General features: G+C 73.4%; 88 protein-coding genes and 1 pseudogene (2 of these 89 only partly in view). 40 read left to right on the top strand and 49 right to left on the bottom strand.

The genetic code is table 11. From position 1 onward, the window contains the following. On the bottom strand, positions 1–971 hold the 5' portion of the coding sequence (locus R4Z62_RS00730) for a zinc-binding dehydrogenase (RefSeq protein WP_385503245.1). Its footprint begins 139 nt before the window's first position; the window shows 971 of its 1,110 coding nt (coding positions 1–971); it begins with the start codon at positions 969–971; its stop codon lies beyond the left edge, outside the window. Positions 972–1,071: 100 nt separating this feature from the next. On the opposite strand from R4Z62_RS00730, the gene R4Z62_RS00725 reads away from it, so the two are divergent. The 3 genes from R4Z62_RS00725 to R4Z62_RS00715 all read left to right on the top strand — a co-directional run bounded on the left by R4Z62_RS00725 (position 1,072) and on the right by R4Z62_RS00715 (position 3,606). Further along, positions 1,072–2,529, top strand: a complete 1,458-nt coding sequence (locus R4Z62_RS00725; protein WP_491518819.1) for an amidohydrolase — start codon at positions 1,072–1,074, stop codon at positions 2,527–2,529. A gap of 217 nt (positions 2,530–2,746) precedes the next feature. After that, on the top strand, positions 2,747–3,259 hold the full coding sequence (locus R4Z62_RS00720; protein ID WP_385503241.1) for a DUF6232 family protein: 513 nt from the start codon (positions 2,747–2,749) through the stop codon (positions 3,257–3,259). Then, the gene (locus R4Z62_RS00715) at positions 3,256–3,606 is read left to right on the top strand and encodes a hypothetical protein (RefSeq protein WP_491518818.1); all 351 of its coding nucleotides are present in this window, start codon (positions 3,256–3,258) and stop codon (positions 3,604–3,606) included. Before R4Z62_RS00720 ends, R4Z62_RS00715 begins: the two co-directional genes overlap by 4 nt. Before the next feature lie 201 nt (positions 3,607–3,807). On the opposite strand, the gene R4Z62_RS00710 is transcribed toward R4Z62_RS00715, so the two are convergent. After that, positions 3,808–4,548: an SDR family NAD(P)-dependent oxidoreductase gene (locus R4Z62_RS00710; RefSeq protein WP_491518817.1), complete on the bottom strand. Its 741-nt coding sequence runs from the start codon at positions 4,546–4,548 to the stop codon at positions 3,808–3,810. A 152-nt stretch (positions 4,549–4,700) separates the two neighbouring features. On the opposite strand from R4Z62_RS00710, the gene R4Z62_RS00705 reads away from it, so the two are divergent. The 14 genes and pseudogenes from R4Z62_RS00705 (at position 4,701) to R4Z62_RS00640 (ending at position 22,318) form a co-directional block, all read left to right on the top strand. Then, the gene (locus R4Z62_RS00705; protein WP_064530906.1) at positions 4,701–5,609 is read left to right on the top strand and encodes an aldo/keto reductase; all 909 of its coding nucleotides are present in this window, start codon (positions 4,701–4,703) and stop codon (positions 5,607–5,609) included. A 68-nt stretch (positions 5,610–5,677) separates the two neighbouring features. After that, on the top strand, positions 5,678–6,667 hold the full coding sequence (locus R4Z62_RS00700) for a methyltransferase (protein WP_064530905.1): 990 nt from the start codon (positions 5,678–5,680) through the stop codon (positions 6,665–6,667). 262 nt (positions 6,668–6,929) lie between these two features. Continuing rightward, positions 6,930–8,441, top strand: coding sequence for an ABC transporter substrate-binding protein (locus R4Z62_RS00695; RefSeq protein ID WP_491518816.1), 1,512 nt, complete (start codon positions 6,930–6,932; stop codon positions 8,439–8,441). A 59-nt stretch (positions 8,442–8,500) separates the two neighbouring features. Continuing rightward, entirely contained in the window at positions 8,501–9,442 is a 942-nt protein-coding gene (locus R4Z62_RS00690) for an ABC transporter permease (protein WP_064530903.1), read from the top strand. Beyond that, positions 9,439–11,229 (top strand): dipeptide/oligopeptide/nickel ABC transporter permease/ATP-binding protein, encoded by a 1,791-nt coding sequence (locus R4Z62_RS00685; protein ID WP_385503231.1) that lies wholly within the window; start codon positions 9,439–9,441, stop codon positions 11,227–11,229. The genes R4Z62_RS00690 and R4Z62_RS00685 overlap by 4 nt, the downstream gene beginning before the upstream one ends. Continuing rightward, positions 11,226–12,077: an ATP-binding cassette domain-containing protein gene (locus R4Z62_RS00680; protein WP_355480458.1), complete on the top strand. Its 852-nt coding sequence runs from the start codon at positions 11,226–11,228 to the stop codon at positions 12,075–12,077. Before R4Z62_RS00685 ends, R4Z62_RS00680 begins: the two co-directional genes overlap by 4 nt. Positions 12,078–12,085: 8 nt before the next feature. Further along, positions 12,086–12,682, top strand: coding sequence for a TetR/AcrR family transcriptional regulator (locus R4Z62_RS00675; protein WP_491518815.1), 597 nt, complete (start codon positions 12,086–12,088; stop codon positions 12,680–12,682). A gap of 67 nt (positions 12,683–12,749) precedes the next feature. Continuing rightward, positions 12,750–14,198: an aldehyde dehydrogenase family protein gene (locus tag R4Z62_RS00670; RefSeq protein WP_491518814.1), complete on the top strand. Its 1,449-nt coding sequence runs from the start codon at positions 12,750–12,752 to the stop codon at positions 14,196–14,198. 28 nt (positions 14,199–14,226) lie between these two features. Next, a complete protein-coding gene (locus R4Z62_RS00665; RefSeq protein ID WP_064530898.1) occupies positions 14,227–14,616 on the top strand; it encodes a nuclear transport factor 2 family protein in 390 nt (129 codons plus the stop codon). Positions 14,617–14,740: 124 nt separating this feature from the next. Then, complete coding sequence (locus R4Z62_RS00660; RefSeq protein ID WP_491518813.1) at positions 14,741–15,607, top strand: DUF4132 domain-containing protein; 867 nt, start codon at positions 14,741–14,743, stop codon at positions 15,605–15,607. Between the two features lie 206 nt (positions 15,608–15,813). Then, on the top strand, positions 15,814–21,027 hold the full coding sequence (locus R4Z62_RS00655) for a DNA-binding protein (protein ID WP_491518812.1): 5,214 nt from the start codon (positions 15,814–15,816) through the stop codon (positions 21,025–21,027). A 53-nt stretch (positions 21,028–21,080) separates the two neighbouring features. After that, a complete protein-coding gene (locus R4Z62_RS00650; protein WP_064530895.1) occupies positions 21,081–21,632 on the top strand; it encodes a GNAT family N-acetyltransferase in 552 nt (183 codons plus the stop codon). 243 nt (positions 21,633–21,875) lie between these two features. Then, a pseudogene (locus tag R4Z62_RS00645) lies at positions 21,876–22,016 on the top strand (SpoIIE family protein phosphatase); the annotation flags it as partial. Positions 22,017–22,057: 41 nt separating this feature from the next. After that, complete coding sequence (locus tag R4Z62_RS00640) at positions 22,058–22,318, top strand: anti-anti-sigma factor (protein ID WP_491518811.1); 261 nt, start codon at positions 22,058–22,060, stop codon at positions 22,316–22,318. On the opposite strand, the gene R4Z62_RS00635 is transcribed toward R4Z62_RS00640, so the two are convergent. Further along, positions 22,299–22,949, bottom strand: a complete 651-nt coding sequence (locus tag R4Z62_RS00635) for a hypothetical protein (protein ID WP_064530893.1) — start codon at positions 22,947–22,949, stop codon at positions 22,299–22,301. The two genes, R4Z62_RS00640 and R4Z62_RS00635, sit on opposite strands and share 20 nt — an antisense overlap. A 116-nt stretch (positions 22,950–23,065) precedes the next feature. Continuing rightward, positions 23,066–24,739: a beta-1,3-glucanase family protein gene (locus R4Z62_RS00630; RefSeq protein ID WP_491518810.1), complete on the bottom strand. Its 1,674-nt coding sequence runs from the start codon at positions 24,737–24,739 to the stop codon at positions 23,066–23,068. A gap of 395 nt (positions 24,740–25,134) precedes the next feature. Between R4Z62_RS00630 and R4Z62_RS00625 the strand changes: the two genes are divergently transcribed. Continuing rightward, positions 25,135–26,124 (top strand): L,D-transpeptidase, encoded by a 990-nt coding sequence (locus tag R4Z62_RS00625; protein ID WP_064537161.1) that lies wholly within the window; start codon positions 25,135–25,137, stop codon positions 26,122–26,124. Positions 26,125–26,175: 51 nt separating this feature from the next. On the opposite strand, the gene R4Z62_RS00620 is transcribed toward R4Z62_RS00625, so the two are convergent. Further along, positions 26,176–26,736: a cysteine hydrolase family protein gene (locus R4Z62_RS00620; protein ID WP_491518809.1), complete on the bottom strand. Its 561-nt coding sequence runs from the start codon at positions 26,734–26,736 to the stop codon at positions 26,176–26,178. Positions 26,737–26,866: 130 nt separating this feature from the next. Next, positions 26,867–28,201 carry a M64 family metallopeptidase gene (locus R4Z62_RS00615; RefSeq protein ID WP_491518808.1) on the bottom strand — a complete coding sequence of 445 codons (1,335 nt, stop codon included), beginning with the start codon at positions 28,199–28,201 and terminating at the stop codon, positions 26,867–26,869. 266 nt (positions 28,202–28,467) lie between these two features. On the opposite strand from R4Z62_RS00615, the gene R4Z62_RS00610 reads away from it, so the two are divergent. Next, the gene (locus tag R4Z62_RS00610; protein WP_355480475.1) at positions 28,468–29,694 is read left to right on the top strand and encodes a cytochrome P450; all 1,227 of its coding nucleotides are present in this window, start codon (positions 28,468–28,470) and stop codon (positions 29,692–29,694) included. 133 nt (positions 29,695–29,827) lie between these two features. On the opposite strand, the gene R4Z62_RS00605 is transcribed toward R4Z62_RS00610, so the two are convergent. From R4Z62_RS00605 to R4Z62_RS00585, 5 genes are all read right to left on the bottom strand, one after another. After that, positions 29,828–31,090 (bottom strand): cytochrome P450, encoded by a 1,263-nt coding sequence (locus R4Z62_RS00605; protein WP_491518807.1) that lies wholly within the window; start codon positions 31,088–31,090, stop codon positions 29,828–29,830. Further along, positions 31,087–31,737: a GTP-binding protein gene (locus tag R4Z62_RS00600; protein WP_491518806.1), complete on the bottom strand. Its 651-nt coding sequence runs from the start codon at positions 31,735–31,737 to the stop codon at positions 31,087–31,089. Before R4Z62_RS00600 ends, R4Z62_RS00605 begins: the two co-directional genes overlap by 4 nt. Then, positions 31,718–32,074, bottom strand: a complete 357-nt coding sequence (locus R4Z62_RS00595; protein WP_064530886.1) for a DUF742 domain-containing protein — start codon at positions 32,072–32,074, stop codon at positions 31,718–31,720. The genes R4Z62_RS00600 and R4Z62_RS00595 overlap by 20 nt, the downstream gene beginning before the upstream one ends. Beyond that, the gene (locus R4Z62_RS00590; RefSeq protein WP_491518805.1) at positions 32,071–32,529 is read right to left on the bottom strand and encodes a roadblock/LC7 domain-containing protein; all 459 of its coding nucleotides are present in this window, start codon (positions 32,527–32,529) and stop codon (positions 32,071–32,073) included. Before R4Z62_RS00590 ends, R4Z62_RS00595 begins: the two co-directional genes overlap by 4 nt. Before the next feature lie 197 nt (positions 32,530–32,726). After that, positions 32,727–34,577 (bottom strand): sensor histidine kinase, encoded by a 1,851-nt coding sequence (locus R4Z62_RS00585; protein ID WP_491518804.1) that lies wholly within the window; start codon positions 34,575–34,577, stop codon positions 32,727–32,729. Positions 34,578–35,132: 555 nt separating this feature from the next. Here R4Z62_RS00585 and R4Z62_RS00580 point away from each other — a divergent pair. Together R4Z62_RS00580 and R4Z62_RS00575 are read left to right on the top strand one after the other, a co-directional pair. Continuing rightward, positions 35,133–36,320, top strand: a complete 1,188-nt coding sequence (locus R4Z62_RS00580) for an MFS transporter (RefSeq protein ID WP_491521816.1) — start codon at positions 35,133–35,135, stop codon at positions 36,318–36,320. 111 nt (positions 36,321–36,431) lie between these two features. Next, positions 36,432–37,199, top strand: a complete 768-nt coding sequence (locus tag R4Z62_RS00575) for a helix-turn-helix transcriptional regulator (protein ID WP_064530883.1) — start codon at positions 36,432–36,434, stop codon at positions 37,197–37,199. Positions 37,200–37,233: 34 nt separating this feature from the next. Here R4Z62_RS00575 and R4Z62_RS00570 read toward each other — a convergent pair whose 3' ends face one another. The 5 genes from R4Z62_RS00570 to R4Z62_RS00550 are packed head-to-tail and all read right to left on the bottom strand — an operon-like array spanning position 37,234 to position 42,945. After that, positions 37,234–38,019, bottom strand: coding sequence for a class I SAM-dependent methyltransferase (locus R4Z62_RS00570; protein WP_491518803.1), 786 nt, complete (start codon positions 38,017–38,019; stop codon positions 37,234–37,236). Further along, entirely contained in the window at positions 38,016–39,626 is a 1,611-nt protein-coding gene (locus R4Z62_RS00565; RefSeq protein WP_491518802.1) for an ABC transporter ATP-binding protein, read from the bottom strand. Before R4Z62_RS00565 ends, R4Z62_RS00570 begins: the two co-directional genes overlap by 4 nt. After that, complete coding sequence (locus R4Z62_RS00560) at positions 39,614–40,465, bottom strand: ABC transporter permease subunit (RefSeq protein WP_355480485.1); 852 nt, start codon at positions 40,463–40,465, stop codon at positions 39,614–39,616. Before R4Z62_RS00560 ends, R4Z62_RS00565 begins: the two co-directional genes overlap by 13 nt. Further along, complete coding sequence (locus R4Z62_RS00555) at positions 40,462–41,406, bottom strand: ABC transporter permease (RefSeq protein ID WP_064530879.1); 945 nt, start codon at positions 41,404–41,406, stop codon at positions 40,462–40,464. The genes R4Z62_RS00560 and R4Z62_RS00555 overlap by 4 nt, the downstream gene beginning before the upstream one ends. 6 nt (positions 41,407–41,412) lie before the next feature. Then, on the bottom strand, positions 41,413–42,945 hold the full coding sequence (locus R4Z62_RS00550; protein WP_064530878.1) for an ABC transporter substrate-binding protein: 1,533 nt from the start codon (positions 42,943–42,945) through the stop codon (positions 41,413–41,415). 349 nt (positions 42,946–43,294) lie between these two features. Here R4Z62_RS00550 and R4Z62_RS00545 point away from each other — a divergent pair, with 349 nt between their 5' ends. After that, positions 43,295–43,822, top strand: coding sequence for an MFS transporter (locus R4Z62_RS00545; RefSeq protein ID WP_491518801.1), 528 nt, complete (start codon positions 43,295–43,297; stop codon positions 43,820–43,822). Here R4Z62_RS00545 and R4Z62_RS00540 read toward each other — a convergent pair. Next, positions 43,741–44,505: a helix-turn-helix transcriptional regulator gene (locus tag R4Z62_RS00540; protein ID WP_491518800.1), complete on the bottom strand. Its 765-nt coding sequence runs from the start codon at positions 44,503–44,505 to the stop codon at positions 43,741–43,743. The two genes, R4Z62_RS00545 and R4Z62_RS00540, sit on opposite strands and share 82 nt — an antisense overlap. A gap of 87 nt (positions 44,506–44,592) precedes the next feature. Here R4Z62_RS00540 and R4Z62_RS00535 point away from each other — a divergent pair, with 87 nt between their 5' ends. Continuing rightward, entirely contained in the window at positions 44,593–46,179 is a 1,587-nt protein-coding gene (locus tag R4Z62_RS00535; protein ID WP_491518799.1) for an oxidoreductase, read from the top strand. Positions 46,180–46,210: 31 nt separating this feature from the next. Here the strand turns inward: R4Z62_RS00535 and R4Z62_RS00530 are convergent, their stop codons facing one another. Both R4Z62_RS00530 and R4Z62_RS00525 read right to left on the bottom strand, forming a co-directional pair. After that, a complete protein-coding gene (locus tag R4Z62_RS00530; protein WP_491518798.1) occupies positions 46,211–47,287 on the bottom strand; it encodes a polyprenyl synthetase family protein in 1,077 nt (358 codons plus the stop codon). A gap of 79 nt (positions 47,288–47,366) precedes the next feature. After that, positions 47,367–48,251, bottom strand: a complete 885-nt coding sequence (locus tag R4Z62_RS00525) for a helix-turn-helix transcriptional regulator (protein WP_491518797.1) — start codon at positions 48,249–48,251, stop codon at positions 47,367–47,369. Between the two features lie 197 nt (positions 48,252–48,448). Here R4Z62_RS00525 and R4Z62_RS00520 point away from each other — a divergent pair, with 197 nt between their 5' ends. Next, on the top strand, positions 48,449–48,859 hold the full coding sequence (locus R4Z62_RS00520) for a (R)-mandelonitrile lyase (RefSeq protein ID WP_491518796.1): 411 nt from the start codon (positions 48,449–48,451) through the stop codon (positions 48,857–48,859). Here R4Z62_RS00520 and R4Z62_RS00515 read toward each other — a convergent pair. Then, positions 48,847–51,954 carry an NACHT domain-containing protein gene (locus tag R4Z62_RS00515; RefSeq protein WP_491518795.1) on the bottom strand — a complete coding sequence of 1,036 codons (3,108 nt, stop codon included), beginning with the start codon at positions 51,952–51,954 and terminating at the stop codon, positions 48,847–48,849. The two genes, R4Z62_RS00520 and R4Z62_RS00515, sit on opposite strands and share 13 nt — an antisense overlap. 146 nt (positions 51,955–52,100) lie before the next feature. Here R4Z62_RS00515 and R4Z62_RS00510 point away from each other — a divergent pair, with 146 nt between their 5' ends. Both R4Z62_RS00510 and R4Z62_RS00505 read left to right on the top strand, forming a co-directional pair. Then, positions 52,101–52,484: a PadR family transcriptional regulator gene (locus tag R4Z62_RS00510; protein ID WP_064530871.1), complete on the top strand. Its 384-nt coding sequence runs from the start codon at positions 52,101–52,103 to the stop codon at positions 52,482–52,484. Next, positions 52,481–53,077 (top strand): HAAS signaling domain-containing protein, encoded by a 597-nt coding sequence (locus tag R4Z62_RS00505; RefSeq protein WP_064530870.1) that lies wholly within the window; start codon positions 52,481–52,483, stop codon positions 53,075–53,077. Before R4Z62_RS00510 ends, R4Z62_RS00505 begins: the two co-directional genes overlap by 4 nt. Before the next feature lie 21 nt (positions 53,078–53,098). Here R4Z62_RS00505 and R4Z62_RS00500 read toward each other — a convergent pair whose 3' ends face one another. Next, on the bottom strand, positions 53,099–53,641 hold the full coding sequence (locus R4Z62_RS00500; protein ID WP_491518794.1) for a DUF4232 domain-containing protein: 543 nt from the start codon (positions 53,639–53,641) through the stop codon (positions 53,099–53,101). A gap of 302 nt (positions 53,642–53,943) precedes the next feature. On the opposite strand from R4Z62_RS00500, the gene R4Z62_RS00495 reads away from it, so the two are divergent. Then, positions 53,944–54,321 carry a hypothetical protein gene (locus R4Z62_RS00495; RefSeq protein ID WP_064530868.1) on the top strand — a complete coding sequence of 126 codons (378 nt, stop codon included), beginning with the start codon at positions 53,944–53,946 and terminating at the stop codon, positions 54,319–54,321. Between the two features lie 42 nt (positions 54,322–54,363). On the opposite strand, the gene R4Z62_RS00490 is transcribed toward R4Z62_RS00495, so the two are convergent. Beyond that, positions 54,364–54,723 (bottom strand): helix-turn-helix transcriptional regulator, encoded by a 360-nt coding sequence (locus tag R4Z62_RS00490; protein ID WP_064537159.1) that lies wholly within the window; start codon positions 54,721–54,723, stop codon positions 54,364–54,366. Positions 54,724–54,861: 138 nt separating this feature from the next. Here R4Z62_RS00490 and R4Z62_RS00485 point away from each other — a divergent pair, with 138 nt between their 5' ends. After that, positions 54,862–55,239, top strand: a complete 378-nt coding sequence (locus R4Z62_RS00485) for an STAS domain-containing protein (RefSeq protein ID WP_382844166.1) — start codon at positions 54,862–54,864, stop codon at positions 55,237–55,239. Between the two features lie 21 nt (positions 55,240–55,260). On the opposite strand, the gene R4Z62_RS00480 is transcribed toward R4Z62_RS00485, so the two are convergent. Further along, positions 55,261–55,722, bottom strand: a complete 462-nt coding sequence (locus tag R4Z62_RS00480; protein ID WP_064530866.1) for a MarR family winged helix-turn-helix transcriptional regulator — start codon at positions 55,720–55,722, stop codon at positions 55,261–55,263. Between the two features lie 78 nt (positions 55,723–55,800). Here R4Z62_RS00480 and R4Z62_RS00475 point away from each other — a divergent pair, with 78 nt between their 5' ends. Beyond that, positions 55,801–56,172 (top strand): VOC family protein, encoded by a 372-nt coding sequence (locus tag R4Z62_RS00475; protein WP_064530865.1) that lies wholly within the window; start codon positions 55,801–55,803, stop codon positions 56,170–56,172. Between the two features lie 105 nt (positions 56,173–56,277). On the opposite strand, the gene R4Z62_RS00470 is transcribed toward R4Z62_RS00475, so the two are convergent. Further along, the gene (locus R4Z62_RS00470) at positions 56,278–56,451 is read right to left on the bottom strand and encodes a CsbD family protein (RefSeq protein WP_064530864.1); all 174 of its coding nucleotides are present in this window, start codon (positions 56,449–56,451) and stop codon (positions 56,278–56,280) included. Positions 56,452–56,587: 136 nt separating this feature from the next. On the opposite strand from R4Z62_RS00470, the gene R4Z62_RS00465 reads away from it, so the two are divergent. From R4Z62_RS00465 to R4Z62_RS00455, 3 genes are all read left to right on the top strand, one after another. Then, entirely contained in the window at positions 56,588–56,758 is a 171-nt protein-coding gene (locus R4Z62_RS00465; RefSeq protein ID WP_026252243.1) for a hypothetical protein, read from the top strand. A 107-nt stretch (positions 56,759–56,865) separates the two neighbouring features. Further along, entirely contained in the window at positions 56,866–57,471 is a 606-nt protein-coding gene (locus R4Z62_RS00460; RefSeq protein ID WP_491518793.1) for a class I SAM-dependent methyltransferase, read from the top strand. 42 nt (positions 57,472–57,513) lie between these two features. Next, entirely contained in the window at positions 57,514–57,882 is a 369-nt protein-coding gene (locus R4Z62_RS00455; protein WP_491518792.1) for an RICIN domain-containing protein, read from the top strand. A gap of 88 nt (positions 57,883–57,970) precedes the next feature. Here the strand turns inward: R4Z62_RS00455 and R4Z62_RS00450 are convergent, their stop codons facing one another. Beyond that, on the bottom strand, positions 57,971–58,936 hold the full coding sequence (locus R4Z62_RS00450) for an alpha/beta fold hydrolase (RefSeq protein ID WP_064537158.1): 966 nt from the start codon (positions 58,934–58,936) through the stop codon (positions 57,971–57,973). Between the two features lie 266 nt (positions 58,937–59,202). Here R4Z62_RS00450 and R4Z62_RS00445 point away from each other — a divergent pair, with 266 nt between their 5' ends. Continuing rightward, positions 59,203–59,871 carry a response regulator transcription factor gene (locus R4Z62_RS00445; protein ID WP_491518791.1) on the top strand — a complete coding sequence of 223 codons (669 nt, stop codon included), beginning with the start codon at positions 59,203–59,205 and terminating at the stop codon, positions 59,869–59,871. Here R4Z62_RS00445 and R4Z62_RS00440 read toward each other — a convergent pair. The 17 genes from R4Z62_RS00440 to R4Z62_RS00360 all read right to left on the bottom strand — a co-directional run bounded on the left by R4Z62_RS00440 (position 59,794) and on the right by R4Z62_RS00360 (position 98,069). Continuing rightward, positions 59,794–61,449 (bottom strand): MFS transporter, encoded by a 1,656-nt coding sequence (locus R4Z62_RS00440; RefSeq protein WP_491518790.1) that lies wholly within the window; start codon positions 61,447–61,449, stop codon positions 59,794–59,796. The genes R4Z62_RS00445 and R4Z62_RS00440 overlap by 78 nt on opposite strands. Positions 61,450–61,630: 181 nt before the next feature. Then, positions 61,631–62,506, bottom strand: a complete 876-nt coding sequence (aepX, locus tag R4Z62_RS00435) for a phosphoenolpyruvate mutase (RefSeq protein WP_491518789.1) — start codon at positions 62,504–62,506, stop codon at positions 61,631–61,633. Between the two features lie 32 nt (positions 62,507–62,538). Next, complete coding sequence (locus R4Z62_RS00430) at positions 62,539–63,711, bottom strand: thiamine pyrophosphate-dependent enzyme (protein ID WP_491518788.1); 1,173 nt, start codon at positions 63,709–63,711, stop codon at positions 62,539–62,541. Between the two features lie 2 nt (positions 63,712–63,713). Further along, positions 63,714–64,553, bottom strand: a complete 840-nt coding sequence (locus tag R4Z62_RS00425) for a TauD/TfdA dioxygenase family protein (RefSeq protein WP_491518787.1) — start codon at positions 64,551–64,553, stop codon at positions 63,714–63,716. Beyond that, entirely contained in the window at positions 64,550–65,614 is a 1,065-nt protein-coding gene (locus R4Z62_RS00420; protein WP_491518786.1) for a polyprenyl synthetase family protein, read from the bottom strand. Before R4Z62_RS00420 ends, R4Z62_RS00425 begins: the two co-directional genes overlap by 4 nt. After that, positions 65,611–66,501, bottom strand: coding sequence for a class I SAM-dependent methyltransferase (locus R4Z62_RS00415; protein WP_355480516.1), 891 nt, complete (start codon positions 66,499–66,501; stop codon positions 65,611–65,613). Before R4Z62_RS00415 ends, R4Z62_RS00420 begins: the two co-directional genes overlap by 4 nt. Positions 66,502–66,692: 191 nt before the next feature. Continuing rightward, the gene (locus tag R4Z62_RS00410; protein WP_064530856.1) at positions 66,693–68,069 is read right to left on the bottom strand and encodes a cytochrome P450; all 1,377 of its coding nucleotides are present in this window, start codon (positions 68,067–68,069) and stop codon (positions 66,693–66,695) included. Continuing rightward, positions 68,066–69,070, bottom strand: coding sequence for a polyprenyl synthetase family protein (locus tag R4Z62_RS00405; protein ID WP_355480520.1), 1,005 nt, complete (start codon positions 69,068–69,070; stop codon positions 68,066–68,068). Before R4Z62_RS00405 ends, R4Z62_RS00410 begins: the two co-directional genes overlap by 4 nt. Then, the gene (locus R4Z62_RS00400; RefSeq protein WP_159393052.1) at positions 69,067–69,321 is read right to left on the bottom strand and encodes a hypothetical protein; all 255 of its coding nucleotides are present in this window, start codon (positions 69,319–69,321) and stop codon (positions 69,067–69,069) included. Before R4Z62_RS00400 ends, R4Z62_RS00405 begins: the two co-directional genes overlap by 4 nt. Before the next feature lie 25 nt (positions 69,322–69,346). Further along, a complete protein-coding gene (locus R4Z62_RS00395) occupies positions 69,347–69,745 on the bottom strand; it encodes a hypothetical protein (protein WP_382846444.1) in 399 nt (132 codons plus the stop codon). A 416-nt stretch (positions 69,746–70,161) separates the two neighbouring features. Further along, positions 70,162–71,376 carry a cation:proton antiporter gene (locus R4Z62_RS00390; RefSeq protein ID WP_355480524.1) on the bottom strand — a complete coding sequence of 405 codons (1,215 nt, stop codon included), beginning with the start codon at positions 71,374–71,376 and terminating at the stop codon, positions 70,162–70,164. 321 nt (positions 71,377–71,697) lie between these two features. Then, positions 71,698–72,996 carry a cation:proton antiporter gene (locus R4Z62_RS00385; protein WP_382846442.1) on the bottom strand — a complete coding sequence of 433 codons (1,299 nt, stop codon included), beginning with the start codon at positions 72,994–72,996 and terminating at the stop codon, positions 71,698–71,700. A gap of 34 nt (positions 72,997–73,030) precedes the next feature. Further along, a complete protein-coding gene (locus R4Z62_RS00380; RefSeq protein WP_382846440.1) occupies positions 73,031–74,605 on the bottom strand; it encodes a tryptophan 7-halogenase in 1,575 nt (524 codons plus the stop codon). 200 nt (positions 74,606–74,805) lie between these two features. Continuing rightward, the gene (locus R4Z62_RS00375; protein ID WP_491521815.1) at positions 74,806–82,011 is read right to left on the bottom strand and encodes an amino acid adenylation domain-containing protein; all 7,206 of its coding nucleotides are present in this window, start codon (positions 82,009–82,011) and stop codon (positions 74,806–74,808) included. A 20-nt stretch (positions 82,012–82,031) separates the two neighbouring features. After that, positions 82,032–96,272, bottom strand: a complete 14,241-nt coding sequence (locus tag R4Z62_RS00370; RefSeq protein ID WP_491518785.1) for an amino acid adenylation domain-containing protein — start codon at positions 96,270–96,272, stop codon at positions 82,032–82,034. Positions 96,273–96,493: 221 nt separating this feature from the next. Continuing rightward, the gene (gene entS / locus R4Z62_RS00365; protein WP_491518784.1) at positions 96,494–97,816 is read right to left on the bottom strand and encodes an enterobactin transporter EntS; all 1,323 of its coding nucleotides are present in this window, start codon (positions 97,814–97,816) and stop codon (positions 96,494–96,496) included. Then, positions 97,803–98,069 carry a phosphopantetheine-binding protein gene (locus tag R4Z62_RS00360; RefSeq protein ID WP_382846435.1) on the bottom strand — a complete coding sequence of 89 codons (267 nt, stop codon included), beginning with the start codon at positions 98,067–98,069 and terminating at the stop codon, positions 97,803–97,805. The genes entS and R4Z62_RS00360 overlap by 14 nt, the downstream gene beginning before the upstream one ends. A 145-nt stretch (positions 98,070–98,214) precedes the next feature. On the opposite strand from R4Z62_RS00360, the gene R4Z62_RS00355 reads away from it, so the two are divergent. Further along, positions 98,215–98,718 carry a GNAT family N-acetyltransferase gene (locus R4Z62_RS00355; RefSeq protein WP_491518783.1) on the top strand — a complete coding sequence of 168 codons (504 nt, stop codon included), beginning with the start codon at positions 98,215–98,217 and terminating at the stop codon, positions 98,716–98,718. A 24-nt stretch (positions 98,719–98,742) separates the two neighbouring features. Here the strand turns inward: R4Z62_RS00355 and R4Z62_RS00350 are convergent, their stop codons facing one another. Continuing rightward, on the bottom strand, positions 98,743–98,952 hold the full coding sequence (locus tag R4Z62_RS00350) for an MbtH family protein (RefSeq protein WP_018566024.1): 210 nt from the start codon (positions 98,950–98,952) through the stop codon (positions 98,743–98,745). A gap of 303 nt (positions 98,953–99,255) precedes the next feature. Further along, a complete protein-coding gene (locus R4Z62_RS00345) occupies positions 99,256–100,074 on the bottom strand; it encodes a helix-turn-helix transcriptional regulator (protein WP_491518782.1) in 819 nt (272 codons plus the stop codon). A 102-nt stretch (positions 100,075–100,176) separates the two neighbouring features. Between R4Z62_RS00345 and R4Z62_RS00340 the strand changes: the two genes are divergently transcribed. From R4Z62_RS00340 to R4Z62_RS00315, 6 genes are all read left to right on the top strand, one after another. Continuing rightward, the gene (locus R4Z62_RS00340) at positions 100,177–101,223 is read left to right on the top strand and encodes a FecCD family ABC transporter permease (protein ID WP_491518781.1); all 1,047 of its coding nucleotides are present in this window, start codon (positions 100,177–100,179) and stop codon (positions 101,221–101,223) included. After that, positions 101,223–102,302, top strand: coding sequence for a FecCD family ABC transporter permease (locus R4Z62_RS00335; protein WP_079158775.1), 1,080 nt, complete (start codon positions 101,223–101,225; stop codon positions 102,300–102,302). The genes R4Z62_RS00340 and R4Z62_RS00335 overlap by 1 nt, the downstream gene beginning before the upstream one ends. Then, entirely contained in the window at positions 102,299–103,132 is an 834-nt protein-coding gene (locus R4Z62_RS00330; protein WP_491518780.1) for an ABC transporter ATP-binding protein, read from the top strand. The genes R4Z62_RS00335 and R4Z62_RS00330 overlap by 4 nt, the downstream gene beginning before the upstream one ends. After that, the gene (locus R4Z62_RS00325; protein WP_382846424.1) at positions 103,129–104,175 is read left to right on the top strand and encodes an ABC transporter substrate-binding protein; all 1,047 of its coding nucleotides are present in this window, start codon (positions 103,129–103,131) and stop codon (positions 104,173–104,175) included. The genes R4Z62_RS00330 and R4Z62_RS00325 overlap by 4 nt, the downstream gene beginning before the upstream one ends. Before the next feature lie 149 nt (positions 104,176–104,324). Further along, entirely contained in the window at positions 104,325–106,169 is a 1,845-nt protein-coding gene (locus R4Z62_RS00320; protein ID WP_491518779.1) for an SIP domain-containing protein, read from the top strand. Positions 106,170–106,227: 58 nt separating this feature from the next. Next, positions 106,228–107,007 carry a class I SAM-dependent methyltransferase gene (locus R4Z62_RS00315; protein WP_491518778.1) on the top strand — a complete coding sequence of 260 codons (780 nt, stop codon included), beginning with the start codon at positions 106,228–106,230 and terminating at the stop codon, positions 107,005–107,007. Between the two features lie 120 nt (positions 107,008–107,127). On the opposite strand, the gene R4Z62_RS00310 is transcribed toward R4Z62_RS00315, so the two are convergent. From R4Z62_RS00310 to R4Z62_RS00290, 5 genes are all read right to left on the bottom strand, one after another. Next, on the bottom strand, positions 107,128–109,041 hold the full coding sequence (locus R4Z62_RS00310; RefSeq protein WP_491518777.1) for a DUF2264 domain-containing protein: 1,914 nt from the start codon (positions 109,039–109,041) through the stop codon (positions 107,128–107,130). Positions 109,042–109,183: 142 nt separating this feature from the next. Continuing rightward, entirely contained in the window at positions 109,184–111,580 is a 2,397-nt protein-coding gene (locus tag R4Z62_RS00305) for a polysaccharide lyase 8 family protein (protein WP_491518776.1), read from the bottom strand. Between the two features lie 21 nt (positions 111,581–111,601). Continuing rightward, positions 111,602–112,960 carry a M60 family metallopeptidase gene (locus tag R4Z62_RS00300; RefSeq protein ID WP_491518775.1) on the bottom strand — a complete coding sequence of 453 codons (1,359 nt, stop codon included), beginning with the start codon at positions 112,958–112,960 and terminating at the stop codon, positions 111,602–111,604. A 116-nt stretch (positions 112,961–113,076) separates the two neighbouring features. Then, a complete protein-coding gene (locus R4Z62_RS00295) occupies positions 113,077–114,498 on the bottom strand; it encodes a M60 family metallopeptidase (RefSeq protein WP_491518774.1) in 1,422 nt (473 codons plus the stop codon). Between the two features lie 328 nt (positions 114,499–114,826). After that, positions 114,827–115,343, bottom strand: the final stretch of a protein-coding gene (locus R4Z62_RS00290; RefSeq protein ID WP_491518773.1) for a LacI family DNA-binding transcriptional regulator. Its footprint extends 665 nt past the window's final position; only the last 517 of its 1,182 coding nucleotides appear in the window; the start codon falls outside the window, past its right edge — the gene reads right to left on this strand; it ends in the stop codon at positions 114,827–114,829.

Raw genomic sequence — 115,343 nt, 5'->3', positions numbered from 1 at the left:
AAGCCGATCGCGTCGTGGTAGTCGGCGATGTCGCCGTTGAGCGAGCCGACGACGGTGAGTTCCTTGCCCATGACCGTGCCCAGCGCGAGGGCCTCGGAGCCCGGTCCGGTGCTGCCGACGATCACGACGCGTCCGCGCTGCGCGGCCATCTCCACGGCCTCCCGGCCGACCGAGGGCGCGCCGGCGAAGTCGAGGACCAGGTCGGCGCCGTGGCCGCCGGTCAGTTCCCGCACCCGGTCCACGACGGCGGCCGAGCCCTCGGCGATGTCCACCGTCTCGTCGGCGCCGAACTCGCGGGCCAGGGCCAGCCGGGAGGCGGGAGCGCCGACGGTGACCACGCTGCCCGCGCCACTGATCCGGGCGACGGCGGTGGCGAACAGGCCGAGCGCGCCCGAACCCTGCACCACGACACGGGAGCCGGGCCGCACCCCGCCGGCCCGGGAGAACGCCCGGAGCACCGTCTTGGCGGCACACCCCGCCATCGCCGCCCAGGTGTCGGGTGTCTCGGCGGGCAGCAGCAGTTTGGCGGCGCCGGGCACCACATAGGCGTACTCGCACAGGCCCGCCGTGGCGTGCGGCCAGGCGTCCGAGCGCTGGAGGAACCCGTAGCCGCGGGCGGAGCAGGCGACCGGCTCGCGCAGCACGGTGCAGCCGTGGCAGGCGCCGCAGGTCGACTCGGACCACCCGATGCGGTCGCCGGGGCCGAGCGCGCGGCCCAGCGCGTCGCGGGTGTCCTCGCCGACCGCGACGATCTCGCCGACCATCTCGTGGCCGAGCACCATCGGCAGCATGCCGGGGAAGGTCATCTTCCCCGACCAGATCTCGATGTCGGTGCCGCACAGCGTCGTGCACAGGATCCGCACGAGGGCGGCGCCCGGCTCCGGTTTCGCCGGAAGTGGCAGGTCAGTGAGTTCCAGAGGGGCGCCGTGCGCGGTGAGGACGGCGGCGCGTGTGGCGGAGGGAAGGTCCATCGGATGCTCCTTCGGATCGAGCACGCGGCGGCTCGACGATGCGTTAGTCTACGGTTGTCGACTCAAATGTCGAGACCCCCGAGAGCAATGAGGAGCACCCGTGCGCACAGCCGACGGCGACGCCCGCAACGCATCGGCCGACCTGATCCTGCGAGGCGGGGTGGTCCATTCCCTGTGCGCGGGCGGCGAGGAGGCGACCGCGATCGCCGTCCGCGACGGACGTGTCGCACGGATCGGCGACGACCGCGCGATGAGGGAGCTCACCGGCCCCTCGACCACGGTCGTCGACCTCGGCGGCCGGGCCGTCCTGCCCGGCGTCAACGACGCCCATCTGCACGCCACCTGGCTCGGCGCGCTCTGGCCGGACACCCTCTTCGGCGGGCACGCGGGACCCGGCCCCGGACCGCAGCGCCCCCTGCTCGACGCCGCGCAGCGCCGCCGGGCGATCCTGCGCGCCGGGGACCTGCTCGCCTCGCTCGGCATCACCAGCTACACGGAGCCGGGCCTCGGTCCCGGCGAGGACGAGGGCGCGACCGGCGCGTTCGGCGCCTCGGTCGTGGGGGAGTACCGCGCGCTCGCCGCCGAGGGGCTGCTGCGGGCCCGGGTCACCGTGCTCTCGCTCTACGGCGAACTCGACGGCCCCAGCGACCTGGAGCACTTCCTCGCCGGGCTCGCCGCCACCGACGCCACCACGAGCGACCCGCGCTGGCTCCGCTTCGCCGGCGTGAAGATATTCGCCGACGGCATCCCCCCGATGAAGTCGGCCTACACGCACCACTGCTACACGGACGGCGTCCGGCCCGAGCTGCTGGTGGCGGGTGCCGACGACACCGAACGCGAGGCCAACCTGACCCGGATGATCCTCGCCGCCCACCGCCTCGGCCTCCAGGTGGGCGTCCACGCCACCGGCGACCGTGCCATCGATGTCATGCTCGACGCGATCGAACAGGCCCGCCGCGAGCACGACGTCGACCTCGGGCACTACGTCATCCACGGCGACCTGGTGACCGTGCCACAACTGCGCCGGATGGCCGCCCTCGGAGTGGGTCTGGACACCCAGCCCGAGATCGCACTGCGCACCCACCCCCTGGTCGACGCCGCGCTGGGCGAGGGCACGGCGACGGCGGCCTGGCCGCTGCGCGCCGTGCTGGACGCGGGTGTGCCGCTCTGCCTGACCTCCGACGCCCCGGTGCTCTCGCCGGACTGGCGGCGCCAGATCGCCGCCGCCGACGCGTGGATGGGCCCCGCCGCCGATCCGCGGCGGCGCATGGACCGGCTGCTGCGCTGCTACACCGTGGAGCCGGCCCGCCAGGACCGCGCCGCCTCCTGGAAGGGCACGCTCGCTGCGGGCATGGCCGCCGACCTGTGCGTGCTGGAGACCGACCCGTACTCGGTCGCACCGGCCGAACTCCCTGACGTCAGCGTCGAGTTGACCGTGGTGGACGGCAGGATCGTCTACGAGCGGGGGGCGGCCGGAGCCGTCGGCGCGATCGAGGCGGCGCAGACGCCCGGGACGACGGGGATGCCGGAGACCGTCGAGGCGGCGGAGATCGCCTGACCGGGGACTCGGCGAGGGACGAGGACATTGGCCGTATCTCGTCTGCCGTCCCACGACCCGCACAGGCTTAATGATGCTCCCGCGCCACGCGCCGCGCGGGTGGTGACGACAGCACGGGGGGACCATGGATCAAGCGGGCGACACCGGCGTACCACCCCCCGGGCCTCCGCCCCAGCGTCCACCCCGGCCCCCGCAGCCGGCTCCGCAGATACCGCCGATGCCGCTGCCTCCGCGCAGCGGAAAGCCGCTGGAACTCCGGGTCCAGCGGCAGATCCTGTGGGTGGGGTCGGCGGCGGTACCGCTGCGCAATGTCAGCTGGGTCGAGGTGTTCAGGCTGAAGCCCGCCTGGGGCAAGGCCGGCCTCTACCTCCTGCTGCTCGCGGGCATCGCCTTCTTCGTCTCCGACCGGCTCGGCTCCACGGGCGGGGGCGGCGGGAGCGGCGGCCCCGCCCCGGGCGTCCTGGCCCTGGCCGCCCTGGTCGTTGTCTGCGCCGTCCTGCTCTCGTCGAGGAAGCCGGTGCTGGTCGTCGAGCTGAACAGCGGTTCCAGGGTGGTCCTCACCCTGCCGACCATGGATGAACTGCGGGCGATCGCCGGACAGGTCGTGTACGCGATCGACCACCCGGAATACGAGTTCTCCGCCGTCCTGGAGCAGTACAACACCACGAACAACTTCGGTTCCGTCGTCAACATGAACGGCGGCAGGGGAAACACGGGGATCAAACTGTGAGCGACACGTCGAACTACTACGGAGACGTCGTCAACGTGAACGGCGGCAAGCAGGTCGTCGGCATCAACCGCGGCACCGTCGTCCACAACGACGGCACCGCCCAGGACGCCCAGCTCCGAGCCGCCGTGACGGACCTCACCCGCCTCCTCGGCGACCTGCGCCCGGTGCTCACTTCGGAGCAGGCCCGGACCGTGGACGACGCGCTGCCCGCGCTCACCCCCGACCGGGCCGCCCTGCGTGAGCGCGGCATGATCCTGGCGCACGTCTCGCAGATCGCGGCGACCGTGGGCGAGGTGGGCAGGCCCGTCATGGAGGCGCTGGGGCGGCTGCTCGCACTGCTGAGCTGACGGGCCTGTCCGGGGGCGGACACGGTCCGGCCCACGCCGCAGGCAGAACAGCGGACCCGGGCCCGAGACCGCGGCCGAGTTCCCACGGCGTCCCGGCCCGGAGCGCCTCACCGTCCGCCGCCTCTGGCATGAGCGGCCTCGCGGCCTCGGCCTTCGCCTCCGCAGAGGGTGCGGGCATCCGGCCGAGGCCCGCGCCGCCCCTCAGGTGAGGAGCTGCCCGCCGTCCACCGGCAGGCTGGTGCCGGTGATGTGCGCGGCCGAGTCGCCGGCGAGGAAGACCGCTGCGGCGGCGACGTCGTCGACGGCGGCGAGTCTGCGCAGCGGGATGCGGCTCTCCCAGGCCTGGCGCTGCGGCGACCCCTCGGGCATCCCCGTGGCCAGCATCTCGGTCAGGACCGGGCCGGGCGCCACCGCGTTGACGCGGATCCCGTGCTCCGCCAGCTCGATCGCCGCCCACCGGGTGAGCGCGTCCACCGCCGCCTTGCTGCTCTCGTAGCCGCCCATGCCGGGCGTGGGCTGGCGGCCGCCGATCGAGGAGATGTTGACGATCGCTCCGGCGACGCCCGCGTCGACCATCCGCCGGGCGACATGCTGGGTCATCAGGAACGTACCGAGCACATTGGTCCGCAGGATCGTGTCGAGGTCGGAGCCCGCCAGCTCCAGGAGCGCGCCGTGCACGGTGAGCAGCCCGGCGTTGTTCACCAGGACCTCGACCGGGCCCGACTCGGCCTCGATCGCGTCGAGTCCACGGCTGATCGCGGCCGCGTCGGTGATGTCGAGCACCCGGCCGTGGACGCCGAGTTCCGCGGCTGTGCGCGTGACGCGCTCCGCGTCCCGGTCGGCGACGACCACGGTGTCGCCCGCGGCGGCGAAGGCCGCGGCGACGCCCCGGCCGATCCCGCCCGCTCCACCGGTGACGAGCACGGTGCGTGTCTTGTTCATCGTCCACTCTCCTCACAGCGTGACCCGCGTCACGGCGTCGGCCGTATAGTATACGGTTGTAGACGAAAAACCCGAGGCTTCCGGGAGGAACTTTGAGTGCTGCGAAGACCGTTCCCCGCCGCCGGCTCGGACCGGGTGGACCCGAGGTCCCGGTGCTGGCCCTGGGATCGTGGAATACCTGGGACCGCATGGAGTTCGACGACGCCGTGGCGCTGATCGCACGGGCCGCGGAACTCGGCTGCGCCTTCTTCGACGTCGCGCACTACAACATGGGCCCGCACGCGGAGAACGCCCGCACCGACCTGATCTTCGGGCGGGCCGTACGGGAGGCCGGGCTCGCCCGCGCCGACTGGCACTTCTGCGGAAAGCTCTGGCTCTGGGACTACCCCGCCACCGGGTTCACCCGGCAGCTGGAGACCTCCCTCGAACGCGTCGGCACCGAGCGGGCCGACTCGGTCGTCGTCGGCGACTACTTCGGCGAACTCGACGTCGAGCGCGTGGTCACCGATGTCGCCGAGCAGATCGAGGCGGGCCGCTTCGACACCTGGGGTGTCAACAACTGGCGCTACGACGACCTGCGCCGGGCGATCGACGTCGCACGCGAACGAGGACTCGTACCGCCCTCGTTCGCCCAGCTGAAGTACGGCCTGGTCCGCAGGTCCATGGCGGAGGGCGGCTACTACGCGCCGCTGTTCGCGTCCGGGGAGATCGCCCTCCAGGCCTCCGACGTCCTGGAGGGCGGCATGCTGGCGGGCAAGCTGATCCCGGACCGCAAGATCGGCGCCGATGTCGGCGGCATCCGCGAACGCGTCGCCGCCTCCTACGGCACGGTGCGCCGCCTGGCCGACGAGTTCGGCGCCTCGCCCGCCCAGCTCGGCATCGCCTTCTGCCTGGCCAACCCCGCCACCGCCAACGTCCTGGTCGGCGTCTCCCGGCAGAGCCAGCTGGAGGACAACGTCGGCGCGCTGGCCCTGCTCGACCGGGTGGGCGCGCAGGCTCTGCGCCGGGCCACCGCCGACCTCTGGCTCGACCGCGACGTCGCCGCGGACGGCACCTGGTGACACCGGTCGGCACCGGCCACCGCACGGATCCACCCCCGACAGCCGCACCACACCCTCAGGAGAACACCATGACCGCATCCGGCACACCGGCCACGCCCGACCGCATCGTCGGGATAGCCACCGGCTACATGGGCGCCAAGCAGCTCTTCGCCGCGGCGCGCACCGGCCTCTTCCGCGCCCTCGCCGAGGGCGAGCGCGACGTGCCGGCGCTGGCCTCGGCCACCGGCCTGAGCGAGCGGATGACGCGGATCCTCGCCGACGCCATGAACGGCCTGGGGCTGCTGGAGCGCCGCGACGGCCGCTACCGGCTCGCCCCGGACGCCGCCGCGTACCTGACCGGCGACGGCGACCTCGACCTGCACCCCTTCCTCGCCTTCCTGAACGAGATCAGCTACGGCCACTGGCTCCAGTTCGACACCACCGTCGACACCACCGAGCCCGGCGAGCTCAAGATGGACGACGACCGGTGGAAGGCGTTCATGGCCGGGGTCATGCGCTACAACACCCTGCACGCCGCCATGCTCGCCCGCTCCTTCGACTTCACCCCCTTCCGCAGCCTGCTCGACCTCGGCGGCCTCTCGCCCGACTTCGCCATCGGCGCCCTGAAGGCCAACCCCGCTCTCACGGCCCGCTTCGTCTTCGACCCCGCCTCCACCGACGCCGTCACCGGGGCGCTGGCCGCCGCGGGCGTCGCCGACCGGGCGACGGTCGAACCCGCACCGACCGACACGGCCGACCCCGGCGGGGAGCACGATCTCGTCATGGTCAACCACGTCATCCACCGCTTCACCGCGGAGCAGAACCGGGCGATCCTCACCGCCGCGCGCGCCGCAGCGGCGCCCGGGGCCACCCTGCTCCTGCTGGACTTCCTGCTGGACGACGACGAGCGCCAGCGTTCCATCGACGCGCTGCACGCCGGGGAGTACTTCGTCATCGACGGCACGGTGGTGTACCCGGCGTCCGAGGTGGAGGAGTGGCTGACGGCCGCCGGCTGGCGTCCGCGGGAGGTCCTGGCGCTGCCCGGAAGCCCCCGTGTGGTCGTCGCGGAAGCTGTCTGACCTGCGGTGACACCCCCGGCCGGACCCTCCGGCCACGACATGGCCCCCTCGCTCGCCAATCGGCTGCGACGGGGCCATTGTCTTTTTAGCCGACATCCGTAGACTAACGGCCACGACACGTGAGGTGGCGTGCGGGGGAACACTGGCCCGCGCACCCGCTCTCGTCGATCGATGGGCCGAGCGCTGCGACGGCGACGAGAACCGGCGATCCTCTCCCGGCTCGATCTGGCATCAGCGCCCCTCTTACCCGAGAGAAGATTCCATGCAGAGGATCTGGAGAGCCGCACTTGTCGCGGTCGTCGCGCTCGCGCTCGCCGCCTGCACGAACGCCGCCGCCACGTCCGGCAGCACATCGACGGACCAACTCAGGATCGGCACGCTCCTGGACGTCACGTCCTGGGACCCGGCCAACGCCGACATCGGCTTCGACGGGCCCTATCTGTCCGCCGTCTACGACCCGCTGGTCGCCCTGGACAAGAACTCCCGCCCCGTCCCCGCACTCGCCACGTCGTGGTCCTACTCCCCGGACTACCTGACCCTCACCATGCACCTGCGCACCGGGGTCTCCTTCAGCGACGGACAGCGCTTCGACGCGGCGGCCGCGGTGCGGAACCTGGAGCACCTCAGGTCCGGAGTCCGCTCCGGCCAGACGTACGCCGACGTCACGAGCGTCACCGAGGTGGACGCGGACACCATCGCCCTGCACCTCAAGAAGAAGAACGACTCGCTGCTCTACTACATGGGCCTGGGCCGCAGCTGGATGGCCTCGCCCGCCGCCATCAAGGCCAAGAGCCTCACCGCCGCACCGGTCGGCTCGGGCCCGTACACCTTCCGGGCCGGCGAGTCCACACCCGGATCGCAGTACGTGTTCACCGAGAAGCCCCGGCACTGGGACCGCGCCACCTACCCGTACCGCACGGTGAAGGTGTTCCCGATCGCCGACCCGACCGCCAGCTTCAACGCCATGCTCTCCGGCCAGCTCGACGTCAACTACGCCAACGCGGCGGACATCCCGTACGCCGAGCGCAACGGCTGGAACGTCGCCTCGAAGGTCGCCACCTGGGTCGGCATCCAGTTCACCGACCGCACCGGCAAGCAGCTCAAGCCGCTCGGCGACGTCCGGGTGCGCCAGGCCATCAACCACGCCTTCGACGGCGCGGCCATCCTCAAGTCCGTCGGACAGGGCTCCGGCGTGGCGACCAACCAGGTGTTCCCGGCGGGCGACCCCGCCTACGACGCCTCGCTCAACGACCGCTACCCGTTCGACATGGACAAGGCCAAGCGGCTGCTGGCCGAGGCCGGCTACCCCGACGGCTTCCGGGTGACGATGCCGATGTCGTCGATCTTCCAGGCCTGGCAGCCCGCCGTCCAGCAGATTCTCGGCCAGCTCGGCATCAAGGTGACCTGGAAGAACATGTCACCGGCCGACTACCAGAAGAACGCCTCCACCTTCCCGATGTTCGTGGCGGTCGTGGCCCTCGACTCCAACTCGGCGGCGTCGGTGGACGGCCGGATCGCCTCCCGCCAGTGGTTCAACCCGAACCCCTCCACCGAGGCGTTCCCCGAGATCCAGTCGCTGCTCGGCAGGATCCAGGCGGCCACCGGCGACCGGCAGACCGCGCTGATCCGCGAGCTGGACGCCAAGGTCACCGACACCGCCTGGCAGGACGTCTGGTACCAGGCGAACAACACCTACTTCAGCATGAAGGGAATCACGGTGACCCCCATCACCGGCATGATGTTCCCGACCCTGCGGTTCATCCAGCGCGGCTAGTTCCCGTCCCGGCGGCGGCCCGCCCCGACAGCCGGCCGCCGCACCCAGAGGGGTCCCACATGATCAAATTCACCTTGCGGCGCCTGCTCTCAGGGGCCGTCCTCCTGGTGGTCGTCACCTCGGCCTCCTTCTTCCTGGCACACCTGGCCATCGGCGACCCCACCGCCGCCCTCCTCGGCGACAGCGCCACCCCGGTCCAGCGGGCCGCGCTGCGCCATCAGCTCGGCCTGGACCGGCCCCTGCTCGTCCAGTTCTGGGACTGGTTCTCCCACGCGCTGCACGGCGACTTCGGCACCTCCTGGCGCAACTTCCAGCCGGTCTCCGACCAGATCTCCATCCGCGTCCCGGTCACCCTGTCCGTCGTCATCGCCGCCACCGTCCTGGCCGCCCTCATCGGCCTGGCCGTCGGCATCACCACCGGACTGCGCCCCCGCGGCGTCCTCGCCCGCGTCCTCAAGGTCGCCTCCGTCGTGCTGTTCGCCCTCCCGGGCTTCTGGGTCAGCCTCATCCTCGTCCTGACCTTCGCCATCAAACTCCGCTGGTTCCCCGCCGTCGGCTACGTCCCCCTCGCCCACTCCGGCACCGAATGGCTGCGCTCCATCACCCTGCCGTCCATCGCCCTGGCCCTCGGCGCGATCGTGATGATCGCCGAACAACTGCGCAACGGCTTCCTGGAGGTCACCCACCAGGACTTCGTCCGCACCCTCAGGGCCCGCGGCCTGTCCTCGCGGCGCGTCACCCTGCATGTGCTGCGCAACGCCTCGCCCGCCGCGCTCACCGTCCTCGCCGTGATGTTCGTCGGACTGCTCGGCGGCGCCATCGTCGTCGAGATCGTCTTCAACCTCCCGGGCATCGGCAGCCTCACCCAGTCGGCCAGCCAGATCGGCGACATCCCGGTGCTGCTCGGACTGACCGTCGTCACGGTCGTCTTCGTCGTCGTCGTCAACTTCCTGCTCGACCTCGTGCTCGGGTGGGTCAACCCGAAGGTGCGCGAGAAATGACCGAAGCCGCGTTCCCCGCCACACCCGAGCCCGTCCAGGCCAGACAGCGCCTCTGGTCGCGCTATCTGCGCCGCCCCGTCGGCGTCGCCGCGCTCGCCGTCTTCCTCCTCGTCGTCCTCGTGGGCCTGTTCGCGCCGCTGCTCGCCCCGCACGACCCCAACTTCGTCGACTTCAACCTCACCCAGGCCCCGCCCGGCCACGGCCACCTGATGGGCGGCGACTCCGCCGGCCGCGACATCTTCAGCCGGCTCCTGTACGGCGCGCGCACCACGCTGTACGGCGCCGCCGTCGCCTGCCTCGCCGGAGCCCTGCTCGGTGTCCCCGCGGGCGTGGCCGCCGGCTACTTCGGCGGCCCGGCCGACCGGATCTTCTCCTGGGTCAGCGACGCCGCGCAGTCCGTGCCCGGCATGATCGTCCTGCTCATCGTCGCCGCGGGCACCGGCGCCGACTTCACCGTGCTGATGATCACCGTCGGCGCCTTCATGGCACCCGGCTACTACCGCATCTCCCGCTCCAGGGCGCTCGCCGTGCGCAAAGAGCCGTACATCGACGCGGCCCGGGTGGCGGGCCTCACCCACACCCAGATCCTGCGCGCCCACATGCTGCGGGCCGTCTACGCACCCGTCATCATCCAGTCCGCGCTGACCGCCGGCATCGCCATGGGCCTGCAGACCGGCCTCCAGTTCCTCGGCATCGGCACCGCGTCGAACCCCGACTGGGGACAGATGATGAACGACGGGTTCCGCACCATGCTGACCCACCCGCTCATCCTGCTGTGGCCCTCGGCCGCCCTCGGCATCACCATCGCCGCCCTCGCCTTCATGGGCTCCACCCTCGCCGACCTGGTGAACTCGCGCACCGCACCGGCCCCCCGGCGCTCCCGCGCGGCCGCGCCGCCCCGCCAGGAGGGCGGCGCCACCGGCGAGTTGCTGCATTCCGCGGCGGACAGCGCGCTCAGGATCGAGAACCTCCGCGTCACCTACCGCACCCCGCACGGCGACAAGCAGGTCGTGCACGGAGTGAGCCTGGACGTCGCACCCGGCGAAGTGCTCGGCATCGTCGGCGAGTCCGGCTCGGGCAAGTCGCAGACCGTCTTCTCCGCGCTGGACCTGCTCCCGGCCGACGGCACCGCCACCGCCGACGGCATCTGGGTCGGCGGCAGCGAGGCCGGCTCGCTCCCGCGCGCCAAGCGCCACGCCCTGCTCGGCACCCGCATCGGCTACGTGCCCCAGGAGCCGATGAGCAACCTCGACCCCTGCTACACCATCGGCCACCAGCTGACCGAACCCCTGCGCGCGGTGCACGGGCTGTCCAAGGCCGAGGCGGGGGAGCGGGCCCGCGCGATCCTCGAACGCGTCGGCATCACCGACCCCGACCGGGTGCTGGCCTCCTACCCGCACCAGATCTCCGGCGGCATGGCACAGCGCGTCCTCATCGCGGGCGCGGTCTCCGGCAACCCCGGCCTGCTGGTCGCCGACGAACCGACCACCGCGCTGGACGTCACCGTCCAGGCGGAAGTCCTTGAACTCCTCCGCGAGTTGCAGGCCGAGTACGGGATGGCCCTGGTGATCGTCACCCACAACTTCGGTGTGGTCGCCGACATCTGCGACCGTGTCGCCGTCATGAAGGACGGCCGGATCATCGAGACCGGCCCGGTCGAGCAGATCTTCGGCGACCCCGGCGACCCGTACACCGCGGAACTCATCCGCGCCTCGCAGGACGACACCGAGAGCCGCGCCGACCTGGACGCGGCCTGGAACACGGCCGGACGGACGGTGCACTCATGACCACGGACACCCACGGGGACGCGCTGCTCGAAGTGGACGACGTCGTCGTCGACTACCACCGCGGACGCACCACGTTCCGCGCGCTCAAGGGCATCTCCATGAAGATCGGCGCGGGCGAGTGCGTCGGCCTGGTCGGCGAGAGCGGATCGGGCAAGTCGACCCTCGGCAAGGCCATCCTCGGCCTCGCCCCGGTCACCTCCGGCACCATCCGCTTCGACGGCCGCGACATCACCCACGCCAAGGGAGCCGAACGGCGCCGCCTGGCCGCCGACCTCCAGGTCGTCTTCCAGGACCCCTACGGCTCACTGGACCCCACCCTCACCGTCGGCCAGATCCTCGCCGAACCCCTCACCGCGTCCGGCACCGGCCGGGCCGAGGCGCGCAGGGCGGTGGCCGAGATGCTCGACCACGTACGCCTGCCCGCGGACACCGTCACGCGCTACCCCAGCGAGTTCTCCGGCGGCCAGCGCCAGCGCGTCGCCATCGCCCGCGCGCTGGTGCGCCGCCCGCGCCTGATCGTCTGCGACGAACCCGTCAGCGCGCTCGACCTCACCACCCAGGCGGCGGTGATCGACCTCTTCATCGACATCCAGCGCGAGACCGGCGTCTCCTACCTGTTCGTCTCCCACGACCTGGGCGTGGTCCGGCGCATCTGCCACCGGGTCTCGGTCATGTACCAGGGCGAGTGCGTGGAGTCCGGACCCAACGAGACCGTCACCCGCGACCCCGGACACCCCTACACCCGCAGGCTGTTGCTGGCCTCCCCGGTGGCCGACCCGGCCCGGCAGGCCGAGCGCAGGAGAAGCTGGCTCGGGCTGCGAGCGGTGAGCGCCTCACCCGTACCGTAGGCGCGACCATGCCGAAGATCATCGATCATGACCAGCGGCGGCGCGAGATCGTCGCGGTCGCCAGGAAACTCATCGTCCAGGGCGGGTTCGAGGCCGCGACGATGAGAAGCATCGTCGCCGAGGCGGGCTTCGCCAACGGCGCCCTCAAACGCTACTTCCCCAGCAAGGACAGCATCGTCGCGGCCACCTTCGAGAGCGTGCTGGCGGAGATGAACGAACCGATGACAGCAGCCGGTGAACCGGCCCCCGACCCCGAGGAGGCACTGCGCCACGACATCGAGGCGACCCTGCCGCTCGACCGGTACCGCATCGACGGCGCCCGCGTGCTGCTCGCCCTGTGGGAGCACTCGGTGGCCAACGAGGAACTCGCCGAGCTGTACCGTGACCACCTGCGCCGGTGGCGCCGGCTGCTCGCCGCCCGTATCGCCGCGGCACGCGGCCGGGGAGAGCCGCCCGACGACCCGGCCGTGACCGGCCTCGCCGGGGAGGTCATCGGCCTGACCATCGGCGCCAACGTCACCGCCCTGATGTTCCCCGACGGCGCGCTCGTCCCCGAACACCGCGCCCACGTCGACCGGTTGATGCGCGACATCACCGGCGACTGACCCGCGGGGGCGCGGGGCACGCCGTGCCCCGCGCCCCCCGTACGCACCGCCCAGAAAAGGATCGTTCATGAATGTGCGAGGCCAGCTCTACATCGACGGGGAGTGGACGGCCGCCGCGGACGGCGCGGAGTTCACCACCCGCGACCCGGCCACCGGGACGGTCCTGGGCACCTGCGCCCAGGCCGGACAGCCGGAGGTGGACGCCGCCGTCGACGCCGCCGCGCGGGCGCTGACCGACCCCGCGTGGGCCGCGCTCACCGCGGCGGACCGCGCGAGGCTGCTGTGGCGCGTCGCCGAACTCATCGAGCGCGACGCCGAGTTGCTCGCCGAGCTGGAGACCCGCGACCAGGGGCAGCCGCTCCAGGTCGCCCGCGGGGTGAGCGTCGCCGGGGCGGCCGAGCATTTCCGCTACTACGCCGGCTGGGTCACGAAGATCCAGGGCGCGGTCAGCCCGGTCTCCTTCCCCGGCACCCTGCACTTCACCCGCCGCGAACCGGTCGGGGTGTGCGCGCTCATCACCCCCTGGAACTTCCCGCTGATGATCGCGGCGTGGAAGCTGGCCCCCGCGCTGGCCTGCGGCAACACCGTCGTCCTGAAACCGGCCGAACAGACCCCGCTGACCGCCCTGCACCTGGTGCGGCTCTGCGCGGAGGCCGGCCTGCCCCCGGGCACGGTCAGCCTCCTCACCGGCGGCCCCGCCACCGGCCGGGCCCTCGTGGCGCACCCCGGCGTGGACAAGGTCTCCTTCACCGGCTCCACCGAGGTGGGACAGGAGATCGTCCGCGCCTCGGCCGACGACCTGAAACGGGTCACCCTGGAACTGGGCGGCAAGGCACCCAGCATCATCGCCCGCGACGCCGACATCGACGCCGCCGTCCGGGGCAACGTCCAGGGCGCGCTGCTCAACAGCGGCCAGGTCTGCGCCGCCTACTCCCGCTTCTACGTGGACCGCCGCCGCGCCCAGGAGTTCACCGAGAAGCTCGCCGCCGCCGTCGCCGCGCTGCGCCTGGGGCCCGGCATGTCCCCGGACACCCAGCTGGGTCCGCTGGTGACCGAGGAACACCTGCGGCGGGTGGACACCATGGTCAAGGAGGGCGTCGCCGCCGGCGCCGAGGTCGTCACCGGCGGCGAGCGCGCCGACGGCCCCCTGGAGCACGGCAACTTCTACCGGCCCACCGTCTTCGCCTCGGTGCGCGACGACATGGCCGTGGCCCGGCAGGAGGTCTTCGGTCCCGTACTGCCCGTGCTCACCTACGAGGACGACGAGGAACTGGCGGTACGCGCCAACGACACCCGCTACGGCCTGGCCGCCGCGGTGTGGACCCGGGACCTGTCCACCGCCCACCGGCTGGCCGCGGAGGTCCGCGCGGGCGCGGTGTTCGTCAACATGCCCCCGGTCCCGGACCCGGCGGCGCCCTGGGGCGGGTTCCGCTCCAGTGGCTGGGGCCGCGAGATGGGCTCCTACGCGCTGGACGTGTTCACCGAGACGAAGGGTGTGTGGATCCACCATGGCTGACACACCCGCCACCGGAGAGGAAGACCGCATGACCGACCCCACCACCGCGCACGACGGTGTCCGGGCCGCCGTGGAAGCGTATGTCTCGGCGGTGTGCGCCGGGGACCCGCAGGCCGTACGCGAAGCCTTCCGGCCCGAGGCGTACATGTGGGGCTACCTCGGCCCGGAACTGGTCTCCGCCCCGATCGGGGCGTTCTGCCAGGTCGTCGCGGCCGACTCGGGCGAGCGCGCCTGGACCCGGACGTACACGTACGCCGTCCGCTCGATCGAGGTGAGCGGCGAGGTGGCGGTGGCCGTGCTGGAGGAACACGGCTACCAGGGCGAGGACTTCACCAACCACTTCTCCCTGGTCCGCGAGGACGGGCAGTGGCGGATCGCGTCGAAGACGTTCTTCCGCACAGGGAGCCCCGTGACGTGACCCGTCCTCCCGGCACTGTCAGTGGGTGCCTCTAGTCTTTCGCCGTGATCGCGGTACGCCGGGACGGCCCGCGCCGTCCCGGCGCACCGCGGTGATCTCCGGACGGGCGAGAGGCAGGACATCCATGGGCTGGCTGGCGGCGGGCGACGACCACGAGATCACCCTCGCCCGGGGGCGGGTGGTCGCTCGGCCCGTGTCCGGCGCGGCCCCGGCGGCGGGGTCGCGGACCCTGCCGGAGGAGATACGGGACCGGCCCGAGGTGATCGAGCTGCAGCGGTTCGCCGAGTGGCTGGAGCGGCACGCCGCCGACTGCGCGGCGCGGGTCGACACCTGGATGGTGTCCTCGCTGCCGGTGCCCACCGCGCTGCTGGCCCAGGTGTGGCCCGACGAGGCATGGCGGGCGGCGCTGCGCGATCTCGTCGTGACCGGCGAACACCCCGGCGACATCGGTTTCCTGAGGGACGTCGCCCCCTCCGGGCGGCTGCTGCTGGTCGCCCCGGACGGCGGGACGCGCCACCTCTCCGCGCCCGCCGTGACCGTGCCGCACCCGGTCCTGCTCCCCGGCCTGCCCGCCCTGCGCGCACAGGCCACCGCACTCGGCGCCGTCCAGGGCGTGGAGCAACTGCACCGCGCCGTATGGCACAAGCCCGCCGCGACCGACCACGGCACCCGCGCCGTCGAGGAGTTCGCGGGCGCCGAGTACAGCTCCTGGTTCCGTCTCGCCGCCCACGCCACCGCGCTCGGCTACAAGGTCACCGGGACGTACGTCACCGACCGCGTACGCGAGGCGGGACGGGTCGTCACCGCGTCCGTCGCGATCGGCGACCCCTACACCGAGGAGCGTGCCCGGACTGGCGGACTGACCTGGGGCGACCGCCCCGGCACCGCCATGGCGCCGACGGACGTCGGCCCGGTGGCCTGGTCCGAGGGCATGCGCATGGCCGCCGCCCTGCACGCGGGCGGCCGTGTCCCGGCCGAGGACACCGCATGACCGGCGGCCCCCGCACCACGGACCGGGGCGCTCGGCCGGCGACACCTCCGGCGTACACCGCCACGACCGGCACGGCGCACACGACACACGGCACACGGCACACGGCACACGGCACACGGCACACGGCACACGGCACACGGCACACGGCACACGGCACACGGCACACGGCACACGGCACACGGCACACGCACGGAAGGCACACGTCGATGAACGGCTCGGCAACCGCTGACGGACCGCACGCGCGGGCGGAGGAACTGCTGCGCGCCGGTGCGGTACTGCCGCCCGGGACCGACAGCGGCGGCGCCCGCGCCGTCCCGATGCTCACCCAGGCGTACCGGCACCCCGCCCTGGACGACCGGACCGTCGTCCGCCTGGTCGCCGCGGAACCCGGCGAGGACCCCGCCACCGGCTTCCTCGGCCTGGAACCCGTGGGCGAGGCGGCCGAGGTCGGTCTCGGCCGGCCCCGGTCGCTGGGCTTCCCCGAATGGGCGCTGGTCCACCACCCCGCGGACGGCCACCTGGCCATGTCCGTGGCCGAGGAGATGGACCGGATCGCCCGGACCGCGCGGTCCCGGCCGAAGAAGGCGCGCGCGGCCTACGAGGCGATCGGCGCACGGCTCGCCGGAGCGGTACCGCACCTCCTGCCGGTCTTCTACGAGCAGGCGGGCCGGGTGTTCCTGGCCGCCGACGAGACACGGTACGCGTCACTCATGTTCGTCAGCGCCCGCAAGGCCGAGACGGCGTACGCGCTGCCGTTCGACGAGGACCGCATGGACGCGGTCTTCCTGGAGTTCTCCCTGGCCGGAGCCGTACCGGCGACCATGCTCACCGGCTACGCCAGAGGACTGTCCTCCCGCGTCCCGCCGCGGACGGCGTTCCGGCACCTGCGCGGGCTCTTCGTGCGGCTCGCCGAGCACGGCCTCGCACCCTCGGGTCCGGGCGCGAGCGAGCTGCGCAGGCTCGCCAGGCAGGTCGCGGGCGAGGACGCGCTCGACGAGGAGAAGGCCCATCTGCGCGAGATGCTGGTGCGGCCCGGCACCCGGAAGGCACCGCCCGGCTGGTGGAAGACGCACCGCCGTGCCCTGCTCGACCTGACCCGGCACGAGCCCGCCTTCCGCGGCGTCCTGCTGGGACTGATGCCCTCGGAGTGGGAGCGCGAGGAACTGCCGCAGTGGCTGGACCTGCTGGAGCGCACCGGCGCCACCGCCGGCCTGTGCGACACCACGCTGCCCGCCGACGTACGTCCCCCCGACGGCGCGTCCGGATGGGCCCGCAGACTGCTGTCGCTGGTGGGGACGCACCCACCCGCCGAGGTGGCGCCGCTGATCGAGCGCATGGCCGGTGCCCTGCGCGCCGAACTGCGCGACGGCGGCGACCCCTTGCCGGCCGTCCACGACATGAACCTCCTCGACCGGTTGCTGGCCCTGGGCGTACCGGTGGCGGACCCCCCGCCCCGGCACTCCCTGTCCCTCCGGCGGTGGGCCACCGACAGCAACCGGCGCGATCTGCGCGCGCTCGCGGCCGACCCCCGCTTCCGCCGGGCGTTCCGCCGCAGCTGCCCCACCTACCGGCACAAGGACGACCTCCACACCCTCACCACGCTGGCCGGCTCCCCGGGCGGACGCCGGCTGCTCGCCGACTGGGTGGCCGAGGCCGCCCGCGCCTACCTCCCGGTGGAACTGGCCGGGTACTCCGCCCCGTACGCCCACCCGCTCGAACCGGTCGCCTGGCTGCCGGGGGAGATCCTGGCGCTCGCCGAGGAGGAGGTACGGGAGGCCCTGAGCACCGGGACGGCCCCGGCGCTCGCCCGCGCACTGCGCCGCGGGATCATCGACGAACTGGGCTGGCCCGCCTGGGAGGAGGCCGTCGCCGACGCCGCCGCGCAGCACCGGACGGCCGCCGTCCACGTGACCGACGCCTGGCCCCGTCTCGTCGTCCTGGCCGGCACCCGGGCCCGGGTCATCGACGCGCACGGCACGGTGCACACCCACGACCTGCGCCTGCCACCCGAGGTGACCGACCGCGGATCGGTCCGGGGCCTCGGCGCGGTGGGCTGCCGCCATGTCGACGGCGAGCTTCTCGTCTGGTGGGACCCGCCGTTCCCCGCCGAGAAGCGCGGCTACTGGGAGCGCACCGCCCCGGACCCGTTCCCGACCGACCCCGAGGCCCTGTGCTGCGCCCCGATGCGGGACTTCGGCCGGAACATGCCCCCGGTCGCCCTGCCGCTCCGCGGGGGCGGCCTGACCACCGGGACGGGAGTGCTGCGCCCCGGGGACACCACCGTCCCGGCGGCCCTGCCGGTGATCAGCGACGGCACGTCGTACTGGGTGCGCGCCGGCGACTGGCACACGTACGACCCGCTGAGCGGCGCCCGGGGCGGACCGGGCCTGCCCGACTGGTTCGCCGAGGGCCTGCGCGACGCCCCGCCGGGCAGCACCCTGGCCCGGAACAGCAGCCTGCTGCCCGCCCCCTCGGCAGTCCCCGGCCCGCTGTGCGCCCCGGTCGGCGGACTGGTCGGCTGGCGGGTGCTGGAACTGCCCGACGGCTCCCTGCGGGGCGAGGACCTGGCCGGACGGTCGGTCGTCCTCCCGCCGGCACCGTCGCGCAGGACGAACCGGGAACTGTGGCACGCGCTCCAGTTCCCCGGCACGGACCGGCCATGCGCGGTCGTCCTCGACGGCTCTTCCCTGGGCCTGTTCGACGCGGACGGCACCCTGATGGCCGAGTTCCCCGAGCAGACCCCCGTCACCCTGGAACAGGGCCGCGGAGCGGGCTTCTCCGCGGGCACCGCGCTGCTGCCGCCCCTGCGTCACTGGCAGCAGCTCCGGCCGCGCGACCCGCAGGGCTCCGCAGCGCTCCGCCGGATCGGCGAGGACACCGCCGCGGCACTCCTGGCGGCGGCGGTGGCCGAGCCGCCGCAGGACGCGCCGCCGCGGCCGGACGACGCCCCGCGGCCCGAGCAGCCGGGCGCGGACGCCTCCGATCCGGTGTCCGAACCGATCGGCGCCCGCGCGCACGCCTCCGATCCGGTGACCGAGGCGATCGGCGCCCTGCTGCCACAGGTCACCCACGCGGCGCTGCGCGCGGGCATCGCCGGGGTGGTGCGGCTCGCCGCGGGCCATCAGCGCACCATCGACGCGGCGCTCGCCCGGCTCGACACGGCGGCCGGACGCGCCGGCGCGGACACGGTGGCGGTGGCGCACGAGGGAGCGGGCGCGGACACGGCGACGGACGGGAAGCGGACGGCCCCCGAGGGGGACCCGCGAGACAGCCCAGGGGAGGAGGGCCCCGGGCCGGAACAGCCGGCGCGCCCGGTCCCCGGCGACGCCACGCTCGCCGCCGCGCTGGACGGCCTCGGCCTGCTCGGCACCTTCATGGGCCGCGGCGTCTGCTACGACCAGTACCACCACCTCGTCGACGCACTGCGCCTGATCGGCAGCTCGGTGCGGGGTGACGCCGAACCGGCCCCGCCTGGCCGCGCCCACGTCTGCGCGGTCCGCGAGGCGCCCCTGGACCTCCTGAACTGGCGGGGCCTGCCCGCCCTGTCCGCCACGCTGGCACTCCGGGCCGCCGGCGCGGCCACCCGGGAGAGCGACCGCGCCGCACTGGACGCCTACCTCGCCGAGCTGGACGCCCAGCGGCTGTCGGCGCCCGACCCGGGCCACTGGCGCCGGACCCGGCTGCGCCTGGACCCGAGCCTGTTCGAGGGACCCGACGCCCTGCCGCCGGCCACGTCCTCGGCGGCCCTGCTCGACCTGGGGGACGGAGAGTTCCTGCTCTTCCCCGGCGACCGGTACCGGTTCCCCGACCGGCCGGCCCGGTCCGCGACCGACGGCAGGGAGTTCGAGGCGGTCCACCACGACCCCCGGGGCCGGTTCCGCACACCCGCCCCCTACACCCTGGTGCACAGCGAGGCGTTCTCCGGTCCGGTCCGCGCGCCCGGCTGGCTCGCCGCCTTCCGGGCCGAACTGGCCGGGCACGGCCCGGCCCCCTGGCACCCGGAGGCCGCCGGCGAGTTCGCCCGGCGCACCGGAGTCACCCCGGCCATGGCCCGGCTGGTCGTCGCCGGACTGCCCATGATCGACGACGAGCGCGCGCCCGTACCGGCCGGAACGCTGAAGACCCTCGGCGTGCAGGCCGCCGACGCGCGGATCGCCAAGGACATCCTGCGCACCGTCGACGCCGACGCGCGCCGGGCGGTCGTGGCCGCCCTGCTGCCCGCCGAACCGTCCCGGCTGTGGACCGACGGCCCCGACGCGGCAGCGGCGGCGGAGATCTGGAACGAGCGGGTGGGCCGGCGCACACCCCTCGCCGAGGACGTACTGCACGACACGGTCCGCGCCGTGTCCCCGTCGTGGTGGGACCCGTACGAGGCGCTGCACGCGTTTCTGCGCGCCGATGAGGAACCGAGGCTGACCCGGGACCTCACCTGGCGGCTGACCGGCTACAGCGCCCCCACGGCCGAAGGCCCCGGCTTCGACGCGGACACGCTCAAGGGCTCGGTGGCCCTCACCGCCTGGCTCGCCCACCGACTCCCGTCCGGCGACCCGCTGCGGGCCGCGCTCCCCGGCGTCCTGGCCGCGGTCCGCGCCCGCCTGGCCCACCCGGGGCTGCTGATCCGCATGGACCGGTGGAACGGCCTGGACGACTTCCGGCGGATCCTCGGCGAGCCCACGGAGAGAGCCGAGGACTTCGAACGCCACGGCGCGGTCGTCCTGTGCACCGGCACCCTGGACACGGGCAGCGGCCGACCGGTCCATCCCGCGGTCCGGCCCGCGCTCCTGGACGAGAGCGGACGCGATCCCGTACTGCCGCTGCTGTTCCCCGGCGAGGGCCCGACCGCCGAGGAGACGGCCCTGCGCGTCGCCCACGACGAGCGGTTCGCGCACCTGCTCGCCGACCCGGGCGAACCGGCGGCGGGCGAGCGCGACGAGCACGGCCTGTGGTGGCCGCAGAACCCGGCCATGTCCGTGCCCGGCCTGGTCGCCGACGCCGCCGCACGCCACGGTATCGGCGAGGACGCCGCCGTCCTCTACCTGATGCTGCTCGCCCTGCCCGACCCCACCGACCGCAACACCGGCCGCTGGACGGGCTGGGCGAGGCAGCGGGGCGGCACGGCCCGGCTGCGCGCCGCCCGCGCCGAACTCGCCGCGACCGGCCTCGTGGTGCGGGGCACCCGCACCAGAGCGGGACGCTCCCTGTTCCTGCCCGGCGGCTGGCTGGCACTCGCCAAGCCGCACACCCCGCTGGAACGCTGGAAGCTGCCCCTGTACGACCTGCTCCACGACGAGCGGGTCCCCCTGGGCGTCGTCGCGCCCACCCGGCCCGTCGCCGATCTCTACCACGAGGCATGGCGGCGGACCCTGGACGGGGACGCCCCGCGGCTGGAGGAGATCGAGGTGCCGCGCCCGCGTGCCTGACCCGGCGCCGAAATCGTTTGCCGCCGCCCGGCCCGGTCGGATAGGAAGCTCACATGCTGAAGGGCGGCAAGGTCGGGTTGCGGGCCCGGCACGAGGACGACATACCGGTCCTGCGGACGGAGCTGTACGACGACGTGGTCAACGCCTCGCGGTCCGAGGCCGGTCCGTGGCGGCCCGTCACGCCCGGCACCAAGGACCCACGGCTCGTGGTGGACGACACGGAGCAGAAGCACGTCCCGTTCTCCGTGACCGAGCTGGACGGCGGCACCCTGATCGGCACCGCGTCGCTGTGGGGCATCGACACCCACAACCGCACCGCGCACATCGGGCTGGGGCTGCTGCCCGCCGCGCGCGGCAAGGGCTACGGCACCGAAGTGGTCGAGGTGCTGTGCCACTACGGATTCGTCGTGCGCGGTCTGCACCGGCTCCAGATCGAGACCCTCGCGGACAACGACGCGATGCTGCGCGCCGCCGAGCGCAACGGCTTCGTCCGCGAGGGCGTACTGCGCTCCTCGGCATGGGTGATGGGTGAGTTCCTGGACGAGGTGCTGCTCGGGCTCCTCGCCCGGGACTGGCGGCCAGCGCCGCGGCCCGCCGGCCGCTGAGATCCCCGCCCGCTGAGACCCCCTCCCGCCCGGCGCCTGGCCGCTCGGCCGCGCGCCCGCTCGCCATGACAGGCCCGAAGGCCGCGGCACCGGCGCCCCCGTGAGCGATCACGGACCGCCTGCGGTACCCGCGCGGCCGGGTGGGAGGACGGTGCGCACGGACATCCGCCGCAGGACCAACGTGACGGTCACCGGCCCGGCCACCTAGCGGACCATCCCGGACTTCCTGGGGAAGCCGGCCCGCTGGGCGCTTTTGTCGGCGACATGTGCGGCATGGGCCCCGAAGCCGCCGCCCCGACCTGGCTGACCCGCCGCGCCCCGCGCGCCGCCGCCCTGCACGACGCGGCGCCCGCCTCGGCCCTGACCACGCTGGACACCGTGCACTACGAGCGCCGCTCCGCAGACGGAGGCCCCGGTGCCGCACCGTGGTCCTCGGCGTCGTCGAACCCACCTCCGAACCGGGCCACCGCACCGCGCGCCTCACCTCCGGCGGCCACCCCTCGGCCCTCGTCCTGCGGGCCGACGGCCGCGCCGGCCCCTCCGCTCATCCCGGCGGCCTGCTCGCCGCACGTCGGCACGCTCTTGCCGCCGGGGCCGGCATCGGACTGACCGGTGTCCCCTCGCACACCCTGCGCATCCTGACCGTGGCCGCACTCGTCCGGGTCTTCACGATCCGGGTCCGGTGACGGGCGCGGTACCGTCCGGCGCCGCCACCGGGCCGTTCCCGCTCGCCCCGCGCTCCCCGGCCCGCTCCGACACCACCCGGGCGGCCCGGGGCCAGTGCGCCCGCAGCCGGCGCAGATACGACCGTGCCATCGGGCCCGGGGGCACACCCCGGGCGAAGGCCCGCATGTTGCGTTCGCCCGCGTTGTAGCCGAGGGCGAGCAGTTCGTCCCTGCGGTAGCGGCGCGGGTGGCGCCGCGGCAGGGCGCGGTCCAGATCCCCGAGGTGGAGAGCCGCGGTGCGGACGGCGAACGCGGGGTCGTCCCGCAGGTCCTGCCAGCGGCCCGGCAGCGCGTGCGCCCGCCGCACCTTCTCGAACGTCGCCCGGTGCATGTTGGCGACACCGAACGACGCGTCGCGCTTCCACCACTGCCAGAGACGTTCGAGCAGGGGATGGTGCGGCTTGTACGCCTCGTTGTGCAGCACGGCCATCAGCAGCACCGGTGAGATGCCCGCCTGCCGCGCGCTGCGCACCACGGTGGCGGCGTAGTCGGCGGGCTCGTAGCCGCCGGGCCGCAGCGGCGGGGTGGGTACGCCGTCCTCGGGGCCGGGCCCCGCCCCCTGCTCCCGCGCCGCTCGCGGTCCCTCGCTCATCCTGTGCCGTCCTTCCTCGTCCCGGCCGCCGCGGCGACCGCCGTGTGCAGGAGCACGTGCCCCCGCCCCACGGCCTCAATCCGCCGGCTGCCGCCGGGCGGACGGTCGGGCGACGGTCAGCGGGTGAAGGTGAACCAGTTGACGTTGACGAACTCGACGGTGCTCTCCGCGAACGTCAGATAGACGTCGTGGACGCCGGTCACGGCGCGGGTGACGTTGGCCGGGACGGTGCGCCAGCTCTGCCAGCCGCCCGTGTCGCCGAGGTCGATCTCGGCGATCTGCGGCCCGGTGGCGCTGTCCACCCGCACCCGGATCGCGCCGCTGACACCGGCGCCCACCCCGGAGGCGACCCGGGCGAGGAACTGCGCCGGGGCGGCCGAACCGAAGTCCAGCGACGCGTACTTCAGCCAGTCCCCGGCGGCGAGATACCCCACGTCGCGGCCGCCGCCGGTGTCGGCGCAGGTCTCCGTCTGCGTGCCGCTCTGCGCGCTGTAGTCCTCCGCCTGGACGGTGGAGTAGGCGCTCGTCCCGCCTCCGCCCGGCGGGGTCGTCCCGCCACCGCCCGGTCCGAGGGTGACCGTCCAGGAGGCGGGCGCCGGGTCCTGGAGGTGCCCGTCGACCGGGGCGGAGCCGGTGGGACCGACGTCGTCGTACGGGAAGGCGTAGCCGATGCTCGCGTACCGGTGCACCAGCCGGGCGTAGTGGTTGGTGACCGACTCCGTGTAGTACTGGGCGGGGGTGACCCCGCTGGGCTGCGACGCGCCGCCGGAGACCAGCAGGCTGGAGCGGTTGAGGGCGGCGGCGAGGCGGGCGGCGACGGCGGAGCGCGCGTCGGCTCCCGAGTTGTACAGCGGGCCGCTCGCGCAGCCGAAGATGTCGGCGGCGGAGGGCCTGGTGAAGGGCACCCCGTTGGTGTTGAGCCCGGCGAAGGTGAGCACGTCACCGCTGACGGTCCCGGAGTACGCGCCGATCGAGCCCTGGCCGTCCACGGTGAGGGTGTGGGTGCGGTAGTAGTCCCACACCCGGTCCAGGTACGGCCGCCAGTACGCGCCGAAGTCCACCGGCGCGTGGGAGGGCGCCAGCACGCGCAGGACCGTGCCCGCCGAGTCGGTCGCCACCAGCTGGTCCCAGGGCGCGCCGTCCGCCGCGTGCTGGTCCCGCAGCCCGGAGGCGATCGAGGCCAGGGCACCCGAGGGCAGCGCGGGCACCGACTGGTTCCCGGCGGCCCCGGTGGTGGCCATCGAGACGGGCAGGGCGACCATGTCGACGTAGCTGATGTTGGCGTACAGGTTGGCCGAGTTGTAGGTGAACTCGCAGAACGTCCAGCTGGTGGTCCAGTTGGGGTCGGTGCTGGTGAAGCCGGGCTGCACCAGGCCGGGCACGCCGCCGTTGCCTCCCGGCGGGTTGACGAAGAACTGGATCTTCCGGCCGGTCGAGAACCAGACCCGGCCGCCGATCACGTAGTCGCGCAGCGTCAGCCGGGTCGGTGCCGACCCCGAAGCGCCCAGCGGGATGGCGTAGTCGGGTATCGGGGTCAGGACCGAGGACGGGCTCGGCAGCCGGTGGAAGACGCCGTCCGCGGTGACGAAGCCGGGCCAGCCGGAGGTGTCGGCACCGGAGATGTAGGCGTAGACCGGCGCGGAGCCGCCCGAGTTGTTGGCGAGCGCGACGGGGAGCGCCGCGGCGAGGGCGCGCGGGGCGGAGCGGGCCGCGGCGGTGCCGGCGGCCGTCAGGGGGAGGGCGGCCGCGGTGGCCGCTGCGGTGGCGAGAAGGGCACGGCGGGAGAGCACAACGGCCTCCGGGGTGGGTGTGGGGGTGGTCGCCTCAAGGAGACAGGAGAGACGGGGGAGACAGGGGAGAGAAAGGGGAGTGGGAGCGGTACCACTACGGGACCACTATTGGACTGTGCCAATCGGCGGGTCAAGGGGCGTGCGGGAAAGGGGGGTTGGACGATCGGAAGTCCGGTCCGGTTCGTCCCGTCCGTGGCGCGGGCCGCCGCAGCCCGTGCGGCACGGCCGGGACGCCGCCCGCCGCGGCCCGGTGGGCGGGAGCGGCCCCCGGCAAATGCGCCGGAGGAGTCTTGGGAGACACTTTGCGCGGTACCCGGAACCCGGCGGCCGCGATGGGCCGTCTGACAGGGGAGTGAGCCCCTCGGGGCGCGAGAGTTGAGAGAGTGGGGCAGGTCATGGGACGGCGCAGGGGCGGCATACGGATCGCACTCGTCACGGGCGCGATGCTGGTGGGCGTGAGCGCCTGCGGTCACGGCGGCGGCAGCGACCGGGCGGGCGGGGACGACGCGAAGGCCCCGGCGAAGCCGGGCGCGACCGCCTCGCCGTCGCCGACGAAGCCCGCGGGGCCGCCGATGCTGCTGGACACGATCATGCCGCAGTCGAAGGCCACCGTCGGTGTCGCCATGCCCGTCTCGGTGGTCTTCAGCAACCCGGTGGCCGCCAAGGCGCGGGCCACGGTCGAGAAGCACATGAAGGTGAGTGCCTCCCGGCCGGTGGCCGGCGCCTGGCACTGGTTCGGGGACAAGCGCGCCGACTGGCGGCCCAAGGAGTACTGGCCGTCCGGCACCGAGGTCAAGGTCGACGTCGACATGCGGGGCGTGGCCAACGGCAACGGGCGGTACGGCGTGCGCGAGTACACGCACACCTTCAAGGTCGGCGACGACGTGCGCGCCGACGTCTCGGTGCGCGGCCACACCCTCAAGGTGACCCGCAACGGCAAGGCGGTGCGCACGCTGTCCATCAACGCGGGCAGCGCCCAGTACCCGACCTGGAACGGCACCATGGCCGTCATCGACAAGGAGAAGAAGGTCCACATGACCTCCTGCAGTGCCGGCATCACCTGCGACAAGGGCAGTCCCGACTACTACGACCTGACGCTGCCCTGGGACATCCACCTCACCCAGTCCGGCACCTATGTGCACTACTCGACCGGCGACCCGAACCCGGGCAGCGGCAGCGCCCGCGGCTCGCACGGCTGCGTCCACCTCTCCATGTCCGACGCCGAGTGGTTCTACGGCCAGGTCAAGCAGGGTGACCCCGTGACCATCACCGGCTCGTCCCGGGCCAAGGCGGACCCGGACAACGGCTACGCCGACTTCAACCTCGGCTGGGACCAGTGGCTGGCGGGCAGCGCGTCGGGCGAGGGCACGACCGCGGCGCTGTGAGGCGCGGCCAGGCACTGCTGCTCTCCTCCACCACGATCGGCCGGAGTGGCCCTAACGGGCCGCGAGGCCGCCGACCCACTCGTCGACGCCGAGGACCCGCGCCCACTGCGGGAACAGCTTCTCGGCGAGGACCCGGTGCACCTCGGGGTCGGGGTCCAGGCACGCGTCGGCGAGGACGGTGAGGCCGAAGTCCAGGTCGTTGGCCTGGCACACGGTGGACAGCACCACGGCGCCGGTGGCGATGCCGGTCAGCACCAGGCCGTCGATGCCGCGTGCCCGCAGCACCACATCGAGGTCGCTCCCCGAGAAGGCGCTCGCCCGCCGCTTGGTGATCACCACCTCGCCGGGCAGGGGAGCGACCTCGGGGTGGATCTCGGTACCGGCGGCGCCCTCGACGTAGAGCCCGGCCTGCGCGATGGCGCTGAGCGCCCTGTTGTGCGTGCCGACCTCCGGGAAGCCCGGTCGCAGGGCGATGGTCACATGGATCACGGGGATGTCCGCGGCCCGAGCGCCGTCCATGGCCCTGCGCACCCGGCGCAGGAACTCGGGTCCGGCGTCGGTGAGTTCCACGATGGACCGCTGGACGTCCATCACGAGCAGGGCGCTTTTCATGGCATCTCCAGGGTCGGGGCCGGTCCGGCATCGTAGCGGGCCGGCCCCTCCCGTCCCCGCGCGGGTCCGCCGTGAGCCGTCGACGGGCGGCGGTTCCCGGCCCGCGGGCGCGGACAGGGCTCATGTCACCTCATCGCACCGTCCACGTCAGGGAGTTGGACGCCGCCTGGCGGACCCGGGGGTCTCGTACGGCGCCGGTGCCGTCGCTCACCACCGCCGTGACGCGGTGGACGGAGCGACGGCCGGCCAGTTCGCGCGGGGTCACCGCCATCCGCCCGGTGGCCCACGGTATCCGCTTCCCGTCGGCGTACCAGTCCAGGCGCAGCCGGGCGAGACCGGTGAGCGGGGCGAGCCGCACCGTGATGTTCCGGGCGGAGGCGACCGGGCGCGAGGTGGCGAGCGGCGAGGTCAGGGCGTCGGCGTCCGCGTAGAAACCGGCGATCATCGCCTCGCGGCCCACGACGTTGAAGTCGGTCGAGGACAGGTCGCGCATGAGGGACGTCTCGGTGGGACGGTAGACACCCGTCTCGTAGTAGCCGCCGCCCTCGTAGGTGCCCACGGCCGAGCCGGTCGGGTCCTGGGCGCCGAGCCAGCGGCGCCACTTCGTGGCGGCCGGATCGCGTCGCAGGGTCAGGTTGGCCGCCTCCGGCTCGTCGGCGGAGGGGTAGGGGCCGTATCCGGCGTACTGGTACTCGTCGGCCAAGTGCCCTATGGAGTGCCCGAGTTCATGGGCCCCGATGAGGTAGGAGCGGTCGTTGTCCGACGACATCGTGGCCACGCCGTGGAAGGGCGTGCCCGGCGGCAGGTCGACGGCGGAGTAGCCCGCGCCGCCGTACTTGGCGGAGTTGGCGATGACGAAGACGATGTCGGCGGCGGGGGCCGCGGCGGCGTAGCGGGTGACGCTGTCCGGGTCGACGCACAGCAGACGTTCCAGGCCGTCGCAGAAGAAGGAGGAGCCGAGGGCCGTGGTCCGCTTGACGTCCGCCGTCGGATCGCCGGAGACGCCGGACTCGGGGGAGGGGGCGTCGACGAGCCAGATGTTGAACAGGCCGCGGTAGCTGCGGTACGGCTCGATCCGGAAGATCTGGTCGAGCTTGTCCTCGGCGTCCGCGGTGAAGTCGTCCTTCTGGGCGGCCGTGTAGCCGTCGCCGAGCACCACGAGGTCGAGCCGGCCGGAGACCGGGCCGGTCTGCTGGAGGGCGCGCACGGCGGACGCGGCACCGGCCGCGGGCGACGCGGCGCGGGCGCTCGGGGCTGTGGTGTCAGCGGTGTCCGTGGTCACCGTCACCTGACGCGGGGCGGACCAGGGATCGGGGAAGTACTCGACGTTCTGGCGGTGCCCGCCGGAACCGGTCGCGGCCCCGGCCGGTGGCGGGTCCACGCCCACGACCAGCGCGGCCGCGCTCACCAGGGCGGCCACGACGGCGGCGGTCCAACGCGGATACGGCTTCCTGCGATGCGGCACGGCGACCTCACTGGAGTTCCCGATTAACCCATGAAGTAAGTGGAGTTAAGGCAGGGATTAACTTAAGGGTTCGCGCGTCGGTGCGCCAGAGTGTCCGCGCCGCCGCCGTGCGCGTCGTACGCGAACCGTCCGGGCGGGAGACCGGGGAGGGCGCTTTTCGGCCAACGGCGGCATCCAAGGCGACCGCACTCGCTCCGGGGGTGTCCCCCCGGACAGATGATCAATAGCCTGAGAGGAACAGCCGGTTCCTTATCTGAGGGAGCATCATGTCCACCGCGCAGCAGGTGCCCGACATCCTCTCGCCGGAGTTCGCGAAGGACCCCTATCCGGCCTATCGTGCGATGCGTGACACCGCGCCCCTCATCTGGCACGAGGCCACCCGGAGTTACATCGTCTCGCGCTACGAGGACGTCGAACGCGTCTTCAAGGACAAGAACAACGAGTTCACCACGGACAACTACGACTGGCAGATCGAGCCCGTGCACGGCAAAACGATCCTCCAGCTCAGCGGGCGGGAACACGCCGTGCGCCGCGCCCTGGTCGCCCCCGCCTTTCGCGGCAGCGACCTCCAGGAGAAGTTCCTGCCCGTCATCGAGCGCAACTCCCGCGAACTGATCGACGCGTTCCGGCACACCGGATCAGCCGACCTCGTCGGCGACTACGCCACTCGCTTCCCGGTCAACGTGATCGCCGACATGCTCGGCCTCGACAAGGCCGACCACGCGCGCTTCCACCGCTGGTACACGGCCGTCATCGCCTTCCTCGGCAACCTCTCCGGCGATCCCGAGGTGACCGCGGCGGGCGAGCGGACCCGGGTGGAGTTCGCCGAGTACATGCTGCCGATCATCCGCGCGCGCCGCGACGACCTGGGCGAGGACCTGCTGTCCACGCTGTGCGCCGCCGAGGTGGACGGCGTACGGATGAGCGACGAGGACATCAAGGCGTTCTGCAGCCTGCTGCTCGCCGCCGGCGGCGAGACCACCGACAAGGCCATCGCCAGCATCTTCGCCAACCTGCTGAGCCACCCCGACCAGCTCGCCGCCGTCCGCGCGGACCGCGCCCTGATCCCGCGGGCCTTCGCCGAGACGCTGCGCTACACCCCGCCCGTCCACATGATCATGCGACAGTCCGCCACCGAGGTGCGGCTCAGCGGCGGCACCGTGCCCCCCGGCGCCACCGTCACCTGCCTGATAGGCGCCGCCAACCGCGACGAGAACCGCTACCGCGACCCCGACCGCTTCGACATCCTGCGCGACGACCTCACCACCACGACCGCCTTCTCCGCGGCCGCCGACCACCTCGCCTTCGCGCTCGGCCGGCACTTCTGCGTCGGCGCGCTGCTCGCCAGGGCCGAGGTGGAGACCGGCGTGAACCAACTCCTCGACGCCATGCCCGACATGCGCCTGGCCGACGGCTTCGACCCGGCCGAACAGGGCGTCTTCACCCGCGGACCGCAGTCCCTGCCGGTGCGTTTCACCCCCGTGGGCGGCTGACCCGCCCCCCGGCCGGAGCGGCGGGCCCGGCGACCGCACCACGGGCCCGCACCGCGCCACTTCGCCGCACCACATCACCACACCGGATCACCACACCGGATCCCCGCACCAAGGGCCGTACCGCACCGCCCGGCTACCTCACCACCGGCGTGAACGCCACCGGAAGCGACACCAGCCCCCGCATCCAGATCGACGGACGCCAGCGCAGCTCCCCGGGCTCCACCGCGAGCACCAGGTCCGGCAACTGCTCCAGCAGCGTCTCGACGGCCGTACGCGCCATCACGTCCGCCAGCAGCGGCGCCGGATACGGACAGCGGTGCTCGCCGTGGCTGAACGACAGATGCGCGGAGTTCTCCGCACCCACATGGGACTCCGGCCAGATCTGCGGATCGGTGTTGGCCGCGGCGAGACCCAGCACCACGCAGTCGCCCGCCCGGATGTGCCGCCCGCCCAGCTGGGTGTCCCGTACGGCCCAGCGCCCGATGAAGTTCTGCGTCGGAGTGTCCAGCCACAGCGCCTCGTTGAGCGCCTCGCCCACACTGAGCCGGCCGCCCGAGACGTTCACCGCGAACCGCTCGTCGGTCAGCAGCAGCCGCAGCGTGTTGCAGATCCAGTTCGCCGTCGGCTGCTGCGCGGCGGCGATCACCGAGATCAGGTCCTGGACGATCTCCTCGTCCGTCAGCTCCGCAGGATGCAGCAGCATGCGCGAGGTGACGTCCGGACCGGGCTCGGCCCGCTTGTCCTTCACCAGCTGCCGCAGCCGCTCGCCCACCCGGCCGTACGCCGCCACCGGGTCGTCGCCCTCGGCCGCGTCCAGCGAGATCCGCAGGTCGTCGACGAGCTGCTGGGTGTCCGCGCCCGCCGTCGGCATCCCGCACATCTGCACCACGGCCCGCATCGGCAGCGCGTGTGCGTAACTCGTCATCAGCTCGGCCTGCCCGCTGCCCGCGAAGCCGGCGATGAGCCGGTCGGCGATCAGCCGGCAGTCGCGGGCCAGCCCGAACTGGTCGACGCCCTCCAGCGCGTGGGTGATCACACCGGCCCGCCGCCGGTGCTCCTCGCCCTCGGTGAACAGCACCGACGGCTGATACCCGACGAACGGCAGCAGCGGCCAGTCAGGCGGGATGTTCGTCCACTGGTTCCAGCGCCGCGAGTCGCGCGCGAACAGCTCGTCGTGCCGGGTCACGTACGTGACCTCGGGATAGCCCAGCACCAGCCAGGCCGGGATGCCCCCGTCGAGCAGCACCGGCGCGACCGGCCCGTGCTCCCGGCGCAGTTCGCGGTACAGCTGCGACGGCGTCTGCTGGTACTCGAGACCGGCCAGCGGGACCGCGTCCTCGTGAGCGGGGCAGCCCGGCGGTGCCGGATGGGCGGAAGGGGTACCGGTGTCGGTCACGGTGTCGTCTCCTGGGCCATGGCGATGTCGTAGAGGTGGTCCACGAGGGTGATGAGCACGTCCTTGCCGGACTGCCGGACCCGTGCGTCGCAGTCGACCATCGGCACCCGCTCGGGCAGGGCGAGCGCCTGCCGGATCTCGTCCAGCGAGTGGGGGGAGGCATCGTCGAACCGGTTGACGGCGACCACGAACGGCGTCCGGTGGTGCTCCAGCCGGTCTATCGCGTACCAGGAGTCGTCCATCCGCCGGGTGTCCACGAGGACCACCGCGCCCAGCGTGCCCGAGAACAGCCGGTCCCACAGGAACCAGAACCGCTCCTGCCCCGGCGCGCCGAACAGATACAGCACCATGCGTTCGCTGAGGCTGATGCGTCCGAAGTCGAACGCCACCGTGGTCGTCGTCTTGGCCGACACCGCGCCGATCTCGTCGACCCCGACACCGGCCTGCGTCATCACCTCCTCGGTGTTCAGCGGCCGGATCTCGCTCACCGAGCGGACCAGGGTCGTCTTGCCGACACCGAACCCGCCCACGACGACGATCTTCAGGCCGGTCTCCGCGGTGTCGGCCAGCGGTGTGCGGTGGGAAGGCGGCTCGGAGGTCCGAGGCGGTACGGACGCGTCGGACGTCTCAGAGGTTGCGGAGCCCATGGAGCACCTCCTTGAGAAGGGCGGAATCGGGGAGCGAGGCGACGGAGGGCGCCGCGCGCGGGTGCCGGGCGGTGATCCGCCCGGTGTCGAGCAGGTCGCCGAGCAGGATCCGCACCACGGTGATCGGCAGTCTCAGCTCGGCCGCGATCTCGACCACGGCCGTCGGGTGGGTGCACAGCTCCAGGATCCGGACGTGCTCCGACTGCATCCCCGCCGCCGGACGGCACTCGCTGACGACGAGTGTGACCAGGTCGAAGGAGTCGCTCGCCCGGCTGCGCCCGCCCGTGACCGTGTAGAGGCGGTCGGGGTCGCCGATGTCCACGGGCCTGCGCGTCATGAGGCACCGCTCCCTCGGGCGGGCTGTCGGGGCTCCGCGCGCAGATGGTCGCCGATCTGTTCGACCAGCTCCGTCATCTGGTGGCCCACCACGCCCGGATCGGCGTCCTCCCGGGCGACGACGGCGAGGTGCGCGCCCTCGCCGGCCTCCACGATGAACAGCAGCCCGCCGTGGAACGCCGTCATGGAGTGGCGCACCCCGCCGCTGCCGTCGCCGAACTCCGCGGAGGCGCCCTGGGCGAGCGCCTGGATGCCGGAGCAGATCGCCGACATCTGGTCGGCCTGGTCGAGGGACAGATGCTCGGTCCAGCACAGTTTCAGGCCGTCCCGGGACAGGACCAGCGCGTGCCGGGTGCCGGGGGTGCGCTCCAGGAGGCTCTGGAGGAGCCAGGTGAGGCTGTTGTCGGTGGTCTGCATGACGGGTGTCGGGACGGTGGTGCCCGGCTGGCCGGTCACCGGCCCGTTCCTCCAATCTCATGTCTCATGAACTCGACGGGGAGGTGGGCGCCGGGAGCCCCGCGTGTGGCGCGGAAGCGGAGGGCGGGGAAGCGGGAAGGGCAGGGAAGCGGAAGAGGAGGAAGAGGCGGCAGGGGTACGGGCAGGGCGCGCGGGCGCCCACGGAGCGGGGGAGGGGCGCGGCCGGGGCGCGCGGGCTAGGACGCGGCCGGCGGCCGGGAACCGGGCCGCTCCTCGCCGTCCGGTCCCACGGCGCCGCCCGCGGACTGGCGCCCGCGGTGGAAGGCACCGAATCGCGCGCCCGCGTCCTGCCCCGGCGGGCGCTCGGGACGGGGCTCCGGACGGCCGTCCTGTGCCGCCTGTGTCGCCTGTGCCGCCTGGGACGGCGACCGGCGCTGCTCGCGCTCCCGCTCGGCCTCCGCCATGGTCCGGCCGGGGCTGCGCACCGGCAGGCCGTTCGGGGTCGCCCCGGCGGGGCGCCGGTGCCGCCCCGGCTCATGGGGGTCGGACCGGTCGGCGGGCCGCGCCGCGAGGGCGGGGCGGCCCGCCGGGGCGGGAGCCTGCGGCTGCTTCGGGAGCGCGTCGAGGTCGGGAGCGGGCGCGGGCGCCGGGACGGCCGTGCGCGTGGCGGAGGGCGCGGCACCCGCAGCGGACGCGGCGGCGGTGACCGGCGGGCGGACCGGCTCGCGCGGCGCGGGTTCGCGCTGCTGGGCGAGCAGTTGCGGGGGCAGCAGAACGACGACACCGGTGCCGCCGCGCGAGGAGGGCCGGTAGTTGACGCTGATGCCGTACTTCAGCGCGAGCCGCCCCACCACGATGAGGCCGAGCCGGGTGCCCTGGAGCGAGGCCAGGTCGCTCATCCGGCCGGACACCGCCTCCTCGGCCCGGCGCATCGCCGCGTCCGCCATCTTCAGACCGCTGTCCTCGATGGTGACCACGACACCGGCGCTGCGCTCCTCGACGTAGACGTGCACCTCGTCGATGGGCGGGGAGAAGTTCGCGGCGTTGTCCATCAGTTCGGCGAGCAGATGCATGACGCCCTCGGCGGCGAAGCCGGAGATCGCGGCGGTGGCCGAGCAGTGCAGGCGCACCCGGCGGTAGGCGGCGATGCGGCCCACCGCGCCGCGCAGGACGCTCTCCATCACGATCGGCTTGTTCCAGGCGCGGCTGGACCGGCCGCCCATCAGCAGTGCCAGCCGGTCGGTCATCAGACCGAGCTGGGAGGTGTTGTGGTCCAGCTTCAGCAGGTCCCCGAACACCTCTTCGCTGTGTCGTTCCTGCATGTCCCGCAGATCGGCGAGCATGCTGACGGTCTTGGCCTGGACCCGGCTGAGCGCCTTCGCGGAGGCGGCCTGCGCCGCGGCCACGCGCCGCTCGCTGCGGGCGAGTTCACGGACGAACGACTCGGCGAGCGTGCGGACGGCGGGCAGTCGCGGCAGGTCGAGTTCCGCGAGCACCGTGTCGGCGGACTCGCCCTCGCCCAGCCGGGCGACCGCGGCCGGCAGCGTCTCCCGCGTCAGCCGCTCCAACTCGGTCATGACGGCGCCCACTTCGTGCCGGGCCTGCCGGCGCTCGCCGTCCAGCAGCGCCGCCTGCCGGGCGCCCTCCTCGACCGCGGCGGCGAACGCCTGTGCGAGCCCGCCCAGTTGCCCGCCGCCCGAGGGCGACACGTCCCGCAGCGCCTCCGCCGCGCTCGCGCCGCCCCGTACCCGTACGGCCACGGCGGGGAGCGTGACATTGACCAGATGCGCGGTCTCAGCGGAGTACTGCGCGAGCTGGGCCCGGAGCCTGGCCGCCTCGGTCTCCTGCGCGGCGGCCGCGCGGCGGGCCCGGCGCGCGAGCCGAGTGCCGACGAGCACGGCCACGGTCACACAGACCCAGCCGGTCACCGCCACGCCCAGCGTCCAGGCGCGGGCGCCGGCCGGCGCCAGGACGACCGCCGCGCCGGCCGCCACGGCGCTCACCGCCGTCACGGCCACGGGGACGGCCGGTGAAGTGTGCGGCTCCTTCGCCGATCGGTGCTGGCTGGGCGGTGCAGGCACTGGCATTCCGCGGTCCCTCGGTCCGTGAGTGGGGGAGAAACGGTGCGGCCCGTGGACTACGGCCGCAGGTCGTCGCGACACGCCCCAAGAGGAGGACGATCTTCCGACCGGACTCCGGTTCATGTTAGCCATCCTCACCGCACGAGACGTTCGGTCCAGCCGTACAGTCCCTCGTCGGCTCGACTTCGTCGCGAACTCGCCGTTCCGTTTCCGTCGGCGTGATAGTGGGAGCGGCCGGATCCTGACCCGGCTGACATGCACAGACCTGACATCGCCTGACTGGCGTACCGTCACAATGTGCTGGGATGCGAGGATTTCGAGGTCCCGTCCCCTCACACGGATGCCTGGTTTCCAGCCAAGCACCGTCCCGTGCATGACGGATCGCATCGCTCCCGGGCCGGGTGCGACGGGCCGGTGGCGCCGTCCGGCGGTTCTCCGACATCGATGGGCAGAATATGGGAAGCGCGCCTGCCCCCGATTCACCATCGTGGTGCTGTGACTTCGACCCAGGAAACGACCCGCTCCCGCGGCGTCGGCGCCCCGCCCGGCCACTGGCGCCGGATGAGGGTGTGGGCCACGGCCCACGCCGTCGACGACTTCTACCAGGGCCTCGTGCCCGCCGCCGTCCCCTACTTCGTGCTGGAACGGCACTTCAGCTATGTCGAGGCCTCCGGGCTCGCGCTGGCCGCGACGCTGGGCAGTGCGCTGCCCCAGGTGCCGATCGGGCTGCTGGCCGACCGCCACCGGCTCCGCTGGATGGCACCGCTCGGGATCAGCCTGGCGGGCGTCGGGGCGGGCCTCTCCGGTCTGGCGCCCGCCTATCCGGCGGTGTTCGCGCTGCTGCTGCTCGCCGGTGTCGGCATCGCGATGTTCCACCCGCCCGCCGGACGCGACGCCCGCCGGGCGGCGGGCGGCAGCGCGACCGCGATGAGCTACTTCGCGGCCGGCGGAAGCGTCGGCTTCTTCGTCGGACCGGCACTGGTGACCCCGGCCCTGGACGGGCTCGGCATCGGCGCGACCGCGCTGTTCATCCCGCCGGCCGTCCTCATGGGCTTCGTCCTGCTGCGCCACCACACCCGCACGGCGGAGACCGCGGTGCGGAAGGCCGGGCCGCGCGGCAAGGACCAGCCGGGGCGCTTCGCCGCGCTGACCGCGGTCGAGGTCGCCCGGTCCACGGTCTCGACCGGTCTGAACACCTTCATCTCGCTGTACTGGATCCGCCACCTCGGCGCGGGCAGCGGACTCGGCGGGACCGCCCTGACCCTCGAACTCGGCGGCGGTGTGCTCGGCACCCTGCTCGGCGGACGGCTCGCCGACCGCATCGGCATGGTGCGTACCGTGCAGATCGGGAACGCCGCCATGCTGCCCGCCCTGTGGGCCATGCTGGCCTGCGACGACAAGTACGCGGCCCTTCCGCTGGCCCTGCTCGTCGGTCTGATCTCGAACATCCCGTTCGCCGTGCTGATCAAGCTGGGCCAGGACTACCTGCCCAGCCGTCCGGGGACCGCGGCCGGTGTCACCCTCGGCCTGGCCGTGAGCGCCGGCGGGCTCTTCATGCCCCTGCTGGGCCTCGTCGCGGGCCACCACGGACCGCGCGGCGCGCTCGTGGTCCTCGCCGTCGTCCCGGTCCTCGCCATCCTGCTCTCCACCGCGCTGCGCGAACCGGCGCACGACCCGGCGGACGAGCCGGCGCACGAGCCGGGCCCCGGTGGACCCGGCGCACCAGCCCCCGGAGCGGCCCCCCGGTGACCGGGTGACCGGGTGAGCGCCGCGCCGCCGCGGAGCCGTACGGGCGCGGCCACCTGCCCCGCCGGCGCCGGGCCCCACGCCCCGCACCGACAAGACCTATCCTTCCCCTCGATGTCCGAGATCCGACACCAGCCGGTCGCGCCGACCAGCACCCAGTCCCGCGCGGGCGGCGACGTCATCGACCGCCACCGCCACGACGACCACCAGCTGATCTACGTCAGCTCGGGCGTCCTCGCGATCCGCACCGAGCACGGCTCCTGGATCGCGCCGAACGACCGGGCCCTGTGGATCCCGGCGCACACCTGGCACGAGCACCGCTTCTACGGCCGCAGCCGCTTCCACACCGTCGGCTTCCCGGCCGGTGACCCCAAGCCCGTGCTCGACGCGCGGACACCGGCCGTGGTCGCCGTCGACGCCCTCGTACGCGAACTGCTGATCGCCCTCACCAGCCCCGACCTCACCCGCGCCGAGACCCGCCACATCGAGGCGGTCCTGCGTGACCGGCTCCGCCGGGTCGCGGAGCAGCCGATCATGCTGCCCGTGCCGCGGGACCGGCGGCTGGCCCAGGTCTGCCGACTGGTGGAGGCCGATCTGAGCCGCCCGTACACCCTCGCCGAACTCGCCCGCCACGCCCACGTCGGCGAACGCACCCTGTCCCGGCTGTTCCGCGAGGAGTTCGGTATGACCTACCCCCAGTGGCGCACCCGCGTCCGCCTCTTCCACGCCATGGTGATGCTCGCCGAGGACGCCACCGTCACCGACACCGCCCACGCCTGCGGCTGGGCATCCGCCAGTGCCTTCGTCGACATCTTCGCCCAGGCCATGGGCACCACACCCGGGACGTACCGCGCGGGTGTGTTCGGCCCGCGGGAGCGGTGAGCGTGCCGGGCGCGGTGTCCCGGCGTCCGTGGGCTCAGCGCAGCGCGGCCACCAGCGCGTCGCTCGCCGAGCACCACAACTGCCGTGCCTCGGTGAATCCTTGCTCCCGCAGCGTGTCCAGGTGCCAGCTCGTGGCCGTGGGACGGTCGGGCAGCGCACCGGCGGGGCGGGGCTCGCGCGGATCGCCGAGCAGGGCGAAGCGGCGGGCCGCCGGTCCGGCGAGGACGGGATCGTCCGCGACACGGCTCCACCAGTCGACCCAGTCGAGGGCGCCCTCGCGCCGCCGCCGCTCCCGGCCCTCCAGCAGCAGGGCGTGCAGGGCCGCGTTGAGCCGGGGCGCCGACTCGTCGCACATGTGGTCGGCGTTGAGGAACACACCGCCCTCGCGCACCAGTGAGGCCAGGCTGCCGTAGAGGCGGCGGAGCGGTCCGGTGTCCAGCCAGTGCAGGGCGGTGGCGGTCACGACGGCGTCGAACGAGGCGACGGGCAGCCGCGCGGTCCAGTCCGGGTCGGTGAGGTCGGCCTCGGCGAAGGTGACACGCCCGTCATCGGCGAAGTGGCCGCGGGCGATGGTCAGCAGCGCCGGATCGATGTCCACGCAGACGGTACGGGCGCCGGGGAGCCGCCGCAGCAGCCGGTCGGAGATGCTGCCCGTGCCGCAGGCCAGGTCCAGGACGAGCGGAGTACGGCCCGCCACGGCCTCGACCGCGTCGATCATGACGCGGAAGCGCTCCTCCCGGTCCGGCATGTACCACTCCTGCTGGCGGTCCCAGCTCGTCTGCCACCGCTGCCAGTCGGACGCGGTCGAGGTGGTGGTCATGGGTGGGGGTGTTCCTTTCGCTGGACGCCGGACGGGGCCGGTTCGACGGGCGCCGTGCCCGCGGTGCCCAGGTGCCGGGACCGCAGCAGCAGGCGGGTGGTCTCGGAGCGCGGGGCGGACAGGACCGTACGGCTGTCGCCAGATTCCACGACGCGGCCCGCGTCGAGGACGACCAGGTCGTCGGCCAGCCGCTCCACGAGCGTGAGATCGTGGCCGATCCACAGCACGGCCGTGTCGCTCCGCTCGCGCAGGCGGCCGAGCTCCGCGGTCACGAGTCCGGTGCTGACGGCATCGAGCGCCGTGGTGATCTCGTCGCAGACCAGCACATCGGGCTCGGCGAGCAACGCCCGTGCCAGCGCGGCCCGTTGCAGCTCCCCGCCCGACAGCGAGGCGGCGTGCCGCGTGGTCTGCTCCGGGGTGAGGCCGAGCCGCTCCCACACCTGCCGGGCCCGCCGTTCCGCCTCCGCCGCCGTCAGGCCGCGCAGGCGTACGGCGGTGCGGGCGACCTGTTCCAGGACGGTGCGCCGCTCGTCGAAGGAGTTCCGCACCTCCTGCCAGACGTACTGCACACCCCGGATCTGCCGGGCCGTGCGGTGGCGCAGCACGGGCAGCGGCGAGCCGCGGAAGGCGAGGTGCCCCCGATGGCGTTCGTGCAGTCCGGCGAGGCAGCGCGCGAGCACGGTCTTGCCGCTGCCCGAGGGCCCGACGACGCCGGTGCAGCCGCCTTCGGATACCCGCACGGACACCTCGCGCAGGACCTCGCCCCGGCCGCCCGGCCGCAGCCACGCGGTCAGGTCCCGCGCCTCCAGCACCGCTCCGGCGCCCGCGGCGGGGGCCCGCGCCGGGGGAGCGGCGGGCGAGGGCGGTGCCTCCGGGAGCGGCGGGAGGACGTCCGCGGTGGGGCCCGAGGCGGCGACCCGGCCGCGTTCGAGGACCACGGCGCGGCCCGCCACCGCCCGTACCAGCTCGTGGTCGTGACTGAGCAGCAGCAGCGCGTACCCCTCGGCGGCCAGCCGCGTCAGCTGCCCGGCCAGCCGCAGCCGCGCCACCGTGTCCAGACCGGTGCTGGGCTCGTCGAGGACCAGCACCCGGGGGCCGCAGACGAGCACCTGGGCGAGCGCGACACGCTGTCGCTGGCCGCCGGAGAACTGGTGCGGGAAGCGGCGCCGCAGGGCCGGCTCGTCCGGCAGCCCGGCGCTGTGCAGCGCTTCGGCGGCGTACCGGACGGCGACGGCCCGGCCGCGGGCGTCCGGCCGGTGCAGACGGGCGAGTTCGGTGAGGACCGAGCCGATGCGCCGGGCCGGATTGAGGGCGTGGGCCGGGTGCTGGGGCATGTAGCAGACGACCCGGCCGCGGACGTCCCGTCCGGCGCCCGTCGGTCCGCCGGCCCCCACCACCGGGACGCCCGCGACCCGTACCGTGCCGCTCAGCCGTACACCGGGCGCCGCCTCGCCCAGCAGGGCCAGCGCCGCGGTGGTCTTGCCGCTGCCGGAAGGTCCCACCAGGGCGGTCACCGTGCCCGGAGCGACCGTGAGGCCGACGCCGTCCAGGAGCCGGGCCGTCCCGGCGTGTGCCGTCAGGCCGCTGACCTCGATCACCGGTTCCACGGCACCGCCTTCCCGCCGCCCGTCCGCGCACCGGACCGCGCCGCGTGCGGCAGCAGCCCGTCCGCCAGCAGATTGGCGCCCACGGTGAACATCACCAGCATCAGGGTCGGCGCCAGCACCGCCCACGGCTGCACGAACAGCGCCTCCCGGCTCGCGGCGATCACCACGCCCCAGTCCGGCGAGGTCGGATCGAGACCGAGACCGAGGAAGTTGGCGGCGGCCACGGTGAAGACCGCGCCGCCGACGCGCGTCCCGGCATCGGCGGCGGCCACCGGCAGCACGGCCCGCCCGACGTGCTGGACGAGGACGCGCGCCGCCGACTCGCCCTGGAGCCGCATCGCCTCGGCCACGGGACCGCTGGCGGCGTCCAGGGCCGCCGCACGCAGCAACCGGGCGACGGCGGGCACGTTCAGGGCGGCCACCGCCAGTGCCACCGCGACCGGATGCCCCCGCCAGCCGACCCCCACCACGCTGATCACCAGCAGCGAGGGCAGCGGCAGCAGCAGTTCCACCGGCCTCATCAGCAGGTCGTCCAGCAGGCGGCTGCGGGCCGCCGCGGCGGTCAGACCGAGCGCGCCGCCCACGGCGACGGCCAGCGCCACCGCGGCACAGGCCACGCCCAGGGCGCTGGCCCCGCCGCGCAGCACCAGGGTCAGCACGTCCCGGCCCAGGGCGTCCGTCCCCAGCGGATGGCCGTCGCCGAGGGCGTAGGGCATGCCGTCGGACGGGATGCCCGGGTCCGTCACCAGCGGACCGACGACCGCGGCGGTGACCGGCAGCGCCAGCAGCAGCGCGCCCCCGGCCGCCCGGCGGCCCCCGGACCGTCCGCGGGCACTCATCGCAGTACCTCCGTACGGGGAGCCAGGCGCTGGCCGACGAGATCGGCGGCCAGGTTGAGCAGGCACGCCACCGCCGCCAGGGCCAGGGTGAGGGCCTGCACGGTGGGTACGTCGCGGTTCTGCACGGCCGCGACCAGTGCCGTGGCGGTGCCCGGGACGGCGAAGACCGCTTCGACGACGAGCACACCGCCCAGCAACTGGTCACCGGTGCGGGCCAGTTCCTGTACGCCGGGGACCGCCGCGTTGGGCAGGACGTGCCGCAGCACCAGCCGGGCGGGCGGCACACCGAGCCGCCGGGCCTGCACCGCGTAGCCGGAGTGCAGCGCGGTGACGGTGCCGGCCCGGATCTGCCGGGACAGCACGCACACGGTGCGGGCCAGCAGCACCGCCACCGGCAGCACGAACAGCTCCGGCCGCCGCCACCACACGCCGTCCGCGCCGATCCAGGTCGACGGCAGCCATCCGAGGCGCAGCGAGAAGACACCGACCAGCAGCAGCGCCAGCACGAAGTCCGGTACGGAGGTGAGCGCCAGCGTCACAGCGGACACCACGCGGTCCGTCCTGCTGCCCGCCCGCAGCCCCGTCAGCAGTCCGAGCGCGACGGCCAGCGGCACCAGCAGCACGACCGTGGCGGCGGCCAGCGCCGCCGTCACCGGGACCGACGACGACAGCACCGCACCGACCGGGCCACCGCCGACCAGCGACGTGCCGAGGTCACCGGTGAGCAGGCCGTGCGCCCAGTCGGCGAACCGCTCGGCGAGCGGCCGGTCGAGCCCCATCTGCTCCCGCAACTGGGCCACTTGGCCGAGCCCGGCCTGTTCGTTGAAGTCGACGGTGGCCGCGTCCCCCGGCAGCAGATCGGTCAGCAGAAAGACGATGACACTGAGCGCGGCGAGCTGGACGAGCGTCCACCCGCACCGCCGCAGGGCATGGCGCAGCACCCGTGCTCAGCCCAGCCACACCGTGTCGAACCGCGCCCAGTCCACCGTGTTGGGCGGCGCCTCCCGCACACCCCGCACGGTGCGGGACACGGCGTTCAGCCACTCCGGATGCCCCCACAGCACCAGACCGCCCCGGTCGCGCAGCGTCGTCTGCACCGCGCGGTACCGCTCGGTGCGCCTGCCGTCGTCCGCCACGGCCCGTGCGGCGGTGAACGCCTCGTCGAAGTCCCGGTGCCTCCAGGCCGTCGCGTTCTGCGGGGCGTCGCTCAGCAGCCGCTCGCTGAGGTAGGTCGGGATGGTCATGGCACCGCACCGGTGGTTGGTGACGGTGCCCTTGCTCAGCACGTCGGTGAAGTACGACTCCGGCGGCCCGTCGACGACCTCCACCCTCAGCCCTGCCTCACCGGCCTGCTCGGTGAACAGGTGGGCGGCCTGCGCGAATCCGTCTGCCGCCGTGGAGGTGTAGAAGGTCACCTTCTTGTTGTACAGACCGGTGCGCCTGAGCAGCCGCCGCGCCTCGGCCACGTCCCGCTCGCGCTGCTCGAGACCGTCCGGGTAGTACGTGTAGCCCTTGCCGTACACGTCGTTGCCGATCTCGGCGCGGCCCGAGCAGACCACGTCCACCAGCCGCCTGCGGTCCACGAGGAGCTTGACGGCCATCGCCGCCTGCGGGTCGTCGAACGGCGCCCGGTCCGTCTTCAGCGCGAAGCCCTGGACCCCGCTGCGTCTGGTCGCCACCACCCGTACCCGGCTGTCGTGCTGCACCGTACGGGCGAAGGTCGGCGTCATCTCGTGCGCGAAGTGCACCTCCCCGCTGCGTACCGCGGCGGCGCGCGCCTCGGTCTCGGCGGACAGGATCCGCACCTCGTCCAGGTGCGGGGCGCCGTTCCAGTGGCCGTCGAAGCGGCGCCCGGTGAACTCGCGTCCCGCGGTGAAGGAGACGAACCGGAACGGGCCGGTGCCGACGGGGTGGCGCGGGTCGTTCCAGCCGTCGCGGACGACGGGTGTGCCGGTCATCGCCAACTGGCCGGGCAGTTCGGCGTTCGGCCGGGTGAGCGCGATCTCCACACTCCGTCGGCCCACCTTGCGGCAGTTGGGCAGATCGATGTGGGCCAGGGAGTTCTTCGCCAGATGGTCGGCGGCGCGCGGGTCGAGGATCCGGGAGAGGCTGTACAGCACGTCGTCCGGGGTGAGGGCGTGCCCGTCGTGGAACCGCGCCTCCCGCAGCTCGAACCGCCACACCCGGGCCTCGGCGTCGCTCGACCAGGAGCGGGCCAGCCGCGGCACCGGCCGCAGCGTGGAGTCGAGTTCGACGAGTTTGTCGAAGACGGCCTTGTGCCGGGCGATGTCGACGAACTGCCGCTGCGCGTGCGGGTCCATCGTCTCCTTCACCCCCGCACCCGGAAAGGCCGCGCGCAACGTCCCGCCCTTCTTCGGCGAGGAGGACCCGGAGTCCGCGGCCGAGCAGCCGGTGAGCAGCCCGGCGCCTGCCGCGGCCGCCGCGGTGAGCACACTCCGGCGGGTGGGGGTGACCGGCATGTGGACGTCCCTTTCAGCCTGTTGCTCCAGAACCACGGCACACGCATCCAATAAGCAATTGCAACGATCATGCAATAGTGGACGGTGTGGGACTGGTCACGCGGGCGACGCGGCGACCGGTCAGGAGGGCGACCCGGCGACCGCGCCACCCGCCGCCGGAACCGACGGCCCGGCGCGGCCCGGCGGGGCCCGGCCCCAGGTTGTCCGCTGCGCGACACTGCCCGTCCTGGTACGTCATTTCCGTCGGACCGGCCGGCCCCTAGCGTGATCGGTGCGGCACCGGCCCCCACCCCACGGCGGTGTCCCCGCATCCGCATCCCATACCCGCCCACCAGGGGGAACCCATGCCTTGACCGCGACCGACACCCGCGGAACACCACCCGTCGACATGCCACGCCGCCCCGGCACGGTGCTGTTCATGGTCTGTGCCGCGATCTTCATGCTGATGCTCGACGCGACCGTCGTCACCGCGGCACTCGCCGACATCCGCACGCGGTTCGACGCCTCCATCGACGGCCTCCAGTGGGTCGTCGACGCCTACTCGATCCCGCTGGCCGGCCTCCTGCTGACCTTCGCCACACTCGGCGACCGGTTCGGACGCAAGCGCGTGTTCCTGGCCGGCATGGCCGTGTTCACCGGCGCGTCGCTGGCCCTCACCCTCGCCGGCGGCATCGTGCAGCTCGACATCCTGCGCGCGGTGCAGAGCGTCGGTGCGGCCATGCTCTTCGCCACCGCGCTGCCCCTGCTGTCGGCCGCCTTCCCCGAGCCCGCCGCACGGGCGAAGGCGATCGGCGTCTACGGCGCGCCGAAGTACGCGGCGGGAGTGGTGCCGAGCTCCCGCCGGAACGCGGCGATGAAGGCGCTCGCGGTCCGGTAGCCGACCGCGCGAGCGACCCGCGCGATCGGCTGTCCCGCGCCCAGCAGCGGCAGCGCGGCATCGAGCCGCCGAAGCGTCCGCCGGCTCGCGAAACCCACCCCGGTCTCCGCGCGGAACCGGCGCGAGAGCGTACGCGCCGACGCCCCCACCTCCTGGCTCCACTCCTCCAGATCCCGGGAGCCGGCCGGATCCGCACGGATGGCGAGCGCCACCCGCAGCGCCAGCGGGTCGTCGGGAAGGATGACCGGCAGGGTCGCGACCGGCACGGGCTCCAGCAGGTCCCACAGCACCGCGGTGGCCCGCGTCCGCCGGTCCCCGGTGCCGACACCGCCGTCCAGCTCCATCAGGTAGGACAGCAGCGGCCCCACCAGCCCGGTGGCGTCGACGATCGTCGGGGAAACCCACCGGAGCGGGCAGCCGTCCGGTTCGAAGTACAGCGAGAGCATCGCGCCCGACGCGCCGGGCAGGACCCCGTGCTCCACCCCACCGGGGATCCACAGGGCGCGCGACCGCTGAACGACCCAGCGGAAGTCACCCGCCCCCATCGTCAGCACACCGTCCGGCGCCCAGGCCAACTGGTGCTGCGGATGGCTGTGCGTGGGCAGTCCGCCGCCCGCCGCGAGCGGGATGACGATGCCCGCACGCTCCTCATAGCTGATGCTGATACGCCCCGTGCCGCCCACGACAGCCCACCCTACGCCGGGCACTTCGGCGCGGCGCCCGCACGAGACCTTGCCCCGGCCCATCCCGCACGGGAATGATCGACGACCATGCGTCCCGACGAACTCAGCCCCCGCGAGAGCCGGTTGTGGCACGCCTTCGCCCACGGCGGCACCGTCGACGTCCGCGACGGCCCACCCGCTCACGACCCGGAGATACGGGCCGAGGCCGTCGCCGCGCTGCTGACGGGCGCCGGTGCCGCCCCCGCCCCCGGCGACCGCCCGGCGCTGCGCCTGAGGGGAGCCCGTGTCACCGGCCGGCTGGACCTGCGCTTCGCCGAGATCACGGCACCCGTCGTCCTGGACGAGTGCGCCTTCGACGAAGTGCCCCTGCTCCAGGGCGCGAGCCTGCGCGACCTCACCCTCACCGGCTGCGCCCTGCCGGGCCTCGCCGCCGACACGGCCAGGATCGACGGCCGGCTGGTCCTGTCCCGCTCCCGCCTGACCGGACCCCTCGTCCTCACCCGCGCCCAGATCCACAGCGACCTGGACCTCCGCGAAGCCGTGATCACCGCACCCGGCGCCGTGGCGATCTCCGCGGTGCGCCTCACCACGGGCGGCGACGTCCTGTGCACCGGTCTCACCGTCCGGGGCGCGTTCCGGCTCACCGGCGCCGCCCTGTCGGGCGAGTTGGACCTGGAGCGCGCCACGCTCAGCAACCCGGGCGGCCACGCCCTCGACGCCTACCACGTCCAGGTCACCGAGGACTTCACCTGCCATCCGGGCTTCAGCGCCGAAGGACGGGTCATCCTCTCCGGCGCCACGGTCGCGGCGGCGATCGGCTTCTGCGGCGCCCGGCTGGACAACGCCGGTGACATCGCGCTGGAGGCCGTCGACGTCAGCGTCGCCCGCAACTTCGACCTCGGCCTGGGCCTCACCGTGAACGGCGGCGTCACGCTCGACGGCAGCCGCATCGGTACCCGGCTCAGCCTCCGGGACGCCACACTGACCAACCCCGGCGGCACCGCCCTCTCCCTCCGGCTCACCCAGGCCCGCGAGACCGACCTGCGCACCCGGCGGCCGGCCGAGGGCGCCGTCGACGCGAGCAACGCCCACCTGGGCACCCTCTACGACACCCCGGCCACCTGGCCCGCCGACCTGCGGCTGGCCGACACCGCCTACACGGCCCTCGCCGCCCCGCTGACGGCCGCCGAACGGCTCCGCTGGCTCCGGCGCGGCAGCGACGGCTACCATCCGCAGCCCTACGAACAGCTCGCGGCGGCCTACCGCCGGCTCGGGCACGAGGACGAGGCACGCACGGTCCTGCTCGCCAAGCAGCGCCGTCGCCGCTCCCTGCTGCCCCCGCACACCCGCCTGTGGGGCTACGTCCAGGACGCGACCATCGGCTACGGCTACCGTCCGCTCCGCGCCGGACTCTGGCTCCTGGCCCTGCTCTGCTGCGGCGCGCTCTTCTTCGGCGCCCACCACCCCGCGCCCCTGGAAGCGGGCAAGGCACCGCCGTTCAACGCCCTCTTCTACACCCTCGACCTGCTCATCCCGATCAGTGCCTTCGGCCAGGAGACCGCCTTCGCCCCCCGGGGCACCGGCCAGTGGCTCGCCTACGCGCTGACCGCGGCGGGCTGGATCCTGGCCACCACCACCGCCACCGGCATCTCCCGGTCGATCAGCCGCCAGTGACCGACCCGCCCCGGTGCCGCGGCACCCCAGGTCACCGGGCGCGGCGCGCGGCCCACAGCGGCAGCCGCTCGAAGAACGCCACGGCCTCCTCGCGCCACCGCGGCCGCCAGCCCGCCGCGACCGAGGCCGCCTCCTCGGCGAGCCGGTTGAGGTCCGCGCGCATCCGCTCGTCGACCCCGTGCCGACGGGCGATGTCACGGACCTGTCCGACCGTCTCCGGGCGGCAGCCGGGACCGGCGAGCGCGGCCTCCACGACCTCCCGCTCGCGGCCGGTCGCCGCTGCCAGGACCGCGCACACCGCGTAACTGCGGCGTCCCTCCCGGAGATCCGACCCGGCCGGTTTGCCGACCGTGTCGGAGTCCGCGAACAGGTCCAGGTAGTCGTCGCGCAGTTGTCCGCCGATCCCCACCAGCGTCGCGTACCGCGAGAGGTCCTTGTCATGGGCGGCAGGATCCGCGCCCGCCGCGAGCAGACCCAGCCGCAGCGGGGCGAGCACCGAGTACCGGGCGCTCTTGTACTCGGACACCAGGTCCAGCATCTCCCGGTCGGGAACCGGGCCGAAGTCCCGTTCCAGGTCCAGGATCTGACCGGCGACCGTGTCGGCCCCCGCCGTCGCCTGGACGGCCGCCATCGCCTGCCGCAGCTCGGGGGAGACGGGCGCGGTCAGCAGGACCCGCAGCGACAGGAACGCGGCCAGGTCCCCGGCCAGGACCGCCAGCCCCAGGGCCGTCTGCGGCCGGCCGGGGAAGCGCTCGCGGTACGCGTAGTACACCGACGGAGCCCCCCGGCGCACGGGGGAGTCGTCGATGATGTCGTCGTGGATCAGCCCGTGCGTGTGCAGCAACTCCATGCTGAGCGCGGCCTCCTCCAGCCCGGCCACGGCCTCGGGGGTCACCAGCCGGGCCGCCTCGTACAGCAGGGCGACCCGCAGCCGCTTCCCGCCGCGCAACGACATGTCCCGCACCAGCTCCAGCGCCTCGGGCACGAACACCCCGCGCGAGGGCCGCTCCCGGGCGACCGTGTCGAAGTAGCGCGCGAACCCGGCGTCGAAGCGGTCCCGGTGGCCGGTGAGCCGCTCGCGGACACCGGTCTCGTTCCCAGTGGTCATCGTTCTCCCCGGGTCGGTGGGCCGAAGCAGAGTGGCGCCGGTCGGCACCACCGGCCCGCATTCAACACCACCCGTCCTCTCAGGCCCGCACGTCCGGTGCCGGGCTCTCGTGGGTGGCGGCCCAGGAGGCGAGCAGACGCAGGGCCTCCTCGGACGCCGAGCCGGGCTCGGCGGCGTAGACGGTCATGGTCAGGCCGGGCTCGGCGGCCAGTTCGAGGCCCTCGTAGGCGAGCGTGACCTGACCGACGATGTCATGGTGGAAGTGCTTGGTCCCGGTGCCGTGGTGGCGGACGTCGTGAGCGCCCCACCGGGTACGGAACTCCTCGCTGCGGGTGGCCAGTTCACCGATGAGGTCGTGCAGGTCCCGGTCGTGGGGGTTGCGGCCCGCCTCGGTGCGCAGGATGGCCACGGTCACCGCGGCGAACATGTCCCAGTCGGGGTAGAAGCGGCGGGAGGCCGGGTCGAAGAACTGGAACCGGGCGAGGTTGGCCTGGTTGCCGGGGGTGGCGTAGAGGTCGCGGTGGAAGGCGCGGGCGAGCTGGTTCGTCGCCAGGACGTCCAGGCGGCCGTTGCGTACGAAGGCCGGTCCCGCCGTGACGGCGTCCAGCGTCCACTGGAGGCTGCGGTGGATCTTCCACCGGTCCCCGGTGCGCCGACGGCGCGGGCGGGCCAGGACGTCGGTGCCGTCCGCCGCCTGGGCGAGGTTCAGCAGATGGGCGCGCTCGGCGTCGTCCAGCCGCAGCACGCGGGCCACGGACTCCAGGACGGCAGGGGAGACCCCGGCGAGGCTGCCGCGTTCGAGCTTGGCGTAGTACTCGACGCTCATGTCGGCCAGGGCCGCGACCTCACTGCGGCGCAGGCCCGGCACCCGGCGCCGGGGTCCTTCGGGCAGGCCGGCCTGCCCGGGGCTGATCCTGGCGCGCCGCGAGGTCAGGAAGTCGCGGACCTCATCACGGTTGTCCATGCCTCGACGGTACGTCCCGCGGGCCCCCTGAGCGATGTACTGCCGGTACACCCTTCACCGGTGACTCGCTTCCCGCCCGGAGCAGCGGTTTCCTGGAAGGGACGGCACCCGGCGCCCACCGGTCCGAGCGGCGAGTTCCGCTCGGACCTGTGGCCGTACCACGAAGCCGACCCGTCCGACCCGACAGGAAGCACCCAATGGAACTCATCGATCCCCAGCCCACCAGCAAGGCACCCGCGGACTGGTTCACCGGAGACGTGTGGTGGGACGTCATCGTCGCCGGCCGGGAACCCTCCCGGATGCGGGCCAACCTCGTCCGCTTCGCCCCCGGCGCCCGGACCCACTGGCACGCGCACGCCGTGGGCCAGACCCTCTACGTTGTCTCCGGCATCGCCCTGATCGGCACCCAGGACGGCACCGTCCTGGAAGCCCACCCCGGCCGGACCGTCGCCTGCCCGCCCGGCGAGGAGCACTGGCACGGCGCCGCCCCCGACCGCTTCATGGAGCACATCGCCCTGTGGGAAGGCACGGGTGACGACACCCCGGAGACCCGGTGGGCCGAGGCTGTGACGGAGGAGCAGTACGGCGGGGAGCGTCAGAAGAAGTAGGGACGGGATGGCTGAATCGTGACCTTGGCGCCGGGGAAGAGGGCTTGGTGGGGAGCTGGAAGCAGATCCTCGGAGTTGTGCTCCGGATAGAGGTGAACCGTGCGTACCTGCGGGCAGCAGCGGGACAGCGGGGTGAGGTCGGTGTCGTGCCGGACGTTCAGGACCTGTACGGCTTCGACCGTGGGCAGTCGCGGGGCGTGCGCGAGCCCGGAGAGGTGTTCCGTCCTGATGCACAGCCCGGTGAGGCGCGGCAGCCTGGCGGCCTCGGCCCAGTCCCCCGGGGTGAGGCCGCCGATGACGTCATGTACCTCGAGGCTGGTCAGCTCGGGCCATGCGCTCAGACCGCGTAGCCCGTGCTCGCTGAGGGCCTCGCCCTCCAGAGCCAGCCGGGTGAACGGGGCGTCCTGCGGCAGGGCGGCCAACCCGTGCGGCAGGTGTGTCGCGATGGTGGCGCTACGGAGTGTGCGGAGGCGGCCCAGCCCCTTCACCCCGCCGATCTCCCTCACGTAGAGGGACGTCAAGCCCATCTCCGCCAGTGGCGAGAGGTCTTCCACCGCCGGGCAGTACGACAGGTTCAGGTCGCGGGCCGAGGACAAGGAGGGCAGCGGACGCAGATCGCGCAGCACCGTGTTCTGGTAGAGGCCGATGTGCTCCACCCGCTCGGGCAGAGCACGCCGGATGTCCGCGAGGGTGTGGTCGCCTGCCACGCCGATACGGAGCCGATCACCGAGGCGTGGCAGAGCCCTCACTTGGGCGGCCGAATCGGCGAAGACGAAGAAGTCACTGCTGTCCACATGGGCCAGCACCTCGTCGGCGTACATCTCCGCGTCGAAGAATCCCCACGCCCGCATCAGATTGACCCGGACCCGCACGGCGGCATGCCCCCGGAACCGCGCCAGCACCGGCACCGCCGCATCCGTCCCGATCAGCGCGGCCGTCGCGGTCACCGCCTCGGCCTCCTCGTCCGACAGCCCCTGCGGACCCGGCAGCAGCTCCAGGACCAGCGGCCCGGCCTCGGCCAGTTCCTTGACGTCGGATTCCGTGCGGGGCGGCAGCAGGGTGGCCGTCACCTCCTCGACCCGGCGCCGCACCGCAGGGTCCAGCTCCGTGGCGTGTTCCAGGCACGCGAGGGCCAGCAGGAGCACCCGCTTGTCCGAGGAGGCCGTCAACAGGTCCAGCAGCTCGGCCCGTTCACGTGGCCGGGCCTGCGCCACCGCCATCCGGATCACGTCCGACCACTGGTCGTCGGCCGCGTGCTCGGCCAGCAGGCCGAAGTCACCGGCCTCCACGGCCGCCCGTGCCCCCAGGTGGTCCTGGAACGTGCGGTGCACGAAGTGGACCGTCTCCGGCGCGGGGGAGAGCAGCAGTCCGGTGCGGACCAGGAAGTGGCGCAGCACGGCGCCCGCGTCCCCGAGCACCTGGGCGGCCGGGACCGCCGGGAGCCCCTGCGCGATGATGTGCTCCGCCCGGCTCCGGTCCAGCTCCGTACGGCCGTTGCGGATGAGCCAGTGGGCGAGCCGCTGGAGGAGCTGCAACTGCGGCTCCTCGCTCAACTCGGGTGTCGTCATGTCCCGTTCACGGTCGCGGCGCACCAGCAGCATGGAGAGTGCGGAGTCGTACAACTCCTTGCGGCCGTGCGGGAGGTAGCCGCGCCGATCGCGGTGCAGGGCGCAGATGAGGCCGCACATCAGCGGGTTGGTGGCGAGGCGGCCCAGGTCGGGCTTGGTGCGGACCGCGTCGCGCAACTGGGCCTCGTAGGAGGTGAGAAGGGCGTCGTCGTCGGGTGCGCCGGTGATGGCCGCCCGGTGCCAGCGCCGGATGAAGGAGGCCACGTCCGACGGGCTCATCGAGGACAGGCCGAGTTCGGTGAACCCGTCGGCGCCGAGCCAGTCCTCGCGCACGGCCGGGGGACGCGAGGTGACGAGCCAGCGGTTGCCGGGATACGCCTCCACCAGGTCGCGCAGCCAGGTCCGGGCGCGCTCGCGTTCGGACTCCGGGACCTCGTCTAGACCGTCCACCAGGACGAGGCCGCGCCCGCCGGACAGGACGCGGTGCTCCCAGCCCTCCGGCTGGGTGCCGGACAGCGGGCAGCCGACCGAGGCGAGGAAGCGCGCGGGGGAGGGGAGGCGTTCGCCGTGCCGGGTGAGGGTGCGCAGCGGGAGCACGAAGGGGATCCGGCCGGTGAGGTAGGCCATGTCGTCCGTGGGGCCGGTCGCCGCGGACACCGCGAGCCACTGGATCAGCGTGGTCTTGCCCGAGCCCGCGACTCCGCGCAGCAGCACTCGCTCATGGCTGCTCAGCGCCTGGTCGGCGGGGAGGGGGACGCGGGAGGGAGGCACCGGCCCGAGGTCGCGGTCGCGTTCCTCCGCGTGCCCGATCACGTTCAGGCTGAGGTAGGCGGCGTCGAGCGGCCAGCGGTCCGGCGAGTTGCTGAGATCGATGCCGTAGATCGTGAGCTTGCCGTGCTTGGTGGCGAGGTGGTCCAGGTAGGCGCGCTCGAACGTGGTGTCGCGGGCGTCGGGGCGCGGGGCGCGGGCCAGCAGTTCGTCGACCTTGGCGATGAGATCGGCCTGAGACCGGGTCTGCTCCACCAGGGTGCGCGCCACGAAGGTGGAACGGCGGGTGAAGAACTCCAGGATCTGTAGACAGGCCCATTCCGTCGCGGAGTCGAGGAAGACCTGGGCGTCGGCCGACAGCCCGTCCGGTGAAGACCCTTGATGGCCCTGATGGCCCTGTTGGCGCAGTCTGCGCGCCAGTTCGCGGTGGCCGAGCCGTACGGCCTGGACATCGTCCATGTCCAGGTCACCGAGGGCGAGCAGCCGCCGGGCCAGCGCGTCCGCCACGGCGACCCGCTCGCGGCTGCGGAACGGGCGTTCGCCGGGTGAGTCGATCGCCTGCTGGACCAGGTGCTCCGCGAGCTTGTGCACGTCCTTCTCGCCCAGCGCGCGCTTCTCGCCGCGGAAGGAGACCAGGTCCTTGAGCCGCACAGGTCTGTCGACCAGGCCGGCACCCGGACCGTCCGCCACGAACAGTTTCCTGATCAGTGAGCCGACCAGGCCGGAGACCAGTTTGCCTCCGAGTACCGCGGGCTCCATCCGCCACCCACCCCCGTGCGCAGTGCGTACGGACCGAGCCTAGGGGCGGCCGGGGACACCTGTCCCCGGTACACCGGAATCCGCACCGGCCGGGTGTGCGGGGCCCCCCTTCCCCGGCACTTGTCCGACCAGGTATCTTGCATCGCATGGAACCAGGTGATTCGACCAAGCAGGCTCGGGCGGCCGCCCAGCTGCGCAAGGGGGTCCTGGAGTACTGCGTACTCGCCCTGATGCGGGACCGTCCCCGCTACGGCGTGGAGCTCCTGCACGCCCTGGAGGACTCCGGCGCCCTCGCCACCAGCCAGGGCACCGTCTACCCCCTGCTCTCCCGGCTGCGCCGCGACGACCTGGTCACCACCACCTGGCAGGAGTCCGCGTCGGGGCCGCCCCGCCGCTACTACGCGCTCACCGACAGCGGGCGGGCCGCGCTCGACGAGTTCACCCATGTCTGGCCGGGCTTCCGCGACGCCGTCGACACCTTCCTGGCCACTTCGCACCACCCGCACCACCCCACCGGAGACCTCGCATGAAGACCACCGCCGACCCCGTACGCGACTACCTCGCCGCCGTCGAGCGCGAGGCCGGCGCGCTGCCCGCCGACCGCCGCCAGGAACTCCTCGCCGACCTCGCCGAACACATCGAGGTCACACGCGCCGAGCGCCCCGGTGTCGCCGTCGGCACGGTCCTGGCGGAGCTGGGTGACCCCCGTGCGATCGCGGCGACGGCACTGGCCGAGGCGGGGGAGCGGACCACCGGGGCGCAGGCCGCGGGCGGTGCCCCGACGCCCGCGCGGCGGGGCAAGGTGCACCCCCTCGTCCCGCTCGCGATGCTCACCCTGTCGCTGCCCTTCGTGATGGTCTTCCCCAGCCTGCCCGGCCCGCTGTTCGGTGTCCTGTTCCGCATCACCGGCGCGGTGCTCCTGTGCACCTCGGTGCACTGGACCGCCGTCCAGAAGTCCACCGGTGTCCTGGTCACCGCCGTCCTGCCGACGGCCGTCATCGCCACCTGGAACCTGTCGAGCGGCGGCCCGTCGGGCGGTGCCCCGGCCCTGGCGGCCAACCTGGCGATGCTCGCCCTGCTGACCGGCGCCGCGGCATGGCTCTGGCGGGTCCGCCGGCCCTGAGGTGTCGCTACAGCGGTGTTGCTACAGCCCGACCGGGTTGAGGTAGGTGGCCGGGTGGGTGGCGCCGTCCTGCTTGAGGATCTGGCCGCCGAACGGCCACTTCAGCGTGAAGTGCCGCGTCTCGTCCGGCGGCGTGACCAGGAACGTCGCCGGGACGAACTTCTCCTTCCGCGGCGTGGACGCGGCCACCGGGAGCAGGGTGATGCTGAAGTCCACCGTGTCGCCCCGCTCCAGGGTCATCTTCACGGGCTTCGCGGAGGACCGCACCAGCGACCAGGTGCCGTCGGTCTTCTGTGCTCCGACCATGTCGACGCCGGCGAAGCCGGACAGGGTGCAGGTGCGCTTGCTCCGGTTCGTGAACCAGATGTGCGCCTGCGTCTGCTTCTTGGTCTGCTTCATCTCCGGCGTCGCGTCCTCCCCGGTGGCGAAGCCGGCCTTGAGATCGGCGGTGTGGCAGCGGGTCGGCCGGGCCGCGGCGGGGGCGGCCGAGGCCGGGACGGCGGCTGCGGCGGTACCGGCGGCGACGACGGCCGCAAGGGCCACGGTGGTCAGTGTGCTCTTCATGGAGTTTCGCGTTCCCCTCGCAGGACGGACCGGCGCGCGAGGTCGGTGCGCGCCTGTGCACCTGAAGATGCGCGGCACCCGGAGGAGGTTCGGTGCCAGGAAGAACCTTTCGTGTGATCTCCGGACCCGATGGGAACGCTTGCTCCTCTGTCAAGCACTGGTGTTCCCATGGGAGTTGCGGGTGCCCCTGACGGAGGCGACCGGACGGATCGCGGCGCCTGACACGGACCCATGAGGCCGCGGTCGACGCCCCCCCGCCCTCAAGCTTCGCCGCCGGCCGGCCCGGCTGGTATTACTGAGGCATGCAGGAAGAGACCGCACGCTCCGCGATCGACACGTTCATCTCCGCGTTCAACGCCTCGGACGACAGCTATGTGACGGCCCTGCTCTCCCAGGCCCTGACCTCGGACGTGGTCTTCTGGGGGCCGTTGGGCCGCAGTGAAGGAATCGAGGCGGTCGAGCGGTTCGTGCTGGACATCCGACGCCACCCGGCCGGGGCCGGCACGATGGTGCGCTGCTCGGCGGTGGACATGCCTGACGAATGGGCCCGGTACCAGTGGGTCTTCACCACGCCCGACGGAGGCCCCCGTCTGGCGGGAACGGATGTCGTCCATCTGCGGCGGAGCCTCATCGACCAGGTCATCGTCTTCGCGGGGGAGATCGCGCCGGTCGCCTCCTGAGCCGTCCTTCTGCCGCTGTCCTTCTCCCGAACGTGCCTCGCCCTAGGAGCCGTTGCTGCGCGCCATGCGCGGGGACCGGGCCGACGGCTGGGCGCCGCGCTCGGTCTCGTCGCGCACCAGGAGGGAGAGCAGGGAGGCCACGGAGAGGCCGGCCTCAGCCGGGTGGCGCAGCACCTTGTCCGGCTCGATGCGGTAGGTGTTCGTGCGGCCGTCGCGGGTGCGGGAGAGGTAACCGGCCTCCTCCAGATCGGAGATGATCCGCTGGACGGCGCGCTCCGTCAGCCGGCAGTGGGCGGCGATGTCGCGGATCCGGACGTTCGGGTTGTCGGCGATGGCCGCCAGCACACGCGCGTGGTTGGTGATGAACGTCCAGCCGGTGTGGGATTCGGGTACGGCGACCATGCCCAGCATTTTAGAGCACGTCGTTTCCGGAACGCGGATACGTGACATACTTTTCGTGCAATGGCTGACCGGCTCCTGTGGAGGGAGGCGACAGTGAGGAGCCCGAGAGTGCCTTGGGAAGAGGCCCCGATGTCCGACATGACGAGTGCTGCCGGGCGGGGCGAGGGGGTGCCGGAGCGGACCGGCTCGCGCGCTTCGGCGGGAGCCGCGGTGATGCAGTACGAGCTGCGCGGGGTCCGGGTCGTCGTCATGCACGGTGCCTATGACCAGCACTCGATCGTACCCCTGGAGGAGGCGCTCGCCGCCGCGGCCGGGGAGTGCTCCCGAGTGGTCCTGGACGCCTCCGGCGTGAGGTTCGCCGACTCGTCCCTGCTCAACCTGATGCTCCGCACCCGCCGCTCCGTCGCCCTGCGGCTGGCCGCACCGCCGCCCCAGCTCCGGCGGCTCCTGGAGATCACGGGGGCCGACGCGGTGCTGGACACGCGGGCGACCGTGGAGGAAGCCGTCGGCGCGTAGGTCCGGCGGCGGGGCGGGCGCTCACTCGTCGAGCGCGCCCGTCATCGCGTCGAGGTCGGCGAGCAGCGCCGTGAGGCGGTCTTCGGGTATGTGTCTGATCATGCGTTTCTCGACGGCGTACACGGCGCCGCGGGCGGCGTGCAGGCGCTGCTGTCCGGCCGGAGTGAGGTGGACGGGCAGGGCGCGGCCGTGGTCGGTGGTGGCCGCCCGGGTGATGAGGCCGGCCTCTCTGAGGCCGCGCAGGACGACGTTGGCCGACTGCCGGGTGACGAAGGTGCCGCGTGCGAGGTCGGCGTTGGACAGGCCGGGCCGCTGATCGAGGAGTTCGAGGCAGGAGTACTGCGGGACGGTGAGGCCGTGCTCGCGCAGGGCCCTGTCCATGGCGCCGCGCAGCGCGGCCGCGGCACGTTTGAGGCGGTACCCCACATGCTCCGTCACGTCCTGGGCCGGGTGAGGCGGGGGCACGGCTGAGCGGTCATCCATGTCAGTATTTTGACATACCCGGAGCGGGCACCTACGGTCTCTTATGTCAAAGTCCTGACATTCACTTCCGGAGGAACCATGTCCGCCACCGTCGAAGGCCCCGATTTCATCGCTCTCCAGGTGAAGGACGTGCCCGCCGCGGCCGCCTTCTTCGAGGAGCGCCTCGGACTGCGCCGCGCGCCCGCCTCTCCGCCCGGCGCGGTGGTGTTCACCACCAGCCCGGTCGCGTTCGCGGTGCGCGAGCCGCTTCCGGGCGTCGACCTGGACGGCGGTGCCCGCCCCGGCCTGGGCGTGGCGCTGTGGCTGCGCGCCTCGGACGCGAGCGCGGTACGCGAACAACTGGTGCGGGCGGGCACGGAGGACGTCAGCCCCTTGCAGGACAGTCCGTTCGGCCCGATGTTCTCCTTCACCGGCCCCGAGGGATATCGGCTCACCGTGCACGGCGGCTGACCCGGAACACCTCGCAGAGCGGCCTCGGACACAGCGGAAAGGGGCCTTCCCTGGACGGGAGGCCCCTTTCCGAGGGTCGGGCGAAGGAAAGAAGGAAAAGGGATCTCAGTCCTTGAAGACGTCCTTGGTCTTCTCCTTGGCCTCACGGGCATCACCCAGGCTCTTCTCGGCCTTTCCCTCGGCGGTCATCCGCTCATTGCCGAGCGCCTTGCCCACGGCCTCCTTGGCCGCGCCCCCGGCCTGCTCGGTCTTCGCCTTGGCCTTCTCGCCCGCGGTCATGACAGGCACCTCCTCGAAGAGTCGTCCGGTGTTGCGATGACCCCCTCGTGCCCCTGCTTCCCCACCACAAACAAAGGTTTTCCGAGGAATGCGCGACGGGATGCAGGGCACACGGCAGTCCAGGAGGTTGATAACTATGGTTCCCCTTTTGCTGGTCCTGCTTCTCGCCCTCGTCCTTTTCGGCGCGGGTTTCGCCCTCAAGGTCCTGTGGTGGGTGGCTCTCGTCGTCCTGGTCGTGTGGCTGCTCGGATTCCTCATGCGCTCCACCAACGCGGGCGGCGGCCGCGGCCGCTGGTACCGATGGTGATCTGACACCGCAGATGCCCCCGCTCTTCGCAGGGCCCGGCCGCAGGACGGCCGGGCCCTGCGGGCATGAGGGGGAGCGGGCCGTGGGCCCGGCCTATAGTTGCCCCCATGAGCCGCTGGAGGGATGTGACCGGGGAGAAGTCCGGACAGGACTACGCCGCACGGTTCGCGGCCCTGGCCCGCGCGGGCCAGGACGTGCACGGCGAGGCCCGGTTGTGCGCCGCGCTCGTGCCGCCGGGAGCGCGCGTGCTGGACGCCGGGTGCGGCACCGGACGGGTCATGATCCGGCTCGCCGAACTCGGCTACGACTGCGTCGGCGTGGATCTCGACGCGTCGATGCTGGCGGTCGCGCGACGCGAGGCCCCGGGGCTGCCCTGGTTCCAGGCCGATCTGGCGGGGTTCGACCCGGCCGGTCTCGGCATCGCGGGAGACTTCGACCTGGTCGTCGCCGCGGGCAATGTCCTTCCGCTGCTGGCCGCGGACACCGAGGCCGCGGTGGTCCGGCGCCTGACCGCGGCCCTCGGTCCGGGCGGTCTGCTGGTCGCGGGCTTCGGCCTGGACGAGGCTCATCTGCCCGTGCCGCCCGGTATCACGCTGCCGGACTACGACGGCCACTGCGCCGCGGCCGGCCTCACCCTCGTCGACCGCTTCGCCACCTGGGACGCGGAACCGTACGACGGCGGTGGCTACGCCGTCAGCGTCCACCGGCGGTGAGGAGCGGGCAGCGCCCTTCCCGCGGGCCCTCCGCGACCGGGGGTGCGCGGAGGGCACCGGGCGACGCGTGGACGACGGTGCCGCCGAGCGTCCACTGCTGGTCGGCGGTCCCCGCGCAGGTTCAGATCCGCAGCTGAGTGCCGTCGGCGGTGCTCGGGCCGGATCACCGGCTACGGCGGCAAGTGCGTGGACGTGACCGCGGCGGGAATTGCCGACGGCACCAAGGTGCAGCTGTACGCCTGCAACGGCTCAGGAGCCCAGGTCCGGCAGCACCGCTCCGACGGCGAACTGGCCAATCCCGCCTCCGGCAAGTGCCTCGACGCCTCCGGCCCCAGCTCCGCCGACGGCACCCGGCTCCAGATCCGGACCTGCTACGCGAGCGCCGACCAGCAGCGGACGCTCCCGAGTTGATGCCCCGTGCCGACGCGCGTCCCGCCGGGGGGCCGTCGGGAGGGAGCAGCCCCCCGGCGGCACACCGGCACACCGGCACGGGGCCCCGTCACGCGCCCCGCGGACAGGAGCGGAAGAAGTCGACGAGGGCCGCGCTCACCTCGGCCGGCCGTTCCTGCTGGGTCCAGTGCCCGCAGCCCGTCAGCTCCAGGGGCGGGCGCAGCAGGCCGGGCATCCGGTCGGGCAGCGTCCGGATGAGTTCGGGGGTGCCGGGGAAGGCGGCGACGGGGTCCCGGTCCCCGTAGACGTACAGGGCGGGCGAGGTCACCACGGCGCCCGCCCAAGGAGCGGTCAGCTCCCAGTTGCGGTCGAGGTTGCGGTACCAGTCGAGCGCCCCGGTGAAGCCCTCGGAGAAGCTCTCGGTGAGCGCGTCGAGGTCGCTCTCCGTGAACCACTCGGGCAGCGTCTCCGGGTCGGGCATGGCCGCGAGCCAGCCCCGTTCGGGATCGACGAGCGGCTGCTTGATCTCGCCGGGGACATCGCCGGACGCCCAGTAGACGAACTTCCGCAGCGCGGTGCGCGTGTCCCGCCCGAACTCGGCGTCGGCGACACCGGGGCGGTTGAAGTAGTTCCAGTAGAAGCGCCCGCCGAACGCCTTCTCCATGGCGACCAGCGGCGGCTGCCTGCCCCGGAACGGCGGCGGCACGCTCAGTCCGGCCACCCCGAGGACCAGGTCCGGGCGCAGCAGCGCGGTGTGCCAGGCGACCGGTGCCCCCCAGTCGTGCCCGACGACGTACGCCTTCTCCGCGCCCAGCTCCCGGATCAGCCCGACGACGTCACCGACCAGGTGCAGGATGCTGTACGCCGCGACGTCGGCGGGATGGTCGCTGCTGCCGTAGCCCCGCTGGTCCGGGGCGACCACGCGGTACCCCGCCTCGACCAGGGGACCGAACTGGTGGCGCCAGGAGCGCCAGGACTCGGGGAAGCCGTGCAGCAGCACGACCAGGGGGCCTTCGCCCTCCTCGGCGATGTGGAGCCGGATCCCGTTCACATGGACCACGCGATGCTCGATCATGAGCCGAGCGTACGCGCCGCCGCACACCGTGGGCGGGGTCTTCGGCATGGCCGGGGGCAGGGCCTGGGACCTGTCCGGCCGATCATGGTGGAGGGAGGCGACAGTGCCTTGTGGGCACGGGTGAGCGGGGTGTGGTGCGTGCGGCCGCAAGGCGGAGGAGGGCGTCGACGCGGAGCGTCGGCAACCGACGACAACGCGGCGGATGTGCGTGCCACACCCCGCGTCTTCGCCGTGATCGGCCGGGCAGGTCCTTAGAGTCGGATGCCATGCGCATACTCGTCGTGCAGCACGACGCAGACCTCGCCGCGATGATGTCCGCGGTGCTGCTCGGGCTCGGCTTCGACGCCGACGTGGCCGCCGACCTCGCCACCGCCGACCGGATGCTGGGCGGCACCGTCTGCCACGGCCTGGTGGGTGACCGGGAGCAGCCCGACGGGGACGTCCTCCGCCTGGTCGCCGCCCACCGCCGGGCCGGCTGGACCCGCCCGGTCCTGATGCTCACCCCGCTCGACACACGCGCCGAACGGGCGGCGCTCGTCGAGCAGGGCGCGGACGACTGGCTCGTCAAGCCCTTCACCGGCGCCGAACTGGCCGCCCGCACACGCGCCCTGTACCGCGCGCCCGTCGTACCCGGGCGGGCGTACCCGCCCCGCTTCGGCGACCTGGAACAGCGCCCGGACGACGGCGGGTTCACCCGTGCGGGGGCGCCGCTGTCCCTGACCGGTCCGGAGGCCGCGGTCCTCCGCGCCCTCGTGCTGGCCGGCGGCGCGCTGGTCACCCGCGACCGCCTGGCACAGTGCTGCGCCGACGGACAGCACCGGGCGGAGCCTCACACGGTCGACGCGCTGATCGTCCGGCTACGCCGGCGGCTCGGTCCCCCGGACCTGATCCAGGCCGTCCGCGGGATCGGCTACCGCCTGACCGGCCCCGCCTGACGGCCCGGGACCCATCACCAGGAACACGAAGACCGTGGTGACGAGCACGACGACCGACGCGGCGAGCCAGGTGGTGCGCATGGCGTGGAGGAAGCCGCCGTACGCCGCCTGCGCGACGGAGTACGACTGCGGGCCGTGGCCGTGCGCCGCCAGGTCCTGGGTGACCTGGAGCGTCGCCGCGACGGATCCGCGCGCCCGCTCCGCCAGTCCGTCGCCCAGGCCGCCGACCGCCGGGTCGATCCGGGCGCGGTAGGCCGCGTTGAGCACGGAGCCCAGGACGGCGGCCCCGAGCGAGCCGCCGACCTGCCGGAAGGTGTTGTTCACCGCGGAGGCCGCGCCCGACTCGCCGGCCGGCAACGTGGAGACCACCGTCGCGGTCGACGGCGGATGCACGTGCGCGGTCCCGGTGCCGAAGACGAACAGCCAGATCTCGAACAGCCAGATCGGCGTGGACCGGCCGACCGCCGCGAGCCCCAGCAGACCGGCCGCCATGGTCGCCAGACCGAACGTGCACACGGCGCGCACACCGAACCGGGCGACGAGCCTCGGCACCCGGGGCGCGAAGATGATCAGCGAGGCCGCGAGCGGCAGCACGCACACCCCGGTGAGCAGCGGCCCGTAGCCGCGCACGCTCTGCAGATAGAAGGTGATCACGAAGGTGCCGCCGACCAGCGCGAAGTAGAGCACGGCCAGCGAGGTCGCCGCCGCGGCGAAGCCGCGCTCACGGAAGTAGCGCATGTCCAGGGCCGGTTGGGCGACGCGCCGCTCCCACAGGACGAAGGCGGCGAGCAGCACCACCCCCGCGGCGAGCGGCAGCCCCGCGTCGCGGCCCGTCCAGTCGTTGAGTTCGCCGGCCCGGATCACCCCGTAGACCACGCCGAGCAGCCCCAGACCCGACAGCGCGACGCCCAGCAGATCCATACGGCGGCCCTCGGCGGCGCCGGACCTCCGGGCGGCCGGCACGAACCGGACCATCGCGACCAGGGCCACGGCCACGATCGGCACATTGACCAGGAACACCGAACCCCACCAGAACCGTTCGAGCAGCGCGCCGCCGATGATCGGGCCGAGGGCGACGGCCACGCCGACCACGGCGGTCCAGATGCCCAGGGCTTTGGTGCGCCGCTCGCCGGGGAAGACCGCGGAGATGATGGCCAGGGTCGCGGGCATGATCAGCGACCCGGCCACGCCCATGACCGCGCGCAGCCCGGTCAGCTGGTCCGGTGTCCTCGCGTATGCCGACAGGGCGGAGGAGACACCGAACAGGGCGACGCCCGCGACGAGCAGCTTCTTGTGCCCGACCCGGTCGCCGAGCAGCCCGGAGACGAGCAGGAGGCCGGCGTAGGCGAGCGTGTAGGCGTCGACGGCCCACTGGAGCTGGCTGTGGTCGGCGCCGAGACCGACGGGAGCGGGCTCGGCGAGGGTCTTCAACGCCACGTTGAGGATGGAGTTGTCCATCGACACCAGCAGCACGGCGGTCAGCACGACGACGAGGACCGCGGTGCGGCGCGGCTCGCGGCCGGTGCCCTCGTGCGTCAGGGAGGGGCGGTCGGCCGCGGCGGGGACCGGTGTGCTCAAAGTCCTGTGTCCTCTCGGGGACAGCGACGCCCGACGGGGCCGGGCGGGCAGGAGTGCGGTCCGGCCGCGTGCCGGTCCCGGACCGTTCGGCTCGGCTCGGACGTCTCGGCTCGCGCGGAGTCTATCCGCGCGGGACGGGGACCGAGGGGAGCGCGGCCGTGTCGTCCCGCGTGATCGTGTCTCAGCGCCTCGGGGCGTTGCGCCTGGGCAGCCAGCGCTGTTCCGCCTCCGCCAGCTCGTCCTGGCCCTGCAGTTCGAAGACCTCGGCCAGGGACGCCACCGTGACCTCGACGTTCCGCAGATGCTGTTCGGAGTGGATCGTGGCGGCGGTGAGCTGCATGGCCCGCAGGGCGGAGCGCATGAGGTGGTTGGCCCACACGACGGTGGAGATGCCCTCCTCGGCGAAGACCTCGGTGGGCGTCGTGTAGTACGTCGTCGGCACGATGACGACCGGCAGCCGGTCGCCCCACTCCGCCTTGAACGACAGGATCTCGCTCGCGTCGGAGCGGGCCGAGTGGATCAGGATCGCGTCGGCGCCGGCGCACCGGTACAGCTCGGCGCGGCGCAGTGCCTCGGCCGGTCCCTCGCCCGCGATGAGCGCCTCGGTGCGGGCCACGACGACGAAGTCCGGGTCGTGCTGGGACGCCTTCGCGGCCTGGATCTTCCCGGCGAACTCCTCGGCGTCGGCGAGCGGTTGGGTGCCGCCGCGGACGAAGCTGTTCGTCTTCGGGAAGAGCTTGTCCTCGATGCACACTCCGGCGATCCCGCGCTGTTCGAGTTTGCGCACGAGACGGCGTACCGAGTTGAAGTTGCCGTAGCCGGTGTCCCCGTCGAGCAGGATCGGGATGCCGGTCGCGTCGCTCATGAACTCGGCGACCTCCAGGACCTGGGTCCAGCTCGCCTCGTTGCTGTCGCGCACCCCCAGCGCCGCGGCGATCGACAGACCGCTGGCCCAGATGCCCTCGAAGCCGGCCCGTTCGACGAGCTTCGCCGACAGGCCGTTGTGCGCCTCCATCAGGAAACTGATCTCCGGGCGGTCCAGCAGGTGCCTGAGCATGGCTGTCTTGTTCGGCGCCGGACCGGTGCCGCTCATGAGGCCGTCGCCGTCGTGACGGGGGAGCCGAACAGGGCGCGCAGCCGGGCCGCGATGTCCGGGAGGGCGAGGGGGACCCGGGGCGCGGGCACCGGATCGGTCGTCACCTTGATCTCCAGCAGCCGGGGCCCCGGCTGCGCCATCAGCTTGTCGTACGCGGACGGGAGTTCCGCCGGTGCGGCGCAGCACGCCGTCGCCGCGTAGCCCAGCAGCCCGGCGGTCGCGGCGAACGGCACGGGCCCCTGGAGCGGCTGCCCGCCGGTGGAGTCGTAGCAGCCGTTGTTGTAGATGACATGGAGCAGGTCCGGCCCCGACGCCGCGACACTGACCAGGGTCCCGAAGCGCATCAGGGACGCACCGTCGCCGTCGAACACCGCCACCGGCCGCCCGCCCGAGCGCGCGATGCCGAGACCGACCGCCGAGGCGCAGCCCATGGAGCCGCTGAGATAGAGATGGGTCGGGCGGTCCCCGGCGGCGTACAGCTCACGGCCGGTCAGCCCGGTCGTCGTGACGACCACCTGCTCCTCGGGCAGCCGCTCGCGCAGCCATCTGATCGCCTGCGCCCTGCTCAGCCGGTCGCCGGTGCCCGGCACCTGCTGCGGCACGCTCCGGCCGAGCGGCACGGTCTGCGGCCCGTCCCGGAAGGTCCCCTTCCTGATCAGCAGGCAGTAGGCCCGTCGGGAGGCGTCCATCGTCCGCTCGGCCTCCGCCACCGCGCGCACGAACCCGGCGGAGTCGGCCGGGACCCACGCGTGGGCGATCCCGACGTCGTCCAGGATCCGCGCCGTGGTGCGTCCCATCACGTCGTGGTGGGGCTCGTCCCGGGTCCCCGGCTCGCCGCGGACCGACATCAGCAGCAGCACCGGCACGCCGTAGGGCAGGCAGAGCGAGGCGAGCGGGTTGAGGGCGTCCCCGAGCCCGGAGTTCTGCAGGGCGACCACCACGCGCCGGCCGGTGAACCAGGCACCCGCGGCGACCGACACCGCCTCGCTCTCGCAGGTCGCCGGGAAGTAGGTGACGTCCGGGCGCCGGGCGGCGCGCGCCAGCAGCGGCCCGAGATAGCTGCACGGCACCGCCGCCATCTCGCGGTAGCCCCGGGCCAGCAGTGTGTCGAGGACGAGGTCGGGGTCCAGGGCCGGGGTGTCCTCGGGCGCGGACGTCGCGTTCACGGTCACCTCGCCTGGATCCGGCGCATCAGCCGACGCGCCCCGTCCGGGATCGCGTCCCGGCGGTGCATCGTCACCCGGTTGTCCCAGACCACCAGGTCGCCCGGCTGCCACCGGTGCGCCCAGGCCGCCGCCGGGTTGTCGCAGTACCCCCACAGCTCGTCCAGCAGTGCCTCGGACTCGGCGAGCGGCAGACCCGGCACATAGGCGTTGAGCCGGCGGCCCAGGTACAGGGCCTTGCGCCCGCTCTCGGGCCGGACGCGCACCAGGGGGTGGACGGCGCCCGAGGAGGTGGTGATGTCGGTGACGGGAGTACGGCCGTGGCGCAGGTCGCCCGCCGCCGTGCGGCTGTCGTCGTGCTTGCACGACAGCGACCCGATCCGGTCGCGCAGGGCGGCGGGCAGGGTGTCGTACACGGCCGACATGTCGAGGAACCAGGTGTCGCCGTGCCCCTCGGGTGTCTCGACGGCGTGGAGCGCGCTGGCGAGCGCGGGCTCGGCGACGTAGCACATGTCGGTGTGCCAGCCGAGTTCGCCGCCGCCCAGATGACCGAGCGGACGGCCGTCCTCGACGATGTTCGAGATGACCATGACCTCGGGCGGCAGCCCGGTGGTGTCGACGATCGCCTCCTGGGTGGGCACCGGCACCGGTGTGCCGAACAGCGCGCCGAACGTCACCAGGTCGTCGGGGGACAGCTCGCACCGGTGGAACACCAGGACCGGATGGCGCAGCCACGCCTCCTTGATGCGGGGCGCGAGTTCGGGCAGCCGGGCCGAGGTGAGCGGCGGCAGGGTCGCGAACGGGGGGACGGCCGGCGCGGCTCCGTCGGCCGACGAGTGCGTCACCACGTGAATCCTCCTTGCGGCAGGGCGGGAGCCGGACCGGTGAGCCCGCCGAACAGGCTCTCCGTCAGCTCGACGAGATCGGAGACGGCGAAGCGGTCCAGCGGCGGCCGGCGCAGACACGCGACGGCCAGCTCGGACAGGCGCGCGACTTCGCGCAGGGTGGCGCCCGGGGCGCCGGCCCCGTCCAGCAGTTCCATGATCGCCGCGATCTCGGTGTCGCCCGGATGCGGGACGGTGAGCAGGGCCTGGAGGCGGCGGCGCTCGGCCGGAGCGCACCGCTGGTGTCCGACGACGATCGGGAACGTCTTCTTGTGCTGGCGCAGGTCGCTGCGGAGCGGCTTGCCGTTGCGCTCCTCACTGCCCCACAGCCCGCGGTAGTCGTCGATGACCGAGAACGCCGTGGCCACCAGCGCGCCGAACTCCCGGAACGCCGCGCGGACCTCGCGCTCGGGGGTGCTGACGGCCGCCGCCAGCTCGATCCCGCATCTGATCAGGCACGAGCGGCCCAGAGCCACCGTCCTGACCTGGTCGAGCGTCATGTCGAGCCGCTGCTCCCAGTCCAGGTCGATGTGCTGGGAGTCGGCCATCTCCAGACACGAGTCCAGCAGGGTCCTCGACAGGTCCCGCGCCTCGACATGGGGCCATGCCCCGTCCAGGTAGTCCTGCAGCGCGTCGAGTCCGACGACGTAGATCCCGGCCGCCGCCGTCATCGCGTGCCCGGTGCCGTAACTGACCCAGAGCGCCGGGCGGTTCCGACGGGTGCGGTCGCCGTCCATGATGTCGTCGAGGATGATGCTGAAGTCGTGGACGAGCTGCACCGCTATCGCCGCCGGCACCGCCCTGCGGTGGTCACCGGCTATCGCCCGCGCGGTCAGCAGCGCCAGCAGCGGCCGCACCCGCTTGCCGCGGGAGTCGTCCCCCGCCGGCTCGCCGTCGTCCCACGAGCGCCAGGCCATGTGATCGCTGACCATCCGCCGGAACGTCTCGGACCGCGGCTGCTCGCGGTGCAGGAAGGCGAACAGCTCCTGGTCGAACTGGTTCAGCAGCGCCCCGGGGATCACGTCCCGATCCGTTCCGCGGCGACCATGAGATAGGCGATCGAGGAGGCGTTGTACCCGTCGATGAACAACTGCTCGATCGTGTCGCTGTGTTCGCTGCGCCGTCGCAGCTCCCAGTACGGCAGCGCGTCGTCGTCCATCTGGGCCACGTGGTACGGCACGAACCCCGCGTCCAGCAGCGCGCGGAGGTAGGCCCCGCGGGTGTGCATGGTGCAGGCGTAGTGGCGGTCGATCGCGGCGATGACATCGTCCGCCGAACCGCTCTCGTCGACCGCCCAGGTCGCGAAGACATAGCGCCCGCCCGGCTTCACGATCCGGGCGAACTCCCGGAACAGCGCGGTCAGATCACTGACGTACATCGTGACCTCATTGGTCAGCGCGGCGTCCACGCTCGCGCGGGGCAGCCCGGTGCGCAGCATGTTCATGTAGTGGAACCGGACCTTGGCGTCGCAGCCCCGCTCGCGGGCGCTGCGTTCGGCGAACCCCTGCTGGTACCGGGAGATCGTGGCGCCGTCGACGAAGCAGCCCAGGCGTTCGTGGGCCATGAAGGCGGTGCCGCCCCGGCCCGAGCCGCCGTCGAAGACCCGGTGCTCGGGTCCCAGGCCGCCGAGCAGGTCGAGCAGCCGCTCGGTCTGCGCGTTCTCCAGCTCGTGCAGCCGGCGCTGCACCGCGGCCTCGTTCCGGAGCGCCCCGGGCGTCCGGTCGAAGTCCCCGATCCCGAAGTGGTGGTGGACGAGGTTCGTCTCCTTGCCGAGCAGCAGGTTGAAGTCGTCCTGCTTCTCGTCGTACATCCGGGCGACTTCCCGCTCGTAGGCGGTGTCGACGACGGCTCGACCGCCCGCTGATTCACTCGGCTGCGCTTCGACGGAGTCGAGCGAGACCTTTCTCATACCAGTACCTCGTCACGATGAGTGGCGGCGCGACTCCCGCTCTCCGCCTGGCGGCGGCAGGGCCGGAAGCCGATGGGGGGTGTGCCTGCCGGACCGGCCCGCGGCGGTGGACGGCGCGGACGGCGGATCCCGGTCGAAGGGATGCGAAGGAACGCGAAGGGACGCGAGGGCTTCGAAGGGACGTGAAGGGCTCAGCGCGGAGCGACACCGAGAACGAGAGGGTCGGCACGCCGCAGGAAGGACACGGGCTGGAGTCTCGCGGGAGCGGTGTCGGCGAGCGTGAAGCGGAACCGCCGCAGCAGGGTCGCGACGATCAGCTTCAGCTCCATCATCGCCACACCCCGCCCGATGCAGACACGCGGTCCGTACCCGAACGGGAGGTACGCGGCGCGGTGCGCCTCACCGTGGGTGCCGTGGCGGAAGCGGCCGGGATCGAACCGTTCCGGCTCGGTCCAGTGGGCCGGATCCCGGTGCAGCGCGTACGGCGACACCAGCAGGACCGTGTCGCGGCCGAGGCGGTGGCCGCCCAGGGTGTACGTCCGCCGCACCCGTCTGCTCAGCAGCCAGCCCGGCGGGAAGAGCCGGATCGCCTCCAGGATGGTGTCCTCCGTGTACTCCAGGGTGTGCAGGTCCTCGTATCGGAGCGGCCGGTCCGACGGCAGGCGGTCCAGCTCGTCCACCACGTGGGCGGTGATCCGGGGATGGCGGCCGAGGAGGTCGAACAGCCAGACCGCCGCGGTCGCGGTGGTGAGCCATCCGGCGACGAAGGTCGTCTTCACCTCGGCCAGCAGCTCGTCGTCCGTCCAGCCCGCGCCGGTCTCCTCGTCGCGGCACTCCATCAGCATCCGGAGCAGGCCGGCCCGCTCCGGCGGGTGGGCGCGGTGGTCGTCGATGATCTCGGTGATGCTGGCGTTGAGCCGGGCCACCCCGTCGTCGAACAGCCGGCTCGCCGGGGTCGGGAACCAGCGCGGCAGACCCGCCGGCGCCCAGCGGCGGCGCTGCCGGTACTCCAGGCCGTAGTCGAAGGCACGGGTCAGCTGCGCGGCGGTCTCCGGGACCGCCACACCGAACATCATCCGTACGATCATGCGCTGGAGCAGGTCCAGCAACGCGGCGCTGCAGTCGACCGATCCCCGGGCCTCGGCGATCGGGGCGAGGCGTGAGACGGTCCGGTCGATCTCGTCCGCCGCCGAACCGAAGAGCTCCGGCAGGTTGGAGGTCCGGAAGGCGGGCTGCAACTCGTCGCGCCGCTTGCGCCACACCTCGCCCTGCATGGTGAACACCGACTCGCCGAACAGGGTGCCCAGCACGTCGTTGGTGCGGGTCATGCCGATGTCCGCGTACGGCGCGGTCATGACCGTCCGCACCAGGTCCGGATCGTTGACCTGGTAGTACGACCGTCTGCCGATCCGTCCGAGCCGGACGACCGGGCCCCGGCGGCTCGCCTCGCTCAGATAGGCGATCGGGTCCTTCCTCATCCGGGCGATGCCGCCGAAGTACGGCAGCCCCGGCATGGCCGCCGGACGCGCCCGGCCGGCGGGTGCCGGTGGCGCGGCGGTCTCGGTCACCGGACGGTCTCCGGCGTCCGCCGGAAGTAGGCGTCCGCCCAGCGTTCCAGCGGGTCGGCGAGCTTGGGCAGCACCTCGGACAGCGCGTCGACGGCCAGCGAGATCCGGTCCCGGATGAGGAATTCGAGGAACGCGCGGGCCTGGACGCCGTCGAGGATGTCGCGTGTTCTCGCCACGTCCCGGTCGGCGGCCGGGGTGTGCAGCAGATCGACCAGCTCGTCGCGGCGAGGGTGGTCGAGCGCGAGGGCGTAGGCGAGGGGGGAGGTGACCTTGACGGGGTCCTTCTCCAGGTCGTCACCGCCGCCCCAGACCCCGCCGGCGTCGTCGAGCACCTGTACCGCGAACCCGATGTGGTGGCCGAAGCGGGCCAGCGCCTCGGCCGCCGCGTCCGGTGCGTCCATGGTGAGGGCCGCGCAGCGCAGCAGGCACTCGTAGATGACGGACGACTTCCAGCCGACGAGCTGTTCGTAGAAGAGCGCGACCCGGGTGGCGGCCCGCACGGGGTAGGGGGGCTCGGAACGCAGCTCGGAATAGCCCACGACGTCGAGGTACTCGCCGATCGACGCCGTCAGGCACGCCGAGCCCAGTTCGACGGTCGCCCGGGACACCGCCTGGACCGTCGCCGTGTCGGCCGCCGGGTCGAGCGCGGCCAGGGGGGCGCGCAGCACCTGGTCCTTGAGCGCCAGCACCAGCTCGATGGCGCCGGCACCGCCGAGCTCGCGCCACTGCTCCGACATCGGGTCGCGGTCCACGATCTGGTCGATCGGCGCGGAGAGGTGGACCATCGTGAACCAGCCGCTCAGGACCCGCGCGGAGGCATGGGAGGGCCGGTGGCCGAACTCCGTGGCGAGCAGGGTCAGCAACGGCTCCCACAGACGGGTGCGTTTGCGCAGGGAGCGGGCGAACTCGGCCTTGATGGCGGGATGGCCGTCGAACGCGGGGTAGGACGCCGCGTGTTCGGCCAGGTTCCATTCGATGCCGTCGCGCACGGGGGCGTTCATCCGTGTCCGACCTCCTCCGCGATCTCGAAGTCGACCATGTCGGTGTCGGTCATGGGAAGCCGCAGCATGCGCTCGTCCTCCGGGCTGGCGAGCAGTTCCCCGAGGACGCGTCCGATCCGGGTGCGCTCGGCCGCGGGGACCGATTCGAGCACGTCCCGCCGCTTCGCGGCATCGGAAGAGACGGCGGATTCGAACAGCTTCGCCAAATCGACGAGATTGATGGGGTTCACGACAGCAGTCACCTCGTTCATTTCCTTGCGGTAGGGGCCTGCTGGTCTAGAGATCGGATGCCTGCACCACCGTGGGCGCGACGACACGGCCTTCCTCCATGGATTTCTCCATGGCGGCCTGGATGTAGTGGGCATTGATACGGGAGAGCGCGCTCCTGGCCAGATCGGGACTCTTGACGACGGAGTTCGCAGCGGTGATCGCGAGTTCGGCGACGGCGGGTCCGCAGTCCGCGAGCAGATTGCCGCGCCGGAAGCTGTTGCCGGCGATGACCGAGGCCGCCGCGTGGATGCTCAGGTAGGTGAAGGCGGTGATCAGCTCGGGGAACTCGGCATGGGCCTTGTGCAGGTCGGCGATCAGGGACTTTCCGTCGAGAGAGATCACGGAGGCCATGAAGGTCTCGTAGTCGGTGGGCTGCGCGGCGGGCTTTCCGGCGTCGTCGGTCATCTGTTCGCCTTTCACGGGGAGGGCGGAGTTCCGGCCGTTCCGCGCATGGGGGAAAAGCCGGTCTCGTAATCCGTGTGTTCGAATCGTTCGGGAGGCGGGAAAATCGAACGGATCGGCGGTGACAAGGTTGTCAGTCCGTGCGGACCGAGCACGCGTACAGGTGTGTTCTTGATCCCGCATCGACCGGCTGGTGCGAGTCCGTGGTTATTCTGCGGCATCGCGGAATTGCCGTGGAGTCGGAAATCGGTCAACAGATCTCCACCGCGCCCGAAAAAGGCTGGTGTCGTGAATTCCTGTGACTGCCGTTGCGGGTGAGTCCATTGTGCGGCGCAGACGTATTTCCGAAAGATCTTACGGTGATGGCCGGTGCCGGTCGCCCGGCGTGCCCGCCCGCCGTCGGGAGCTGCGGCGGTCCGTCACCACGCCTCCGACTCCGCCGAGGACGCAGAGGCCCGTTCCGTTCGCCGGCCGCCTCGGCGCAGCCGCGTCGCGAGCAGCGGCAGGACCAGTACCGAGACCATCGCGGCGCCGACCAGTGCCGCGGCCTGGTCCCCGCCGAGCACCTTCTGGTCGACACCGATGGTGGTGATCGCCACGACGAGCGGCAGACATGTCGAGGCGAACAGCGTGAGCGCCCGGCGGTCGCCGGGACCGAGGCCCGGTGGCGCGAGAAGGCGGACCGGGCCGCCCCGCACCAGCAGGAACAGCAGCAGGAAGACGGGCACCAGCGCCGCCGCGCGCCCGTCGTGCAACAGGGCGCGCAGGTCGAACTCGATCCCGGTCACCACGTAGAAGAGCGGCACGAGGAACCCGAACCCGAGGGCCTCGACCTTGCCGAAGACCTCCGCGCCGTGCGCGGGCGAGGCGCTGTGCAGCACGAGCCGGGTGAGAACACCGGCGGCGAAGGCGCCCAGCAGGATGTCCAGGCCGAACGCCTGCGCCAGGGCGAGCATGCCCGCCAGCAGCAGCATGACGAAGCGGACCGCGAACTGGCCGCTGCTGTGCAGGGTCGTGGCGACGAGCCGGGAGAACCAGGCCCGCCGGGGCCGCAGCGCCCACCCGACGGCCCCCGCGGTGATCACGGCGAAAGCGACGAGCAGCACCGTGGACTTACCCGGACCGCGTCCGCTGAGCAGCAGCGCCATGGCGACGACCGGCCCGAACTCGCCCACCGCGCCGAAGGCGGACACCACCGTGCCGAAGCGGCTGCGCAGTTCCCCCTGGTCCCGCAGGATCGGCAGCACCGTGCCCAGTGCCGTACTGGTCAGCGCGGTGCCGATGACGAACGCCTGGTAGGCCGCTCCACCGCTGATCAGGAAGCCGAGCCCGATGCCGGCGGCGAGGGAGACGAGCCAGGCGGCCGTGGCGCGGCGCAGGGTGGCCCCGCGGACCGCCGCGAACTCGATCTCGTACCCGGCCAGGAAGATGAGCATGGCCAGGCCCAGGTCGGAGAGGGTGTCGACGACCCGGTCGGGGTGGGCCCAGCCGAGCACCGCGGGGCCGATGACGATACCGAGCACGATCTCGAAGATGACCAGCGGCACCCGGACCAGGCGTGTCACCGCCTCGGCGAGGACCGGTGCGAGGACGGCCGCCGCCATGATCAGGACGAGGGTGCCGGGGTGGGCCATGGCCCGCTCAGCAGGCGCCGGGGCGGCGCGTCGCGCAGCGGCGACCGCGTGGACGGCGCCCACGCCGCCCGGCGTCGGACTCGGCTGCGGTGTTCCGGTACATCTCGGGCTCCTCGTGGCGACCGGCAGGGACCGCGACGGGATCCGGCACGGACCACGGTCACCACGGCCAGCCTCACCCGGACCCCGCGCCCGGCACGACCGGTCGTACGCCGTAGGAGGGAAGGCCGGGCCCACCGCACCGCACCGCACCGTCACGGCACCCGGGCCCCGCCCCAGGGTCCTGGACGCGGGTGCGGGGCCCGGGTGCCGTGCCGTCCTTCAGTTCCCCGAGCCCGTCCCCGCGTGGGCGACCTCGGGGACGGGACGCCCGCCCGTGCCGTCTGCGTCGTTCCCGCCGTCCTCGGCGTCCCCGTCCCGCCCGAGCCAGGTCAGCAGCGGGCCCGTCATCGCGGTCGTCGCGACCGCCACCACCACCAGCAGCGAGTACCAGCGGCCGTCGAGCAGGCCCGCCTGCTTGCCCACGTTGAGTGCGATGAGTTCGGTCAGGCCCCGGGTGTTCATCAGCGCCCCGATGACCGCGCTCTGCCGCCAGCTCCCGCCGCTCAGGCGGGCGGCGAGCGTGCAGCCGCCGAGCTTGGCGACGACCGCCGTCCCGAACAGCGCGAGCAGCAGCAGCACGTCCACGCCGCCCAGCCCGCCGATGTCCACGGACCAGCCGGTGGTGATGAAGAAGACCGGAAGCAGCAGGCTGCCCGCCCGGTCCGCCCACGAGACCAGCTCCGGGTCGGGGGTGCCGTCCGTACGGCGCGGCATCAGCAGCCCGGCCAGGAACGCCCCGAACACCGCGTGCAGGCCGAGAACGCTGGTCGCCCACCCGGACAGCAGCGCCACCGCGATCAGCGGTCCGTCGCGCAGCGCCCCCCGGAGGGCGCCGGCGCGCCGCAGCACCGGCCGGGCCACCGCGGACATCGCCAGCAGATAGCAGGCCAGCAGCCCGACCAGCTCCGCCGCGGAGCGGCCGCCCGAACCGGCGAGTGCGACGACACCGGCCAGCAGCAGCCAGCCGACGACGTCGGTCAGCGCCGCGGCGGCCGTGGCCACCGTGCCCGGCGTCGTCGTGGACAGCCCGCGGTCGCGGACGATGCTCGCCAGGACGGGCATCGCCGTGATGGAGAGCGCGACCGCGAGATACAGCGGGAAGGCCCAGCCGTCGGGAACGCCCTGCGGCGCCAGGTCGCTGCCGAGGACGAGCCAGCCGAGCCCCGCGCCCGCCGCCATGGGGACGGCGAGCGCGGCGGCGGACACCGAGGTGACCGCCCGGCCCTGGTGGCGCAGCAGGGACGTGTCCAGCTCGCAGCCCACGGAGAACATGAACAGCACCAGCGCCACCTGCCCGAGCACCCCGAGGTGGGGCAGTGCCTCGACCGGAACCAGCGCGGAGCTGGGGTCGCCGGGGAACCGGCCCAGCACGCTGGGCCCGAGGACGATGCCCACCAGCACCTGGCCGATCACCGGCGGCTGCCCGACCCGGCGGGCCAGCGTCGAGAGCCCGGCGGCGAGGGCGACGACCACACCGGTGGCCGCCAGCACGCTCGACGTGATCTCCTCCGCACTCACCGGAGCGCCCCCGTACCGGCGACGGCGGGCGCGGTCATGCGGCCGGGCCCCCCTGCGCGGACACGGCGGCCCCGGCGTCCGCCGTCGCCGGCACGGCCCAGCCGAGACCGTCGGACGAGGCCACCAGACCGTCCTCGAACAGCGGCTTCTCCAGGGTGGTCGCACCGCCCATGGAGGCACGGGCCTGGACCTCGTTCATGCCCTGCATCACCTCCGTCACCACCTGGGTGCCGAACAGCTCGCCCATCCGCTCGCCGCTCTCGGTCTGCGCGGGACCGGTACGGGTGACCGCGTCCGCCAGCTCCCTGGAGGAGCCGCCGAAGCGCTCCTTGAGCCCCTCCAGGTCGGTCAGCGCCGACTCACCGGAGGAGACACCGCCGACCAGCTCCACGAAGGCCCGCAGATCGGTCGCCTCGGCCCGGGACACCTTGCGGGCCTGCCAGAAGTACGACTCCTCGTTGTGCTGCATGTCGTAGAAGGCGAGCAGGAACTCGTAGAACACGCCGTACTCGCGGCGGTAGCGGCGTTCGAACTCGCCGAAGGCGCGCTCCTCGTCCAGGCCGCCGGCGAGCGCGCTGTTGATCGAACGGGCCGCCAGCAGACCGCCGTAGGTGGCCAGGTGGACGCCGGTGGAGAACACCGGGTCGACGAAGCAGGCCGCGTCGCCGACCAGCACCAGGCCGGGCTGCCAGAAGCGCTCCATGGCGTACGAGTAGTCCTTGCGGACGCGCAGTTCGCCGTAGGGTCCCTCGGTGACGCGCTCGGCGTCCTGGAGGAATTCCTTGATCATCGGGGCCTGCTCGATGAACTGGGCCATGGCGCCCTCGGGGTCGCGCGAGAGGGTGCCGACCTGGGAGCGGTTGACGACCGCGCCGACGCTGGTGAGCGTGTCGGTGAGCGGGATGTACCAGAACCAGCCGTCGTCCCAGGCGCAGCACAGGATGTTGCCGGCGTCCGGTCCGGGCAGCCGCTTGCCGCCCTCGTAGTAGCCGTAGAGGGCCACGTTGCGGAAGAAGTCCGAGTAGTTGCGCTTGCCGACCGTGCGGGCGAGCCTGCTGTTGCTGCCGGAGGCGTCGACCACGTACCGGGCGGCGGTCTCGTGGGTGCGGCCGTCCTCGTCGGTCCAGCGCAGGCCGGTGATCCGCTCGCCCTCGCTCAGCGTGGCCACGGCCGTGCACCGCTCGCGGACCTCGACGCCGAGGCGGCGGGCGTTGTCCAGGAGGATCTTGTCGAACTTCATGCGCTCCACCTGGTAGGCGGTGGAGGTGGGGCCCGACATCAGCGGGGAGTAGGCGAACAGGAAGTTCCACGGCTCGGGGTTGGAGCCCCAGCGGAATGTGCCGCCGCGCTTCGGCATGAAGCCGGCCTTCTCCAGTTCCTCGGTCACGCCGAGGAAGCGGCACACGCCGTGGATCGTCGCGGGCAGCAGCGACTCGCCGATCTGGTGGCGGGGGAAGGACTCCTTCTCCAGCAGCAGGACACGATGGCCGGCCATCGCGACCAGGGCGGCGGTGGTGGAGCCGCCGGGGCCGCCGCCGACCACCACGACGTCGTAGGAGCCGGCGGGACCCGCCGTGGTGGTGTCGGTGGCGTGCTCGGGCGTGGACATGTGTTTCTCCCTGGAAGTGCGGCCGGAGCCGGTGGGATTGGCGGTTGCGTGTCGTGCGGGCCGCACGGGCCGGACGGCGGCGCCCGAGGGGATCGGGCGGGGCCGTCCGGCGGGGCGGCGGGACATGTGCCGTGGGGAAGGAGGTGTCGGAAACGGGGCCTGGGGCCCGGAGACGACCTGCCCGGCAACGCAAGTAAGGCTTACCTTAGTTGGCTGGCGGACGCCGGGTCAATCGCCGTCGGCGGCCGCTGCGGGCCCCCGTCCGGGACGGCCCGCAGGGCCGCGTCCAGCAGGGGACCGATCTCGTCCAGCGCACGCGCCGACATCACCTCGTCGTGACCGCAGTCCAGTACGTGCTCGGTCAGCGGGCCGTCGATGTGGGCGGGCCACACCAGGCCCGGTGCGTCCTCAGCGGGGGTGGAGCGCGCGGCGGTGAAGAACAGCACCGGGCCGCGGAAGTGGCGCGTACGGCTGCGCGAGAGCAGGCGCACACAGTGCACATTGGTGTCGACGACGGCGTGCAGCAGCTCCTCGTCGAACCCGGCGAGCAGGCCCTGGCTGTCCCGGATCGCGGCGACCGCCTCGGCGCGGCTCACCGCACGGCCGCTGTCGCCGTCGAGGCCGGCCACCGCCAGCAGGAAGCCGCTCTCCTCCCGCTCCAGCCGCTCCCGCCAGTCGGGGGAGTCGAGATGGGACCAGTCCTCCCGCTCGGGCGGGTAGGCGTCCAGCAGCGCGAGGAACGCCACGTCCTCGCCCCGCTCCTGGAGCATCGCCGCCAGCGTGTGCGCCACCGTGCCGCCGAAGGAGTATCCGGCGAAGTGGTACGGCCCCTCGGGCTGGACGGCGCGGATCTCCGCCAGGTACAGCTCGCACAGCCCGGCCACGTCCGCGACGGCGGGCAGTTCGCCCGACAGGCCCGGTGACTGCACGCCGTACACCGGCCGTTCCGGGTCCAGGTTCCGCAGCAGACCGGTGTACTGCCAGCTGAACCCGGAGGCCGGGTGGAAACAGAACAGCGGCGCTCTGGAACCCCGTTCGCGCAGCGGCAGCAGGACCCGCAGGGCGTCACGGCGGGCGTCGGTGCCGATCCGCGCGGCCACCCCGGCCACCGTCGGCGCCGACATCACCGTGCCGACCTGCACCGGCACGCCCAGCTCGGCGCGGATCCGGCCCACGAGCCGCATCGCCAGCAGCGAATGGCCGCCCAGGTCGAAGAAGTTGTCCTCCACGCCGACCCGTTCGAGCCCCAGCACCTCGGCGAACAGCCCGCACAGCAGCTCCTCGCGGGCGTCCTTCGGCGGGCGGCCCCCGCCCGTGTCCCCGAAGGCGGGCGCGGGTAGCGCGGCGCGGTCCACCTTGCCGTTGACCGTCAGCGGCAGCGCGTCCAGCGGGACGAACACGGACGGCACCATGAACTCCGGCAGCAGCGCCGACAGTCTGGCCCGCAGCGCGCCCGCCCCCGGGGCGTCCGGGGCGTCCGCGCCGCCGGAGGCGGCGACGGTGTACGCCACCAGCCGCTTCACCCCGCCGGGACCCGTGTGCACGGCGACCGCGGCGGCGGCCACCGCCGGATCGCCGGTGAGCGCCGACTCGATCTCGCCCAGCTCGATCCGGAAACCGCGGATCTTCACCTGGTGGTCGGTACGGCCCAGGTAGTCGAGCTGCCCGTCCGCCCGCCAGCGCACCAGGTCGCCGGTGCGGTACATCGGCGTGCCGGGCCCGCCGAACGGGTCGGCCACGAACCGCTCCGCCGTCAGCGCCGGGCGCCGGAAGTAGCCGCGCGCCAGCCCCGCCCCCGCCAGGTACAGCTCGCCCGGCACCCCGCGCGGCACCGGCCGCAGCGCGCTGTCGAGCACATAGGCGCGGGTGTTGTGGATGGGCCGGCCGACGCAGGAGGACGCGCTCGCTTCCGCGTCCGCGCCGAGCGCGTTGATGGTGTACTCGGTGGGGCCGTAGAGGTTGTAGCCCATGGTGCCCTCGGTGTCCCGCAGCAGCGTCCACAGCGAGTCGGGCACCGCCTCGCCGCCGAGCAGCACCAGCGTCGGCCGGTGCCGGTCCGCGTCCAGCAGACCGGCGTCGACCAGTTGCTGCCCGTAGGACGGGGTGACGTTGACGACGTCGATGCCGACCCGGTCGTAGTGCGCGGTCAGCGCCGCCGGGTCCAGGCGCAGCTCCTCGCCGATGACATGCACCTCGTGCCCGTCCACCAGCCAGAAGAACTCCTCCCACGACATGTCGAAGGCGAACGACACCGTGTGCGCCACCCGCATCCGGCGCCCGCCCGCCAGCTCCACGGCGGGGCCGAAGACGCGCTCGCGGTGGTTGAACAGCATGTTGACCAGTCCGGCGTAGGGCACCACGACCCCCTTGGGGCGGCCCGTCGAACCGGACGTGTAGATCAGGTAGGCCGGGTGCCGGCCGTCCCGGGGCGCGATCAGCTCGTCCTCGGTGACCGGCGCGCCCGAGCGGCCCGCGAGGTCCGCCGCGGTCGGCGGCGCGTCCAGCACCAGCGGCGGCACACCCGGCACGCTCGGCACCCGGCCGGCGACCGCCGTCGAGGTCACCAGGCACAGCGGCGCGGCGTCCTCGACCATCGCCGCCAGCCGGTCCACCGGATGGTCCAGGTCCAGCGGCAGATACGCGGCGCCCGTCCTCAGCACCGCGAACAGGGCGACGACGAAGTCCGCCGAGCGCGGCAGGCCCAGCGCCACCGTGCGCTCGGGACCGGCGCCCCGCTCGATCAGGACCCGCGCCAGACGGCAGGACCGCTCGTCCAGCTCGGCGTAGCTCAGCCGCTCGTCCTCGAAGACCAGCGCCGTCGCGTCCGGAGTGGCCGCGGCCTGCCCCGCGAACAGGTCGATCAGCGACACGTCCGGCACCGAGTGCCCCGTGTCGTCGCCCAGTTCCAGCAGCGCCGCCCGCTCCTCGTCCGCCAGCGCGTGCAGCCGGCCCACCGCGGTGGCACCGCCCGCCGCGAACTGCCCGACCAGTCGGCGCAGCCGGGCCGCCAGCTCCCCGGCGGTCGCCGCGTCGTACAGGTCGGGCCGGTACGCGAGGCTCAGCTCCAGCGAGGCGCCGGGCGTCACCGCCAGCGTCAGCGGGTAGTGGGTGCCGTCCACACTGTGCGTCCAGCCGATGCCGTACCGGGCGACGGCCTCCTCGCGGGCGGCGTCGTCCAGCGGCGTGTTCCGGAAGACGTACAGCGTGTCGAACAGGGTCCCGAGCCCGGTGGCCCGCTGGATACGGCCGAGACCCAGGTAGTGGTGCGGCAGCAGCTCGGCGTGCTCGCGCTGCACCCGTACCAGCAGGTCCCGCAGCGACTCGTCGGGGCGCAGCGTCACCCGGAACGGCAGCGTGTTCATGAACATGCCGATCATATGGTCGACGCCGGGCACGTCCGCCGGGCGGCCCGAGACCGTGGCACCGAACACCACGTCGTCCCGGCCGGTCAGCGCCGCCAGCGACAGCGCCCAGGCGGCCGACAGCACGGTGTTCAGCGTCACCCCGCAGCCACGGGCGAACCGCCGCAGCCCGTCGCTGAGTTCTGCGCCGAGCGCGATGTCCACCACCTCGGCGGTGACCGGCTGCCGCGCCGGGTCGGCCGGTGCGACCAGGGTCGCCTGGTCCAGCCCCGACAGATGCGCCCGCCAGGCGTCCAGCGCCGCCGAGGAGTCGGTGTCCGCGAGCCACCGCAGATAGTCCCGGTACGGCGTCACCGGGGGCAGTGAATCCAGGTCGCCGCCGCGCCCGTACAGCGCGAACAGCTCCTCGAAGAACAGCGACTCCGACCAGCCGTCGGTCAGGATGTGATGCTGCGTCACACACAGCATCCAGCGGTCCTCGGCGAACTTGAGCAGTGTCACGCGCATCAGCGGCGGCGCGGACAGGTCGAAGCGGGTCGCCGCGTCGGCGAGGGAGAACTCACGCTGCGCGGACCGCTGCGCCTCCTCGTCGAGACCGGTCAAGTCCTCGACGCACCACGGCAGTTCCCAGGCGGCCGGGACGGCCTGCACCGGCTGGGGCAGACCCTCGTGCCAGAAGCCCGAGCGGAGATTGGGGTGCCGGCGCAGCATCGCGTCGAACGCGGCCCGCAGCGCGGCCATGTCGACGGCGTGCCGCAGCTCCACGAAGTTCTGCATCAGATAGACGTCCAGCGCCCGGTCGTCGTACACCGCGTGGAAGTACAGGCCCTCCTGGAGCGGCGCCAGCGGCAGCACCTCGGCGATCTCACCGAACGCACCGGCGAGCACCGCCCGCCCGGCCGCGTCCGGGACCACCAGCGGCTCCCGGGACACGACCGGTGCGGCGCTGGCGTCCACAGCGCGGGCGGCGGTGGCCAGACCCGCCGGGGTGCGCTGCTCGAACACATCACGCGGGGAGAGCACCAGGCCCTCCTTGCGGGCGCGCGTCACCAGCTGGATGGAGACGATGCTGTCACCGCCCAGGGCGAAGAAGTCGTCGTCCACACCCGCCGAGGCCAGACCCAGAACCTCCGCGAAGACCCGGCACAGCGTCTCCTCACGGGCGTCGCGAGGCGCCCGGGACACCGCCGTCCCCGTCAGCACCGGAGCGGGCAGCGCGGCCCGGTCCAGCTTGCCGTTGACCGTCGTCGGCAGCGCCTCCACCACCACGACCGCCGCCGGCACCATGTGATCGGGCAGCACCGCCGCCAGCTCCGCGCGGACCGCGACCGGATCGGCGACGCCGGTCACATAGCCGACCAGCCGCTTGACCCCGGGAGTGTCCTCGCGCACCACGACCGCGGCGGACGCCACGCCCTCCAGCGCGACGAGCGCGGACTCCACCTCGCCCGGCTCGATCCGGTAACCCCGGATCTTCACCTGGTCGTCGGCCCGCCCCAGATACTCCAACTGCCCGTCAGTGCCCAGCCGTACGAGGTCACCGGTGCGGTACATCCGGGTGCCGGGCGGGCCGTAGGGGTCGGCGACGAACCGCTCGGCGGTCAGCGCGTACCGGCCCAGATAGCCGCGCGCCGTGCCGTGACCGGCGAGGTACAGCTCGCCCGTCGTCCCCGCCGGAACCGGGCGCAGCGCGCCGTCCAGCACATAGGCGCCGGTGTTGCCGATGGGCCGCCCCACGACCGGCGTGCCGCGCACGGAGAGGTCGGCGGCGAGCGCGTCCACCGTGTACTCGGTCGGCCCGTACAGGTTCACCGACATGACGCCACCGGCGTCCCGCACCTCGGACCACAGCTCCGGCGGCACCGCCTCGCCGCCGAGCAGCAGCAGCGCGGGCCGGTGGTGCGCGGCGTCCAGCAGGCCCCAGTCGAGCAGCTGGCGGGCGTAGGTGGGGGTCACGTCCATCGCGTCGATGCGCCGCCCGCGGACGTATCCCACGACGAACTCCGCGTCGCGGCGGCCTACTTCGTCCAGCACATGCAGCTCGTGCCCGGCGATCAGCCAGAACAGCTGCTCCCAGGAGGTGTCGAAGCTGAACGACGCCGTGTGCAGGGCCCGCAGGGTGCGCCCGCCCGCCGCCGCGACCACCGGAGCGAAGACCTCGCCGATGTGGTTCGCGTACAGGTTGGACAAGCCGCCGTGGGTGAGCACCACGCCCTTGGGGCGGCCCGTCGAACCCGAGGTGTAGATCACGTACGCCGGATGCTCCGCCACCACGTCCGGCGGCACGGGCACCGTCTCGGCCGCCTCGACCCCGGTCAGGGGCGCGTCCAGCAGGATCCGCTCCGGCCCGCCCGTCCGCGGCAGCAGACCGACCGCGTCGGAGGTGGTCAGCACGCACACCGGAGCGGCGTCGTCGAGCATGTACGCCAGCCGGTCCTCCGGATGGTCCAGGTCGAGCGGCAGATAGGCACCACCGGCCCGCAGCACCGCGAGGATCGCCACCACCGACTCCGCCGACCGCGGCACGGCGAGCGCCACCACCGACTCCGGGCCCACCCCGCGCGCGACGAGCAGCGAGGCCAGCCGCGCGGCCCGCCGCTCCAGCTCGGCGAAGGTCAGCGTCACCTCGCCCGCGACCACCGCGACGGCGTCCGGCGTCCGCGCCACCTGCTCCGCGAACCGGTCGGCGACCGTACCGCCCGGTACCTCCCGCACCGCGCCCCGCCAGCTCTCGCGCACCCGCCGGGACTCCGCCTCCGGCAGCAGCTCCAGGGTGCCGACAGCGACTTCGGGAGGCCCGGACAGTCGCTCCAGCGCCAGGGCCAGACGCCCGGCGAGCAGTTCCGCGTGCCGGGCGTCGAACAGGTCGGGGCGGTACTCCAGACGCAGCAGAGCGCGCTCCTCCAGCGCCACGGCGAGGGTCAGCGGATAGTGCGTGGCGTCACGCGCCTCCACCCCGGTCACCCGCAGCCCGCCGCCGACCGTGCGCGTCGCCCCCGGGTCCACGGGATAGTTCTCGATCACCACGAGCGTGTCGAACAGCTCCCGGCCGCCCGCCTGCTTCTGGATCGGGCCGAGCCCCAGGTGGTGGTGGGCGAGCAGCGCGTTCTGCTCGTCCCGGAACCGCCGCAGCAGCCCCGCCACGCTCTCCTCGGGGCGCGTCACCAGCCGGACCGGCACGGTGGTGATGAACAGACCGAGCATCGACTCGACCCCCGGTATCTCGTCCGGGCGGCCCGACACCGTCAGACCGAACACCACGTCCTGACGGCCCGTCACCTGACCTATGACCAGGCCCCACGCACACTGGATCAGCGTGCTCGGCGTCGTCCCGAGCCGCCGCGCGGCCGCCGTCAGCCGCGCCGTGGCCCCGGCCGACAGCTCCAGCGCGTGCACACCCGGCCGCACCGCCGGACGTGCCGGGTCGGCCGGCGCGACCAGCGTCGGCTCCTCCAGCGTCGCCAGCGCCCTCCGCCAGGCGGCCTCGGCCGCCGCCACGTCCTGCTTCTTCAGCCACTTCAGATAGTCCCGGTACGGACGCGCCGCGGGCAGCGCGGACACGTCGCCGTCGCTGCCGTACAGCGCCAGCAGATCGCCCACCAGCAGCGGCATCGACCATCCGTCCACCAGGATGTGGTGCACGGTGATCACCAGCCGGTGGTCGTCGTCGGCGACCCGGGCCAGCACCAGCCGCACCAGCGGCGGCCGGTGCAGCTCGAACCGCCGCTCCAGCTCGGCGCGTTCCAGCTCGGCCAGCGCCCGCCCGGCCTCCCCGGCGGCGGACAGATCGGCGCGATCGACACCGATGCGCACCTCCGCCGGCACGAACTGCACCGGCTGCGGCACCCCTTCGTGCCAGAACCCGGCCCGCAGATTGGGGTGCCGACGCAGCAGCGCGACCGCCGCCCGCTCCAGCCGGGCCGCGTCGACCGGCCCCGCCAGCGCCACCGTGACCTGCACGGTGTACACGTCGGCGGCGCCGCGTCCGGCGTCGTAGACGGAATGGAACAACATGCCCTGCTGCAAGGGGGACAGCGGCAGCATGTCCTCGATCCGAGCCTGCTTCACTGCTGGGCCCTCCACATTTCTTCGAGCATGGTGATCTGGTCCTGGTCGAGTTCGAGCAGGTCGAGGTCCGAGGGCGTGTGCCCGGCGGTCGTCCCGCCGTCCGCCCAGGCGGCAAAGGTGTCCAGCGCGTCCAGCCAGCCGTCCGCCAGCGCGCTGACGGTGCCCTGGGACAGGGCCTCGCCCGCCCACACGAACGACGCCGCGAGCTGCGGCCCCTCCGGTCCGCCCGTCACCTCCGCGACGACCTCCAGCGCGTGGGAGAGCGGCAGGGCCGGATCGGGGGCCACGGCCAGGGCGTCCGCCTCGGGGGCCGGACCCCAGTCGGCGGTGGCGCGGGCCGTCTGCCGGCCCAGGTAGTTCCACAGGACCTCGGCCGCGCCGGGACCGAACAGCCCCGCCGTACCGGCGTTCAGCCGGCGCAGCAGACCCGCGCCCACCCCGCCGTCCGGCACACCGCGCACCTGCTCCTTGACCTCCTTCAGAGCCGCGCCCGCGTCCTCGGACCCCGCCAGCACGGCCGCCGGGTCATAGGCGCGCGCCCCCAGCCGCAGCGGATACACCGAGGTCAGCCAGCCGACCGTACGGGTCAGATCGGCGCCCGGCACGAGATCCTGCTCCCGGCCGTGCCCCTCCAGGTCCACCGCGAACCCGGCCGCCTCCGCGGACCGGCCCGCACGGGCCGCCCAGTCGCCCACGGACACCGCGAACGCGGTCAGCAGGATGTCGTTCACCGTGCCGTGCACCGCCGAGGGGACCCGCTCCAGCAGCGGTGCCGTCCGCTCGGCCGACAGCCGCACATCGAGCCTGCGCGCCGTTGACACGGTGTCCCGCCCCGGATCCAGCGCCCGGTCGGTGAGCAGCCGCCCGCGCGGTGCCTCCGCCAGCCAGCGGTCCAGCTCCGCCAGCCGCCGCGCACTGTGCGCCTCGGCGAGCAGCCCGGCCGTCCAGGTCCGCAACGACGTCGGCACCGGCTCCGGCGCGGGCGCCCGGCCCGTCGCCGCGGCCTCCCAGGCCGCCCGCAGATCGGGCAGCAGGATCTGCCACGACACCTCGTCGACCACCAGATGGTGCGCCACCAGCAGCAGCCTGCCCGGCCCGGCCGGACCGGCATCGAGGAACACCGCCCGCACCGTCCGTCCGGCCACCGGATCCAGCTCCCCGGCCGCCCGGTCCGACTCGCGCGCCACCAGCTCACGCAGCGCCCCGTCACCGAGGCCCACGGCGTCCACCGTACGCAGCACCGAAGCGGCCTCTAGCGCGCCCACCGGCCGCACCTCGGCGCTCCACAGCCCCGGCCGTGCCACCGACAGCGCCAGCCGCAGCCCGTCGTGCCGGTCCAGCACCGCCTGGAGTGCCGTGACCAGATCGGCCGCGCGCACTCCGGCGGGCAGCCGCACCAGACGGGCCTGACAGAAGCGCTCGTACGGGCCGCCCCGGGCCGCCAGCCAGTGCGCGGCCGGAGGCAGGACCAGGGGCCCCGTGCCCACGTCCGCCGGGCGCGGAGCCGCACCGGTCTCCTCGGGCGCCACGACCGCGGCGAGCGCGGCCGGTGTCGGATGCTGGAACACCTGGCGTGCCGTGACGGTGAGCCCGGCCTTGCGGGCGAGGCTCACCAGCCGGATCGAGACGATGCTGTCGCCGCCCAGCTCGAAGAAGTTGTCCTCGACGTCCACGGCCGGCAGCCCGAGCACCTCGGCCATCAGCCGGGCGAGCACCTGCGCCGCTCCCGCTCCCGCTCCCGAGGAGACGGACCGGGCCGCACCCGAGGGCACGGGCAGAGCACGGCGGTCGAGCTTGCCGTTCGTGCTCAGCGGCAGGGCGTCCAGAGCCACGAAGAGCGCCGGGACCATGTACGCGGGCAGCCGCTCCGCCGCATGGGCACGCAGCTCGTCCGGTACGACGGCCGCACCGGGCGCGGGCACCACATAGGCGACGAGCTGCTGCACCCCCGGCCGGTCCTCGCGGACGTGTGCGACGGCTTGTGCGATGCCGGGTGCTTCGGTCAACGCGGTTTCGATTTCTTCGAGTTCGATGCGTTGGCCGCGGAGTTTGATCTGGTGGTCGGTGCGGCCGAGGTAGGTGAGGGTGCCGTCGGGGTTCCAGCGGGCGAGGTCGCCGGTGCGGTACATGCGGGTGCCGGGGGTGCCGTGGGGGTCGGCGGTGAACCGTTCGGCGGTGAGGGCCGGTTGGGTGAGGTAGCCGCGGGCGAGTTGGGTGCCTGCGAGGTAGAGCTCGCCGGGGACGCCTATGGGGACGGGCTGGAGGTGGGTGTCGAGGACGTAGACGCGGGTGTTCCAGACGGGTGTTCCGATGGGTATGGAGTAGCTGTTGTCGGTGGTGTGGGCCGGGGCGCGGGTGACGTCCACGGCCGCCTCGGTGGGGCCGTACAGGTTCTCCAGCGCGACCGGGCGCGGTGCGGCCGAGGCGTGGAACCTGGCGGCCAGGTCCGCCGAGAGGGCCTCCCCGCTGCACACCACGAGTCGCAGGCTCGGGCAGTCGGACAGCTCGGTCTCCGTCAGGAAGGCGGCGAGCATCGAGGGCACGAAGTGGCAGACGGTGACGGCCTGTTCGCGGATGAGCGCGGCCAGGTAGTGCGGGTCGGTGTGCCCTTCGGGCCGGGCGACGACCAGCGGCACGCCCTGCGCCAGCGGCCAGAACAGCTCCCACACGGAGACGTCGAAGGTGGTGGGTGTCTTGAGCAGTACCCGGTCCGTCGTGGTGAGCTGGTAGGTGTCCTGCATCCACTGGAGGCGGTTGACGATGGCCGCGTGCTCGATCAGTACGCCCTTGGGGCGTCCGGTGGATCCGGAGGTGAACAGTATGTAGGCCGGGTGGGACGGCAGCAGAGGTGCGAGCCGGTCGGCGTCGGTGACGGCATCGGACCCGAAACCCGCCAACTCTTCGTTCACAGCGGGCGAGTCGAGCAGTACAGCACCGGGCCGGAGGCGTTCGGGCAGTGTGCCGAGTGAGGCCCGGTCCGTGATGACGCACACCGGTGCGGCGGTGTCGGTCATGTAGGTGAGCCGGTCGGCGGGCAGGGCGGGGTCGAGTGGCAGGTAGGCGCCTCCCGCGCGTACGACGGCGTGCAGGGCGACGAGGAGTTCCATGGAGCGGGGGAGGGTGACGGCGACGACGGACTCGGGGCCGACTCCCCGGCCGATGAGCAGCCGGGCCAGCCGGTTGACCCGCTCCTCGAAGCCGCCGCGGGTCAGGAAGGCGCCGTCGAAGAGCAGCGCGGTGGCCTCGGCATCGCGGGCGCCGCCCGCCACGAGATCGGCGAGGGTGGCGGGACCGTCCAGGACGCGAGCGGTGTCGTTCCAGCCTCGCAGCACCTGTTCCCGCTCGCCCGAGTCCATGACCGGGAGGGCGGAGAGCGTCTGCCCCGGGTCGCCCGCCACCGCGTCCAGCAGCCGGACCAGCCGCCCGGCCAGCCGCTCGACGCTCGCGGCCTCGAACAGGTCCGTCGCGTACCGCACCCCACCGCTGATCCGGCCGTCCACCGGGGAGCCGCCGAAGGCGAACTCCAGGTCGAACTTGGACCCGCCGATCTCCACCGGCAGTTCGTCCGCCGGCACCCCGAACAGCTCCGCCACTTCGGTGGTCGTCGAGTGATAGGTCACCATCGTCCGGAACAGCGGGTGACGCGCCCCGGCGGACCGCCCGACAGCGTCGGCCACGGCCTCCAGCGGAAGGTCCGCGTGCGAGAACGCGGCGAGATCCGCGTCCCGCACCCGCTCGACCAGCTCGGCGAAGGCGGGATCGCCGGACAGATCGGCCCGCAGCACCAGCGTGTTGAGGAAGAACCCGACCAGGGTGTCCACCTGCTCGTCCTCCCGCCCGGACACCGGAGTACCGAGGGGTATGTCGTCACCGGCGCCGAGCCGGTGCAGCAGGGCGGCGACCGCCGCGTGCACCACCATGAACACGGTCGCGCCGCTCTCCCGCGCGATCCGGGCCAGCTCCGCACCCGTACGCGGGGACACCTCGAACAACACCACGTCACCTTCGTGCGAGGGGGTGGCGGGGCGCGGCCGGTCGGTGGGAAGCGGTACTTCCTCGGGCAGACCGGCGAGGGTGTGGCGCCAGTACGCGGTCTGGCGGGCGGCCGGTGAGCGGGGGTCGTGGGGGTCGCCGAGGAGGTTGCGCTGCCAGAGTGCGAAGTCGGCGTACTGGAGGGGTAGTTCGGGGTAGTCGGGGGTGGTTCCGGTGCGTCGGGCGCGGTAGGCGGTGTCGAGGTCGGTCAGCAGGGGGCCGGTCGACCACTCGTCGGTGGCGATGTGGTGCAGCAGCACCACCAGCACATGGTCGTCGTCCGCCGCGCTCAGCAACGCGGCCCGCAGCGGGATCTCCCGCGCCAGGTCGAAGACGTGCCCGCCCGCCGCGACGGCCTCCTCGGCCAACCGGTCCACGGCGACCGCGCGCACCGCGAACGGCACCCGGCACTCCTCGGGGGCCAGCACCCGCTGGTACGGCTCCCCGTCGACCTCGGTGAACACCGTGCGCAGCACCTCGTGCCGGGCGACCAGGTCCGCGAGGGCGGCTTCCAGCGCCTCCGTGTCGACCGGGCCCCGCAGCCGGACCGCGAGCGGCACGTTGTAGGTCGTCCCGGGGCCCTGCACGCTGTCGATCAGCCACAGCCGACGCTGGGCGTACGACAGCGGCAGCAGCGCCGGCCGCTCGGCCGCCCGCGTCAGCGCGGGCCGGCCCGACGCCGTGCGCTCGGTCAGCCGCGCCGCCAGCCCGGCCACCGTACGCGCCTCGAACAGGTCGCGTACGGCACACTCCACCCCCAGCGCGGCGCGCAGTCGGCTCACCGCGCGCGCGGCCAGCAGCGAGTGCCCGCCGAGCGCGAAGAAGTCGTCCTCCACCCCGACCGACGTCCTCTCCAGCAAGGCGGCGAAGACGCCGGCGATCACCTCCTCGCGTGCGGTGCGCGGCGCCCGGAACACGCCGGTCTCCGCCTGCGGCGGTGCGGGCAGGGCGCGGCGGTCGAGCTTTCCGTTGGCCGTCAGCGGCAGGGTGTCCAGCGTCACGAAGGCACCGGGCACCATGTACTCCGGCAGCCGCGAGGCGGCGTGGGCCCGCAGCGCACCGTGGTCCGGGGCATGGGCACTGCCCGGCACCGGCACGACGTACGCCACCACCTGCTGACCCTCGTGGACGTGTGCGACGGCTTGTGCGATGCCGGGTGCTTCGGTCAGCGTGGCTTCGATTTCGCCGGGTTCGATGCGTTGGCCGCGGAGTTTGATCTGGTGGTCGGTGCGGCCGAGGTAGGTGAGGGTGCCGTCGGGGTTCCAGCGGGCGAGGTCGCCGGTGCGGTACATGCGGGTGCCGGGGGTGCCGTGGGGGTCGGCGGTGAACCGTTCGGCGGTGAGGGCCGGTTGGGTGAGGTAGCCGCGGGCGAGTTGGGTGCCTGCGAGGTAGAGCTCGCCGGGGACGCCTATGGGGACGGGCTGGAGGTGGGTGTCGAGGACGTAGACGCGGGTGTTCCAGACGGGTGTTCCGATGGGTATGGAGTAGCTGTTGTCGGTGGTGTGGGCCGGGGCGCGGGTGACGTCCACGGCCGCCTCGGTGGGGCCGTACAGGTTCTCCAGCGCGACCGGGCGCGGTGCGGCCGAGGCGTGGAACCTGGCGGCCAGGTCGGTCGGCAGGGCCTCCCCGCTGCACACGACCAGCCGCAGGCTCCGGCTTGTGCTGAGGTCGGAGTCGGCCAGGAACGCGGCGAGCATCGACGGGACGAAGTGGCAGACGGTGACGCCTTGTTCGCGGATGAGCGCGGCCAGGTAGTGCGGGTCCTTGTGCCCCTCGGGTCGTGCGATCACGAGGGTGCTGCCGAAGGCGAGCGGCCAGAAGAGTTCCCACACGGAGACGTCGAAGGTGGTGGGTGTCTTGAGCAGTACCCGGTCCGTCGTGGTGAGCTGGTAGGTGTCCTGCATCCACTGGAGGCGGTTGACGATGGCCGCGTGTTCGATCAGTACGCCCTTGGGACGTCCGGTGGATCCGGAGGTGAAGAGCACGTACGCCGGGTGGGACGGCAGCAGAGGTGCGAGCCGGTCGGCGTCCGTGACCGAGTCCGCCGCGAACCCCGCCAACTCCTGTTCCACGGACGGCGCGTCGAGCAGCACGGCAGCCACTCGGAGGCGTTCGGGCAGGGAGAGGAGCGAGGACCCGTCCGTGACCGCGCACACCGGTGCGGCGGTGTCGGTCATATAGGTGAGCCGGTCGGCGGGCAGGGCGGGGTCGAGTGGCAGGTAGGCGCCTCCCGCGCGTACGACGGCGTGCAGGGCGACGAGGAGGTGCACGGAGCGGGGGAGGGCGACGGCGACGACGGACTCGGGGCCGACTCCCCGGCCGATGAGCAGCCGGGCCAGCCGGTTGACCCGCTCCTCGAAGACTCCCCGGCTGACCGGCGTGCCTTCGTGTACGAGCGCGACGGCCTCGGGCTCGCGGGCGCCGCCCGCCACCAGACCGGCGAGGGTGGCGGGTCCGTCCAGGGTACGAGCGGTGTCGTTCCAGCCTCGCAGCACCTGTTCCCGCTCGCCCGCGTCCAGCAGCTCCAGCCGCGCCAGGGGGGCGTCCGGTGCGGCCACCACCCGCTCCAGCAGCCGTACCAGCCGGGACAGCAGCCGCTCGGCGCCGGAGCGCTCGAACAGGTCGAGGGCGTAACGGACTCCGCAGGTCAGCACCGGGCCGTCGGCGCCCGGCAGCCGCCGGAAGAGGATCTCCAGGTCGAACTTGGCCGCACCGGCGCGGACCGGGCACTCCACCGTGTCCGCGCCCAGCAGCCGGCTGTGGTCCGGGCCGCCGCCCTCGTAGGCCACCATCGTCTGGAAGAGGGGGTGGCGGGCGAGCGTGCGGTGCGGGTCGAGGGCCTCCACCATGCGGTCGAAGGGCAGATCGGCGTGGTCCAGGGCGGCCAGGTCGGTGGCCCGCACCCGGGCCAGCAGGTCCGTGAAGCTCGGGTCGCCGGAGAGGTCGGTACGGAGCACGAGAGTGTTGACGAAGAAGCCGACGAGGCCGTCCAGCGCGGTGTCGGAACGCCCGGCGACCGGGGCGCCGAGGGGGATGTCGTCACCGGCGCCGAGCCGGTGCAGCAGGGCGGCGACCGCCGCGTGCGCCACCATGAACATGGTCGCCCCGGAGTCCGCCGCGAGCCGTTCCAGCCCGGTCAGCACCTCCTCGGACAGCTCCACGGTCAGGGTGCCGCCCCGGTGGGAGGGGACGGCGGGGCGCGGCCGGTCGGTGGGGAGCGTGAGTTCCTCCGGCGCCCCGGCGAGGGCCTGGCGCCAGTATGCGGTCTGGTGTGCGGCTGGTGAGCTGGCGTCGTCGGGGTCGCCGAGGAGGTCGCGCTGCCAGAGTGCGAAGTCGGCGTACTGCAGGGGCAGTTCGGGGTAGTCGGGGGCGGTGCCGGTGAGCCGGGCGCGGTAGGCGGTGTCGAGGTCGGTCAGCAGGGGGCCGGTCGACCATTCGTCGGTGGCGATGTGGTGCAGCAGCACGACCAGCACATGATCGTCGTCCGCCACGTCGAGCAGCGTCACCCGCAGCGGCGGACCGGCGGTCAGGTCGAAGGTGCCGGTGGCGGCGGTCTCCACCGCCTGCTCCAGATCCGCCGCGGCGACCGGGCGTACCGCGAACGGCACCCGGCACTCCTCGGGGGCCAGCACCCGCTGGTACGGCTCCCCGTCGACCTCGGTGAACACCGTGCGCAGCACCTCGTGCCGGGCCACCACGTCCGCGAAGGCCGCCTCCAGCGCCCGTACGTCGAGCGCGCCGCGCAGCCGCAGCGCGACCGGGACGGTGTAGGTCTCGCTCGGTCCCTCCACCTGGTGCAGGAACCACAGCCGGCGCTGCGCGTACGACACCGGCACCGGTGTGGGACGCTCGGCGGCCCGGGACGGCGCCGGACGGGCGGTGGCCGACCGCTCGGCGAGCCGGGCGGCGAGCGATCCGACCGTACGGGTCTCGAAGACGTCCCGCACGGAGCAGGCGGTGCCCCCGTCGCGGACCAGGGCGGCGACCCGGGCGGCGAGCAGCGAGTGCCCGCCGAGGGCGAAGAAGTCGTCGTCGGCGCCGACGGCGGACACGCCCAGGACCTCGGTGAACACGGCGGCGAGCCGCTCCTCCACCGGTCCGCGCGGGGGCCGGGAGGGCTCGGCCGCTGCGAGCACCGGGGCGGGGAGCGCGGCCCGGTCCAGCTTGCCGTTGACGTTCGTCGGCAGTACCTCCAGCGGTACGACGGCCGCCGGGACCATGTACTCGGGCAGTTCGGCCGCCAGATCGCGGCGGAGCGCGGCGGGCTCCGCCGTGCCGGTGACGTAGGCGACCAGGCGGGGCGCCCCGGGGGTGTCCTCGCGGACCACGACCGCGGCCGAGGTGACACCGGGGCGGGCCGCCAACGCCTGCTCGATCTCGCCGAGTTCGATACGGAAGCCGCGCAGCTTGATCTGGTCGTCGGCGCGTCCGAGGAATTCCAGCAGGCCGTCCGGGCGCCATCTGGCGAGGTCGCCGGTGCGGTACATGCGGGTGCCGGGCGGCCCGTAGGGGTCGGCGACGAACCGCTCGGCGGTCAGGGCATGGCGGCCCAGATAGCCGCGCGCGTGCTGCGCACCCGACAGGTACAGCTCGCCCGGCACCCCGGGCGGCACCGGGCGCAGCCGCGCGTCCAGCACCTGGGCGCGGGTGTTGTCCAGGGGGCGGCCGACGACCGGGGTGGCGCTGTCGGTGACCCGGGCCATGAGCGCGTCCACCGTGAACTCGGTCGGACCGTAGTAGTTGACCGTCTCCACCCCCGGAACCGCCGCCAGTTCCGACCACAGCGCGGGCGGCACCGCCTCGCCGCCGAGCAGGAACAGCGGCGGCCGCCAGGTACCGGTCAGCAGTCCGGCGTCGAGCAGTTGACGGGCGTAGGACGGGGTGACGTCCAGGGTGTCGATGCGGTGCTCGCGGACATACGCGACCACGGTGTCCGCGTCCCGGCGGCCGAACTCGTCCAGGATGTGCAGTTCGTGCCCGGCGACCAGCCACAGCAACTGTTCCCAGGAGGAGTCGAAGGCGAACGACGCCGTGTGCAGCGCCCGCACCCGCCGGCCCAGCCGCTCGGCGACCGGCCGGTACAGGGCGCGCTCGTGGTCCCGGTACAGGTTCGTCAGCCCGGCGTGGTGCAGTCCGACGCCCTTGGGGCGGCCGGTCGAGCCCGAGGTGTAGATGACGTACGCGAGGTGTCCGGGGCCGGCAGCACGGGGAGCGGGCAGGTCCATGGCCGTGCCGAGGCGGGCCGTGAACGCGGGCTCGTCCAGCAGCAGCCGTGTCACGCCCGGCAGTTCGGGCACCGAAGCGGCGACATCCGTGGACGTCAGCACGCACACCGGTGCCGCGTCCCGGAGCATGAACTCCAGCCGGTGCGCCGGGTGGTCCAGGTCCAGCGGAAGGTAGGCGCCGCCCGCACGCAGTACGGCGAAGGCGGCCACCACCGCGTCGGCCGAGCGGGGCAGCGCGAGCGCCACCACGGTGTCCGGGCCGACGCCCTCGGCGGACAGTGTCCGCGCCAGCAGCTCCACCCGGTCGTCCAGGCCGGCGAAGCTGAGCCGGTCCGCGCCGCAGACCAGGGCCGTCGCCTCGGGGGTGTGGGCCGACCGCTGGGCGAGCAGTTCCACCACGGTCTCCACCGGAACCGGGCGGGCGGTGGCGTTCCACTCCGCGAGGCGCTCGCGCTCGGTGGCGTCGAGCAGGTCGTACCCGGAGACGGGGAGCGCGGGATCGGCGACCGCCTGTGCGAGCAGGCGCAGGAGGCGGTCCGCCAGCCGTTCGGCCGTGGGGCGGTCGAAGAGGTCGGCGGCGTAGAACACCTCCAGGTCGATGTCGTCGGCGTGTGCCGTGTCGGAGAACGTGAAGTCGAGGTCGAACTTGGTGGTGCCGGGGTCGATCCGGTCCACGCGGGTGTCCCGGCCGAACAGCCGGCGCACGTCCTGGGTGACCGTGCTGTGCGACACCATCGTCTGGAAGAGGGGGTGGCGGGCCAGGCCGCGATGCGGGTTGACGGCCTCGACGACCTTGTCGAAGGGCAGGTCGGCGTGGTCCAGTGCGGTGAGGTCGGTGGTCCGGACCCGCTGGAGCAGGTCGGCGAAGCTGGGGTCGCCGCTCAGGTCGGTGCGCAGGACCAGGGTGTTGACGAAGAAGCCGACGAGGTCGTCCAGCGCGGTGTCGGTGCGTCCGGCGACCGGGGTGCCGAGGGGGATGTCGTCACCGGCGCCGAGCCGGTGCAGCAGGGCGGCGACCGCCGCGTGCACCACCATGAACACACTGGTGCCGCTCTCCCGCGCCAATCCGCGGATGCGGGAGGCGAGTTCGGCGGGAAGCGCGCGGTGCACCATGCCGCCCGCCTGACCGGGCCCGGCCGGACGCGGCCGGTCGGCGGGCAGCGCCAGCTCCTCGGGCAGACCCGTCAGCACCGCACGCCAGTGGTCCGCCTGCCGGGCGGTCGGCGAGTCGTCGCCGCCGTCGAGCAGGGCGCGCTGCCAGAGCGCGAAGTCCGCGTACTGCACGGGAAGTTCCGGGAACTCGGGTGCGGCCCCCGTGGTCCGCGCCGCGTAGGCCGTCTCCAGGTCGCGCAGGAAGGGGCCCATGGACCACTCGTCGCTCGCGATGTGGTGCAGCAGCACCACCAGCGCCTGCTGCCCGGTCGCCGGGTCGCGGAGCAGCGTGACCCGGACGGGCGGTTCGGCCGCCAGGTCGAAGAGGTGCCCGAGGGCCCGTTCGCGTTCAGCGTCGAAGCGGGCCTCGGACGTCTCCACGACTCGCAGCCGCACGCCCGCCTCTCCGGGGGAGAGGATCCGCTGATACGGCTCCCCGCCCGCCTCCGCGAACACGGTGCGCAGTGTCTCGTGGCGGGCCACGACGTCACCCAGCGCCGCGTCCAGGGGGCCCGGGTCCAGGGGCTCGGTGAAGCGGGCCGCGAACGGGATGTTGTAGGCGGCGCTCGGGCCCTGCATCTGGTGCAGGAACCACAGCCGCCGCTGGGCGTGCGACAGGGGCAGCCGCTCCGGGCGGGCGGCGGCCGTCAGCGGCGGGAGCGTGGAGCCGTCCCGCCCGGCCAGCCGCTCGGCCAGCGCCGCGGCCGTTCGCGCCTCGAACACGTCACGGATGCCGCACTCGGTGCCCAGCGCGCCGCGCACCCGGGCGATCACCCGGGCGGCGAGCAGCGAGTGCCCGCCGAGGGTGAAGAAGTCGTCGTCCGGGCCCACCGAGGGCAGGCCGAGCACGTCGGCGAGGATCCCGGTCAGGATCTCCTCCCGGGCACCGCGCGGCGCCCGCGCCCCGGCCGTGGTCAGCCCGGACAGGTCGGGGGCGGGCAGCGCGCGCCGGTCGACCTTGCCGTTGGCGGTCAGCGGGAAGGCGTCCAGGACCACCACGGCCGAGGGCACCATGTACTCCGGCAGCCGGGCGGCCGTCAGCTCCCGCAGGGCGACCGGGTCCGGCACCCGGCCCTCGCCCGCCGGGACGACGTACCCGACGAGATGCTGTGTCCCGGGCACGTCCTCACGGACCACGGCCACCGCACGGCCCACGGACTCCGCCGCGCCCAGCACGCTCTCGATCTCGCCGAGTTCGATGCGGAAGCCGCGCAGCTTGACCTGGTCGTCGGCCCGGCCGACGTACTCGATCCGCCCGTCCGGGCGGCGCCGCACCAGGTCGCCGGTGCGGTACATGCGGGTCCCGGGCGGCCCGTAGGGGTCGGCGACGAACCGCTCGGCGGTCAGACCGTGGCGGCCCAGATAGCCGCGCGCGAGCTGCGCGCCGGCCAGGTACAGCTCCCCGGGCCGCCCGTTCGGGGTGTGCCGCAGGGAGCCGTCGAGGACATGGGCGCGGGTGTTCCAGAACGGGGTGCCGATGTCGGGCGTGCCCGTGTGGCCGGGGGAGAGGGCGGCGGAGGTGGCCCATACGGTGACCTCGGTCGGGCCGTAGACGTTGGTGACCTTCCTGGCGGTCCGGGTCAGCCGCTCGGCCAGGTCCGCGGGGACCGCCTCGCCGCCGACCAGCACGGACGTGCCGACCAGGGCCGCCGGGGCCCCCTCGGCGAGCAGTGCCTGCCACAGCGACGGGGTCGCCTGCATCACCGCCGGCCGGTGGGCGTCCACCAGGGCGGAGAGGGCGGCCGGGTCGCGCACGGTGTCCCGGTCGGCGAGGACCACGGTGGCGCCGCTGATCAGCGGCACCCACAGTTCCAGCGCCGCGATGTCGAAGGAGACCGTGGTGACCGCGACCAGGGTGTCACCGGGGCAGAGGGCCAGTTGGTGCGCCTGCATGCGCAGGAAGTTGGCGAGCGCGGAGTGCGGCACCACCACGCCCTTGGGGCGTCCGGTGGAGCCGGAGGTGTGGATGACGTACGCGGGGTGCGCGCCGTCCGGCGGGCCGAGCCGCTCGGCGTCGGCGACCGGGTGCGCGGGCAGGGCCGCGAGGGCGGCCAGGGTGTCGGGAGCGTCCAGGACGACGGTCTCGGTGCCCGGCACGTCCGGCGCCGAGGGGGCGGCGGCCAGGGTGGTCAGCACACACACCGGGCGGGCGTCGCGGACCATGTGGTCCAGCCGGTCGGCCGGGTAGTCCAGGTCCAGGGGCAGATAGGCGCCGCCCGTCCGCAGCACCGCCAGCAGGGCCACCAGCAGGTCCGCGGTGCGCGGCAGCGCGATGCCGACGTAGGACTCGGGCCCGGCACCGCGCGCGATCAGCAGCCGGGCGATCCGGTTCGCGCGCTCGTCCAGCTCCGCGTAGGTCAGTTCCCGTCCGTCCGCGACGACGGCGGTCCGCGCGGGGTGCGCCGCTGCCTGTGCGGCGACCGCGTCCACGACCGTGCCCGGTTCCACCTCCCTGGCGGTGGCCTCGGCCGCGTCCCGCAGGGCGCGCCGGGTCCAGCCGTCCACCAGCTCGGGCGCGCTCACCGGGGTGCCGGGTCCACCGGCCGAGAGTTCCGCCAGGAAGCGGTTGAACTCGGCGCTGCGCGCGGCGAGTTCCTCCGCGCCGTAGGCGAGCGGGTTGGCGTCCAGCTCGAAGCGTATGTGTCCGTCGGCCGCGTCGTGGTACAGCCCGAGGGTGAGGTCGTGGACGGGTCCGGCGGCGATGTTGTGCGCGGTGCCGGGCGCGCCCGCGAAGTCCAGGGCGTAGTCGAAGGCCTTGATGTTCACCATCGGGCCGAGCAGCCCCTGTTCCCGGCCGACGAGTCCGAGGTCGCGCCGGATGTCCTCGGCCCGGTAGCGCTGGTGGGCGCGGAGTTCGCGGACCAGCCGGGCGGTCCCGGCCGTCAGCTCGCCGATGCCCGTACCGGGCCGGACCGGCACGCGCAGCGGCAGCACGTTCACCACCATCGCCGGCACCCACAGGGCCGCCGAGCCCAGCCGGGACATGGCGGGCAGGGACAGCAGCACGTCCCGGGAGCCGGTGGAGCGGTGCAGGAACGCGGCGAACGCCGCCGTCACCGTGTCCGCCCAACTCGCCCGTGCGGCACGGCCGATGGCGTGCAGGCCGGCTGTCGCCTCCGGGGTCAGCACGGCGCCGTCGCGCAGGAAGGTCTGCGAGGCCGGGTGCGCGGCACCGGCCAGCAGTTCCGGTTCGGGCCGGTCGGCGAGCCGCGAAGACCAGAACTCCCGGTCCGCGACGGCCTGTTCGGAACTCCGGTAGGTCTGTTCCTCGGCGACCACGTCGGCCAGCGGCCGGAAGGGCGTGGGCTCGGGCTCCTCGCCCCGGACCAGGGCGGTGTACACCTGGGCGACGCGCCGGGAGACCAGGGAGAAGGCGTAGGCGTCGAGCGCGATGTGGTGGGCGCGCTGGTACCACAGGGCCCGGTTCGGGCCGACCAGGTGCAGCGCGTACGCGAACAGCGGTCCGGTGGCCGGGTCGACGGGACGGCCCATGTCGGAGCGCATCAGCTCCAGCGCCGCCGCGTCGGGGTCCGTGGCGTCGCGGTGGTCCACCACCCGCAGCGCCGGGCCGTCGAGCGCGGCGCCGTGCGGGGCGGGGAACTGCCAGGGCTGGCCCGCCCCGTCCTCCTCGAACCGCACCGTGAGCGCCTCGCACTCCCGGACCGTGCGGCACACGGCCGCCTCGAAGGCGGCGACCTCGACCGGACCGTTGATCTCCACGTACTGCCCGACGTTGTAGACCGGGGAGTCGGGGGCCAGCCGCTGGCCGTACCAGACGCCGGTCTGGGCTCCCGTGAGGGGGAGTCGCCGCTGGGCACGCTCGGTCATGGGTCTCGCTCCAGGGTGGGGCGCGGCACGATGGGGCATCGTCCGCAGGGGAGGGGCAGGGGTCGGGGCGCCGCGGTGGGACGCGCGGCGCGGCGGAACGGACGGGAGGGCCCGCAGGCTCTTCCGCCCGGGTGGGTGTCGGTGTTGGTGCCAGTGCCGGTGTCCGCCGATCCGGTGACAATGACGGCGGCCGGGGGCTCTTCCGGCGGCGGTCGAGGGGCTCAGCCGACGACGGTCGGGGCGTCCCGGCCGGATCCGGTGCCGGACGGGCCTTCGACGGCGTCCGCCTCGGCCTCGTCCTCGTCGCGGGGGAGGGTGGCCCGGCGCAGTCCCGGGACCAGGACGGCGGCCAGCACCGCGGCCACGGCGCACACCGCGCCGTTGACGACGGCGGCACCGGCCGGGTTGAACCAGCGTGCCACCAGGGCGACTTCGACGTCCCCGAGCACGTTGCCGGTGGTGCCCTGCGCGGTGACGACGCTCACCACGCGTCCGCGCAGCCGGTCCGGGGTGTGGTGCTGGACCAGGGCGTACTCGAGGATCTCGTACACCGTTCCGGCGGCGCCGCCGACGGCCAGCATGAGGACGGCGGTCCAGACGCTGTGGCTCAGGCCGAAGCCGATGGTGGCGAGGCCGCTGGTGAGCGCGGCGGTGAGCAGCAGCCGTCCGGGCCGCCCGTGCCGGGTGACCCAGCCGCTGGTGGCGGAGACCAGGACGGCGCCCACGGCCGGGGCGGTGTAGAGCAGACCGAGGATCACATCGCCGCCCCCGAAGCGGGTGGCGACCAGCGCCGGGAAGAGCACCACCGGAAGGTTGAACAGCACGGTGATCCCGCCCAGGCCCAGCAGCGCCCCCACCACGCGGTTGCGCAGCGCGAACCGGAAGGCCACGAGGGGGGAGCCGCCGTCCTCGCCGTCCTCGTCGGCGTCCTCGTCCGCCACCGGCGGCAGGGGGCGTACGCGCAGGATGAGCAGGGCGGTCACGGCGGTGGTGACGGCGGTGAACGTGAACACCGGCCCGGGACCCCCGGCGGCGAGCAGCACACCGCCGAGGAGCGGGGCGCAGATGGAGCCGATCTCGCCGGTGAGGGAGATCAGCGCGCCGGCCGCCGGGAGCTGGTCCGGGCGGACCAGGGTGGGCGCCACCGCCATCAGGGCGGTGACACTCACTCCGGTGGCCAGCCCGTCCAGGGCGACACAGCCGTAGATCCCCCACAGGCTGGGGTCGGCCAGGAACGCGTTGACCGCGAGGCCCGCGAAGGCCGCCGCGGCGGCCGCGCGTGCCCGCAGGATGAGCCTCCTGCGGTCCGTGCGGTCGGCCATCCAGCCGCCCCACAGCGAGCCCAGCAGCACCGTCACGCTCATGACCATGCTGGCGACGGCGACGCTGAAGGTCGACTCGGTGAGGTCGTACACCTGCGCGGACAGGGCGACGGTCGCCATGCCCAGGCCGAACAGGGACACCACCCGGGCGACGAAGATGGCCCGGAAGTCCCTGCTGGTGCGCAGGGGTTCGACGTCGACCAGGAGGTCACGCACCCGCACGGGGCGCTCCTGCGGGGGCGAGGAGCGTGGCCCAGTCGGTGAGGGTCGGGCGCTGGGCGAGCTCGGCGAAGCCGACCTCGGCGCCCTGCGCACGCCAGCCCTCCACGAGCGTCATCATCCGGACGGAGTCCAGGCCCTGGTCGAACACGTTCTCGTCGACGGCCACCTCCTCGGCCTCGACGTAGAGGAGCTCGGCGAGGTCGTCGCGGAGGCGGTCGAGGGTGAAGGGCTGCGGCCCGGAAGTGTCGGTCATGGTGCTTCCTCTCCTGATCAGTGCTGCGTTCCGGTTAGGTAAGGCTTACCTAACAATCTATTCTTGGCCCGGTCAAGTCGGTCCGTTCCCGCCCCGGTTGCGGCCGGTGCCGGCGAAACCCCCGAGTGAAAGAGCCGATGACACGGTGACTCCTCCCTCCGCGCTCCGTCCCGCGCCGACCGCGCTCCGTCCCCCGCACCCGGTGGTGGTGCGCGCGGCCGGACCCGGCGACGTGGCCGCCCTGTACCGCCTCTCGCGCGCGTTCGCCCGTACGGGAGAGCTGCGCGCGCGGTCCGCGACCGAGTACGCACGCGACACGGGCGACTTCCTGATCGCCGAGTCCGCCGCGGGCGGTGTCGAGGGATGTGTGGGGCTCGGATGCGGCCAGGGCGCGGCGGCCCGTACCGCGGTCGTCTACAACTTCTGTGTGGCGGCGGCCAGTCAGGGCCGGGGTGTGGGTACGGCCCTGCTGGCAACGCTGCTCGCCGAGGCGGCGGCCCGCTCGGTCGGCACGGTCTTCACCGCGACCAGCGGCGGGGCCGCCCTCTTCCTGCGGCACGGCTTCACCGTGGTGGACCCCGCCACCGCGGCCTGGCCGGCCGGCCTCGATCCCCGCCCGGGGTCGAGCGTGCTGAGCCTGCGGCTCTGACCCGGCGGGGCGGGGCGGTCCGCCTCAGGACCGCCCGGCCAGGCTCGCCGGGCGCATGTCGGTCCAGTGCTCGTCCACGTAGGAGAGGCACTCCTGCCGGGAGTCCTCGCCGTGGACCACGGTCCAGCCCGCGGGAACCTCGGCGAAGGCCGGCCACAGCGAGTGCTGGTTCTCGTCGTTGACCAGGACCAGGTAGCGGGCGTCGTCGTCCTCGAAGGGGTTGGTGGCGGCCATGGGGGATCTCCTCGTGGGGATGGGGGTGTCGTGTGTGCGGGAGGGAAGGTGCGGCCGGGCCGGGTCCGTCCGGCCCGGCCCGGCGACATCGGCGGTCTCCGCCGGGTCGCGCACAGATCGCGCACAAGATTCTTACTTAGGTAAGGCTGGCCTAACATTTCCCAAGTTCGGGGAGGTGTCAAGCCCCGCCCCGGCCGTGTGACATGCGCCCCGAAGGAGCTGTTGCGCGCTCAACTTCTGGCCGGGCCCCGGGAGAGCGAGGGCACGCCGCCGTACGGCGGCGCACGCCGTGGTGTGCGGACGCTATCCGACGACGGGCGCCGTCCGCTCCCGGACGTAGGCGCCCGGGGTCCGGTCGAAGTGGCGCCGGAACGCCAGGATGAAGCCGTTCGCGCTGACGAAGCCGACCCGGGCCGCCACGGCTCCCACCTGGTGTCCCTCGGCCAGCAGAACCAGGGAGTGGTTGAGCCGCGCCCGGGTGCGCCACTCCGAGAAGGACAGTCCGGTCTCCACCCGGAATGCCCTGCGCAGACTGGTCGAGCTGGTGTACAGCGCCTCGGCCCACTCCGTCGCCGTCCGCTGGTCGCCCGGGTCGCGCAGCAGTGCCACGGCCACCGCGCGGGCCGCCGTGCTCACGGGTCGTGGCAGGGGCAGCCGCCGCTCGTCGCCCGCCAGTTCGGCGAAGAGCGCGGTGTCCTCGGGTGTCGCCCCCGAACTGCGCATACGGGCCAGCAGCAGCCGCCTTCTGGCCTCTCCGACGGGCACGACCGACGCACGTGTGCAGGGCAGCCGGTAGCGCTCGGCCTCGAAGCTCTCGCTGACCACCAGCGAGTCGGGGTCGAAGCGCGCGCTGTGCGGCACGCCCGCCGGTATCCACAGGCCCACCGCCGGAGACAGCACATGGTCCGCGTCCCGCACCGTCACCACGATCCGGCCCAGCGGCACGTACAGGAACTGGTGGAAGTCGTGCACGTGCACGGGGTGCCCCTCCGTCGTGACGCACGAGTCGTCCGTGTGCTCCGGCGTTCCGTGCGCCGACGCCCCCGTGTCCGTGTGCTCCGCCGACTCCGTCCGAACCGCGCTCTGTGTCACGAGATCCCCCAGGTGTGCGGGGCCGGACATGCGACCCCTGGTTTCGAGGCCTGTGCCTCTGCGTTGTATCGACGCCAGGCAAGGTAAGGGTAACCTAACTTGCCGTACGACTCGTGAGGAGCGGAAGAAATCATGACAACCACGTCCCCGCCGGTGGCGACGTCGCCACCACCGGCCAGGACCCGCTTCTCCCGGGGCGCCGCCTGCATGGTGCTGGCGGCGGTCGCGGTCGCGGCGACCCTGATCGCGAGCATCGGACTGGGCTCACGCCACATCTCCCCGCTCGACATCGTGCACATCCTGCTCCACCCGAACGGCGACCTGTACAACTCCCATGTGCTGTGGACCGAGCGCATTCCGCGGACCTTCCTCGGGCTGCTGGTCGGCGCGGCACTGGGCGCCTCCGGACTCATCATGCAGGCCCTGACCATGAACCCGCTGTCCGAACCCGGCCTCCTCGGCATCGAGCAGGGCGCGGCCCTGGCCGTCGTCGTCGGCATCCTCTACCTCGGGGTCACCGACCTCCAGGGCTACTTCTGGATGGCGCTGACCGGCGCCGCGCTCAGCGCCGTACTGGTCTACCTCATCGGCACCCGCACCAACACCGGCAGCTCCACCATCGGCCTGATCCTGGCCGGGGTCGCCCTGGCCGCCGTGATGTCCTCACTGATCACACTGATGGTCGTGCGCGACGACGCCGCCTACGCCCATCTGCAATTCTGGTCGGTCGGCCAACTCACCGGCCGCGCCGCCGTGCTGGACGACGTGCTGCCGTTCGCCGCCGCCGGACTGCTGCTCGCCCTGCCCCTCGGCCGCACCCTCAACGTCCTCAGCCTCGGCGACGAGACCGCCCGCGGACTCGGCGTCCCCGTCGAACGCGCCCGCCTCGCCGCCGCGGCCGTGGCCGTCCTGCTGTGCGCCGCCGCCACCGCCGCCACCGGCCCCGTCGCCTTCGTCGGCCTCGTCGCCCCGCACTGCGCCCGCATGCTCGCCGGGCCCGACCACCGCTGGTCGCTCCCGCTGTCCATGGCCCTCGGCGCCGTCCTGCTCACCGGCGCCGACACCGCGGGACGGCTCGTCATCGACCACGGCGAGATCCAGGTCGGCGTCATGACCGCCGCCGTCGGCACCCCCTTCTTCGTATGGCTCGCCCGCCGCCGCAACCTGGTACGGGTGTGATGGCGACCGCGATCCGCGACATACCGTCCGCACCCACCGTCTCCCCACGGGCCACCGCCGCCCGGCTGCGCGCCCGGCGCCGCGCGCACAACCGCAGGACCGCTGTGGTCACCGCCGTGCTCGCCGTGTTCCTGCTCGGCTTCACCACCGCCTCCGTCCTGCTCGGCGGGGTCGCCCACATCGCCGCCGCCGACGTCCTGCCCGCCGCCCTCGGCCTGCGCACCGGACTCGCCGACTACCTCATCTTCCAGCTGCGCATGCCCCGCGCCCTGGCCGCCCTGCTGTCCGGCGCCCTGTTCGGGCTCGCCGGCGCCCTCTACCAGCGGATCGTCCGCAACCCGCTGGCCACCCCGGACATCGTCGGCATCTCGGCCGGCGCCGGCGCGGGCGCCGCCACCGTGCTGCTGCTCGCTCCCGCCGCCTTCACCTCCGGCCCGCCGCTCGCCGCGCTGGCCGGGGCCTTCACCCTGCTCGGCGCCGTGTACGCGCTCAGCCACCGGGGCGGCGTGGACACCTACCGGCTGGTCCTGGTCGGCATCGGACTGAGCGCCGTGTGCACCGCCTACACCAACTACCTCTTCACCATCGCCGACCAGAACGACCTCGCCGTGGTGATGCGCTGGCTGATCGGCAGCACCAACGGCGCCGACTGGCAGGGCGTGCGCACCCTCGCCCTCGGCCTCGCCGGCTGCCTGGTCTGCACCGCCCTGCTGTACCGGCCGCTGTCCGGCATGGCACTCGGCGACCAGCTCGCCACCGGTCTCGGCACCCGGGTCCGGCCGGCCCGCGCCGCCGCCCTGCTGGTCGGCGCCGCCGCCGCGGCCCTGGCCACCAGCGTCGTCGGACCCATCGGCTTCGTGTCGCTGATCAGCGGCCCCATCGCGGGCCGGCTGGTCGGCGGCGAACGCGCCCTCGCCCTCGCCCCGCTGGTCGGCGCGGTCCTCGTCGTCGGCGCCGACGTCCTCGCCCAGAACGCGCCCCTGATCAGCCCGGTGCCCACCGGGGTCCTCACCGCGCTGCTCGGCGCGCCCTACTTCGTCTGGCTGATCCTTCGGCGCAGGCACGGAGCCGTCTCGTGAACGAACAGCCCCTCACCACCGGGCCGCACACGCTCCAGGCACGCGGCATCACCGCCGGATACGGCGACGCCCCCGTCATCGAGGAACTGTCGCTCACCGTCGAGACCGGACGCGTCACCGCCCTCGTCGGCCCCAACGCCTGCGGCAAGTCCACCCTGTTGAAGTCCGTCGCCCGGCTGCTGCCCGTCAGCCAGGGCTCGGTGCTGCTCGACGGCGCCGACATCCACTCCCTGCGCACCCGGGAAGTGGCCCGCCGGCTCGGCATCCTGCCGCAGTCCCCGATCGCACCCGAGTCCATCACCGTCGGCGACCTGGTGTGGCGGGGCCGCCACCCGCACCGCCGGTTCGGGCAGCGCCGCACCGAGGCCGACGACCTGCTGATCGCCGAGGCGCTGGCGGCCACCGGCACCGCCGAGCTGATCTACCGCCCGGTCGACGCCCTCTCCGGCGGCCAGCGTCAGCGCGTGTGGATCGCCCTCGCCCTGGCCCAGGACACCCCGACCCTGCTGCTCGACGAGCCCACCACCTATCTGGACATCGCGCACCAGATCGAGGTGATGGACCTGCTGGCCGACCTGAACGAACGCACCGGCAAGACCATCGTCCTCGTCTCCCACGACCTCAACCAGGCGGCCCTGTACGCGCACACGATCGTCGCCATGCGCGACGGACGCATCGTGCGCCAGGGCCCGCCGGCAGATGTGCTCGACGAACGCACCGTGGCCGAGGTCTTCGGCCTGGACTGCGTCGTCGTGCCCCACCCCCGCACCGACCGGCCCCAGATCTTCCCGCTGGGCAGCCGCCACCTCATCCAGGAGAACAGAACGTGAACCGCCTGACCAGAGCGGCCGGCCGCCGCGGCGCCGTACGCACCCTCCTCGCCGTCGCCACGGCCCTGGCCCTCGCCACCGGCTGCTCGGGATCCGGGGACGACAAGACCGGCTCCGAGCCCGCGGCCACCGCGGCCGGTTCCGCGGCGTTCCCCGTCAAGCTCACCAACGCCTGGGGCACCACCGAGGTCGCCAAGAAGCCGGTCCGGGTCGCCACCGTCTCCGACGGCGACACCGACATCGCCCTCGCCCTCGGCATCGTCCCGGTGATCACCCCGGACGCCGAGGACGGCGGCCCCGTCCCCGCGTACAAGCAGCAGGCCATCGACAAGCTCGGCAAGTCCAAGCTCAAGACGTACGACGACACCGACGGAACCGACTACGAGGCCGTCGCCGAAGCCGCCCCGGACGTCATCCTCGGCGTCAACACCTGGGCGATGAACACCGACTACGCCAAGCTCAAGCCCATCGCCCCCGTCGTCACCTACGCCGACAAGAAGGACGCCGACACCCTCACCTGGCAGGACCGGCTGAAGATCGCCGCCAAGGCGCTCGGCATGACCGACAAGGCCGAACAGATCATCGCCGCCAACGAGAAGGCGTTCACCGACGCGGCCGCGGCCCACCCCGAGTTCAAGGGCAAGACGTACACCTACGCGGTCGTCCACCCCGAGCAGATCACCTACGCCTCCTACGCCGACCAGGACCCCGGCGTCTTCGAGGGACTCGGCCTGACCAAGGCGCCCAACGCCAAGAAGTACAGCGCCGACAAGAACGCCGTCAGCCTGGAGAACCTCGACGAACTGGAGGCCGACGTCCTGCTCATCACCTACCCGTTCGGCGACAACGGACTGGTGTCCGCCTCCGAACTGGAGAAGAACAAGCTCTTCGCGTCCCTGAACGTGGTCAAGGGCAAGCACTACGCCGTCGTACCCTCCGAGAACACCCTCGCCTCCGCCGTCGCCTACCCCGACGCGCTCAGCTCGCCCTGGGTCGCCCAGAAGCTGACGCCGATCCTGGCCGACGCCGTCGCCGGCAAGTAGCACCCCCGCCAACCGCCACCGCCGTCCGCCGGACCGCACCCGCACCGGTGGCCGGACCCCGCCCGGGACCCGGCCGCCGACGGGTGCCGCGCCACCGGCCGCACCACACCCCGCCCCCACGGGAACGCCCGTGGTACGAAGGAGCCCGCATGCCCACCCGCAGCCCCCGTTCGGTCGCCACATTCCCCATCGTGCTCAGGGAACTGACCGTGCTGCGCGCCGAGAACATCACCCCGGGAATGCGCCGCCTCACCCTCGGCGGAGAACAGCTCCGCGCCTTCACCCGCGACGGCCTCACCCTGCCCCAACTGCGCACCGAGGGCTTCGACGACCACGTCAAGTTCTTCTTCACCGACGAGCACGGGCGCCTCGTGCTGCCCCGGCAGAACGTCAGCAGCCTGGACTGGCCCGCCGACGGCCGCCCGGTCTCCAAGGACTACACACCGGTGCGCTTCGACCCCGACGCCGGAGAGATCGACTTCGACTTCGTCCGGCACGAGGGCGGCATCGCCTCCGGCTGGGCCGAACGCGTCAAGCCCGGCGAGAGCGCCTGGATCGCCGGACCCAAGATGTCCCACAGCCATCCCGAGGGCGCCGACTGGCTGCTCGTCGCCGGCGACGAGACCGCGCTGCCCGCCATCGGCCGCTGGCTCGCGGAGATGCCCGAAGGCACCCGTGCCAAGGTCTTCGTCGAGATCGGCGAGGACAGCCACCGCCAGGAACTGCCCACCCGCGCCGACGCCGACATCGTCTGGCTCTCCCGCGACGGCGCCCCCGTCGGCACCACCGGCCTGCTGGAGCAGGCGGTCCGGGACACCGAGTGGCTGCCCGGCACCGTCTTCGCCTGGGTGGCGGGCGAGGCCGTCACCCTCAAGGGCATCCGTCGCCATCTGGTGACGGAGCGTCAAGTACCGCGCGAGCAACTGGACATCACCGGCTACTGGCGGCGCACCGAACCCACCGCAGCCGGAACCCCGGCGGCCGAGGAGGACGAGGAGGACGACGCCCACGAGCGGCTGCACGAACTGACCGACCTCGCCCCCGGCTACGCCATCCGCGCCGCGGTCACCCTCGGCGTCTTCGAACTCGTCGCCTCCGGCGTCCGCGACCCCCGCCGACTGGCCGCCCGCACCGGCGCCGACCCCGCCACGCTCACCGCGCTGCTCGCCTATCTCGCCTCCCTCGACGTCCTCGCCGACGACGGAGAGGGCGGCTACCGGCTGGCCCCGGTCGGCGAGGAACTCGTCGACGACGACCACTCCGCCTACGAGTACCACCTGGGCGGCGCCCAGGCCGCGCTCGACGCCTCCTTCAGCGGACTCCTGCACACCCTGCGCACCGGCGAGGCCGGCTACCGCACCCACGACGGCCGGACCCTGGCCGGCGCGATGACCGACGATCCCCGCCTGGCCGGCACCGCTCGCGCGGCCGTCGAGGACCACGCCCGCTGGGTCGCCCCCGGCGTCGTCGGCGCCCACGACTGGGCCTCGGTGCCCGCGCTGACCGCGACCGGACACGGTTCGGCCACCGTCGTCAACGCCCTCGCCAAGGCGTTCCCCCGGCTGCGCGCCCGGATCGTCGCCATGCCCTCCGCCCTGCGGGTGCTGCGTGAGGAACTGCTCGACACCGATGTGCTGCCGCGCGTCGAACTCGTCCCGCGCGCCTCCGGTGTACCCGAGGGCGCCGAGACCCTGCTGATGTGCCGGCAGCTGGAGTGGCTGCCCGACGACGACGCCGTACAGGTCCTCACCGAGGCCGGTGCCGGACTGGCCGCCGACGGCACACTGGTCCTGGTGGAACAGGTGACACCGGCCGACCCCGACGACATCGACGCCGTCGTGCACCATCTGCGTCTCAAGTGCGCCTTCGGTTCGGGCGTACGGGACGCGGAACACGTCGCCCGCCTCGCCGAGCGCGCGGGTCTGACGGTGCGCACCTGCCGGGACATCGGCTGGGACCACCGCCTGTGGGTCATCACCCCGGCGCGGGACTGACACCGGGGCGGCTGATATTCGCTGGACACCGCGCAGGGCAGCGGCAAGCGTGGGAGGCATGGAGCAGGCAGAGCAGGCAGAGCAGGCAGAGCAGGCAGAGCTGTCGGAGATCTGGGACGAGGACACCGCGCGGAGCTACGACACACCCGGTTCGGGCATGTTCGCGCCGGAGGTCCTGGGACCGGCCGTCGAGTTCCTGGCCCGGCTCGCGGGGGACGGGACGGCGGTCGAGTTCGCCGTCGGCACCGGCCGCGTGGCCGTCCCGCTCGCGGAGCGGGGAGTCCCGGTCACCGGCATCGAACTGTCACGGCCGATGGTGGAGCGGCTGCGCTCCAAGGCGGACGAGGCGACGATCCCGGTGGTCATCGGTGACATGGCGACGACCGTTGTACCGGGGGAGCACACCCTCGTCTACCTCGTCTACAACACGATCTCCAACCTGCTCACCCAGGCCGAGCAGGTCGAGTGCTTCCGCAACGCCGCCCGCCACCTCGCACCCGGCGGGCGGTTCGTGGTCGAACTGTGGGTGCCCGAGCTGCGCAAGCTCCCCCCGGGCCAGGCCGCCACCGTCTGGCAGTCCGAGCCCGGCTACATCGGCCTGGACACCTACGACACCCTGCGGCAGCGGGTCGTCTCGCACCACTTCCGCTTCGACGAGACCAGGCAGGCGCGGCTGGCCCGCAGCCCGCACCGCTACATCTGGCCGGCCGAACTCGACCTCATGGCCCAACTGGCCGGTCTCGAACGGGAAGCCCGGTACGCGGACTGGACGGGAGCCGAGTTCACCGCCGAGTCACGGTCCCATGTCTCCGTGTACCGGCTCCCGGAGCCGCGGTAGCCACCGATGCGTTCGCGCGCACGGACATCAACTGCCCTTGCTGCACCGGCCGGTCCCGTCCCCCCAGTCCGTGACCGTCCCCTCAGTCCGTGACCGTCCCCTCAGTCCGTGACCGTCTCGTCAGACCGTGACCGTCTCGCCGTCCGGGAACGTGACCGTCACCAGCCCGTCGTCCCCGCGCTCGCACCGGACCGACTCGCGCAGGACCCAGGGGTGCACGACGTCGCGGGTCAGCACCACCAGGGTCACATGGACGCTCTCCCCGCCCGGGTGGCGCACAGCGCGCAGGTACGGCGTCGCCGAATGGGGACCGCAGGCGTTGGCCTCGGCCTCGCGCGCGACGCCCGCGTCCTCGTCCCAGCCGTACAGCGCGGCCACGGCGCTGGTCAGCCCCGACTCCGTACGGGCCAGCGCCCAGCCGGGCCCCCGCTCCACCTGGGGACGCGCACCGTCGGCGACCGCGTATCCTCCCTCGCGCACCGTCACGCCCTCGGGTGCCCGCACCCGGTGCACGCGCAGCTCCCACGGACCGTGCAGCACACTGGTCGACTCGATCGGGAACTCCTCGTCCGAACCGGCAAGTTGCGCGAGGTGACGCGACGACGCCCGGCGTCCCGCGCAGGCGAGCGGGAGGATGCGGCGGCGCCGTGAGGGGGTGCCGCCGGCGGAGAGCAGCGCGATGTGGTTGTCGACCGTGCGGGCCCATGCGTGCGGCGCCGACTCCGGCGCGGTGGCCGTGGAATAGGCGAGCTTGGCGTAGTGGGGATCGTCGCTCCCCGGTCCGTCCGGCGGGTTGTGGTCGCTGCCGTGGTTGACCAGGCGGACGACTCCGTCGTGCGGGGTGCCGTGCAGCAGCCAGCCCGGCGCGGGCAGAGCCGTGTACTGCGTGGACTGCTCGACGGGGAGCGGCAGTTCACGGTCCGTCCACACCGGATGGTCGGCGGGCAGCAGCAGGCCGAGGAACCCCTTGCTCGCCCAGTACGGCGACGCTGGCCCCGAGTACGCCTGCGTGGCGGGCAGGAACGTCCCGTACCAGCCCAGCGGCAGCAGCCCCCGCTCGTCCGGCACCCCCCGCTCGGCGAAGTGCCGGGCCGCGCCCGAGGCGAGGCGCCGGGTCAGGCCCGGGGCGAGCGGGGTGCAGTCGGCGAGCGCGCCCAGCCAGACCGGCGCCGTCGCCGCGACGCGGTACGTCAGCGACCGGCCCTGGTGCACCGGCGCGCCGTCCGCGCCGAAGAACTGCGGGTAGGTGGTGAGGAACTGGGCCAGCCGCTCCCGGTAGACGGCGCCGCGCCCGCCGTCCCCGTCCGGTCCCGCCATGCGGGCCCACAGGAGCGGGTACAGGTGCATCGCCCAGCCGATGTAGTAGTCGAAGTTGCGGCCGTCGCCGTCCGTGTACCAGCCGTCGCCGACGTACCAGTCCTCGATCCGGTCGAGCCCGGCGTCGATGTCCTCCTGGCTGTACGGCGCGCCGACCGAGGCGAGGAACTGCTCCGACACCACCTGGAAGAGACGCCAGTTGTTGTCCCAGGTCCGGGCGCCGACGAAGCCGGAGAACCAGTCGACGACCCGCTCCTGCACCCGGGAGTCGAGCCGGTCCCAGATCCAGGGACGGGTTTCGTGCAGGGCGAGCGCGACCGAGGCGGCCTCCACCATCTGCTGGGAGCAGTCGGTGAGCACGGGCCAGGCCTCGTCGCTGTCACGGTCCGTGCCCGTTGTCAGACCCCGCGTGTACCTTTCGATGAGATGGGAGACGGCCGTGGGATCAGTGCCCTCGCGGTCGTCCTCGCCGCCCGCGCCCGCGATCCGGAAGGAGGCCAGCAGAAATGTCCGAGCGAACCCTTCGAGGCCGTCTGAGACGACCCCTGACCAACTGGCCCGGCCCGGCAGCCGGTACTGCGCGAAACCGGGAGTGGCGTAGGGCAGCAGGGCCGCGAGCTGCCGGTCGGCCAGGGCCTCCCAGTGCGCCCGCGTCCAGCCGGTCAGGGGGGAGCGGACACGGTCGGTGGGCGGGAGGGGGAAGTGCGGGGCGGGCATGGTGGTTCGCTGGCTCCTTCGTCGGACGGTGTGCGATACGGGTGACCGGGGGCGGCGGTCCGGTGGCTGCCCTGCCGGTCCCGTCACCCCGGGCCTCGTGGGCCGGCGGGGCAGAGGGGGCCGAGGTCCGGCCGGACCGGTCTCACCGGAGCCGCGCGGTGTGTGTATGACCCCGTGAGCCGCCCACGCGGACGGTGAGCACGGGGCGGCGGCCCGGCACCACGGACACGGTGTCGTCGGCGTGGACCACCGTGCGCACGGCGAAGGGCAGCCGGACGGTCAGCTCCGTCACCGTACGGCTCGGATCGGCCACCGCCACCGTCACGCCCTCGCCGCGGCGGCACACCAGGACGGTGCCGGGGCCGTCGGTGCCGAGCCCGTCCACCGAGCCCGCCGCCCAGAAGTGCGCCGCGAGCAGGCCGTGGCGGGGTGCGGCGACGGCCTGGACGGTGGCGTCGTTGGCGAGCACGCGCGCCGGGCGGGAGAGGGACCAGGCCAGGGTCGCGGCGGCGGTCGCGCGCGGCAGCAGGACATAGGAGTAGGACGCGGAGACGGGGGAGGGCCCGTGGTCGAACCAGAGAGTGGCGTAGCGGCGTGTGACCGGGGTGGTGCTGCCCGCGGTGTCCGCGCCGGTGTTGAGGGCGCTCCACGTCCCGGTGCGTTCCTCGCGCAGCGCGCGCAGCGGGCCGCCGGAGGGGAAGACGTACCCGCCCGTGCCCTCCAGATGGGCCCAGCGGGCGTCGTCCAGCGCGGCCGACCACCCCTGCCGCGAGGACTGCCGGCGCCCGTCGACGACGAGCCGGGGCGCGCCCTGGGCATGCAGGTTCCGGTTCTCGACGACGGTCTCGACGGTCCTTCCGTCGCTCGCCGTGATCCCGGCGCCGAGGGCGACGACCGCGTTGTCCAGGAAGAACCACGCCTTCTTGGCCCGCAGCGTCGACCCGTCCGCGATCAGCTCCATCGCGGCGGCACCGTAGCGGGCGTCGAGCACCGCCCCGCCCGCGACCGCGTTCCGCGGACGGAAGGTGCCGGTCCCGCCGCCGGTCCCGAGATCGGCCCGGACCCGGGCGTCCACCGTCGTCCCCGGCAGCCGGTACGGGTCGACGGTGGGCCAGAAGGCGTCACCGAAGGCGTCCGTGTCGTCGCCGTCGTACAGGTATGTCATGCCGTCGCCGGTGTACCAGCCGTGCAGGTTCTCGCCGTTGCCCGCCTCGTAGGCGGCGATGCGCCGCGACGACAGCGACAGCGCGCACGCCCACGACCGGCGCCGGTGCACCACCCGGTCCATGTCGGCGAAGACGAAGTGCCCGTCGGGGCGGTCGGCGGGCCGCACGGTCCGATCGCCGAGGACGGCCTTCGCGCGGGCCAGGTCCGGGATCCCGACGAGCGTCCGGTACGGCGTCCTCGTGTTGCGCAGGATCCAGCCCTTGGCCGCGGCGCGCCAGCGGTCCGCGTACGCGTCCGGTGCCCCCTCGGCGAGCTGGAGGATGTGCGCGACCGCGGCGGCCCCGTCGGCATGGTCCCGCGCGCGCTCGCGGGAGACGGCGCGGCCGCGCACCGCGTCCATCATCACGCCGTCGAACAGGAGCGGCTCGAAGGAGCGCTCCACGGCCTCGTACAGCACCTGGACCGCCGGGTCGGTGACGGCCCAGTCGGAGCCGGCGAGCAGCGCGATCAGCTGACCGGCGCCCCCGAGCAGGACACTGCCGTACGTGCCCGTGTACGCGACGTCCGAGTGCTGCACGAACGAGCCGTCCCGGTAGAAGCCGTCGCCCGAGGTGACGTACTGGAACAGGCTGTTCTTCCCGTTGTCCCGGACGTCCGACAGGCCGTCGCGGGCCAGGGCGAGCGCGGCGGGGTCGCCCGCGAGCAGCCCGCGCAGCGCGACGATGACGGCCTTGTCGGTGCGGTTGGCGCCCGTCTCGGCGAGCGTGGGGGAGTTGGTGCGGCGGTCCGGGTCGGGGACGAAGCGGGCCACCGTCGCCACATAGGCGTCGCGGTCCTGCGCGGGCAGTTCGGCGCGCAGCAGGACGCAGACGTCCATCAGCGCGCGGGGCGCCCCGATCTCCCAGAACCACCAGTTGCCGGTCTCGCGGCGCGAGGCGTCGTAGCCGGCGGTGCGCAGGAAGCGGAGCGCGTCCAGGAGGCCGTCGCGCACCGCCGCCTGCCCGGTGAGCGAGGTGCCGGGCGTGGCCCACGCGGTCGCGATCGTGCGCAGCCGCGGGTAGCTCTGGCCGAACATGCCCGGATCGGAGGCCGGGGACAGATCCGCCCACAGCGCGGTGCGGTTCGCGGAGGTGTCGAGCTGCCGCCACCAGGCGGCGGCCTGGGTGTCCAGGGCGGTGAGCGCGGCGGCGAAGTCCGGGTCCGCCGGGTCGAAGGCGCCGCCGGTCAGCTGCTGCGCGGCGCGTGCGAGCAGCGGCTCGTACGGGTCGTCGCCGGATGCGGCGGCGGCGCTGGCACCGCCCGCGCGGGCGACGAGTCCGGCGGCGGCGCCCGCCGAGGCGAGCGCGAGGGTCTGGCGTCTGCTCAGTTCCATGGCGGATCTCTTCCTGCGGGATCAGTCGGTCAGCGCGGCCGGGTCGGTCGACGGTGCGGGGAGGTGGAGCGCGGCCAGTTCGGCGCGGCCTTCGGCGTCGATGGGGAAGGCCCAGGTGGTGACGAAGAAGTCGGTGAGGTCGCGTCCGGCGACCCGGCTGGCGTACGTGGCGAGCGCGCGGTAGCGCCGGGCCGTCTCGGTGGAGTCCGACTGCGGGTTCTCCTCGCGCACCAGCTTGTGCAGTCGGGGCCAGAAGTCCGCGCCGAAGGCCAGCTCCAGCTGGCGCAGCGGCACGAGTTTCTCGTACGCGCCGAAGGACTTCTCGTACGTCAGCCCCGCCGTGCCGAACTTGGCCCGCGCGGACCGGAAGGAGTCGAGGCCCGTCTTCGGGTCGACGGTGAGGAGGTTGGAGGGCCGGCCGAGGGCGCGCTGCACGGCCAGGGAGTAGATGTTCACCGTGACCTCGGTGAGCCCGGACGGCTTGTACGCGAACTGCTGATGCAGATGCCCCAGTTCGTGGTACAGCCCCCAGCCGCGGGTGAGCAGTCCCTCCACCGTGGTGGCCCGGTCGAGATAGGCGTGCGGGAACCCGTTGTACCCGTGTGTCGCGTACGCGCCGACGCCGGACGGCACCACCGACACCTCGGTGAAGTGGTAGCCGCCGGCCTTGGGCCGGTGTACCGGCTTCGAGCCGTCCAGACCGCTGATGTCGGACTCGGCGTCGATGATCCGCTCCAGGAGGGTGAGCAGCGCCGCGTGGTCCTCGTCGCGGTAGAGCAGTGCTCCGTCCCGGGTGAGCGTCACGATCGAGCGCGGCCCGTGCAGCTCGACGACCGGCACATCGGTGCAGGTGTCCAACTGGTGCTGGTAGCCGGCCTCGGAGGTGCGCCCGAGCCTGAAGACCGGCATGGGCACGGAACCGCTCCGCAGCCGGACCGCTGCGCGCTGCCCGTCGCCTTCGAGGGTGAGATACACGGGTCCGCCGTGCGGGTCGGTCACGGTGTTCGCGCCGGGCCCGAGCGGATAGCTGCGCGGTGCGGTGACGGTGCCGTAGTAGTCCCACTGCCCGATCCACAGGGTCGGCACCGCACCGTGGTGGGGCAGTACGTCGCAGCGCAGCGCGGTGCCCGGCGGGACATAGCGGCCGGTCGGCTGGAACTCGCTGGCACGCAGGGCCTGGCCGAGGCGCAGCCGCTCCGCCTCGGCGGAGGGACGGGCGACGAGCGGCACGACGAGGTCGCCGGGGCCATGGGCGGTGCTCGCGGCGCCGGCCGGGCCCGCGGCGCGGGCGGCACCGGCGCCGAGGCCGCCGACGGCGAGCGCGGCGCCCGTGGCCGCGGCGAGGGCGGAGCGGCGGGACGGGGATGCGGGGGTGCGCATGGACATCGTCTCCTCGGGGCGATCCGTACGGTGGGCTGGGGGAGTGGCGCGCCACGGCCCGGTTGTCGCGGCGTCCTCGGCGCGGGCGGGGACACGGATGGCGCGGTGGAGTGCCGTCAGTCGGAGAGCGTGCTCGGGTCCGTGCCCGGCTTCGGCAGGCGCAGGGCGGCGATCTCCGCGATGCCTCGCGCGTCGATCGGCATCGCCCATGTGCCGACGAAGAAGTCCGTCAGATCGCGGCCCGCCGTGCGGGAGGCGTAGGTGGCGAGGGCGCGGTACTGGCGGGCTTCGACCTCCGGCGGATGGTCGTAGTCCTCCACCGGCGCGTCGTGCTGGTGCTCCGTGCGGACCAGCCGGTGCAGCCGGGGCCAGAAGTCGTCGCCGAAGGCGAGTTCCAGCTGGCGCAGCGGGACCAGTTGCTCGTAGGCGCCGAGGTCGTCGACGTAGGAGAGACCGGGGGTACCGAGCTTGGCGCGGGCGGACTGGAACCAGTTCAGGCCCGTCCTCGCGTCGACCGTGAGAAGGTTCGAGGGCTGTCCCAGGGTGCGCTGCGCCGCCAGCGAGTAGATGTTCACGGTGACTTCGGTGAGGCTGCCGGCCTGGTACGCGGCCTGCTGGTTGAGGTGTCCCAGCTCATGGTAGAGACCCCAGCCGCGGGTGGTGAGACCGCTGACCGTGCACAGGCGGTCCATATAGGCGCGGGGGAAGCCGTTGAAGCCGTGCCAGGCGTACGCGCCGACGCCGTTGGGTACGACGCTGACCTCGTTGAAGTGGTACCGGCCCGCCTTGGGCCGGTCGAGGGGCCGGCGGCCGTCGAGGCCGCTGACGCGGTCGTGTGAGCCGATGACGGTGTCGAACAGCGACATCAGGGCGGTGTGGTCCTCGTCCCGGTACAGCAGCGCGCCCTCGCGGGTGAGCGTCAGGACCGCCCGTGCCGTGACGAGTTCGACCCAGGGGACGTCGGTGACGGTGTCGAGCCGCCGCTGGAACTCCCGCTCGCTCGTCCGGCCCAGTTCGAAGACGGCCATCGGCCGGGCGCCGGAGACGAAGGTGACGGCGGCACGCTGCCCGTGCCCGGCGAAGCTGAGGTACACCGGCCCGCCGTAGCGGTCCACGACCTTGTTCAGGCCCGGACGGAGCCGGAACACCCGGGGCGCCTTGAGGTCCGTGTTCGTGTTGTAGTCGTCGAAGGTGCCGATGTGCAGCACCGGGAGCACCCCGTGGCCCGGCCGCACCCGGAGGGTGACGGTCGCGCCGGGCGCGGCGTAGCGGCCGGTGGGGATGAACTCACTGGCCCGCAGCGACCGGTCGAGCCGCAGCCGCTCCGTCTCGGCGTCCGGAAAGGCTTCCACGAGCAGTGTGTCGCCGCTCCCGGCGCCGTGCGGCGCGGGGGAGGCGGCCGACGCGGGGGAGGCGGCCGCGGATCCGCCGCCGAGGGCCACGGCCGCACCGGCACCCGCCAGTGCGGCGAGCACGGCACGACGGCCGGCGACGGGCGGCGCGGCGGGGACGGGGAGAGGCTTGTGGGCAGGGCGCATCCGGGAACTCCCATGGGGACGAACGGCGTCGGGGCGACGGGCGGGACGAGCGGGCGGCGCTGCACGTCAGCATGTAAGCGTTTGCTGTCCGGTCGCAAGGGGGTGCGGCGAGTTTCTGCTCGTTACTATGCGAACCAGCGCTCTTGCGAGCAGGATCGAGCACATTCATGTGCCCGACACCGCAGGAGACCGGCGGTACGAGTGTCAAGGCGTCCCCGGGGCCCAGGCGCCGGGTCCCCTGAGCCCCCGGAACCTGGGTGTGCGAGCAGGCCCGGAGACCGCGCGCACCCAGGTCTCAGGAGGCGCGCGGTCACAGAGACCGCGCGCCTCAGCCCCGGCGTGCCCGCCCGCTCCCCGGGCCCCCGCTCCCCGCGACCCCGCTCCGCGGCGGCCCCGCCGACTCCCGCACGACGATGTGCGTACCCAGGCGCAGCGTCCCGGTCGTCGGGGCGCGCCAGTCGTCCTCGTCCCCGCCGTTGAGCGCCACCCGCACCGCCTGCCGGCCCATCTCCTCCAGCGGGATCCGGACGGTGGTCAGCCGGGGCCGCAGCTCCTGGGCCACCGGGATGTCGTCGTAGCCGACCAGCGACATGTCCTGCGGGACGCGCACCCCGGCCTCCTCCATGGCCTGCGCCGCGCCGGCCGCCACGATGTCGTTCGCGGCGAACACGGCGGTGAACTCCGGCCCGTCGCGCAGCAGTTCGGTCATGCGCCGGTGACCGAAGGCACGGCTGAAGGCGCCCGGCTGCTCCAGCAGCGGGTCCCGCCGGATGCCGCGCAGTTCGAGCGCGCGCCGGTGTCCGGCGAGCCGGTCCCGCGCCGTGGAGAGGCCGGGCGGCCCGCCC

The organism is Streptomyces sp. PL-25 (assembly GCF_058344915.1).
This window is presented reverse-complemented; position numbering and strand designations above follow the sequence as displayed.

Bases quoted from the DNA above. Each gene is read 5' to 3' on its own strand.
- R4Z62_RS00720 (WP_385503241.1), top strand. From the start codon at position 2,747: ATGCCGCTGCCTCCGCGCAGCGGAAAGCCGCTGGAACTCCGGGTCCAG.
- R4Z62_RS00710 (WP_491518817.1), bottom strand. From the start codon at position 4,548: ATGAACAAGACACGCACCGTGCTCGTCACCGGTGGAGCGGGCGGGATC.
- R4Z62_RS00700 (WP_064530905.1), top strand. From the start codon at position 5,678: ATGACCGCATCCGGCACACCGGCCACGCCCGACCGCATCGTCGGGATA.
- R4Z62_RS00695 (WP_491518816.1), top strand. From the start codon at position 6,930: ATGCAGAGGATCTGGAGAGCCGCACTTGTCGCGGTCGTCGCGCTCGCG.
- R4Z62_RS00690 (WP_064530903.1), top strand. From the start codon at position 8,501: ATGATCAAATTCACCTTGCGGCGCCTGCTCTCAGGGGCCGTCCTCCTG.
- R4Z62_RS00685 (WP_385503231.1), top strand. From the start codon at position 9,439: ATGACCGAAGCCGCGTTCCCCGCCACACCCGAGCCCGTCCAGGCCAGA.
- R4Z62_RS00680 (WP_355480458.1), top strand. From the start codon at position 11,226: ATGACCACGGACACCCACGGGGACGCGCTGCTCGAAGTGGACGACGTC.
- R4Z62_RS00675 (WP_491518815.1), top strand. From the start codon at position 12,086: ATGCCGAAGATCATCGATCATGACCAGCGGCGGCGCGAGATCGTCGCG.
- R4Z62_RS00670 (WP_491518814.1), top strand. From the start codon at position 12,750: ATGAATGTGCGAGGCCAGCTCTACATCGACGGGGAGTGGACGGCCGCC.
- R4Z62_RS00665 (WP_064530898.1), top strand. From the start codon at position 14,227: ATGACCGACCCCACCACCGCGCACGACGGTGTCCGGGCCGCCGTGGAA.
- R4Z62_RS00660 (WP_491518813.1), top strand. From the start codon at position 14,741: ATGGGCTGGCTGGCGGCGGGCGACGACCACGAGATCACCCTCGCCCGG.
- R4Z62_RS00655 (WP_491518812.1), top strand. From the start codon at position 15,814: ATGAACGGCTCGGCAACCGCTGACGGACCGCACGCGCGGGCGGAGGAA.
- R4Z62_RS00650 (WP_064530895.1), top strand. From the start codon at position 21,081: ATGCTGAAGGGCGGCAAGGTCGGGTTGCGGGCCCGGCACGAGGACGAC.
- R4Z62_RS00635 (WP_064530893.1), bottom strand. From the start codon at position 22,949: ATGAGCGAGGGACCGCGAGCGGCGCGGGAGCAGGGGGCGGGGCCCGGC.
- R4Z62_RS00625 (WP_064537161.1), top strand. From the start codon at position 25,135: ATGGGACGGCGCAGGGGCGGCATACGGATCGCACTCGTCACGGGCGCG.
- R4Z62_RS00620 (WP_491518809.1), bottom strand. From the start codon at position 26,736: ATGAAAAGCGCCCTGCTCGTGATGGACGTCCAGCGGTCCATCGTGGAA.
- R4Z62_RS00610 (WP_355480475.1), top strand. From the start codon at position 28,468: ATGTCCACCGCGCAGCAGGTGCCCGACATCCTCTCGCCGGAGTTCGCG.
- R4Z62_RS00600 (WP_491518806.1), bottom strand. From the start codon at position 31,737: ATGGGCTCCGCAACCTCTGAGACGTCCGACGCGTCCGTACCGCCTCGG.
- R4Z62_RS00595 (WP_064530886.1), bottom strand. From the start codon at position 32,074: ATGACGCGCAGGCCCGTGGACATCGGCGACCCCGACCGCCTCTACACG.
- R4Z62_RS00585 (WP_491518804.1), bottom strand. From the start codon at position 34,577: ATGCCAGTGCCTGCACCGCCCAGCCAGCACCGATCGGCGAAGGAGCCG.
- R4Z62_RS00580 (WP_491521816.1), top strand. From the start codon at position 35,133: ATGAGGGTGTGGGCCACGGCCCACGCCGTCGACGACTTCTACCAGGGC.
- R4Z62_RS00575 (WP_064530883.1), top strand. From the start codon at position 36,432: ATGTCCGAGATCCGACACCAGCCGGTCGCGCCGACCAGCACCCAGTCC.
- R4Z62_RS00570 (WP_491518803.1), bottom strand. From the start codon at position 38,019: ATGACCACCACCTCGACCGCGTCCGACTGGCAGCGGTGGCAGACGAGC.
- R4Z62_RS00560 (WP_355480485.1), bottom strand. From the start codon at position 40,465: ATGAGTGCCCGCGGACGGTCCGGGGGCCGCCGGGCGGCCGGGGGCGCG.
- R4Z62_RS00550 (WP_064530878.1), bottom strand. From the start codon at position 42,945: ATGCCGGTCACCCCCACCCGCCGGAGTGTGCTCACCGCGGCGGCCGCG.
- R4Z62_RS00535 (WP_491518799.1), top strand. From the start codon at position 44,593: ATGCGTCCCGACGAACTCAGCCCCCGCGAGAGCCGGTTGTGGCACGCC.
- R4Z62_RS00530 (WP_491518798.1), bottom strand. From the start codon at position 47,287: ATGACCACTGGGAACGAGACCGGTGTCCGCGAGCGGCTCACCGGCCAC.
- R4Z62_RS00525 (WP_491518797.1), bottom strand. From the start codon at position 48,251: ATGGACAACCGTGATGAGGTCCGCGACTTCCTGACCTCGCGGCGCGCC.
- R4Z62_RS00520 (WP_491518796.1), top strand. From the start codon at position 48,449: ATGGAACTCATCGATCCCCAGCCCACCAGCAAGGCACCCGCGGACTGG.
- R4Z62_RS00515 (WP_491518795.1), bottom strand. From the start codon at position 51,954: ATGGAGCCCGCGGTACTCGGAGGCAAACTGGTCTCCGGCCTGGTCGGC.
- R4Z62_RS00510 (WP_064530871.1), top strand. From the start codon at position 52,101: ATGGAACCAGGTGATTCGACCAAGCAGGCTCGGGCGGCCGCCCAGCTG.
- R4Z62_RS00505 (WP_064530870.1), top strand. From the start codon at position 52,481: ATGAAGACCACCGCCGACCCCGTACGCGACTACCTCGCCGCCGTCGAG.
- R4Z62_RS00500 (WP_491518794.1), bottom strand. From the start codon at position 53,641: ATGAAGAGCACACTGACCACCGTGGCCCTTGCGGCCGTCGTCGCCGCC.
- R4Z62_RS00495 (WP_064530868.1), top strand. From the start codon at position 53,944: ATGCAGGAAGAGACCGCACGCTCCGCGATCGACACGTTCATCTCCGCG.
- R4Z62_RS00490 (WP_064537159.1), bottom strand. From the start codon at position 54,723: ATGGTCGCCGTACCCGAATCCCACACCGGCTGGACGTTCATCACCAAC.
- R4Z62_RS00485 (WP_382844166.1), top strand. From the start codon at position 54,862: ATGACGAGTGCTGCCGGGCGGGGCGAGGGGGTGCCGGAGCGGACCGGC.
- R4Z62_RS00480 (WP_064530866.1), bottom strand. From the start codon at position 55,722: ATGGATGACCGCTCAGCCGTGCCCCCGCCTCACCCGGCCCAGGACGTG.
- R4Z62_RS00475 (WP_064530865.1), top strand. From the start codon at position 55,801: ATGTCCGCCACCGTCGAAGGCCCCGATTTCATCGCTCTCCAGGTGAAG.
- R4Z62_RS00470 (WP_064530864.1), bottom strand. From the start codon at position 56,451: ATGACCGCGGGCGAGAAGGCCAAGGCGAAGACCGAGCAGGCCGGGGGC.
- R4Z62_RS00465 (WP_026252243.1), top strand. From the start codon at position 56,588: ATGGTTCCCCTTTTGCTGGTCCTGCTTCTCGCCCTCGTCCTTTTCGGC.
- R4Z62_RS00460 (WP_491518793.1), top strand. From the start codon at position 56,866: ATGAGCCGCTGGAGGGATGTGACCGGGGAGAAGTCCGGACAGGACTAC.
- R4Z62_RS00450 (WP_064537158.1), bottom strand. From the start codon at position 58,936: ATGATCGAGCATCGCGTGGTCCATGTGAACGGGATCCGGCTCCACATC.
- R4Z62_RS00445 (WP_491518791.1), top strand. From the start codon at position 59,203: ATGCGCATACTCGTCGTGCAGCACGACGCAGACCTCGCCGCGATGATG.
- aepX (WP_491518789.1), bottom strand. From the start codon at position 62,506: ATGCTCAGGCACCTGCTGGACCGCCCGGAGATCAGTTTCCTGATGGAG.
- R4Z62_RS00415 (WP_355480516.1), bottom strand. From the start codon at position 66,501: ATGAGAAAGGTCTCGCTCGACTCCGTCGAAGCGCAGCCGAGTGAATCA.
- R4Z62_RS00405 (WP_355480520.1), bottom strand. From the start codon at position 69,070: ATGAACGCCCCCGTGCGCGACGGCATCGAATGGAACCTGGCCGAACAC.
- R4Z62_RS00400 (WP_159393052.1), bottom strand. From the start codon at position 69,321: ATGAACGAGGTGACTGCTGTCGTGAACCCCATCAATCTCGTCGATTTG.
- R4Z62_RS00395 (WP_382846444.1), bottom strand. From the start codon at position 69,745: ATGACCGACGACGCCGGAAAGCCCGCCGCGCAGCCCACCGACTACGAG.
- R4Z62_RS00390 (WP_355480524.1), bottom strand. From the start codon at position 71,376: ATGGCCCACCCCGGCACCCTCGTCCTGATCATGGCGGCGGCCGTCCTC.
- R4Z62_RS00380 (WP_382846440.1), bottom strand. From the start codon at position 74,605: ATGTCCACGCCCGAGCACGCCACCGACACCACCACGGCGGGTCCCGCC.
- R4Z62_RS00375 (WP_491521815.1), bottom strand. From the start codon at position 82,011: ATGCTGCCGCTGTCCCCCTTGCAGCAGGGCATGTTGTTCCATTCCGTC.
- R4Z62_RS00370 (WP_491518785.1), bottom strand. From the start codon at position 96,272: ATGACCGAGCGTGCCCAGCGGCGACTCCCCCTCACGGGAGCCCAGACC.
- R4Z62_RS00360 (WP_382846435.1), bottom strand. From the start codon at position 98,069: ATGACCGACACTTCCGGGCCGCAGCCCTTCACCCTCGACCGCCTCCGC.
- R4Z62_RS00350 (WP_018566024.1), bottom strand. From the start codon at position 98,952: ATGGCCGCCACCAACCCCTTCGAGGACGACGACGCCCGCTACCTGGTC.
- R4Z62_RS00345 (WP_491518782.1), bottom strand. From the start codon at position 100,074: ATGTCCGGCCCCGCACACCTGGGGGATCTCGTGACACAGAGCGCGGTT.
- R4Z62_RS00340 (WP_491518781.1), top strand. From the start codon at position 100,177: ATGACAACCACGTCCCCGCCGGTGGCGACGTCGCCACCACCGGCCAGG.
- R4Z62_RS00335 (WP_079158775.1), top strand. From the start codon at position 101,223: ATGGCGACCGCGATCCGCGACATACCGTCCGCACCCACCGTCTCCCCA.
- R4Z62_RS00320 (WP_491518779.1), top strand. From the start codon at position 104,325: ATGCCCACCCGCAGCCCCCGTTCGGTCGCCACATTCCCCATCGTGCTC.
- R4Z62_RS00315 (WP_491518778.1), top strand. From the start codon at position 106,228: ATGGAGCAGGCAGAGCAGGCAGAGCAGGCAGAGCAGGCAGAGCTGTCG.
- R4Z62_RS00310 (WP_491518777.1), bottom strand. From the start codon at position 109,041: ATGCCCGCCCCGCACTTCCCCCTCCCGCCCACCGACCGTGTCCGCTCC.
- R4Z62_RS00305 (WP_491518776.1), bottom strand. From the start codon at position 111,580: ATGGAACTGAGCAGACGCCAGACCCTCGCGCTCGCCTCGGCGGGCGCC.
- R4Z62_RS00300 (WP_491518775.1), bottom strand. From the start codon at position 112,960: ATGCGCACCCCCGCATCCCCGTCCCGCCGCTCCGCCCTCGCCGCGGCC.
- R4Z62_RS00295 (WP_491518774.1), bottom strand. From the start codon at position 114,498: ATGCGCCCTGCCCACAAGCCTCTCCCCGTCCCCGCCGCGCCGCCCGTC.